99 protein-coding genes and 1 riboswitch (1 of these 100 running past the window's edge) are annotated in these 115,343 nt (G+C 58.3%); of the genes, 50 read left to right on the top strand and 49 right to left on the bottom strand.

The genetic code is table 11. From position 1 onward, the window contains the following. The 3 genes from V6R85_RS19430 to V6R85_RS19420 form a co-directional block, all read left to right on the top strand. A protein-coding gene (locus V6R85_RS19430; protein WP_060724711.1) for a DUF1304 domain-containing protein crosses the window boundary here: on the top strand, positions 1 to 302 show its 3' portion. 52 nt of this gene lie to the left of the window's left edge; only the last 302 of its 354 coding nucleotides appear in the window; its start codon lies beyond the left edge, outside the window; it ends in the stop codon at positions 300 to 302. 4 nt (positions 303 to 306) lie between these two features. Next, positions 307 to 1,581 (top strand): glycerate kinase type-2 family protein, encoded by a 1,275-nt coding sequence (locus tag V6R85_RS19425; protein WP_112958638.1) that lies wholly within the window; start codon positions 307 to 309, stop codon positions 1,579 to 1,581. 116 nt (positions 1,582 to 1,697) lie between these two features. Continuing rightward, complete coding sequence (locus tag V6R85_RS19420) at positions 1,698 to 1,946, top strand: hypothetical protein (RefSeq protein WP_112278542.1); 249 nt, start codon at positions 1,698 to 1,700, stop codon at positions 1,944 to 1,946. Positions 1,947 to 2,018: 72 nt separating this feature from the next. On the opposite strand, the gene V6R85_RS19415 is transcribed toward V6R85_RS19420, so the two are convergent. The 6 genes from V6R85_RS19415 to V6R85_RS19390 form a co-directional block, all read right to left on the bottom strand. Then, entirely contained in the window at positions 2,019 to 3,206 is a 1,188-nt protein-coding gene (locus V6R85_RS19415) for a Gfo/Idh/MocA family protein (protein ID WP_112593208.1), read from the bottom strand. A gap of 21 nt (positions 3,207 to 3,227) precedes the next feature. Next, positions 3,228 to 4,280, bottom strand: coding sequence for a sugar phosphate isomerase/epimerase family protein (locus V6R85_RS19410; RefSeq protein WP_060724713.1), 1,053 nt, complete (start codon positions 4,278 to 4,280; stop codon positions 3,228 to 3,230). 144 nt (positions 4,281 to 4,424) lie between these two features. After that, positions 4,425 to 5,498, bottom strand: coding sequence for an ABC transporter ATP-binding protein (locus V6R85_RS19405; protein ID WP_107677408.1), 1,074 nt, complete (start codon positions 5,496 to 5,498; stop codon positions 4,425 to 4,427). 17 nt (positions 5,499 to 5,515) lie between these two features. Continuing rightward, positions 5,516 to 6,364 (bottom strand): carbohydrate ABC transporter permease, encoded by an 849-nt coding sequence (locus V6R85_RS19400; protein ID WP_003506513.1) that lies wholly within the window; start codon positions 6,362 to 6,364, stop codon positions 5,516 to 5,518. Next, positions 6,357 to 7,295, bottom strand: a complete 939-nt coding sequence (locus V6R85_RS19395; RefSeq protein WP_003506511.1) for a carbohydrate ABC transporter permease — start codon at positions 7,293 to 7,295, stop codon at positions 6,357 to 6,359. The genes V6R85_RS19400 and V6R85_RS19395 overlap by 8 nt, the downstream gene beginning before the upstream one ends. 70 nt (positions 7,296 to 7,365) lie before the next feature. Continuing rightward, positions 7,366 to 8,667 carry an ABC transporter substrate-binding protein gene (locus tag V6R85_RS19390; RefSeq protein ID WP_112958637.1) on the bottom strand — a complete coding sequence of 434 codons (1,302 nt, stop codon included), beginning with the start codon at positions 8,665 to 8,667 and terminating at the stop codon, positions 7,366 to 7,368. A 195-nt stretch (positions 8,668 to 8,862) separates the two neighbouring features. Between V6R85_RS19390 and V6R85_RS19385 the strand changes: the two genes are divergently transcribed. The 3 genes from V6R85_RS19385 to V6R85_RS19375 are packed head-to-tail and all read left to right on the top strand — an operon-like array spanning position 8,863 to position 11,874. After that, complete coding sequence (locus V6R85_RS19385) at positions 8,863 to 10,062, top strand: ROK family transcriptional regulator (protein ID WP_003506508.1); 1,200 nt, start codon at positions 8,863 to 8,865, stop codon at positions 10,060 to 10,062. Positions 10,063 to 10,114: 52 nt separating this feature from the next. Beyond that, positions 10,115 to 11,215: a Gfo/Idh/MocA family protein gene (locus V6R85_RS19380; protein WP_112958636.1), complete on the top strand. Its 1,101-nt coding sequence runs from the start codon at positions 10,115 to 10,117 to the stop codon at positions 11,213 to 11,215. Positions 11,216 to 11,232: 17 nt separating this feature from the next. Further along, complete coding sequence (locus tag V6R85_RS19375) at positions 11,233 to 11,874, top strand: ThuA domain-containing protein (protein ID WP_003506506.1); 642 nt, start codon at positions 11,233 to 11,235, stop codon at positions 11,872 to 11,874. A gap of 45 nt (positions 11,875 to 11,919) precedes the next feature. On the opposite strand, the gene V6R85_RS19370 is transcribed toward V6R85_RS19375, so the two are convergent. After that, positions 11,920 to 13,278, bottom strand: a complete 1,359-nt coding sequence (locus tag V6R85_RS19370) for an amidase (protein ID WP_112958635.1) — start codon at positions 13,276 to 13,278, stop codon at positions 11,920 to 11,922. 344 nt (positions 13,279 to 13,622) lie between these two features. On the opposite strand from V6R85_RS19370, the gene V6R85_RS19365 reads away from it, so the two are divergent. From V6R85_RS19365 to V6R85_RS19355, 3 genes are all read left to right on the top strand, one after another. Continuing rightward, the gene (locus V6R85_RS19365) at positions 13,623 to 15,941 is read left to right on the top strand and encodes an EAL domain-containing protein (RefSeq protein ID WP_112958634.1); all 2,319 of its coding nucleotides are present in this window, start codon (positions 13,623 to 13,625) and stop codon (positions 15,939 to 15,941) included. A gap of 30 nt (positions 15,942 to 15,971) precedes the next feature. Then, complete coding sequence (locus V6R85_RS19360) at positions 15,972 to 16,865, top strand: amino acid ABC transporter substrate-binding protein (protein ID WP_112495711.1); 894 nt, start codon at positions 15,972 to 15,974, stop codon at positions 16,863 to 16,865. A gap of 72 nt (positions 16,866 to 16,937) precedes the next feature. Continuing rightward, the gene (locus V6R85_RS19355; RefSeq protein ID WP_060726874.1) at positions 16,938 to 17,840 is read left to right on the top strand and encodes an amino acid ABC transporter substrate-binding protein; all 903 of its coding nucleotides are present in this window, start codon (positions 16,938 to 16,940) and stop codon (positions 17,838 to 17,840) included. A gap of 42 nt (positions 17,841 to 17,882) precedes the next feature. On the opposite strand, the gene minE is transcribed toward V6R85_RS19355, so the two are convergent. The 3 genes from minE to minC are packed head-to-tail and all read right to left on the bottom strand — an operon-like array spanning position 17,883 to position 19,719. Continuing rightward, positions 17,883 to 18,143 carry a cell division topological specificity factor MinE gene (minE, locus tag V6R85_RS19350; RefSeq protein ID WP_003506500.1) on the bottom strand — a complete coding sequence of 87 codons (261 nt, stop codon included), beginning with the start codon at positions 18,141 to 18,143 and terminating at the stop codon, positions 17,883 to 17,885. Beyond that, on the bottom strand, positions 18,140 to 18,955 hold the full coding sequence (gene minD, locus V6R85_RS19345) for a septum site-determining protein MinD (protein WP_003506498.1): 816 nt from the start codon (positions 18,953 to 18,955) through the stop codon (positions 18,140 to 18,142). The genes minE and minD overlap by 4 nt, the downstream gene beginning before the upstream one ends. A gap of 35 nt (positions 18,956 to 18,990) precedes the next feature. After that, entirely contained in the window at positions 18,991 to 19,719 is a 729-nt protein-coding gene (gene minC / locus V6R85_RS19340) for a septum site-determining protein MinC (protein WP_162690285.1), read from the bottom strand. Between the two features lie 408 nt (positions 19,720 to 20,127). Here minC and V6R85_RS19335 point away from each other — a divergent pair, with 408 nt between their 5' ends. The 7 genes from V6R85_RS19335 (at position 20,128) to uxuA (ending at position 27,295) form a co-directional block, all read left to right on the top strand. Continuing rightward, on the top strand, positions 20,128 to 20,814 hold the full coding sequence (locus tag V6R85_RS19335; protein ID WP_003506495.1) for an HAD family hydrolase: 687 nt from the start codon (positions 20,128 to 20,130) through the stop codon (positions 20,812 to 20,814). 342 nt (positions 20,815 to 21,156) lie between these two features. Continuing rightward, on the top strand, positions 21,157 to 21,873 hold the full coding sequence (locus V6R85_RS19330) for a FadR/GntR family transcriptional regulator (RefSeq protein ID WP_003506492.1): 717 nt from the start codon (positions 21,157 to 21,159) through the stop codon (positions 21,871 to 21,873). A gap of 62 nt (positions 21,874 to 21,935) precedes the next feature. Next, complete coding sequence (locus tag V6R85_RS19325) at positions 21,936 to 22,910, top strand: sialic acid TRAP transporter substrate-binding protein SiaP (protein ID WP_003506490.1); 975 nt, start codon at positions 21,936 to 21,938, stop codon at positions 22,908 to 22,910. 60 nt (positions 22,911 to 22,970) lie between these two features. Beyond that, positions 22,971 to 23,543, top strand: coding sequence for a TRAP transporter small permease (locus V6R85_RS19320; protein WP_003506488.1), 573 nt, complete (start codon positions 22,971 to 22,973; stop codon positions 23,541 to 23,543). Positions 23,544 to 23,547: 4 nt separating this feature from the next. Then, on the top strand, positions 23,548 to 24,954 hold the full coding sequence (locus V6R85_RS19315; RefSeq protein ID WP_112958633.1) for a TRAP transporter large permease: 1,407 nt from the start codon (positions 23,548 to 23,550) through the stop codon (positions 24,952 to 24,954). A gap of 69 nt (positions 24,955 to 25,023) precedes the next feature. Beyond that, a complete protein-coding gene (locus V6R85_RS19310; RefSeq protein ID WP_060726878.1) occupies positions 25,024 to 26,070 on the top strand; it encodes an L-idonate 5-dehydrogenase in 1,047 nt (348 codons plus the stop codon). Between the two features lie 16 nt (positions 26,071 to 26,086). Beyond that, positions 26,087 to 27,295, top strand: coding sequence for a mannonate dehydratase (gene uxuA, locus V6R85_RS19305; protein WP_060726879.1), 1,209 nt, complete (start codon positions 26,087 to 26,089; stop codon positions 27,293 to 27,295). A 28-nt stretch (positions 27,296 to 27,323) separates the two neighbouring features. Here uxuA and V6R85_RS19300 read toward each other — a convergent pair whose 3' ends face one another. Beyond that, positions 27,324 to 27,677, bottom strand: a complete 354-nt coding sequence (locus V6R85_RS19300; protein ID WP_003506481.1) for a hypothetical protein — start codon at positions 27,675 to 27,677, stop codon at positions 27,324 to 27,326. A gap of 244 nt (positions 27,678 to 27,921) precedes the next feature. On the opposite strand from V6R85_RS19300, the gene V6R85_RS19295 reads away from it, so the two are divergent. After that, positions 27,922 to 29,433 (top strand): aldehyde dehydrogenase (NADP(+)), encoded by a 1,512-nt coding sequence (locus V6R85_RS19295; protein WP_003506480.1) that lies wholly within the window; start codon positions 27,922 to 27,924, stop codon positions 29,431 to 29,433. Positions 29,434 to 29,728: 295 nt separating this feature from the next. Beyond that, the gene (gene aztD / locus V6R85_RS19290) at positions 29,729 to 30,979 is read left to right on the top strand and encodes a zinc metallochaperone AztD (protein WP_112958632.1); all 1,251 of its coding nucleotides are present in this window, start codon (positions 29,729 to 29,731) and stop codon (positions 30,977 to 30,979) included. 69 nt (positions 30,980 to 31,048) lie between these two features. Here the strand turns inward: aztD and V6R85_RS19285 are convergent, their stop codons facing one another. From V6R85_RS19285 to V6R85_RS19270, 4 genes are read right to left on the bottom strand one after another with little or no spacing between them, the layout of a single operon-like run. Beyond that, positions 31,049 to 32,047 carry a TRAP transporter substrate-binding protein gene (locus tag V6R85_RS19285; RefSeq protein ID WP_112958631.1) on the bottom strand — a complete coding sequence of 333 codons (999 nt, stop codon included), beginning with the start codon at positions 32,045 to 32,047 and terminating at the stop codon, positions 31,049 to 31,051. Positions 32,048 to 32,063: 16 nt separating this feature from the next. Next, a complete protein-coding gene (locus V6R85_RS19280; RefSeq protein ID WP_112958630.1) occupies positions 32,064 to 33,896 on the bottom strand; it encodes a TRAP transporter large permease in 1,833 nt (610 codons plus the stop codon). Between the two features lie 29 nt (positions 33,897 to 33,925). Continuing rightward, positions 33,926 to 35,053, bottom strand: a complete 1,128-nt coding sequence (locus tag V6R85_RS19275; protein WP_111780268.1) for an LLM class flavin-dependent oxidoreductase — start codon at positions 35,051 to 35,053, stop codon at positions 33,926 to 33,928. Beyond that, positions 35,050 to 35,901: an ABC transporter substrate-binding protein gene (locus V6R85_RS19270; protein WP_112958629.1), complete on the bottom strand. Its 852-nt coding sequence runs from the start codon at positions 35,899 to 35,901 to the stop codon at positions 35,050 to 35,052. The genes V6R85_RS19275 and V6R85_RS19270 overlap by 4 nt, the downstream gene beginning before the upstream one ends. A gap of 211 nt (positions 35,902 to 36,112) precedes the next feature. Between V6R85_RS19270 and V6R85_RS19265 the strand changes: the two genes are divergently transcribed. After that, positions 36,113 to 36,478, top strand: a complete 366-nt coding sequence (locus tag V6R85_RS19265; RefSeq protein WP_112958628.1) for a metalloregulator ArsR/SmtB family transcription factor — start codon at positions 36,113 to 36,115, stop codon at positions 36,476 to 36,478. 1 nt (position 36,479) lies between these two features. Continuing rightward, the gene (locus V6R85_RS19260) at positions 36,480 to 37,109 is read left to right on the top strand and encodes a glutathione S-transferase family protein (protein WP_112958627.1); all 630 of its coding nucleotides are present in this window, start codon (positions 36,480 to 36,482) and stop codon (positions 37,107 to 37,109) included. Between the two features lie 6 nt (positions 37,110 to 37,115). Here the strand turns inward: V6R85_RS19260 and V6R85_RS19255 are convergent, their stop codons facing one another. Both V6R85_RS19255 and V6R85_RS19250 read right to left on the bottom strand, forming a co-directional pair. Continuing rightward, positions 37,116 to 38,951 carry an ABC transporter ATP-binding protein gene (locus tag V6R85_RS19255; protein WP_112958626.1) on the bottom strand — a complete coding sequence of 612 codons (1,836 nt, stop codon included), beginning with the start codon at positions 38,949 to 38,951 and terminating at the stop codon, positions 37,116 to 37,118. A gap of 203 nt (positions 38,952 to 39,154) precedes the next feature. Beyond that, complete coding sequence (locus V6R85_RS19250; protein ID WP_111797176.1) at positions 39,155 to 40,351, bottom strand: aminotransferase class V-fold PLP-dependent enzyme; 1,197 nt, start codon at positions 40,349 to 40,351, stop codon at positions 39,155 to 39,157. Positions 40,352 to 40,440: 89 nt separating this feature from the next. Here V6R85_RS19250 and V6R85_RS19245 point away from each other — a divergent pair, with 89 nt between their 5' ends. Beyond that, positions 40,441 to 41,277: an IclR family transcriptional regulator gene (locus V6R85_RS19245; protein ID WP_020808499.1), complete on the top strand. Its 837-nt coding sequence runs from the start codon at positions 40,441 to 40,443 to the stop codon at positions 41,275 to 41,277. Between the two features lie 6 nt (positions 41,278 to 41,283). Here the strand turns inward: V6R85_RS19245 and V6R85_RS19240 are convergent, their stop codons facing one another. The 5 genes from V6R85_RS19240 to V6R85_RS19220 all read right to left on the bottom strand — a co-directional run bounded on the left by V6R85_RS19240 (position 41,284) and on the right by V6R85_RS19220 (position 46,537). Further along, on the bottom strand, positions 41,284 to 41,778 hold the full coding sequence (locus V6R85_RS19240) for a RidA family protein (protein WP_020808498.1): 495 nt from the start codon (positions 41,776 to 41,778) through the stop codon (positions 41,284 to 41,286). Positions 41,779 to 41,862: 84 nt separating this feature from the next. Further along, positions 41,863 to 43,086, bottom strand: coding sequence for an amidohydrolase/deacetylase family metallohydrolase (locus V6R85_RS19235; RefSeq protein WP_087745585.1), 1,224 nt, complete (start codon positions 43,084 to 43,086; stop codon positions 41,863 to 41,865). Between the two features lies 1 nt (position 43,087). After that, positions 43,088 to 43,963, bottom strand: coding sequence for an ABC transporter permease (locus tag V6R85_RS19230; protein ID WP_020808496.1), 876 nt, complete (start codon positions 43,961 to 43,963; stop codon positions 43,088 to 43,090). Next, positions 43,963 to 44,904, bottom strand: a complete 942-nt coding sequence (locus V6R85_RS19225) for an ABC transporter permease (RefSeq protein ID WP_162724172.1) — start codon at positions 44,902 to 44,904, stop codon at positions 43,963 to 43,965. The genes V6R85_RS19230 and V6R85_RS19225 overlap by 1 nt, the downstream gene beginning before the upstream one ends. 106 nt (positions 44,905 to 45,010) lie before the next feature. After that, positions 45,011 to 46,537 carry an ABC transporter substrate-binding protein gene (locus V6R85_RS19220; protein ID WP_112356376.1) on the bottom strand — a complete coding sequence of 509 codons (1,527 nt, stop codon included), beginning with the start codon at positions 46,535 to 46,537 and terminating at the stop codon, positions 45,011 to 45,013. 503 nt (positions 46,538 to 47,040) lie between these two features. Here V6R85_RS19220 and V6R85_RS19215 point away from each other — a divergent pair. The 4 genes from V6R85_RS19215 to V6R85_RS19200 all read left to right on the top strand — a co-directional run bounded on the left by V6R85_RS19215 (position 47,041) and on the right by V6R85_RS19200 (position 54,481). Next, positions 47,041 to 48,165 (top strand): glycosyltransferase family 4 protein, encoded by a 1,125-nt coding sequence (locus tag V6R85_RS19215; protein WP_003506450.1) that lies wholly within the window; start codon positions 47,041 to 47,043, stop codon positions 48,163 to 48,165. A 415-nt stretch (positions 48,166 to 48,580) separates the two neighbouring features. Then, positions 48,581 to 49,777, top strand: a complete 1,197-nt coding sequence (locus tag V6R85_RS19210; protein ID WP_020011828.1) for a polysaccharide biosynthesis/export family protein — start codon at positions 48,581 to 48,583, stop codon at positions 49,775 to 49,777. A 289-nt stretch (positions 49,778 to 50,066) separates the two neighbouring features. Then, complete coding sequence (locus tag V6R85_RS19205) at positions 50,067 to 51,344, top strand: efflux RND transporter periplasmic adaptor subunit (protein WP_112356375.1); 1,278 nt, start codon at positions 50,067 to 50,069, stop codon at positions 51,342 to 51,344. Then, positions 51,341 to 54,481 (top strand): efflux RND transporter permease subunit, encoded by a 3,141-nt coding sequence (locus tag V6R85_RS19200; protein ID WP_112958625.1) that lies wholly within the window; start codon positions 51,341 to 51,343, stop codon positions 54,479 to 54,481. Before V6R85_RS19205 ends, V6R85_RS19200 begins: the two co-directional genes overlap by 4 nt. Here V6R85_RS19200 and V6R85_RS19195 read toward each other — a convergent pair. The 5 genes from V6R85_RS19195 to V6R85_RS19175 all read right to left on the bottom strand — a co-directional run bounded on the left by V6R85_RS19195 (position 54,478) and on the right by V6R85_RS19175 (position 61,981). Further along, entirely contained in the window at positions 54,478 to 55,059 is a 582-nt protein-coding gene (locus V6R85_RS19195; RefSeq protein WP_112958624.1) for an invasion associated locus B family protein, read from the bottom strand. The genes V6R85_RS19200 and V6R85_RS19195 overlap by 4 nt on opposite strands. Beyond that, positions 55,059 to 59,183 (bottom strand): autotransporter domain-containing protein, encoded by a 4,125-nt coding sequence (locus V6R85_RS19190; protein WP_236775467.1) that lies wholly within the window; start codon positions 59,181 to 59,183, stop codon positions 55,059 to 55,061. Before V6R85_RS19190 ends, V6R85_RS19195 begins: the two co-directional genes overlap by 1 nt. A gap of 223 nt (positions 59,184 to 59,406) precedes the next feature. After that, on the bottom strand, positions 59,407 to 59,931 hold the full coding sequence (locus V6R85_RS19185; RefSeq protein ID WP_003506438.1) for a flavin reductase family protein: 525 nt from the start codon (positions 59,929 to 59,931) through the stop codon (positions 59,407 to 59,409). Then, on the bottom strand, positions 59,931 to 60,824 hold the full coding sequence (locus tag V6R85_RS19180; protein WP_112958623.1) for an aldo/keto reductase: 894 nt from the start codon (positions 60,822 to 60,824) through the stop codon (positions 59,931 to 59,933). Before V6R85_RS19180 ends, V6R85_RS19185 begins: the two co-directional genes overlap by 1 nt. Next, a complete protein-coding gene (locus tag V6R85_RS19175) occupies positions 60,824 to 61,981 on the bottom strand; it encodes an LLM class flavin-dependent oxidoreductase (RefSeq protein ID WP_080864905.1) in 1,158 nt (385 codons plus the stop codon). Before V6R85_RS19175 ends, V6R85_RS19180 begins: the two co-directional genes overlap by 1 nt. 100 nt (positions 61,982 to 62,081) lie before the next feature. On the opposite strand from V6R85_RS19175, the gene V6R85_RS19170 reads away from it, so the two are divergent. From V6R85_RS19170 to V6R85_RS19145, 6 genes are all read left to right on the top strand, one after another. Then, entirely contained in the window at positions 62,082 to 62,786 is a 705-nt protein-coding gene (locus tag V6R85_RS19170; RefSeq protein WP_099087158.1) for a GntR family transcriptional regulator, read from the top strand. 335 nt (positions 62,787 to 63,121) lie between these two features. After that, a complete protein-coding gene (locus V6R85_RS19165) occupies positions 63,122 to 64,198 on the top strand; it encodes an ABC transporter ATP-binding protein (protein ID WP_080866814.1) in 1,077 nt (358 codons plus the stop codon). A 50-nt stretch (positions 64,199 to 64,248) separates the two neighbouring features. Further along, the gene (locus tag V6R85_RS19160; RefSeq protein ID WP_112488902.1) at positions 64,249 to 65,499 is read left to right on the top strand and encodes an ABC transporter substrate-binding protein; all 1,251 of its coding nucleotides are present in this window, start codon (positions 64,249 to 64,251) and stop codon (positions 65,497 to 65,499) included. Positions 65,500 to 65,673: 174 nt separating this feature from the next. Further along, positions 65,674 to 66,585, top strand: a complete 912-nt coding sequence (locus V6R85_RS19155; protein ID WP_162724176.1) for a carbohydrate ABC transporter permease — start codon at positions 65,674 to 65,676, stop codon at positions 66,583 to 66,585. Positions 66,586 to 66,589: 4 nt separating this feature from the next. Further along, positions 66,590 to 67,444, top strand: coding sequence for a carbohydrate ABC transporter permease (locus V6R85_RS19150; protein ID WP_080866815.1), 855 nt, complete (start codon positions 66,590 to 66,592; stop codon positions 67,442 to 67,444). 11 nt (positions 67,445 to 67,455) lie between these two features. Further along, positions 67,456 to 69,450 (top strand): alpha-glucosidase, encoded by a 1,995-nt coding sequence (locus tag V6R85_RS19145; RefSeq protein ID WP_112958621.1) that lies wholly within the window; start codon positions 67,456 to 67,458, stop codon positions 69,448 to 69,450. A 22-nt stretch (positions 69,451 to 69,472) separates the two neighbouring features. Here the strand turns inward: V6R85_RS19145 and V6R85_RS19140 are convergent, their stop codons facing one another. Then, complete coding sequence (locus V6R85_RS19140; RefSeq protein WP_003506420.1) at positions 69,473 to 70,762, bottom strand: pilus assembly protein TadG-related protein; 1,290 nt, start codon at positions 70,760 to 70,762, stop codon at positions 69,473 to 69,475. Positions 70,763 to 71,167: 405 nt separating this feature from the next. Here V6R85_RS19140 and V6R85_RS19135 point away from each other — a divergent pair, with 405 nt between their 5' ends. Further along, complete coding sequence (locus tag V6R85_RS19135) at positions 71,168 to 71,665, top strand: hypothetical protein (RefSeq protein ID WP_112682674.1); 498 nt, start codon at positions 71,168 to 71,170, stop codon at positions 71,663 to 71,665. Positions 71,666 to 71,902: 237 nt separating this feature from the next. Here the strand turns inward: V6R85_RS19135 and V6R85_RS26065 are convergent, their stop codons facing one another. Further along, the gene (locus tag V6R85_RS26065) at positions 71,903 to 72,118 is read right to left on the bottom strand and encodes a helix-turn-helix domain-containing protein (RefSeq protein ID WP_112540194.1); all 216 of its coding nucleotides are present in this window, start codon (positions 72,116 to 72,118) and stop codon (positions 71,903 to 71,905) included. A gap of 217 nt (positions 72,119 to 72,335) precedes the next feature. On the opposite strand from V6R85_RS26065, the gene V6R85_RS19130 reads away from it, so the two are divergent. From V6R85_RS19130 to V6R85_RS19120, 3 genes are all read left to right on the top strand, one after another. After that, positions 72,336 to 72,992: a hypothetical protein gene (locus V6R85_RS19130; RefSeq protein WP_336377138.1), complete on the top strand. Its 657-nt coding sequence runs from the start codon at positions 72,336 to 72,338 to the stop codon at positions 72,990 to 72,992. 11 nt (positions 72,993 to 73,003) lie between these two features. Further along, entirely contained in the window at positions 73,004 to 73,336 is a 333-nt protein-coding gene (locus V6R85_RS19125) for a zinc ribbon domain-containing protein (RefSeq protein ID WP_336377137.1), read from the top strand. Between the two features lie 68 nt (positions 73,337 to 73,404). Further along, positions 73,405 to 74,754, top strand: a complete 1,350-nt coding sequence (locus V6R85_RS19120) for a hypothetical protein (protein WP_336377136.1) — start codon at positions 73,405 to 73,407, stop codon at positions 74,752 to 74,754. A 57-nt stretch (positions 74,755 to 74,811) separates the two neighbouring features. Here V6R85_RS19120 and V6R85_RS19115 read toward each other — a convergent pair whose 3' ends face one another. Beyond that, complete coding sequence (locus V6R85_RS19115) at positions 74,812 to 75,132, bottom strand: hypothetical protein (protein WP_336377135.1); 321 nt, start codon at positions 75,130 to 75,132, stop codon at positions 74,812 to 74,814. A gap of 257 nt (positions 75,133 to 75,389) precedes the next feature. Between V6R85_RS19115 and V6R85_RS19110 the strand changes: the two genes are divergently transcribed. Continuing rightward, positions 75,390 to 76,127 carry a hypothetical protein gene (locus V6R85_RS19110; protein ID WP_336377134.1) on the top strand — a complete coding sequence of 246 codons (738 nt, stop codon included), beginning with the start codon at positions 75,390 to 75,392 and terminating at the stop codon, positions 76,125 to 76,127. A 138-nt stretch (positions 76,128 to 76,265) separates the two neighbouring features. After that, a complete protein-coding gene (locus V6R85_RS19105) occupies positions 76,266 to 76,550 on the top strand; it encodes a DUF3892 domain-containing protein (protein WP_336377133.1) in 285 nt (94 codons plus the stop codon). Positions 76,551 to 76,660: 110 nt separating this feature from the next. Here V6R85_RS19105 and V6R85_RS19100 read toward each other — a convergent pair whose 3' ends face one another. Further along, entirely contained in the window at positions 76,661 to 78,091 is a 1,431-nt protein-coding gene (locus V6R85_RS19100; protein ID WP_336377132.1) for a hypothetical protein, read from the bottom strand. 1,309 nt (positions 78,092 to 79,400) lie between these two features. On the opposite strand from V6R85_RS19100, the gene V6R85_RS19095 reads away from it, so the two are divergent. Next, positions 79,401 to 79,967, top strand: coding sequence for a recombinase family protein (locus tag V6R85_RS19095; protein WP_336377131.1), 567 nt, complete (start codon positions 79,401 to 79,403; stop codon positions 79,965 to 79,967). 92 nt (positions 79,968 to 80,059) lie between these two features. Here V6R85_RS19095 and V6R85_RS19090 read toward each other — a convergent pair whose 3' ends face one another. Both V6R85_RS19090 and V6R85_RS19085 read right to left on the bottom strand, forming a co-directional pair. Next, entirely contained in the window at positions 80,060 to 80,941 is an 882-nt protein-coding gene (locus tag V6R85_RS19090; RefSeq protein ID WP_336377130.1) for a hypothetical protein, read from the bottom strand. Further along, the gene (locus V6R85_RS19085; RefSeq protein WP_336377129.1) at positions 80,938 to 81,678 is read right to left on the bottom strand and encodes an SHOCT domain-containing protein; all 741 of its coding nucleotides are present in this window, start codon (positions 81,676 to 81,678) and stop codon (positions 80,938 to 80,940) included. Before V6R85_RS19085 ends, V6R85_RS19090 begins: the two co-directional genes overlap by 4 nt. Positions 81,679 to 81,883: 205 nt before the next feature. On the opposite strand from V6R85_RS19085, the gene V6R85_RS19080 reads away from it, so the two are divergent. Continuing rightward, entirely contained in the window at positions 81,884 to 82,159 is a 276-nt protein-coding gene (locus V6R85_RS19080) for a hypothetical protein (RefSeq protein WP_336377128.1), read from the top strand. Between the two features lie 57 nt (positions 82,160 to 82,216). Here V6R85_RS19080 and V6R85_RS19075 read toward each other — a convergent pair whose 3' ends face one another. The 5 genes from V6R85_RS19075 to V6R85_RS19055 form a co-directional block, all read right to left on the bottom strand. Continuing rightward, on the bottom strand, positions 82,217 to 82,864 hold the full coding sequence (locus tag V6R85_RS19075) for a hypothetical protein (protein ID WP_336377127.1): 648 nt from the start codon (positions 82,862 to 82,864) through the stop codon (positions 82,217 to 82,219). A 2-nt stretch (positions 82,865 to 82,866) separates the two neighbouring features. After that, positions 82,867 to 83,913, bottom strand: coding sequence for a hypothetical protein (locus V6R85_RS19070; protein ID WP_336377126.1), 1,047 nt, complete (start codon positions 83,911 to 83,913; stop codon positions 82,867 to 82,869). A 41-nt stretch (positions 83,914 to 83,954) separates the two neighbouring features. Beyond that, on the bottom strand, positions 83,955 to 84,131 hold the full coding sequence (locus V6R85_RS19065; RefSeq protein WP_162687861.1) for a hypothetical protein: 177 nt from the start codon (positions 84,129 to 84,131) through the stop codon (positions 83,955 to 83,957). Positions 84,132 to 84,803: 672 nt separating this feature from the next. Further along, positions 84,804 to 84,983, bottom strand: a complete 180-nt coding sequence (locus tag V6R85_RS19060) for a hypothetical protein (RefSeq protein WP_112978669.1) — start codon at positions 84,981 to 84,983, stop codon at positions 84,804 to 84,806. Between the two features lie 92 nt (positions 84,984 to 85,075). Then, complete coding sequence (locus V6R85_RS19055) at positions 85,076 to 86,392, bottom strand: DUF6538 domain-containing protein (protein ID WP_112978670.1); 1,317 nt, start codon at positions 86,390 to 86,392, stop codon at positions 85,076 to 85,078. 318 nt (positions 86,393 to 86,710) lie between these two features. Further along, a riboswitch (TPP riboswitch) is annotated at positions 86,711 to 86,811 on the top strand. Between the two features lie 126 nt (positions 86,812 to 86,937). Between V6R85_RS19055 and V6R85_RS19050 the strand changes: the two genes are divergently transcribed. The 5 genes from V6R85_RS19050 to thiD are packed head-to-tail and all read left to right on the top strand — an operon-like array spanning position 86,938 to position 90,850. Beyond that, positions 86,938 to 87,723, top strand: a complete 786-nt coding sequence (locus V6R85_RS19050) for an ABC transporter permease (protein WP_080866819.1) — start codon at positions 86,938 to 86,940, stop codon at positions 87,721 to 87,723. Next, positions 87,720 to 88,670, top strand: coding sequence for an ABC transporter substrate-binding protein (locus V6R85_RS19045; RefSeq protein WP_162724171.1), 951 nt, complete (start codon positions 87,720 to 87,722; stop codon positions 88,668 to 88,670). The genes V6R85_RS19050 and V6R85_RS19045 overlap by 4 nt, the downstream gene beginning before the upstream one ends. Further along, positions 88,667 to 89,407 carry a hydroxyethylthiazole kinase gene (locus V6R85_RS19040; protein ID WP_080864898.1) on the top strand — a complete coding sequence of 247 codons (741 nt, stop codon included), beginning with the start codon at positions 88,667 to 88,669 and terminating at the stop codon, positions 89,405 to 89,407. Before V6R85_RS19045 ends, V6R85_RS19040 begins: the two co-directional genes overlap by 4 nt. Next, positions 89,394 to 90,056, top strand: a complete 663-nt coding sequence (gene thiE / locus V6R85_RS19035) for a thiamine phosphate synthase (protein WP_003506409.1) — start codon at positions 89,394 to 89,396, stop codon at positions 90,054 to 90,056. The genes V6R85_RS19040 and thiE overlap by 14 nt, the downstream gene beginning before the upstream one ends. Continuing rightward, positions 90,053 to 90,850 (top strand): bifunctional hydroxymethylpyrimidine kinase/phosphomethylpyrimidine kinase, encoded by a 798-nt coding sequence (gene thiD, locus V6R85_RS19030; RefSeq protein ID WP_112958620.1) that lies wholly within the window; start codon positions 90,053 to 90,055, stop codon positions 90,848 to 90,850. The genes thiE and thiD overlap by 4 nt, the downstream gene beginning before the upstream one ends. A 224-nt stretch (positions 90,851 to 91,074) precedes the next feature. Here the strand turns inward: thiD and V6R85_RS19025 are convergent, their stop codons facing one another. Further along, positions 91,075 to 91,533: an Lrp/AsnC family transcriptional regulator gene (locus V6R85_RS19025; RefSeq protein ID WP_003500727.1), complete on the bottom strand. Its 459-nt coding sequence runs from the start codon at positions 91,531 to 91,533 to the stop codon at positions 91,075 to 91,077. 126 nt (positions 91,534 to 91,659) lie between these two features. Between V6R85_RS19025 and alr the strand changes: the two genes are divergently transcribed. Then, the gene (gene alr / locus V6R85_RS19020) at positions 91,660 to 92,826 is read left to right on the top strand and encodes an alanine racemase (RefSeq protein ID WP_111817955.1); all 1,167 of its coding nucleotides are present in this window, start codon (positions 91,660 to 91,662) and stop codon (positions 92,824 to 92,826) included. A 7-nt stretch (positions 92,827 to 92,833) separates the two neighbouring features. After that, positions 92,834 to 94,090, top strand: coding sequence for a D-amino acid dehydrogenase (locus V6R85_RS19015; RefSeq protein WP_112958619.1), 1,257 nt, complete (start codon positions 92,834 to 92,836; stop codon positions 94,088 to 94,090). Between the two features lie 52 nt (positions 94,091 to 94,142). Here V6R85_RS19015 and V6R85_RS19010 read toward each other — a convergent pair whose 3' ends face one another. Continuing rightward, complete coding sequence (locus V6R85_RS19010) at positions 94,143 to 94,853, bottom strand: GntR family transcriptional regulator (protein WP_112958652.1); 711 nt, start codon at positions 94,851 to 94,853, stop codon at positions 94,143 to 94,145. Positions 94,854 to 95,032: 179 nt separating this feature from the next. On the opposite strand from V6R85_RS19010, the gene V6R85_RS19005 reads away from it, so the two are divergent. Further along, the gene (locus tag V6R85_RS19005) at positions 95,033 to 95,524 is read left to right on the top strand and encodes a BA14K family protein (protein WP_003506390.1); all 492 of its coding nucleotides are present in this window, start codon (positions 95,033 to 95,035) and stop codon (positions 95,522 to 95,524) included. A gap of 97 nt (positions 95,525 to 95,621) precedes the next feature. Here V6R85_RS19005 and V6R85_RS19000 read toward each other — a convergent pair whose 3' ends face one another. Both V6R85_RS19000 and V6R85_RS18995 read right to left on the bottom strand, forming a co-directional pair. Continuing rightward, the gene (locus tag V6R85_RS19000) at positions 95,622 to 96,986 is read right to left on the bottom strand and encodes a sigma-54-dependent transcriptional regulator (RefSeq protein ID WP_112958618.1); all 1,365 of its coding nucleotides are present in this window, start codon (positions 96,984 to 96,986) and stop codon (positions 95,622 to 95,624) included. Between the two features lies 1 nt (position 96,987). Further along, the gene (locus V6R85_RS18995; protein WP_112958617.1) at positions 96,988 to 98,829 is read right to left on the bottom strand and encodes a sensor histidine kinase; all 1,842 of its coding nucleotides are present in this window, start codon (positions 98,827 to 98,829) and stop codon (positions 96,988 to 96,990) included. Positions 98,830 to 99,065: 236 nt separating this feature from the next. On the opposite strand from V6R85_RS18995, the gene V6R85_RS18990 reads away from it, so the two are divergent. Continuing rightward, complete coding sequence (locus V6R85_RS18990) at positions 99,066 to 100,412, top strand: dicarboxylate/amino acid:cation symporter (RefSeq protein ID WP_112958616.1); 1,347 nt, start codon at positions 99,066 to 99,068, stop codon at positions 100,410 to 100,412. 117 nt (positions 100,413 to 100,529) lie between these two features. Here the strand turns inward: V6R85_RS18990 and V6R85_RS18985 are convergent, their stop codons facing one another. After that, complete coding sequence (locus V6R85_RS18985) at positions 100,530 to 101,882, bottom strand: aspartate aminotransferase family protein (RefSeq protein WP_336377125.1); 1,353 nt, start codon at positions 101,880 to 101,882, stop codon at positions 100,530 to 100,532. Between the two features lie 36 nt (positions 101,883 to 101,918). Further along, on the bottom strand, positions 101,919 to 102,653 hold the full coding sequence (locus tag V6R85_RS18980) for an SDR family NAD(P)-dependent oxidoreductase (RefSeq protein WP_003506382.1): 735 nt from the start codon (positions 102,651 to 102,653) through the stop codon (positions 101,919 to 101,921). Positions 102,654 to 102,887: 234 nt separating this feature from the next. On the opposite strand from V6R85_RS18980, the gene V6R85_RS18975 reads away from it, so the two are divergent. Together V6R85_RS18975 and V6R85_RS18970 are read left to right on the top strand one after the other, a co-directional pair. Further along, positions 102,888 to 104,534: a GNAT family N-acetyltransferase gene (locus V6R85_RS18975; protein ID WP_112958615.1), complete on the top strand. Its 1,647-nt coding sequence runs from the start codon at positions 102,888 to 102,890 to the stop codon at positions 104,532 to 104,534. Positions 104,535 to 104,594: 60 nt separating this feature from the next. Next, a complete protein-coding gene (locus V6R85_RS18970; RefSeq protein WP_111780242.1) occupies positions 104,595 to 105,749 on the top strand; it encodes an amidohydrolase in 1,155 nt (384 codons plus the stop codon). 28 nt (positions 105,750 to 105,777) lie between these two features. Here V6R85_RS18970 and V6R85_RS18965 read toward each other — a convergent pair whose 3' ends face one another. The 5 genes from V6R85_RS18965 to bcsN form a co-directional block, all read right to left on the bottom strand. Beyond that, positions 105,778 to 108,126 (bottom strand): tetratricopeptide repeat protein, encoded by a 2,349-nt coding sequence (locus V6R85_RS18965; RefSeq protein ID WP_162724170.1) that lies wholly within the window; start codon positions 108,124 to 108,126, stop codon positions 105,778 to 105,780. Next, positions 108,117 to 109,172 carry a glycosyl hydrolase family 8 gene (locus V6R85_RS18960; protein WP_065695084.1) on the bottom strand — a complete coding sequence of 352 codons (1,056 nt, stop codon included), beginning with the start codon at positions 109,170 to 109,172 and terminating at the stop codon, positions 108,117 to 108,119. Before V6R85_RS18960 ends, V6R85_RS18965 begins: the two co-directional genes overlap by 10 nt. After that, positions 109,169 to 111,670 carry a cellulose biosynthesis cyclic di-GMP-binding regulatory protein BcsB gene (locus V6R85_RS18955; RefSeq protein ID WP_112958614.1) on the bottom strand — a complete coding sequence of 834 codons (2,502 nt, stop codon included), beginning with the start codon at positions 111,668 to 111,670 and terminating at the stop codon, positions 109,169 to 109,171. The genes V6R85_RS18960 and V6R85_RS18955 overlap by 4 nt, the downstream gene beginning before the upstream one ends. Further along, positions 111,667 to 113,856 carry a UDP-forming cellulose synthase catalytic subunit gene (gene bcsA / locus V6R85_RS18950; RefSeq protein ID WP_003506371.1) on the bottom strand — a complete coding sequence of 730 codons (2,190 nt, stop codon included), beginning with the start codon at positions 113,854 to 113,856 and terminating at the stop codon, positions 111,667 to 111,669. The genes V6R85_RS18955 and bcsA overlap by 4 nt, the downstream gene beginning before the upstream one ends. Before the next feature lie 94 nt (positions 113,857 to 113,950). Beyond that, complete coding sequence (gene bcsN / locus V6R85_RS18945; protein WP_112958650.1) at positions 113,951 to 114,850, bottom strand: cellulose biosynthesis protein BcsN; 900 nt, start codon at positions 114,848 to 114,850, stop codon at positions 113,951 to 113,953. Positions 114,851 to 115,343: the final 493 nt, after the last annotated feature.

Genomic DNA, 115,343 nt, shown 5'->3' with positions numbered 1-115,343 from the left:
TCATTCTGGAAATGCTGCTGTGGGAAAAGCCAGCCGGGCGCAATGCTTTCGGTCTTTCGGCGGATTTTGCCCGGCAAACAAAAGTGCTTGCCGCCAATCAGGGCCTTTATAACGGCTTTCTCGCAGCGGGGCTGATCTATGGGCTCACGCAGGGCGATGAAGGGCTGAGCTTCAAGGTTTTCTTCCTTACCTGCGTTCTGGTGGCCGGTATTTTCGGCGCCATGACAGCCAATATGAAGATCCTGTTCATTCAGGCGTTGCCGGCATTGTTTGCGCTCGGCTTCCTCTGGATCGGAGCATGAACCGATGAGCGCATGGAACGACACGTCCGCAAGAGACGCCCTCAACCGCATCTTCATGGCTGCAGTCGCCAGCGCCGATCCGGCAAAGGTGTTGCAACACCACCTTCCATCTCCGCCCAAAGGCCGGTGCGTGGTGGTGGGCGCCGGCAAGGCCTCGGCCGCGATGGCCGCAGCGCTTGAAGCGGCATGGCCACATGTCGATCTCTCGGGTGTGGTGGTCACGCGTTACGGCCATGCCGTCCCGACTGCGCATATCGAGATCATCGAGGCTTCCCATCCCGTGCCCGACGATAGGAGCGCGGAAGCGGCAAAACGCATTCTCGCCGCCGTCGAGGGATTGACCACCGACGACATGGTGATCGCGCTGATTTCCGGCGGCGGTTCGGCGCTGATGGTGGCACCGGCCGAAGGCATGACACTTGCGGACAAGATGGCCGTCAACCGCGCTTTGCTTGCTAGCGGCGCGACGATTTCCGACATGAACGCCGTGCGCAAGCATCTCTCCCGCATCAAGGGCGGACGGCTGGCGCTGGCCGCCATACCGGCCAAGGTTGTTTCGCTGCTGATTTCCGACGTGCCGGGCGACGACCCCTCGGAAATCGCCTCCGGCCCGACGGTTGCCGATCCGAGCGACATCGAAACCGTGCGGGAAATCATCTCCCGTTATGCGCTCGATCTTCCGGAAAACGTGCGCAAGGTGCTGGAAAAAGGTGAGGAAACCCCGAAGACCGGCGATATCGACGAGGATATCCGGCTCATTGCCGCTCCTTCGCTCGCCTTGCAGGCGGCAGCGGATGAGGCCGTGAAACTCGGGCTTACGCCGCTCATCCTCGGGGATTCGCTGGAAGGCGAATCCAAGGATGTCGGGGCTGTCATGGCCGGTATAGCGCTCTCCGCCAGTCGCAAGGGCCTGCCGGTCAAGGGCCCGGCCGTTTTGCTTTCCGGCGGCGAAACCACGGTCACGATTGGCAAGGGGCCAGCCGGCAAGGGCGGCCGTAACACGGAGTTCCTGCTGAGCCTCGCACTGACGCTGAAGGGCGCGGGCAGCATCTGGGCCATTGCCGGCGATAGCGACGGCATAGACGGCGTCGAGGATGCGGCGGGTGCTGTGGTGACGCCGGATACGCTTGCCCGCATGCGCGAAGCCGGTGTCGATCCGCGTCAGTCGCTCGTAAGCCACGACAGCTACACCGCTTTCAAGGCGGCAGGAGACCTCGTCGTGACGGGTCCGACCCTGACGAATGTGAATGATATCAGGGCGATTTTGATCGGGTGCTAGCGGGGGAACTCGCAGCGGCTGCTGCCCTCAGAGGGCGCGCATCACAGGCAAAGGCCGTTTTTGACTATGCCCTCGGACAGGAGTAATCTGGCGGGATATCCTTTGGAGCCTCAGCCATGCGTACTGGAGTGCTCATACTTGGCCTGATCATGGCCCTTATTCCTACCTTGGCGGATGCCCATAATTGCAAATGCCGAAATCGCGGCACCATGTTCGAACTCGGCCAGACATCCTGCCTGAAGGTCGACGGTGGCTCCTATCTCGCGCGCTGCGAGATGAAGCTCAACGTTTCGTCCTGGACCAAGCTTCAGGACGGCTGCCCCATAACGGAACGGGCGCAGCGACAGACGACACGCGTCAATTGATCCCGTCCGCAGATGACGTCAGGGGCGTCTTCTCCCCGGCAACGGGGAGAAGAAATATACCGCAACCTCGTCTTACAGCTTCACCCAGCCGCCATTCTTCTTGCCGGACTCGATGCAGGCCGTAACAAAGGCGACGCCTTTAACCCCGTCATCGACGGTCGGGTAAATAACCGCCTTATCGAGCGCCGAGCCGGTGCGGCGGGCTTCGATGGCGTGCGCCGCCTCGGTATAGATGGTGGCGAAGGCTTCGAGATAACCTTCCGGATGGCCGGACGGAATGCGGGTGACGCGTGCTGCCGCAGCTCCTGCCCCGGCACCGCCACGGGTGATGAGCTGCTTCGGCTCGCCAAGCTTCGTGAACCAGAGATAGTTCGGATCGGCCTGCGTCCACTCGATGCCGGCCTTGTCGCCATAAACACGGACCTTCAGCCCGTTTTCGTGACCGACCGCAACCTGGCTGCACCAGAGTAGCCCCTTGGCTGCCTGCTTGCCGCCCTTCGGCTTGAAGCGCAGCATCACATGCGCATTGTCATCCAGCCGGCGGCCTTCGACAAAGGTATGCACATCCGCCGCCAACTCATCCGCTTCCAGACCGGAAATGAAGCAACCGAGATTATAGGCATGGGTGCCGATATCGCCGGTGGAGCCGCCGACGCCGGACTGAGCCGGATCGGTGCGCCAGACGGCCTGTTTCGCGCCGGTCTGTTCCACCGCTTCCGTCAGCCAGTCCTGCGGATATTCCATCTGCACCAGACGGATCGTGCCGAGCGCGCCTGACTCCACCAGTTCCCGCGCATGCCGCACCATCGGATAGCCGGTGTAGTTGTGCGTGAGGATGAACAGTGCATCGGCCTTGTCGGCCAACTGCTTCAGCTTTTTGGCGTCTTCCAGATTGGAGGTCAGCGGCTTGTCGCAGATGACATGGATGCCGCGCTCCAGAAACGCCTTCGCTGCCGGATAATGCACATGGTTGGGGGTAACGATCGCCACCGCCTCGATGCCATCCTCGCGCAGCGCTTCCTTTTCGGCCATTTCCTCGAACGAACCATAGCAACGCTCGGGATCGAGCCCCAGCTCGTGGCCGGAAGCGAGGGATTTTTCCGGCGTCGAGGACAGGGCCCCTGCCACGAGATCGAAACGATTGTCGAGCCGCGCCGCCATGCGGTGAACGCCGCCGATAAATGCGCCCGAACCACCACCGACCATGCCAAGGCGAATCCGCTTGTTCGCCTTGTCCGTTGTCTTTCCTTCAATAGCCATAATATCTCCCCTGAAATGCTTTCAAAGCCCAAGCATACGGCGGTTGGCCGCATCATCGGTGCCGCTTGATGCGAAATCGTCAAAGGCTTTTTCCGTGACGCGGATGATATGCGCCTTGACGAATTCCGCCCCTTCCCGGGCGCCGTCTTCAGGGTGTTTCAGAGCGCATTCCCATTCGACGACGGCCCAGCCGTCAAAATCATTGGCCGCCATCTTGGAGAAGACCGCACCGAAATCAACCTGCCCGTCGCCCAGCGAACGGAAGCGACCAGCGCGGTTCACCCAGCCCTGATAACCGCCATAAACGCCCTGCCGCCCGGTCGGGTTGAACTCCGCATCCTTGACGTGGAACATCTTGATGCGGTCCTTGTAGATGTCGATATTGTCGAGATAATCGAGGCATTGCAGCACGTAATGCGAGGGATCGTAGAGCATGTTGGCGCGCTTGTGGTTCTTCACCCGCTCGAGGAACATCTCGAAGGTGACGCCGTCATGCAGATCTTCGCCCGGATGGATTTCGTAGCAGACATCCACGCCCTGCTCATCGGCGTAATCGAGGATCGGCGTCCAGCGCTTCGCCAGTTCGTCAAAGGCTGTTTCCACCAGACCGGCCGGACGCTGCGGCCACGGATAAACGAACGGCCAGGCAAGCGCGCCGGAAAACGTCGCATGCGCCTTGATGCCGAGATTTTTCGAGGCTTTCAGCGCGAGCTTCACCTGCTCCACCGCCCATTGCTGACGCGCCTTCGGGTTGCCGCGCACTTCCGGTGCGGCAAAACCGTCAAAGGCCTCATCATAGGCGGGATGAACGGCGACAAGCTGGCCCTGCAGATGGGTGGAAAGCTCGGTCACTTCCACGCCGTTCTGGCGTGCGACACCAGCGAACTCGTCGCAATAGTCTTTCGATTCCGCTGCTTTTTTGAGATCGATCAGCTGCCCGGCCCAGGTCGGCACCTGCACGCCGGCGTAGCCCTTTTCCGCCGCCCATTTGGTAATGCCGTCCCAGCTGTTGAAGGGGGCTGCATCACCGGCAAACTGACCGAGAAAAAGACCCGGCCCTTTGATCGTTCTCATAAAAATCTCCTCCTGCATCGATACAGTTGTGCGGTAACCCGCTTTGTTCCCAAGCGCCAAGCTAACCGCTCGTGATTTTCAAACAAGCCCCAAAAGCGGAGGGGCAAGAGAATTTCCGTATTTCATTTAAAAGACGGGAGGCGCTTAAAGCGCCAGTCCGCTCGCCCTGTCGAAGACGTGCACACGCTCATGATGCACGGTGGCTGCAAACGGGGTGTTCACCTTCACCGGCTGCTCGCCATCCACCACTGCCGTAACCTGATCGCCCGCCAGTTCGAAGACCACATGGGTCTGCGCGCCCGTCGGTTCCACCAGCACCGTCCGTCCGGTAAGCGAGATATCGCCGCCGATCGCCGAACCGATGTGCTCGGGGCGAAGCCCGATCGTCACCGGCTGGCCGCGCTTGACCTTGCGGGAGGCGGCAATGCGGATCGCGGTGCCGTCCTTCAGCCGGGCGGCGGGCTGGTCACCCTCGCCATCGACCACGCCTTCGATGAGGTTCATGGCCGGCGAACCGATAAAGGCGGCGACGAAGAGATTGGCGGGTGTCTTGTAAAGTTCGAGCGGCGTGCCCTGCTGTTCGATGCGGCCGTGATTGAGCACCACCACCCGGTCTGCCAGCGTCATGGCCTCGATCTGGTCATGGGTGACATAGATGGAGGTCGTCCCGACCTTCTGGTGCAGAGCCTTGATTTCGCTGCGCATCTGTACGCGAAGCTTGGCATCGAGGTTGGACAGCGGCTCATCGAACAGGAAGACGGCCGGGTTGCGCACCACGGCGCGGCCCATGGCGACACGCTGGCGCTGGCCGCCGGAAAGCTGCGAGGGCTTGCGATCCAGAAGCTTGCCGAGATCGAGCATGCGGGCGGCTTCCGCAACACGTTCTTCAATGACGTTTTTCGGCTGGCCGGCGAGCTTCAGATTGAAGCCCATGTTTTCGGCCACCGTCATATGCGGATAAAGCGCATAGGACTGGAACACCATGGCGATGTTGCGCTCGCGCGGGGTCATGCCATTGACCACCCTGTCGCCGATGAGAATATCCCCATCGGTGATCTCCTCCAGCCCGGCGATCATGCGCAGAAGGGTGGATTTGCCGCAACCGGAAGGCCCGACCAGCGCGATGAATTCACCATCCGTTATATCAAGCGAGATGCCGTGGATGACATCGAGCGCGGCATAGGACTTGCGGATATCCTTAAGTTCGACGGAAGCCATTTTTTGCTCCTTTCACGTCACGATTTGACGGCACCGGCCGTCAGACCCGCGATGATGTGTTTCTGTGCGAGGAAGAAGACGATGACGGTCGGCAGGATCGTCAGCGTGATGAAGGCGAGAACGAGCTGCCATTCCGTGCCGAATTCGCCGCGATAAACCATGATGCCGAGCGGCCAGGGATATTTCGATTCCGAATTCAGCATGATGAGCGGAAGGATGTAGCTGTTCCAGCTGCCGACGAAGGAGACAATGCCAACGGTCGCCACGATCGGCCGCGAAAGCGGCACGGAAATATGCCAGAAGAAGCGCAGATAACCGCAGCCATCCACGAAGGCCGCCTGAAACAGCTCGTCCGGCAGATTACGGAAATAATTGCGGAACAGGAGAATGCTCATGCCCAGCCCGAAGGCTACCTGCGGCAGCACCACACCCCAATAGGTATCGAGCAGGCCGAGATCGCGGATACGAATGAACAGCGGCAGGATGGCGGTCGCCGCCGGAAACATCAGCCCCAGCAGAAAATAATTGAGCAGGAAGGACGAGCCGAAGAATTTCACATGCGCGAAGGTGAAGGCCGCCATGGCCGAGACAGTCAGCGTCAGGAATACCGTCAGCAGCGCGATGACCAGCGAGTTGAAGATTTGCAGCCAATAGCGTTTGCCAAGCAGGATATCGCCGTAGTTGGACCATTGCCATTCGGCCGGAATACCGAACGGGTTGACACGCAGGTCTCCCAGCGTCTTGAAGCCGCCGAGCGCGGTGGTGAGCAACGGGATAAGCACGATGGCCGCAATCAGGCTCAGCGATATATAAAGATAAAGCTTGGTTTGCAGCGGCATGCGGACGGAAGTGGATGTGTCAGTCATGGCGCATGAAAATCCTTTTGTAACCGAAGGCGAGCGTCACGCAGATGACGAAGAGAACGACGCCGACTGCGCTGCCAAGCCCCACCTGCATGCGCATGACGCCGTAGGTGTAGAGGAAGGTGACCATGGTTTGTGTGGAGTTGGACGGGCCGCCGCCGGTGAGCGGCATGATCATGTCGAACAGCTGCAGCGAACCGATCACAGCAAAGAAGACGGACAGGCGCACCGTGGAACCGAGCATCGGCAGCGTGACATAACGGAATTTCTGCCAGCCGGACGCGCCGTCGATTTCGGCTGCTTCCAGCACGTTCTTGTCGACGGATTGAAGGCCGGCGATGAACAGCATCATATGGAAACCGAAATATTTCCAGACGATGACGCCGAGCACGGCGTAGATCGCCACATCCTTGTCGGCCAGCACGTAAGGATTTGCGAAGCCGAAGAAATTGGAAATGGCGGCGAACAGACCATAGTCGCCATCATAAACGAAGCGCCAGATCAGGCCCGCTGCGACGTCAGCCAGAACATAAGGCAGAAAGAACACCAGCCGGAAGGCGACGACGCCGGGAATGCGGTGCGCCAGCATCATGGCCAGCCAGATCGCCAGCGGAATCTGGATCAGGATAGAGATAAGGATGATCAGGCCGTTATTCATAAGGGCCTGCGAGAAGGCGGCATTACCGAACAGGACCTGGAAATTCTTCAGACCGACGAAATCGGTCGGTGTGCCGTAACCGTTCCAGCGGTAAAGGCTGTACCACGCCGCCTCGCCCATGGGCAGGATGACGAACAGGGTAAAGAGCAACAGCGCGGGCGGCAGAAACACCAGAAGGGTCAGCGCCCGGTCATGCGCGACCGAACTTTGCTTGCGCTTGGCCTTTGTCGCGCCGCGCGCCGGTATGGACGCAGAAGTCATGGAAATATCCGTCATCTCTATCCGCTTTCATGGAGGCAGATAAGCAGCGCCGCACATTCGCGGCGCTGCCATGAAAACCGTCAGATCAGCGCAGTTCGAATGCGTCCTGAATCTGCTGGGCGCCCTCTTCGGAGGTCATCTGGCCGGAAACGATCTCGACTGAAATATCGTTGACGACGCGGCCGACGGCGGCGCCCAATGTCTGGTCGAAGAAGTTCTGGTGCCAGGTGGAGGCGGCAAGCTGTTTTGCCGAATCCGCCAGCAGCGGGTTCTTCACCGCACCGGCGGCACCCGTGGCAACCGGCAGGATCATGCCGGCGGTCGCCATTTTCTCTTCGCTTTCCTTGCTGGTCAGGAAGGCCGCGAAATCGATCGCTTCCTTGGAAGCGTTCTTGGTGAGCGCCCAGCCGTTCAGGCCGCCCAGCGTATCAGTGGCCTTGCCAGCACCGCCTTCGACAACCGGGAAGGCGAAGCGGCCGATATTTTCAGGGGCGAGCCCCTTGCCGTCGCCCGCATTCTTGCGCTGGTTGGCTTCCGTATTGTCGAAGCCGAGAATAATTGCCGCCTTGCCGTCGCCGAAGACGCCGAGCGCCTGTGGCCAGGTGGAGCCGAGATAGCCGGGCTGGAAGGGTTCGAGCTTGCCGAACGCGGCCAGCTGTTCACCGGCCTTGATGATCGCCGGGTCCATGAAACCTTCGCCTTCGCCCTTGCGGGCGGCATCGAACACGGCCTGCCCGCCATTGCGCATGACGAGATAGCTCCAGTAGAAATGGATCGGCCATTTTTCACCGCCGCCGCCGGCGATTGGGACGATACCCGCTTCCTTGATCTTCTTGACCGTGGCGCTGAAATCGTCCCAGGTCTTGATGTCCTCGGCCTTCACGCCGGCCTTGGCGAACAGTTCCTTGTTATAAAAGAAGCTGACGAGGCTGACGCGGTAAGGTACCGCCCAGACCTTGCCGTCAAAGGACAGGCCGTCGATTGCGGACGCATTATAGGCCTGACGCAGCTTGCCGCCATCGGCGTCGAAAACTTCGGTCAGATCTTTCAGCGCGCCGGTCTTGGACTGTTCCTCAAGGACGCCGCCACCCCAGCTGTAGAAGAAGTCAGGCACGTCATTGGATTGCAGCAGCGTCGGCAATTTTGCCTTGAAGGCCTCGTTTTCGAGGAACTGCAGCTGAACATCGACATCGGGATTCTTGGCCTCGTATTCCTTGGCAATCTCCTCCCAGACAGCCACGGATTTGGGGTCCAGCTCCACATGCATCCATTTAACGACGGTCGCTGCCGAGGCGCTGGCCGCGCCGAGCATCAGGGCTATGCTTGTCGTTGCGGCAAAGGCAATCCGCCTGCCGCTCAGGCTTGCGCCTGCGTGCCAATACGTCATGATCGTGATCCTCCCTGGGGTTCCTCACCATTTATTCCCCAATGCGGATTAATTCACCCCACGCCCTGCCCGATGTCAAGGCGGTTTGCCAATTTTTTACCCAAACCGCTTGACACACCCCTCCCGACAGACGTTATTTAATCCGCAATCCGATATAAATTCGTTTTAGATCGAACCCGATCGCAGCAGGACCTCATGAAGACCGCAGACCCCGAATTGATGCGCGCGATCAACAGGCTGAGCGTGCTTGATAGCATCCGCCGCCATGGCCCGATCTCGCGGGTGGAAATCAGCGAAAGAACGCAGCTCTCCACCACGACTGTTTCGGCGATTACCGCCTCGCTGCTCGATGACGGGCTGATTCTCACCCGCCATATCGGTGATATCCGCACCGAAGGGGCGCGCGGCAGACCGCGCGTGATGCTGGAACTGAACCCGGATGCCGCCCGCGTTGTGGGCGCCAAGATCGCCGCAAACCGCATGGTTTTCGTCGTCACCGATTTTTGCGGCAATGTGCTGTCCACCCTTGCCTTGCCGATCCGCGTCGACCGCCAGCCCATCGGAGTCATCGCCGATCTGGTGGAAGACGGCGTACGACGCTGCGTCGTCGATGCCGGTCTTTCGCTTGAGGATGTGGACATGGTCTGTCTCGGCCTGCCCGGTGTCATCGAACACCGCACCGGCAGGATCCGCAGCAGTCCTATCCTGCGCGAAGTGAACGTCAACTTTGCCGAGGAAATGACGGCGCGGCTGAATTCGCCAACCATCATCGAAAGTGACGCCCACGCCATCACGCTCGCCCACCACTGGTTCGGCCATGCGCGCGATCTCGAAGACATGGTGCTGATTTCGCTGGAACAGACACTCGGGCTTGGCGTGCTGCACCAGAACCAGCTGTTTCGTGGTGCGGGCGGTCTCAGCCACAATCTCGGCGACCTCGTCATCGGCCTTGCCAATGAAGGCACGGTGCGGCTGGCAAGCCAGGCGGGCGAAAATGCCATTTTAGGCTCGCGCCCGGTGGACGGGCGTTTTGCCGAAGCGATCCGGCTCGGCCGTGGCATGCAGCATGCCCATGCGCTGATTGCGGCCGAAGATCACGATCTCATCGCAGCGGCCCTGCGCGCCGGCGCAGCACTTGGCCTGACACTTGCCAATATCGTCACGCTGTTTGCGCCGCCGCGGGTCATCATCACCGGCTCCAGCCTCGAACTTGGCGAACCTTTCATCGCCAGCATTCGCAACAGCTACAACGCCGCCGTGCCGCCATCGCTGGCCGGTGTCGCGGAACTGGTTTTCGATGTTGCGAGCGACGAATTGTGGGCGCAGGGGGCCGCGGCCGTTGCGCTTTACGAACTTTACGAATCGCCATGGAACACAACCGGGCCAGCGCTCTAGCCCACGGGGTTGAGCACAGACCCAGGTATTTCTGATTTACGGGAGGAATCATATGAACAAGGTCGGTATCGGCATCATAGGCTGCGGCAACATTTCCAGCGCCTATCTCAAGGCCATGGCGTCGTTTCCCATTCTCGACATTCGCGGACTGGCGGATATGAACGAGGAAGCGGCGAAGGCGCGGGCGGACGAATTCGGCCTGAAGGCAACCAGCATCGACGCACTTCTCTCCGACCCGTCAGTGGAAATCATCGTCAACCTGACGATCCCCAAGGCGCATGTGGAAGTGGGCCTGCGCGCGCTCGATGCCGGCAAGCACGCCTATTCGGAGAAACCGCTCGGCATCAATTTCGCGGAAGGCAAACGCCTTGCAGACGCGGCAAAGGCAAAGGGCCTGCGCATCGGCTCGGCTCCGGACACCTTCCTCGGTGGCGGACACCAGACCGCGCGCCGCTTGATTGACGAGGGTGTGCTGGGCCAGCCCGTTGGCGGAACAGCCACCTTCATGTGCCCCGGCCATGAGCGCTGGCACCCCAACCCGGCCTTCTATTACGAGGTCGGCGGCGGGCCGATGCTCGATATGGGCCCCTATTACATTACCGATCTCGTTAACCTGTTCGGCCCGGTCGCCAAGGTGGCGGGCTTTGCCGTTGCACCGCGCAATGAGCGCCTCATCACCAGCGAACCGAAGAACGGTGAAAAAATCCCCGTCCATGTCGCCACCCATGTGTCCGGCGTGCTGGCCTTCGAGAACAGCGCCGTTGTGCAGGTGGGCATGAGCTTTGATGTGGCGGGCCACAAACATGTGCCACTGGAACTCTACGGCACCGAAGGCACGCTGATCGTGCCCGATCCCAACCATTTCGGCGGCGAGGTGCAATTGCTGAAAAAGGGCGGCCAGTTCGAGTCGCAGTCGCTGTCGTCGCCCTATGCTGACGGCAATTATCGCTCCATCGGCGTTGCAGATATGGCCTACGCGATCCGCGAGAACCGTCCGCACCGCGCCAATGGCGATCTCGCCCTGCATGTGCTGGAAGTCATGGAAGCCTTCCAGACGGCATCGGACAGCGGCACGACCGTTTCCATCACCACCAAAGCGGAGCGCCCTGCGCCGCTCGAAACATCGCTGGTCGACGGCCAGCTCGGCAAATAATCCCGAGGAGGAAATAAATGCGCGAAGCACTCATCGTCTGGGGCGGCTGGAGCGGCCACGAGCCGCAGGAATGCGCCACCATCGTCAAGGACATATTGGAGGAAGACGGTTTCAAGGTCTATGTGGAGCACAGCACGGAGGCTTTCGCCGATCCGTCGGTGCATGATCTCAGCCTCGTCGTGCCTATTGTCACCATGTCGAAGATCGAGAAGGAAGAGATCAAGAACCTCACGGCCGCCGTCGAAAACGGCGTCGGCATTGCCGGTTTCCATGGCGGTGCAGGCGACAGTTTCCGCGAATGCGTGGAATATCAGTTCATGATCGGCGGCCAATGGGTCGCCCACCCCGGCAATATCATCGATTACACGGTCAACATCACCCGCCCCGACGACCCGCTGATGGAGGGAATTTCCGATTTCCCCTATACGTCGGAGCAATATTACATGCATGTCGACCCCTCCAACGAGGTGCTGGCCACGACGAAATTCACCGGCGACCACGCCTGGTGGATCGACGGCGTGGTGATGCCGGTGGTCTGGAAACGCAAATATGGCAAAGGCCGCGTCTTCTATTCGGCGCTCGGCCATCAGGCCAAGGAATTTTCCGTACCGCAGATGAAGACCATGTTTCGCCGCGGCGCCAACTGGGCGGCGCGCTGAAGCGTGCATTGAGAGGCGGCCAAACAAGGCCGCCTTTTCCTTTCATCAGCCGCGAATAATCTCTTCCGCCGCCATCGCCACGCTGAGAACATGGTCATCCGAGCCGTGTAGACCGGAAAGCAGCAGGCCAACCGGCATGTCTGCTTCACCCGTCCCGCAAGGGATGGAAACGCCGCAGAGATCGAAGAAATTGCCGATCTGGGTATTTCGCAGGGTTTTCGCATTCATGGCGAAAAAGGCATCGTCGTCATCGAGAAGCGGCGCGACCTTGGCCGCAACATGCGGCAATGTCGGAGACACCAGCAGTTCCTGCCTGCCGATCATGCCTGAAAACGCCGCCGTCATGCGTTCGCGCGCCTCGATGATGGCGATATAATCAGGCATTGAAATATTTGCACCAAGCCTCGTTCGCGCAACCACGCGCGGGTCCATGCGCGCGGCATCCACACCTTCCAGCCGTGTCTTGTGCAGGGTAAAGGCTTCCGCCGTCACCAGCGCACCCTTTTCTTTGATAAGATCGAACAGTTCCGAAAAAATCGGGAATGCCTGCCGCCGCACCGACGCACCGGCGCGGACAAGACGTTCCACCGCCTGTTCGAAAGCGGCTGCAACGCCATCCTCTATGCCATCGAAAAATACAGTTTCCGGCACCACCAGCGAAAGGCCCGCGAGAGGCGCACGCTGGACGTCTGCAGCCGCCTTGCCGCGCATGGCGGCATCCACCCAGACGGCGTCCTGCACGGTGTGCGTGAGCGGCCCGAGCGAATCCAGGCTTTTTGCCAAGGGATAAACGCCACGCATCGAATAGCGGCCGCGGCTTGCCTTGTAACCCACCACACCGTTGAAGGCGGCGGGAATACGCACCGATCCGCCCGTATCGGTGCCGATCGCCACCGGCACCAGACCAGCGGCGACAGTGACGCCCGCGCCGGACGAAGAGCCGCCCGGCAGACGGTGACCATCCTTAGAAGCAGGATTGCGTGGCGTGCCATAATGCGGATTGATGCCGAGACCGGAAAACGCGAACTCGCTCATATTGGTGCGGCCGATGCAGATCATGCCCGCCTGTTTCAGCGCCGTCACCACATCAGCATCGCGAGACGCAGGCGCATCATCCGCAAGCACCGTCGATCCGGCCGTGGTCGCCATGCCTTCCAGATCAAAAAGGTCCTTCCAGGCCACCGGAATGCCATCAAGCACGCCACAGGAACGGCCCTCGGCAATGCGTTTTGACGCGGCTTCCGCCTCCACCATGGCCCGCGCGGCCGTCAACTCGACAAAAATGGCCTGATCGCCCTCATTGCCGATCGCATCCAGCGTCTCCTCCGCCAAGGTACGCGGATCGAGATGGCCGCTCTGGATGAGAACGGAAAGCTGCGCGATATTTTTGCCTCTGTGAGCCATGGATATCTTCCCTGAAAACGGCATGTTGCGCACAACATGCCGTTTATCCACCCGTTGGCAAGGTCAATCATCGCGCGATCTATGCCCCACACGCCAGATCAGGAAACATGACGAAGATCGCAGAATTTTGGAGTCTATCCTTGACGCTTCATCTCTAACCTCCGATTTTTTCAACCTAAGGTGCATGAATGCCATTTCTTATATAAGCTACGACTATAAAAAGACGGATTAATTCTTAATCGCCTCTAAACTTTGTTGAATTATTTAGCAGACATCATTGAAACGCATGCCCTATAAAATTCCATAAAACAATTATAACGCGACATCGCGGGGGACTATCGCGAATGGAAGAGACTGCCTATCGCGGGACGGATAGACAGGTTGAACCGGGCCACACGCTTCGCTCACCGACGCAGCCGGAAACAGGCCGGTTTTCGCGGCGGCGGTCGCTTGCCAGCAAGATAACCCTGATATTCCTGGGCGGCGTGATCTTTTCCTACAGCATTGGCGCGCTCGTCGGCTGGTACATGTTCGTTGCCGCCGCCAGCGAGCAATGGCTCAACCAGGCCCGCGTCAATTCGCAGATCGCCAGCGCCACGCTTCGCAGCATCTATACCTATGTCAGCGTCACCGCCGATACCGACGGGCAGGTCAACGGCATATTGACCGACAAGCCGATCGGCGATGATGACTCCATTCTCGTCACCGGCTTCAACCCCAGCGACGTTCTCGCGCTTATCGGCGCGCAGACCAAGAATGCCGTCTGGCTTTTCCGTTATGATGAGGCCGCTTCCGGCTTCCGCCAGATCGCGGCGGCCTTCGACAACGCCACCGATGACGACGAAAAGCCGCTCGCCACCGATCCCATCTTTTCCAGAGACGCGGTCGCCGCGCGTTTTTCCACCGGTTTTGCGACCATCGGCGAATCCAGCCATTATATCGGCCTGCTGCCGATCATCAGCACGGAAACGAAGAAACCGATCGGCGCGGTCGCCGTCAGCATCGGCGGATCGGACGCGCTTTATGGCGCGCAGCGCAAGCTCATCTATAATTCACTCGCCGCGCTGATCGTGGTCTTGACCGTCACCGGTGTGCTTGTGACCGTGATTGCCCGGCATTTCCTGAAACCGGTCCCGGCGCTGGTGCAGGCGACCCTGCGGATTGCCCGCGAGGAAACAGATGTCGCCACGCCGTTTCAGGAGCGGCGGGACGAGATCGGCGACATGGCGACCGCCATCGAAACGTTGCGCGAGGCGGTTCTGGAGCGTGGACGCCTGCGGCAGATACGCGATATGGCGCAGCAGCTGGAGCATATGGCTCATCACGACGCGCTGACCGGACTTCCAAACCGCGTGCTGTTGATGAAGACGCTGGAAAACCGTCTGGAGCAACTGTCGGCGTCCGGCCAGCCCTTCAATGTCATGCTGCTCGATCTCGACCGCTTCAAGGCCGTCAATGACACACTCGGACATGCCGCCGGTGACGCCTTGCTGGTGGCGGTGGCCTCGCGGATTTCCTCCGTGCTCGGTGAAAACGATATGGTGAGTCGCCTCGGTGGCGACGAATTCGCAATCATACAGTCGACAAACGGTGACTGCGAGAGCGATGCGGCGATGCTGGCCGCGCGGGTGGTGCATGCCGTCTCGCGCAGTTTCGGCCTCGAAGGCAGCGACATCAGCATTGATACCAGCATCGGAATCGCCTGCGCGCCGGGCCACGGCACATCCGCCACGCAGCTTCTGCAACACGCCGATCTCGGCCTTTACCGGGCGAAATCCATGGGCTGTGGTTATTTCGTTTTCTATGAGGCGGGCATGGACATGGCGGCGCAGCATAAGCATGCGCTGGAAATAGACATGAAATCCGCACTCGAAAACCACGAATTCGAGCTGCACTACCAGCCCGTGGTCAATCTGCAGAGCGGTCGCATTGTGGCTTATGAAGCGCTGGCCCGCTGGCGACACAGCAAGCTTGGCCTCATTACCCCGGACCGCTTCATCACGCTTGCCGAAGAAAACAACTTCATCAGGCCGTTGGGCGAATGGGTTCTGGCACAGGCCTGCATGGATGCGATGACCTGGCCGAAGGATATCAAGCTCGCCGTCAACCTATCCGCCGTTCAGCTCTGTAATGACGACATCGTCCCTGTCGTCGACCGGGCGCTTGAGAAATCCGGCTTCCCGGCGGAACGGCTTGAACTGGAAGTGACGGAAACGGCCATGCTGGAGCGTGACAGCAGCGCCCGGGCCCTGAAACTGCTGAAGGAAAGAGGCGTTCGCCTCGCTCTTGATGATTTCGGCACCGGTTACGCCGGGCTCAGCACGTTAACCCATGTCGCTTTCGACAAGATCAAGATCGACCGGGAATTCGTCTCCGGCCTGCCGGCCAATCCCATGTGTTCGGCCATCGTCAACACTGTCATCGACATGGCTGAACAGATTGGCCTGAAGGTCACCGCCGAAGGCGTTGAGAACAGTGAGCAGGTCGAAGCGCTCAAGCTTTCCGGGTGCGACGAAGCGCAGGGCTATTATTTTGCCGAGCCCGCGCCGCTTGCCCGAATTCTCAAGAACCGCGCCGTCATCGCTCCGATTGCGCAGGATGAATTCGGCGACATCGGTCGACCGACACAGGAAATCTATTGCCCACCACAAAAAGCCATTTGAGAAACCGGCCGCCGGCCCAGAGGACATAAAATGCGTCTTTCAGTATTTTGCCTTTTCCTCACATGCTTTGCTCCCATCACGCCCCTTCAGGCCGCCGGCGAAGGCGACACGCTTCAGCAGATTGCCAGAACCGCCAAGATCCGCATTGGCTATCGCGAGGCCGAACCGCCCTTTTCCTATCAATTGCCTGATGGCGAGGTCACTGGTTTCTCGACTGATCTTTGTCGGGCGATCAGCGAAGATATTCGCAGGAAGCTGAAGCTCGACCGCATCGAGCTCGAATATGTCAAGGCAACGCCCGCGACACGCTTCATCCTTGTCCGCAGCGGCCAGATCGACATTGAATGCGCGGCCACGACCAACAATAACGAACGCCGCAAGATCGTAGATTTCTCCTATCCCAATTTCATGACCGCGACGCAGTTTCTCTCCCGCAGGCAGGACAATCTGAAAAGCCTTGCCGATCTCGCCGGACGGTCCGTCACATCCGCCTCCGGCACCGTCAATATCGAGCAGCTCAACGCCGTCAACCGGGCGAAGAACCTCAACATCTCGGTGATGCCGACAAAGACCAATGAGGAGGCCTTCGAACTCGTGGTTTCCGGCAAGGCTTCCGCCTTTGTCATGGATGGCATATTGCTCGCGGCGCTGGCGGCGACATCGAAAAACCCGGACCTCTATGCGCTTTCCGAGGAAACGCTGAGCGCGCCCGAACCCTATGGCCTGGTTTTCCGGCGCAACGACCCGGCTTTCAAAGCGGCGGTCAATGAAAGCCTCAGGCATATCTTCACCGGGCCGGCCATTCACGGCCTCTATGAAAAATGGTTCACCAAGCCCATTCCCCCCAACGGCATGAACCTGAACCTGCCAATGGCCGCGTCATTAAAACAGGCCTACGAATATCCAAGCGAATACCAGGACTGAGAGCGCAAAGCGCCAACTCCTATCGATTTTCATGAAGATGTTTTGACGGATTATTTTGGCTGGAGATGCGCGATGCAGAGATCGACATTATGGCTTCTGTTGTTTTTCCTCAGTCTTCTGCCCGCCCAGGCGGCCAGTGACGGTGCCCAACCGCCGACGCTTGATACCATTGCCAGAACCGGCACGATCAAGCTCGGTTATGCCGATCGCAATATTCCCTTTTCTTATCTTGGCACCGGATCGGAACCGATCGGTTACAGCATCGAGCTCTGCCTGAGGGTGGCGGATTCCATCAAGAGAAAGCTCGGCCTGCCGGAACTGAAGGTCGAATTCGTCAAGCGCACGCCCAGCAACCGCATCATGCTTCTCAATGACGGCACGATGGATATGGAATGCGTGGCAAGCACGAATACGGAGGAAAGGCGCAAGGCCGTGTGGTTCTCCTACAGCCACTTCATCACCGGCACGCGTTATGTCGCGCTGAAATCGAGCGGTCTGAACACCGTCGCCGATCTTGCCGGACGAACGGTGGTGGTGACGACGGGAACCATCAATATCAGCCAGCTCAACGTGCTCAATCGCAAATTGGGGCTGAACATTGCCGTGCTGCAGAATGACAGCACGGAGGGCAGTTTCGACATGGTGACGGAAAACCGCGCCTCAGCCTTCGTGATGGACGATATTCTCTTGCGATCCTTCGTCGCCGAAACGGGCAAGCCGGAAGACTACGTCATCTCCAACGAATATCTCGCCCCGCCCCAGCCCTATGGCCTGATGCTCCGGCACGGCGATACCGGCTTCAGGGATGCCGTCAACGAAGCGCTCGGCGAAATCTATGCCAACGGCGAAATCGAAAAAATCTACGACAAATGGTTCAACGCGCCGATCCCGCCGAACGGGATAAACCTGAAACGCCCGCTGCCCGGTGACCTGGAGGAAGCGTTTCACAAACCCGTCGATACGACGGCGGAATAGAAAAGCCGCCCGGTGGCGGGCGGCGTCTTTGGCGGAATGTCTTCAGGCAGCGCGCAGGTCCGCGCCAAGCGGGATTTCGACGTCGATCTCCAGAATGGAGACATGCTCGTCGCGATCCATCTTCACATGCACCCTGTCGCTGTCGATCTGCACATGCTTGGCGATGACACCGAGAATTTCTTCCCGGAGGATAGCCACGAGATCGGAGCCGGACGATGCCCTTTCGTGGGCGAGCAGCACCTGCAGACGCTCACGCGCAAGCGGTGCCGACTTCTGTTTACGGAAAAGACTGAAGATGCTCATGCAGCCCTCCTTGCGAAGATCTTGGAGAAGATGCCACGCTTCTCACCCGGGATGACCACCGGAATATCCTCGCCGGACAGGCGGCGGGCGGCATCGAAATAGGCCATGGCCGGCGCGCAACGGGCATCCGCCAGCGTTACCGGCGCACCGACGTTGGAGGCGCGCAGCACGTCCGTGCTTTCGGGAATGATGCCGAGCAGCGGAATGGAAAGGATTTCCAGAACGTCATCGACCTTCAACATGTCGCCACGCTCGGCGCGGGAAGCATCGTAACGCGTCAGAAGCAGGTGCTTCTCCATGCGCTCGCCGCGTTCGGCCTTCAGCGTCTTGGAATCGAGCAGGCCGATGATGCGGTCGCTATCACGCACCGAGGAGACTTCCGGATTGGTGACAACGACGGCCACGTCTGCATGGCGCATGGCCAGCGTCGCGCCGCGTTCGATACCGGCCGGGCTGTCACAGATCACCCAGTCGAAATGTTTCTTCAGTTCGTTGATGACCCATTCGACGCCTTCGGGCGTCAGATTGTCCTTGTCACGCGTCTGCGAGGCCGGCAGGAGGAACAGCGTCTCGAGGCGCTTGTCGCGGATCAGCGCCTGCGTCAGCTTGGCGTCGCCCTGGATGACGTTGACGAGATCGTAAACCACGCGGCGTTCAGCACCCATGACGAGGTCGAGGTTGCGCAGGCCGACATCGAAATCGACGACCACGACCTTCTCTTTATTCTGCGCCAATGCCGCGCCAAGCGCTGCGGTCGAGGTGGTCTTGCCGACCCCGCCCTTGCCGGAAGTTACAACGACTACCTTCCCCATATGGCTCTCTCCTGTTCCTGTGTGTTTATCTGTTATCAGCCGAGTTTTGCGGCCTTGATCGTATCGTTTTCCAGCCAGAGCTGAACGGGCTGGCCGCGCAGCTTGTCGTCAATATCCTCGGCCACCTTGTAGACGCCGTCGATGGCCAGAAGCTCCGCTTCGAGCTTGCGGCAGAAGATGCGCGCCGAAACATTGCCGAGCGAACCGGCCATGGCGCGACCGCGCAGGGCGCCGTAAATATGCACCGAACCGCCGGCGATGATTTCCGCGCCCGAGGCGACCGAGCCGATGACGGTCACGTCGCCCTCGGGAAACATGATCGACTGGCCGGAACGCACCGGCTCGTTGATGACCAGCGACTGCACGACGGCCCTGACCTCACCGGCAGCACGCGGCTTTTCCTCCGGCAAGTCGGCGGCGATGGCGACCGGTTCAACCTCGACATCGGAAGCAGGCTTTCCACCCTTCAGCGATGGCGGCATGCCCGGCTCGATCATCGACGGGCGAACACCCTCAATGCCCATGATGCCGACATTGCGCTCCGTCAGCGCCGCCAGCAGTTCTTTCAGGCCCGCCTTATCGAGCGACAGCTCAGAGACGTCGAGAACCACCGGCCGCGACAGAAAGAAGCCCGCCGAACGGGCGGCGAGATCATCAAGCCTCTCCAGCCATTGATCGACCGGAGATTCGGGGGACAGGACGACTGCGAGGAAGGAGCGGCCTTTGATACGGATCGAACGCTGGTCTGTTAGCACTTTGGTCATCTTGGTAAATAAATCGTTGACAATTAGGTACCTCGAATATGGTTAACAAATGGTTAACGCCGACCCCAAAGAAGGGAAATCGTTAAGAAAATTCCCCTTGCGAAACTCCTCGCGCAGAACTTTCAAAAACCTCGGCTACCTTTTGATTTCGCGATATTCCACCCGCTGTGAATGCCTATGATGACAGCTCATCCTTGCAGCAGGCTGACGTCTCAGCGAAGACACGCCCTCCCCTCCTTCCCTGCCCCGGGGAGATCGACTCGACGGGATCGCGGCACGTCCGATTCTGGCACAAGATTTCCGACCGACCTTGAGCCGGCCTTCGATTCCCTAGATGGAAAAGCGATTCCGTTATGTCTCCCAATACTGTAGATACGGGCTATCCCACAGTTCCAACGGAAGAATGAGATGCACAGCAAAGTCCCGCCGCAGAACCAGATTTTTTCGCAAGAGTTTGCGGCATTCCTGTTCGACATGGATGGAACACTCGTCAATTCGATCGCCGTCGTCGAGCGGGTCTGGCGGGAGTGGGCCGTTGCTAACGGCATCGAGCCGGTTGCTTTCCTGCAGCGCATTCACGGCATGCGGGCCTCGGAGGTGATCCGTCGCGAGGCGGTTCCCGGCCTTAATGTGGATGCAGAGGCGGACATGATATTGCGCGCCGAAATGGACGATGTGGACGGCATCATCCAGATACCGGGCGCCGCAGCCTTCCTTGCGTCTCTGCCGGCGGGAAAGTGGGCCATCGTGACCTCAGCCGTGCGTGAACTGGCGGAACGGCGGCTCGCCGCGGCCGGCATTACGCCGCCACCCGTCATGATCTGTGCGGACGATGTCGTCAACGGCAAGCCCGATCCCGAAGGTTACAGGAAGGCGGCCGAAAGGCTGGGCGTTGCGCCTGAAAGCTGCGTCGTCTTCGAAGACGCGCCCGCAGGCATTCAGGCCGGAGAACGCATGGACGCCGCGGTGGTGGTCATCAACGTGACCCATTCCCACCCGATCGAAACGCCGCATCTTTCCATTGGCGGGTATGGTGAGCTGGATGTCATCATCGGCGACGACGGCGGCTTGAAGCTCGCAGGTAGCAAGAGCTGAAAAGCCAACCCACACATGCACCGTCATCCTCGGGCCTGTCCCGAGGATCCAAACACGTATCGCAAAGCCGATCGGTTACAGATGCCCGGGACAGGCCCGAGCATGACGGAGGAGACGTTTTCGGACTTTGCCATCACCCTCCGGTTCAAGGCCGGAATGGCGGAAATGGAAAAAGCCTCGGAGTAAGGCAAATGCCAAGCCTCTGCATCAGCCGCGTCTTTCGCCTCGCACTTTTCCACACCGGCCAATTGACAGCACCACATAAATGCGCCCTAATAAAATTGGTAAGACCATCTTACCGCTTGCGCGATCGGGGGAGACTTTCGCGCTGGGAGGGACATCATGTTTGTGGCTCTGGAGCCGCGCCGCCTTTACCGGCTGGTCGCGGAACAAATTCGTTTGCTCATCGAAAGCGGGGAGCTGACCGAAGGTCAGCGCCTGCCGGCGGAACGGGACCTTGCGGAACGCTTCGGCGTTTCCCGCCCGACGGTTCGTGAAGCCCTCATCGTTCTGGAAGTGGAGGGCCACATCCATATTCGCATGGGTTCGGGCGTCTATGTCAGCGCAGCCGGCAAACAGGCTAAAGAAAAGCCGACGGTGCCGGATGCGCATGGTCCGTTCGAAATCCTGCAGGCGCGCTGCATCATCGAAAGCGCGATTGCCGAGGAAGCCGCGCGGCTTGCTAAGCCGGAATGCATCGCCAAGCTTGACGATATCATCGAACGCATGGCCGGCGCGCTCGACAATTCACCGCAGGCGCTCAATCTCGACCGGGCATTCCACACTGCGATTGCCGACATCATCGGCAATTCGGCGCTCAATCGCTTTACCGGCCTGATCTATGACGAGCGCAGCCTGTCACCCTTTTTCGAAAAGCTCGCCAGCTATTTCGAGGGCCCGCACACTTGGAACCTCGCCGTGCAGGAACATCGGGTAATCCGTGACGCCATTGCCGCCAACGACCCGGAAGGGGCGCGCGAGGCGATGCGGCAGCATCTGACGCTGTCGCAGAAGAGATTTTCCGAAAGCTTCGGGGAGGAAGCGATCGGAGAAGAATAACCGCCGCCAAACCGGCGACGGGGGAAATGAAAAATCTGACTTTAATTCGGGAGGAGTTAAGAATGAAAATCAGATTGTCGACTTTGATGGGCGCAACAGCCGCCATCCTGCTTTCCGCTCTGGCGGCGCAGGCACAGACCACGCTGAAATGGGCCCATGTTTACGAAACCTCCGAACCGTTCCACACGGATTCGGTCTGGGCCGCAGAAGAAATCGCCAAGCGCACTGATGGCCGCTACAAGATCGATGTCTTTCCGGCTTCTCAGCTTGGCAAGGAAGCCGATATCAATCAGGGCCTGAAGATCGGCACCGTTGATATCATCATTTCCGGCTCGAGCTTCGCGGCGCGTGACTTCAAGCCGATCGGCGTCACCTATTTCCCCTATATCTTCCGCGATCCGAGCCATTTGATCGCCTATACCAAGAGCGACATCTTCAAGCGCCTCGCCAAGGGTTACGAAGATAAAACCGGCAACCACATCGCCGCCGTCAGCTATTACGGCACGCGCCACACCACATCGAACAAGCCGATTGCCGCCTGCGCCGACATGGCCGGGCTGAAGATGCGCGTTCCCGATGTTCCAGCCTATCTCGCCATGCCGCGTGCCTGCGGTGCCAACACGACGCCGATTGCCTTTGCGGAAGTCTATCTGGCGCTCCAGAACGGCACCGTCGACGCACAGGAAAACCCGCTGACCACCATCGAGGCGAAGAAGTTCTTCGAAGTGCAGAAAAACATCGTCTTGACCGGTCACATCGTCGACCACCTCAACACGGTGATCTCGAAGAACCTCTGGTCGCAGCTTTCCGATGACGACAAGAAAATCTTCACCGAGGTCATGCAGCAGGCCGCCGAGCGGACCACCAAGACAATCGATGAACGCGAAAAAAGCCTCGTCGAAGACTTCAAGAAGCGCGGCCTGACCGTCGCCGAAGTCGACAAGGCCGACTTCGAGAAGAACGTCATCGAAAAAGTGAAGTTCGAGGACTTCGGTTACGACAAGGCCGACTGGGAAGCCATTCGCGCCGTCAAGTGAAGCAAGATCCGGTGCGGCTTTTTTGCCGCACCGCCCTTTCTCTCCAGACGGGATATCTCAATGTCGCAGGAAATCCATACTCAGGTCACGCCTGAGGAACTCGCCCATACATTCGACGAGGCGCCGCCCGAGGTCGATCTCAAGGTCTATGCATTCGAGGACTGGGTCACGCTCGGCCTTTTCTGGCTGATGACGGGCTGCGTGTTCCTTCAGTTCTTCACCCGCTACGTGCTCAACAACAGCTACGCCTGGACGGAGGAAATCGCCGTCAACTGCCTGATCGGCGTGGTGTTTCTGGGCTCGGTCATGTGCGTTCGCATGTCGCGTCACATCCAGGTGGATGTGCTTTATCACTATGTGCCGCCGCAGGTGGCCCGCGTCATGTCGATCCTTGTCGATGTGCTGCGTATCGTCTTCTTCGCTTACACATCCTGGCTGATGTGGCGCTATCTGGAAATCGTCGCAGATGAGGAGATGGTAACCGTGGCGCTTCCGCGCAACATCGTCTTCTACACGGTTCTGGCCGCTTTCGTGCTGATGTTCTTCCGGTCGGTGCAGGTCTTCATCGACAATATGCGGCGTGGCTATTCCGTTCTGGAGCGGCCCGAAGAATTCCAGAGCGCGGGGGATTGATCAGATGCTGCTTCTTATCGGCTCATTTCTTCTGCTGATGCTGATCGGCCTACCGGTCGCCATTTCCATGGCTTCGGCCTCGCTGCTCTACATCGTGTTCTACAATGTCGCGCCTGATATCATCGCGGCGCAGCGCCTGATTGCAGGTGTCGAGAGCTTCCCGCTTCTGGCCGTTCCCTTCTTCATCCTTGCCGGTAATCTCATGAACACGGCAGGGGTGACGGGACGTATCTACTCCTTCGCGGTCGCGCTCGTCGGCTGGATGAAAGGCGGCCTGGCACAGGTCAACATCATCGGCTCGGTGATCTTTTCCGGCATGTCCGGCACGGCGCTTGCCGACGCCGCCGGTATCGGCACCATCGAAATCAAGGCCATGAAGGACCACGGTTATCCGGTGGAAGCGGCCGTCGGCGTCACCGCCGCTTCCGCGACGCTCGGACCGATCTTCCCGCCATCACTGCCCTTCGTCATTTACGGCATGATGGCGAATGTCTCCATCGGCGCGCTGTTCATGGCCGGCATCATTCCGGGTGTCGTCATGACGCTGCTGATGATGATCACCGTTGCGGTCTTCGCCTATATCAAGGGCTGGGGCTCCGATACGCCCTTCAGCCTCAGAACCATCTTTGGTGCATCAATAGAAGTCTTCGTGGTGATGATGGTGCCGCTCGGCATCTATATCCTCACGGCATTTGGCCTGTCGCTGAACCTGTCGATCCTGATCGTGCTGGTCATCCTGCTCGCCTGCGACTGGTATTTCGACTTCTCCGCCGTGATGGCGCTAATGACGCCGGTGATCCTGATCGGCGGCATGACCATGGGCTGGTTCACACCGACGGAAGCAGCCGTCGCGGCCGTGCTCTGGTCGCTGTTCCTCGGGCTCGTCCGTTACCGCACGATGACCTTCAAGACGCTGGCGAAATCGACCTTCGACACCATCGAGACAACTGCCTCGGTGCTCTTCATTGTCGCGGCAGCCTCGATCTTCGCATGGCTTCTGACCGTCAGCCAGGCGGCGCAGCTTCTGTCTGCGGCGATCCTGACGATCACCGACAGCAAGTGGATCTTCCTCGTGCTGGTCAATCTGCTGATGTTGTTCGTCGGCTGCTTCCTCGATACGATCGCGGCCATCACCATCCTCGTGCCGATCCTGTTGCCGCTGGTGCTGCAATTTAACATCGATCCGGTGCATTTCGGCCTTATCATCACGCTCAACCTGATGATCGGTCTGCTGCATCCACCACTTGGCATGGTGCTGTTCGTGCTCTCGCGCGTGGCAAAACTCTCCGTCGAACGCACCACCATCGCCATCCTGCCGTGGCTGGTGCCGCTGTTCGTCGCATTGCTGCTGATCACCTTCATTCCGGCAATCACGTTGTGGCTGCCGACCGAAATGGGCCTGATCCGCTGACGAAACCCCTGCCCGCGCGGTTCGCCGCGCGGGTTCATTCATTCCATACACAGACATGAGGGCATCGTCATGCAGACACGCGTGGCACGTCTATACGGCCAGAAGGACATTCGCGTCGAAACGCAGGACCTCGTCGAGCCGGGTCCCGGCGAAGTGCTGCTCACTATGGCGGCGGGCGGCATCTGTGGCTCCGATCTCCATTATTACCAGGATGGCGGCTTCGGCCCGGTCCGGGTGCGTGAACCGATCATCTGCGGGCATGAGGCATCCGGCCATGTACGGGCGCTGGGGGAAGGCGTCAACGGGCTCGCCATCGGCCAGCTCGTCGCCGTCAATCCCTCGCAACCCTGCGGCCATTGCCATTTCTGCCAGAAGGGCCAGCCGATCCACTGCCTTGAGATGCGCTTCATGGGCAGCGCCATGCGCCTGCCGCACGAACACGGCATGTTCCGCGACCGGCTCGTGGTTCCGGCAAAACAATGTACAACATTTTCAGACGCCACCTCGCCCGCCGAAGCTGCCTGCACCGAACCGCTCGCCGTCTGCCTGCATGCCGCAGCGCAGGCCGGCGATCTCGCTGGCGCGAAGGTGCTGGTGACGGGGGCCGGGCCGATCGGGCTCTTGACCATCGCCGCGGCCCGCCATGGGGGTGCAAGCATCATCGTTGCGACCGATCTGACCGATGCGGCGCTGGAACGTGCGCCAGCCATGGGTGCGGATCGCACGATCAATGTCGCGAAGGATGCCGAGGCGCTTTTACCCTATCAGGACAACAAGGGTTATTTCGACGTTATTTTCGATTGCTCCGCCGCTGGCCCCGCGCTCCGTAGCGCCTTCGCCTGCGTGCGTCCGCGCGGCACCATCGTGCAGGTGGGCGTGACCGGCGATATTACCATTCCGCTCAATGCGCTGGTGGGCAAGGAAATCCTATGGCGCGGCTCGCAACGCTTCCACGATGAATTCGCCATCGCCGCGGGGCTCATCTCCACCCGCAAGATCGATGTGCGGCCAATCATTTCCCACAGTTTCCCCCTTGGCGAGGCGAAAGCCGCATTCGAACAGGCCGGAGACCGATCCGCGGCCTGCAAGGTGCAACTGACATTTTCCGCAGAATAATGTTTGAGGACTTAAGATGAGACATACATGGCGCTGGTTCGGCCCGGTCGACAAGGTCACGGTTCAGGATGCGGCTCAGGCGGGGGCGGAAGGCATTGTCAGCGCGCTGCATCACATCGCCACCGGTGACGTCTGGCCGGTCGACGAGATCGCCAAACGGCATGAGGCCATCAAGGCCGGCGGTCTTTATTGGGACGTGGTGGAAAGCGTGCCGGTTTCCGAGGATATCAAGACCCAGACCGGCGATTGGAAAACCCATATATCCAACTGGCAGGAGACGCTGCGCCGCCTTTCCGCCTCCGGCATCCGCACCGTCTGCTACAATTTCATGCCCGTGCTGGACTGGACCCGCACCGACCTGCGCTGGGAAACCAAACACGGCGCGAAGGCGATGCGCTTCGATCTTACCGATTTCGCCGCCTTCGATATTCACATCCTAAAGCGCCCCGACGCAAAGGCCGATTATCCGGACTGGCTGGTAGAAGAAGCGACAAAACGCTTCACTGAGATGCCGGATACAAAAATCGCAGCGCTCGGGCGCAATATCGGCGCGGGTCTGCCGGGCTCGGCGGATGGTTATACGCTCGCCCAGCTTCTGGAAAAGCTGCGCTCCTATCACGGCATCAACCGCGAAAGGTTGCAGCAAAATCTGGTCGACTTTCTCTCCGAGGTGACGCCGGTTGCCGAAGAAGTCGGCATCAACATCTGCGCCCATGGCGATGATCCGCCGTGGCCGCTGCTCGGCCTGCCGCGTATCCTCTCCACCGAGGCCGACTATGCCCATATGCTCTCAAAGGTCGATAGCCGCGCCAATGGCGTGACGCTCTGCACCGGCTCTCTCGGCGCGCGGGCGGATAACGACCTGCCCTTCATCGCCAGCCGTTTTGCTGACCGCATCCATTTCGTGCATCTGCGCAACGTGACGCGCGACACCGACACCGTGCCCTGCTCCTTCTTCGAAGACGAGCATCTGGAAGGCGGAACCGACATGGTCGCCGTCATCGCCGCACTCGTCACCGAAGAGGCGCGCCGCCGGGCGGAGGGCCGTGAAGACCACACCATTCCAATGCGCCCCGATCACGGCCAGGAAATTCTCGACGATCTGACGCGCGGCGCGCAACCCGGTTATCCCGCCATTGGCCGGCTGAAGGGGCTTGCGGAACTGCGCGGCATCGAGCGCACGCTGTCGCACAGCCGTTTCGGTCTTGCGAACGGCAAAGGCTGAACAGGAGAATTGACCGCGGACGGTTCCGTCAGCCTGCGGTCAACCGCGCCCGGAAAAAGAGATAGGAGAAGGTTGCAAGTCCACCGGCAACCGCTCCAGCGGCTTTCACGGCGCCGTCCGTCAGCTGCGGATGACGTGTCGGGGACAGGAATTGCAGCGCCTCGATCCCGAAAGCTGCGACAATGCCCGCCATAATGATCGCCAGCCAATAACGCGGATAGGCCAGCACGAAGGCGGCAGAGCAGAAGGCGAAGGCGGCGGCGCGGTCTATGCCAACAGTCGTCAGCGTGTGCGGCCGAAATCCGATCGGGCAGATTGTAACGATCACGATCAGCAGAAGAACCGACCAGGCGACATATTTCGGAAGTCTATTTGTCATCATGGCGTCACAATAAAGCGCCGTGCGCGTAAACGGAAGCGGGTCTTTTTCGCGCCTCGCCCAATTAATCACACTTTTCGGTCAGATAGTTGAAAAACCGGCTTTCGCTCAAGCCCCACACGGGCTAAGGCAGAAGGCAACCGGGCGAGGATCGCGGCTGATGGCGTTTGCGCTGTCGCTTTTCGGTCTGGCGTCACGGTGTCGGGTGGATTTTCCACACAGGATCAGATTTTCAGGGAAGAGCACAATGAGTTTCAAGCCGCACGGCAAACATCTGGTTGCAGGAGAATGGGTCGCAACGGAAGCAAAATTCCGCAGCGAGCCTGCACATGGCGAAGCTTTCGATTTTTCGGTCGGCACCGTCGATCTGGTGAATGCGGCCTGTGAAGCTGCCGAAGAAGCTTTCTGGAGCTACGGTTACACCACCCGCGAAGAGCGCGCCGCATTCCTCGACACCATCGCCGATGAGATCGAAGCCCGCGCCGACGCCATCACCGAAATCGGCTCGTCCGAAACCGGCCTGCCCGCAGGACGCCTGCAGGGCGAACGCGGCCGCACCGTTGGCCAGCTCCGTCTCTTCGCTTCGCATATCCGCAAGGGCGACTATCTCGACCGTCGCCATGACGAAGCGCTGCCGGATCGCCAGCCCCTGCCGCGCCCGGATATCCGGCTGATGCAGCGTCCGATCGGCCCCGTTGCGGTCTTCGGCGCCTCCAACTTCCCGCTCGCCTTCTCCACGGCCGGCGGTGACACCGCAGCGGCTCTGGCAGCTGGTTGCCCAGTGGTTGTCAAGGGTCACTCCGCCCATCCCGGCACCGGCGAAATCGTTGCCGAAGCCGTTCTCGCCGCCGTCAAGAAGCATAATCTGCATCCCGGCGTCTTCTCGCTGATCCAGGGCGGCCGCCGCGATGTCGGTTCCGCGCTCGTGCAGCATCCGCGCATCAAGGCGGTCGGTTTCACCGGTTCGCTCGCCGGCGGCCGCGCGCTGTTCGACCTCTGCGCCCAGCGCCCCGAGCCGATCCCCTTCTTCGGCGAACTCGGTTCGGTCAACCCGATGTTCCTGCTGCCGGAAGCCGTTTCTGCTCGCGGTGAAGCCATTGCCAAGGGCTGGGCGGGTTCGCTCACCATGGGTGCCGGCCAGTTCTGCACCAATCCGGGCATTGCCGTCGTTCTTGCCTCGCAGGCAGACACGGTCGCGGAAACCGCGCGTACTGCTCTTTCCGAAGTCGGCCCGCAGGTCATGCTGACCGATGGCATCGCTTCGGCCTATCGTGATGGCCGCGACCGCATCGCTGCCGGCAACGGCGTGCGCGACGTGCTGACGACCTCCTGCAACCTGCGCAATGCAACACCTTATCTCTACCGTGTTGCCGGCAAGGACTGGGTTGCCAACCATGCACTCGCAGAAGAAGTCTTCGGACCGCTCGGCCTGATCGTCACGGTCGAAAGCGCAGAAGAAATGATCGAAGTCGCCAAGAGCTTCGAAGGCCAGCTGACGGCAACCCTGCATCTCGATGCCGGCGATGCCGAACTCGGCCGCAAGCTGCTGCCGATCCTGGAACGCAAGGCGGGCCGCGTTCTCGCCAACGGCTTCCCGACCGGCGTTGAAGTCTCCGAAGCCATGGTTCACGGCGGCCCCTACCCGGCCTCCACGAACTTCGGCGCAACTTCGGTCGGCACCATGTCGATCCGCCGCTTCATGCGCCCGGTCTCTTATCAGAACATTCCTTCGGATGTTCTGCCGGAAGACATTCGCTAATCACTGAAAAGGCAGGCGCGGCAATGCGCCTGCCTTCAGCGCCGGAACCTCCGCTTCCGTCATCCTCGGGTCAAGCCCGAGGATGACGTCGCGTTTGCGGCCTGACACGGAAGCTTCAACGCTTCACCGATACACACTTTCCAGATTTTCAGCAGTACGACGTCCACGTCGGTTGACATGGACCCTGCGCATAATGCTAATACGCCTCTCGTAACGTAATAACATTACACTCATTCTCAAAGACCCGCTATCGGTTCGAACCCGTATGAGGATGACAACGTCTGGAAGGAACACCATGAGATTTTCCCTTCATCACCATTTCGGTATGAGCGCACTCGCCACATGCCTTGCGCTTGCCACGCCGCTCGTTCCAGGCATGGCGCTGGCAGAAGAAAGCAGTGACAGCATCAAGGAATGGCGGCTATTCGTTGCCGATCACAGCCAGCCGGTGGTGCGCGCAATAGATTTCGAAACCGGCAAGGAGCTCGGGCGCTACGATCTGAAGGGCTATGCGGCGCTGACCGCCAGCGCCTCCGGCAAGACGGTTTTCGCGACGCAATCGGATGCCGACATGGTGCATGTGATCAAGACCGGCATCGTTTTTTCCGATCACGGTGAGCATCGCGATCTGAATGTGGAGGATGCCGCGCTTCTGCCCGTCACCTTCGAAGGCAAGCGCCCTTTCCACGTCGTGCCGCATGATGACCATGCGATCCTCTTTTATGACCGTGGCGGCAAGGCTGAGATAATCGACGAGGGAGCATTGCTTGACGGCAAGGCCAAGGTCCGCACCGTCGACACGACAGCGCCGCATCATGGCGTGGCGGTGACGCTGGGGCGCTTCGTTCTGGTTTCCGTGCCGAATACCGAGATCGAAACGAAACCCGATACACTGCCGCCGCGCATCGGACTGCGCGTTCTCGACAGGGAGGGCAAGCAGGTTGGCGAGCAGGCGGCATGCACCGACCTGCATGGCGAGGCGACGTCCGCACGGCTTGTCGCCTTCGGTTGCAAGGAAGGCATTCTCGTTGCCCGCCCCGGCGGCACCGATGGTCCGAAGCTTGAAATGCTGGCCTATCCGGAAGATTTCCCGAAAGCCTATACCGGCACACTGCTTGGCGGCAAATCCATGCAGTTCTTTCTCGGCAATTACGGTGAGGACAAGGTCGTCCTGATCGATCCGGATAGCAAGGACGCCTTCCGTCTGGTGGAGCTGCCGACCCGGCGCGTGGATTTCATTCTCGATCCCGCCAATCCGCGCAACGCCTATATTCTGACCGAAGACGGCGACCTGCACGTGCTTGACGTGCTGGAAGGCGCGATCACCCGCAAGGCGAAGGTCACCGAGCCCTACAGCAAGGACGGCCATTGGCGTGATCCGCGCCCGCGTCTGGCCGTTGCCGATGGACAGGTCGCGATCTCCGATCCGCGCCATTCACTCATCCGCGTGGTAGATGGGGAAAGCCTGAAGGAAACCCGCACGGTCGCAGTGGAAGGCCAGCCTTATTCCATCGTCGCCGTCGGCGGCTCCGGCGCTTCGCATTGATACCAAAGCAAAGAAACCCCGTGCGCCCGACAGACGCATGGGGTTTTCTAATTTTGAAGAGACGTATCCTCAGGCAGACTGCACAGCCTGTATCTTCTCGATACCGCCGACGATGCCGGCGAAATCCTGCCAGACGCCCTGAGCACCCTTGCGCCATTCATCCAGCGCTTCCGGCTGCAGCACCTTGCCGCCCTTGGAGAGTGCAAGCTCGACGGACTTCGTCTCGTCTTCAACGATCAGCTGGTTGAAATATTGCGCACCTTCGCTGGAGGCTTCCGAAAGCACCTTCTTTTCCTCATCATCCAGCTGGTTCCAGAAGGTCGCGCCGTAATAGACGACGCCCGAGGCCCAGATATGGCCGGTCTCGGTCATATAAGGCACGACCTCGTAAAGCTTGAAGCCGGCATAGGCAGATTTGGTGAGGTCCATGGCGTCAGCCACGCCGGTCGCCAGCGCATTATAGGTTTCGGTGATTGGAATGCCGACCGGCGTGGTGTCGAAGGCGCTCCAGAGCTTGGTGTGCAGCGGGCTCTGGATGACGCGGATCTTCTTGCCTTCCAGCTGCTCCGGCCGGATCACCGGTTCCTTGGTCAGCAGATGGCGTGCGCCGTAATTGATGAAATCGGCGGCGACGAATTGTTGCGCGGTGAGTTTCGTCTTCAGCCCGTTGCCCGTTTCGCCCGTCACCACCTTACGCACATGGTCGGCATCGCGGAACAGGAAGGGCAGATCGAGGATCTGTAGTTCCGGCACCCAGCCGGAAAGCGAGGAAACCGTGGAGAGGCTCGCCTGAACCGATCCGAGACGGATATTCTCCGCCACTTCCTTTTCGCCGCCCAGCGCGCCGCTCTTGACGATATTGAAGCGGAAACGGCCGGGCAGTTTCGCCTCCACCAGCTCGCTGATCTTCACCCAGATTTTCGTCTCCGGCTTGTCGTCGGCGAACAGGGAAGCGACCGTAATGTTACGGGTCTTGGCACTTGCAGTGCGCACGAAAGCGGGCGCGGCAAGCGTCGCTGCACCTACGGCAGAGAGTTTCAGGAGATTGCGACGATCGATAATAGTCATGAATAAAACCCCGGATTTAGAAGACAATGGCCCAGGCGCACAGAATGGCGAGGGAAACGAGAAGGGACAGGAGATAGGGAACGACGGCCTGAAATAGCGCCGTCGCCGGAATGCGGGTGACACCGCTGACCACGAAGATGAGCATGCCAAGCGGCGGCGTCAGGCCATGGATCATCAGATTGACCACCAGAATGACGCCGAAATGGATGGGATCGATACCGGCGGCAACGGCTGCGGGCAACAGGATCGGTCCAAACAGCAGGATGGCCGCACCGATATCCAGCACCAGCCCCACCACGAGCAGGATGAGGTTGGAAAGCAGAAGCACCGCGATCTTGCTGCCGCCAAGCAATGTCACGAAATCCGTGACCAGGCCGGAGACATTATCGACCGCCAGAAGGAAGGCGAAGGGGCCTGCCGTTCCGATAAGGAGACCGATGGCCGCCGCCTCACCGGCTGATTGCCGGAAAGTTGCGAAGATACGCCCCGCGCCCACCCGGTACCCGAAGCCGAGAAGCAGCGTGTAGAGTGCTGCAAGTGCGGCCGCTTCCGTGGTGGTGACAATACCGATGCGGATGCCGACCACCACGATGACGCCGAGGCCGAAGGCGGGTATGGCGGCGATGGCGGAGCGCCAGCGTTCAACTCCCGTGGCGCGCGGCAGGGTATCGACGCTGCGCACGCTCAAATGGATCGCCACCGCAAGGCAGATCGCCATCAGCCCGCCGGCAAAGAAGCCGCCCACCAGCAGCGAGCCGACCGACAGATTGGTGGCTGTGGCAAGGATCAAGAAAGCGATGGAGGGAGGGATGACATTGTCGAGCACCGAGGTGGCGGCAATAATCGCACCCGCCTGCGCCGGCGGATAGCCGTGCTTGACGAGCTCCGGCTGGAAGGTGGAAGCGCCGAAGGCGGCGTTGGCGACCGAGGAGCCGGATGCGCCGGAAAACAGCACGCTGGTCAGAAGCGTCGTCTGCGCCAGTCCCGCCCGCCGATGTCCGACCATGGCGGCGGCGAAGCGGACCAGCTGGTTGGCAACGCCCGATTCCGTCAGCAGGCTTCCGGCCAGCAGGAAGAAGGGGATGGCGAGCAGCAGGAATTTCGACATGCCGGTTACCGTCGAGGAAACGATGGCCGGTTCCGGCAAGGTGCTGCCGAAGGCGATCGCCACGTAAGCTGCGGCGAGGAAGGCATGGGCGAGCGGTGCTGCCAGCACCAGCCCCACCGCTGCCGTCAGCGCCAGAAACAGGCTTGGCGGCAGGGTCGTATCGACAAAAACTTCCGGCAGGCCGACATAGGCCACGACTGCGATGGCGAGCGACGCGAGAACGGCAAACACCTTGCCTTCACTAACGCGCTGTAGCGCCAGATAGAGAAGGATCAGCGCGCCACCTGCACCCAGAAAGCCGAAACGCACCCATTCCGGCAGACCGAGTGTCGGCGAGGTGCCGCCCAGCATCGCCGCGATCTCAACCCCGCCGAAAGCGAGGATGAGCGCTGCGACGAAGGAGAAGGCATCCGCCAGAACTTCGGTGGCTGCGTGAAAACGCTCAGGCAAAAATCGCACGAAAACGTCGAGCCGCATGGCAAGCGCGCTTTTGAGACTGAGCGGCGCGCCAACCGCGATCATCGCCACATGCAGCCAGATGCCGAGATCTTCCGCACCGATGAAGCCGGTGTGAAACAGATAACGCAGGGTGACATTGACCAGCACCACCGCAAGAAGTGTGGCAAGGATGGCGGCGGCGACCGCACCGAGCGCCTTGTCCAGAACGGCGAGCACACGCTCGGCCACGCGTTGCGGGCCGATGCGCCTTTGTGCTGATATCGTTGCCGGACTTGCCGTCATGTCTTTCTTCTCCACTCCCAAAGCCATGCTCAGGAGGCCTTTGCCGAGAGGTCGCGATCGAACAAGGTCGACCAGGTGAATTGTTTGGCCGATGAGACTTCCCGCGATACATCGAGACGCGGAAGAACCTTTTCCCCGAAACGGAAGGCCTCTTCCAGCAATGGCATACCGGACAGAATAAAGGTATTCACGCCCGCCTTCTTATAGGCCTCCAGCGTGCGGATGACAGTATCCGGCGAACCGACAATCGCCGTTCCCGGCCCGGGCCGAACAAGACCGATGCCGGCCCAGAGGTTGGGCGCGATTTCAAGATCGCGCAGGTTCTCAGGCTTCTGCCCGCCATGCATTGCCGTCATGCGCTGCTGGCCGACGGAATCCGTCTTGCCGACGAAACGCTGGTTTGCAGCAATCGCGTTCGCATCCATACGGCCATAGAGATCGGCGGCGGCGGCCCAGGCCTCTTCATCCGTATCACGCACGATGACATAAAGGCGGATGCCGTATTCCAGCTCGCGGCCGAGCTTTTCCGCGCGCGCCTTGACCAGATCGACCTTAGCACCGATCTGGTCCGGCGTTTCACCCCATGAGAGATAGGTCTCGACATGTTTGGCGGCAACGTCGATCGCCTTATCCGACGAACCGCCGAACCAGAGCGGCGGCGGCTCTATGCCCTGCCCCACTGGCAGAGCGAGCTTTGCGCCCTCCGTCTGGAAATATTGGCCCTTGAAATCGACCGTCTCACCGGCGAAAAGCCGGTGCCATATCTGCAGATATTCATCCGCCATCTCGTAACGCTCGTCATGCGGCATGGTCATGCCATAGGCGCCGAGCATCTTCGCATCGCCCGAAACGACATTGATCAGCAGGCGTCCGCGCGAAAACTCCTGAAGCGTCGCCGCCATCTTGCCAAGCAGCGTCGGCGCGATCAGGCCCGGATGAATGGCGACCAGCAGTTTCAGCCGCTCGGTATAGGAGAGCAGCGCACCCGCCAGCACCCAGACGTCATGCGCCCCGGTGGCAAAAAGGGCGCCGGTGTAACCAAGCTGGTCGTAAGCAAGCGCCAGCTGCTTATAATAACCGAGATCGACCTTGCGGGACCCTTCCGGCTGCCAGGGATAAGCGCCATCGGGCGCGCACATGTACCAGAAAATATTCATCTGTCGCCTCCCGCGCTGGCTGATTGACCCGTCTGAACCGGTAAAGAAAAATGACCGTGCCTGTAAAGCGTATCGGCCTCCTCCTGCTGTTCGGCAAGGATATTCTCGGTGGCGGGCACCACGGAAAGATCGCGCGAGCGCAGTACCTTCGCCCAGGATGAAGCGTCGCCCTCGCTACCCGGTTCGGCGGCGAGCAGCGCCGCCGCCCTGTCGATATCCGCCATGACGGCCCGGCCGATGCGGTCGAGTTCGACCGCAATCGCCTCTCGGCTCTCCAACGCAATATTGTGGCGCGCAAGCGTCCAGAACAGCGAACGGTTGGGAATGGTGGAGCCGCAGCGGACCAGAAGGCTGATCCCGTCATGAGTAAGAGCTTTTTCGAGCCGTGGCAACATCGTCACCCAGGCATCGACGCGGCCTTCCACGAGGTCGCGCAGGCTATCGCTGTCGCCGCTTTCGATGCGTGTCACATCCGCAAGACCAAGCCCGGCCCCTTCCAGACTGCGCGCCAGAAGATAGGTGTGAAACGAGCCGTCAATCAGCGATATGCGCTTTCCCTCGAGATCGGCGGCGGAACGGATCGGGCTGTCGCGCCGCACGAGGATCGCGCCGTTTGCTGGCCTCGGCGCAGAAGCCGCGATATAGGCCGCGGAAAGCCCGCGCGCATCTGCCTCGATTGGCGGCGTCGAGCCCGTGCCACCGAAATGGATTTCGCCCTTTTCCAGAAGCGCCGCGGTATCGCGCCCCTCGCGATAGGGCACGAATTCCGGACCGAATTCCTCAAAGGCGCCGGGCCAGAGCCGGGCGAGCCGCAAATGCAGATTGTTGGGATGGACCCCGATTTTCATGTCGACACCTCATTTCGCAATCAATCTACTTTTTTATAGAATGTTTTCGAGGAACGTTTTGGCGATCCTCTGCGAGAAAGCGAAAGAGAAATCTACCAATCCTGTAGATTTTAAAAAACGCTTGATCCTGTCAAACTCACCCTAATCAAGCCATTGAAATTTATCGCCATACAATTTACTTTTTTATAGTTTAAAAAATGGGCCTGTAGTCGTGACGAAACCGGTTTCCAATCTCATCTGCCGCAGCGTGGTGGAGGCGAGCGAGCTTTTGAAGCTGGTCGCCAATGCCAATCGCCTGGCCATCGTCTGTTATCTCATGGAAACGGAAGCTTCCGTTTCCGCGCTGGAATATGAACTCGGCATCCAGCAGCCAACGCTTTCCCAGCAGCTTGCCGAATTACGCGACGCCGGCGTGATCGAAGGCTCGCGGGAAGGCAAACAGGTGATCTACCGCGTCACCGATCCGCGCATCGTCCAGCTGGTTCTGACATTGCGCGGTCTTTATACTGACCTTTCCGACGTGACCGGCAAGAAAAGCAGGCGGGCTTTGCCGTTAGACGAGGCGATGTTCGATTAGGATGATAGACCTTTACACCTGGATCACTCCCAACGGCCTGAAAATCTCGATTGCGCTGGAAGAACTCGGCCTGCCCTATGTCAGCCACGCCATCGACATCGAAAAAGGCGAGCAATTCTCAGCCGACTATACCCGCATCAATCCCGGCTCGAAAATCCCCGCGATCGTCGATCGCGACAATGGCACCATCCTGACGGAATCGAACGCGATCCTGATCTATCTCGCCAAAAAGGCCGGGCGGCTCAAGCCCGTCTCTGCCGCCTCACGGCTGACAGTCACCGAATGGCTGATGTGGCAGGCCGCCAACTTCGGCCCGACGCTCGGTTACGCCCATTATTTCCTGACCTACAATGCCGGAAAAGCACCCTTTGCCGAGACGCGTTTCGCCTCGGATACGGAGCGCCTCTATCTGACGCTGAACGACCGTTTGACCGAGCGGGAGTTTGTCGGCGATGATTTTTCCATAGCCGATATTGCCATCTGGCCATGGGTCTCGCGTTTCCCTCGCCATAAAATCGACCTCAATGATTTCCCGGCGGTAAAGCAGTGGTATCGCCAGCTCGGACAACGCGAAACCTTCCAGCGCGGTTACCGCGTGCCTTTCGCGACTTCCGACGTACCGGGTCTTTAACCTGCTTCAGCAGGCGACAAGGTGGCCGGGCGAGACCTCGCGATACTCACGCGGTTTCACCACGTAATCGACCGCGCGGATCGGGCTTTTCAGCTCGTCATTCGCGGCATTTCGCCGGGTATTTCTGCGGTCCGGGTCCGGCACCGGCACGGCAGCCATCAGCTTGCGGGTATAGTCATGCTGCGGATTATCGAACACCGCCGCGCGCGGGCCGATCTCGACGATTTCGCCGAGATACATCACCGCGACACGGTGACTGACGCGTTCCACCACCGCCATGTCATGGCTGATGAACAGGAAGGCAAGATCGAGGCTCTGCTGCAAATCCAGCATCAGGTTGATGACCTGCGCCTTGATCGAAACATCAAGCGCCGAAACGCTCTCATCGGCGACAATCACCTTCGGCTGGAGCGCTAGCGCGCGGGCGATGCAGATACGTTGCCGCTGACCGCCCGAGAATTCGTGGGGGTAACGCACCGCCATATCGGGCGAGAGACCAACCTTTTTGAGCATATCGGCCACCACATCCTTCGCCTCACGGGCGCTTCCCATGCGGTGTTCCAGAAAGGGTTCGGCAATCGCCGCACCCACGGTCATGCGCGGATTGAGCGAGGCATATGGGTCCTGAAAGATCATCTGCACCGTCTTGCGCATCTCGCGCATGCCTGATTTGTCGAGAGCGAGAATATTCTCGCCATTGACCACCACCGAACCGGCAGTCGGCTCGATCAACCGCATGATGGCTCGTCCCGTCGTCGATTTGCCGCAACCACTTTCGCCGACCAATGACAATGTTTCGCCGGCCCGCAGATCAAAGGACACGTTTTCCACCGCATGCACGCGACCGCTGAGCCGGCCTAACAAACCGGAGTGAATATCGAAGTGTTTGGTCAGCCCCTCCACCTTGAGCACTGGCTGGGCGCTAGCGTCGACGGTATCGCCCGGGCGCGCCGGCTGCTGCGTTTCGCCTGTGGTGGTGTTGACGATGGGAAACCGGAGCGGTCTTTCCTCACCCGTCATGGAACCCAGAACCGGAACGGCGGACAAAAGCGCGCGGGTATAGGGATGTTTGCCGCGATGGAAGATATCGGCCGTCGCGCCGACTTCCACCTGCTCGCCGCGATACATGACGACGGTGCGGTCGGCGATCTCAGCCACCACACCCATATCATGGGTGATGAACAGAACCGACGTGCCTTCCTCTTCCTGAAGCGTCTTGATGAGGTCCAGTATCTGGCCCTGAATGGTCACATCGAGCGCAGTCGTCGGCTCGTCGGCGATCAGGAGTTTCGGCCGGGACGCAAGCGCCATGGCGATCATCACGCGCTGGCGCATGCCGCCGGAAAAGCGATGCGGATATTCATCGAAACGCGATGCGGCTGAGGGAATGCGGACCTTTTCGAGAAGGCGGATCGTCTCAGTCCGCGCATCCGCCCTGGACATCGGCTGATGGCACAACAAGGCTTCGGAAATCTGGTCACCGATGGTGAATAGCGGATTGAGGCTGGTCATCGGCTCCTGGAAGATCATCGCCACCTCGTTGCCCCGCACCTGCCGCATGGCATCTTCGAAAAGCGACAGCAGGTTGCGTCCGCCAAGCAGGATTTCGCCCTGAACCCTGCTGCTTTCACGATCCAGTAACCGCATGATGGAGAGCGAGGTGACGCTTTTGCCCGAGCCACTTTCACCGACGATCGCGACCGTCTCGCCCGGCCCGACATCGAAGGAAATATCACGAACCACGGGTTTCCAGCCGCCATCCACGTGAAAAGACGTGGTGAGATTGCGGACGGAAAGCACCGGCTCATTGGCACCAAAGGGTGCTGCCTGCGGCATGGTCATGATCGTTCCCTTCTATTTATTCTGGTTGCAATGCTTGGGCGGGCAGTTGCCGCGAGTTTCTTCTCCCCAAGGGGGAGAAGGTGGCCCGAAGGGTCGGATGAGGGGGCAACGTTGCCGTATCTCACGACCCTTGCCCCCTCATCCCACTGCCGCGACCTTGTCCCCCTCAGGGAGAAGAAACAAGTGGCACCCGCTCGCTTCACTTAATCCGGCCAGCGCAGCATGCCGTCGAAACGGTGGCGGCTGCGGTCGTCGAACGGAGTAGCAATCACCTCGTTGGAGGCGCGCGCCTTGTCCAGTTCCTCCGCCAGACGCGAAGCCACGATGGTTTCCTGTCCGGGATGAAGGTTGCATGGGTCGAGATAGAAATAGCGATGCTCCACCTCGTGGTCGCGGGTAATGATCGGCGGATTGCCTCTCGCTAGTGCCGTTGTCAGGTCCCAGGCGGTGATATGCGCTTCCTCGGCATTGATGATAACGCGCAGCCTGTCGAGCGGGTTATTGGTCGGATCCGGCTCGATCAGCGCCGTCACACCCGGACGACCATCCAGCGTTTCCTTCCAGAGATTGAGATAGCCGGTCTCACGCTCACGGATGCCGGCATGGTCGCGCTTTTCCCAGGCTTCCAGCGCCGCCATGACGCCGTAGATGCTTTCTTTGCCGACCTTCATGCCGCGGCCGATGCCCATATTCTGCAGGAAGGCGTTGCGCACCAACTCCTTACTTCCTGCCACGATGCCGGAGGTGGGGCCGCCGAGGAACTTATGGCCGGAATAGAGCACGACATCCGCGCCCGTTGCCAGAAACAGCTTCAGATCATATTCGGAAGCCGCATCAACGATAACCGGCACGCCCTTGGCGTGGGCAATCTCGACAAATTCGGAAAGATGCAGCAGGCCGTAATCAACAACATGGTGCGAGATGACATAAACCGCCGCCGCCGTCTTTTCGGTGATGGCGTTTTCCATGTGGAACCGGTGGGTGGATGTCGCTTGCCCGACCAGGACCACCTTGCCACCGGCGAGCCGGATTGCCTGATCCACCGGCGCGCCGTAGCTCACCACATGCCCCATCTGCACCAGCACCTCGTTCTTTTCCGGTGCGGTATCAGGCAGCTTTTCGATGGCCAGGAGATTGTTGCCGGTGATGGCCCCCGCAACCGCAAGGCTTATCCCGGAAGAGCAGGACGCCGTGACGAAACCGGCCTCGCCGCCCGTCAGCCTTGCAATGATCGCGCTCGCCTTGCGTTGCAGATCATTGATTTCGACGAATTGCGGCAGGATGGTCGCCATGGCCTGAACGGCCTCGGGAACGACAATCGACGCGCCCAGCGAGGTCATGGTGCCCGAGACGTTGATGACCGGGCGAAGGCCGATCCTGCTTCTGATATCCTCGGTCATGTCTTTCTCCTGTCTTTGCGATGCGCTGGGCATCGACATATATGCCATAATAATGTAATAGCTTCTCAAAATTCATGAGGAGCCGGAAATTGGACGCCCATAAGCTGGACGAAATGCCTTCAACCGCCGTGTCTCCCACGGAAGAAACCCCGGACGCGAAGACGGCCAAACGCTCGCGCGTCAGCGGTATCGACCGCGCTCTTCAGGTTATTGATTATCTTTACGAAACCGGATCGCCCGCCGGCGCTTACGCCATTGCCAAGGCAATCAAGGCGCCGCTTTCCACCGTCTATGTGATCGTCGACGATCTCGTCGAAAAGAACATGCTGGCCCGCAATGCCGACGGCAACATCTGGCTCGGCGCGCGGCTTTATCACTACGGCCTTGCCTATGCCCGCTCGCTGGATTTCATGGGTGTTGCCACGCATGAAATGCATGATCTCTGCCGCCACGCTGGCGAAACCGTCCAGCTTTGCGGTCGCGACGGCGACCATATGCTTGTTCTGGCCATGGCCGATGGGCCGAGCCATTTCCAGGTCGCGTCCCGCGTCGGCACCCGTGTTCCGCTGAACTGGACGGCGTCCGGCCGCCTGCTGGTCGGCCATCTGCCGGAGGCGGAACGTCTCGAACTTTTCCGGCGCTGCGCCCGTTCTTCGCCGACTGGCCGCGCGGAGATCAACCCGGAGACGCTCTCGCAATCGGCGGCGGCCGCCTTTCATGACCGGCTGTCGATACAGGTCGCCGAATCCGATTACGCCGTCGCCTGCATAGCCTCGCCGATCTGCGATAACAGGGGTGAATGCGTCGCGACGATCTCCATCGTGCTGCCGGAACAGAAGGTGCTGGCGGACGAGAACCACTACACCGAACAGGTCAGGGTCTCGGCGGAACGGATCGAAAAGCTGATGGGCTGGCGCAACCATTAAATAGCCTCACCCCTTGAGCGCGACGATCGCTTCGATCTCGACGGTGATATTGCCCGGCAATGAGCCGAAACCTACGGCGGAACGAGCATGTTGCCCGGCATCGCCGAACACGTTGATGAAGAGATCGGAGCAGCCGTTGATGACGCTCGGATGATCGCGGAAATCGCTGACGGCATTGACCATGCCGAGCAGCTTGACCACCTTCTTCACCCGCGCCAGATCCCCCAACGCCTCATGCATGACGGCAAGCAGATTGATGCCGGTGAGGCGCGCATGGTTATAGGCCTCTTCCAGCCCGATTTCCGCGCCCACCTTGCCGGCATAAAGATGGCCGTTTTCCTCCCGCGGCCCCTGCCCCGAGAGGTAAAGCATGTTGCCTTCCACCACATGGGTGACGAAATTGGCAATCGGCGGCGGCGGCGGCGGCAGGGAGATGCCGAGCGCGGCAAGCCGGTCATAGGGCGAAAGATGCTCTTCTGCATCAAGCGAAGACTGTTTCACGCGAATTCCTCATAATGCCGGGACGGGTATCCCGTCGTGTCTGCGGAAGGCGAAAGGCAATGCCCTCCGCCGTTCCAGTCGGGGTCAGCGCCAGGAATAACCATGGCTGTGGCGCACAAGCTTGCGCGCCCTCGGGATATAGCGGCTGGCGGTGATCGCTTCCGCGCCGATGACCGCATAACGCGGCTCGAACAGGCGCTTCAAACGCGACACGTCACCATTGGAATCGGTCGCTTCGAGATCGGCATCGACAAGATCGAAGACAGTGAAATCAGCGCGCTGGCCGACATCGAGGCGGTTTTCCATATCGAGGCGAATGATGGAGGCCGGGTTGCGGGTGACGGCTTCGACCACCTTTTCGAAGGGCATATCGACCGACAGCAGCTTCGACATGGTCGTCGCGAGATCCCAGACCGGGAAATTCATCGAATGGCCATGCAAATCCGTGGAGATCGAGAAGGGCAAAAGGCCACGCGCAATCGCCGCTTCCGCCACCTTGAAGGAGAAGGATGCGCCGCCATGGCCGATATCCAGCCGGATGCCTTCACCGGCGCAGCGTTCGGCAAGGTTGAACAGGTCCTCGTCTTCCATGATGCTGGAGCCCGACTTGCCGTTGAAGCAATGCGTCACGACATCGCCGGGGCCGAGAATTTCCAGCACCTCGTCGTAGAGTGCCGGCGGTTCGCCCACATGCACCATCATCGGCACTTTCAGGATCTTGGCGATCTTCTTGCCGAGCTTGACCGGCGTCACACCCCAGGAGCCGGTGATGACGTGGCTCGCACGCACCTTGATACCGACAATATGCTCGCTGTTTTCGGCGTAACATTCGAGGATTCGATCAAGGTCGATATCCTTGATGTCGCGCAGTTCCGGCACGCGGTTGCAGGCGACAAGCCCGATGGAGCCGAGATTGAGGAAGGCCTTGATGCGTTCCTTCGAGGGCTCGATGATATATTCGCGGAAACCGTGGAAATTCGCCTCACCCGCCGAACCGGCATCCACCAGCGTGGTCACGCCGCGCTCGGCCCCGCATTCGGAAGGGCGGATGGAGATGTCGGTGCCGCCGTGCCAGATATGGACGTGCAGATCGACCCAGCCGGGCGAGATGAAGGCGCCCTTGGCGTCGATACGCTGCGCATCCGCGGGCGCCTGCAGCGCAGAGCCTACCGCGGCAATCTTGCCATCGCCACCGATCAGAATATCAGTCGAGGCCTGGGACGCCCCCTTTCCGAAACCGACGGGTTTGACATTGGTGAGAAGAATGGGAGCTTGAAGAGGCGCTTTCGCCTGTTCACCGGACGTCATATTACAAATCCCTTCGCAGTCTTGGGTCGAGCATGTCCCGCAGCCCGTCGCCGACCATTTGCAGCGAGAGCACGGAAAAAATGATGGCAAAGCCGGGGAAGTAGGTCATCCAGTCCGCCTGACCGATATATTGGCGGCCGGCGGAAATCATGGTTCCCCAGGTGGGTATTTCAGGGCTGACACCAAGTCCCAGAAACGAAAGGCCGGCCTCGGCCAGCATGGCGCTGGCGAACAGAAAGGTGCACTGCACGAGGATCGGCGAGACGAGATTGCGCAGCACATGCCGCGTCATGATGTGGAAGGTGGAAATGCCAAGCGCCTTGGCCGCCTCCACATAGGGCAATTCGCGGATCACCAGCGTCGAGGCGCGCACGATGCGGGCAAGGCGCGGCGAGTAGACGACGGCAAGAGCAATGATGACAGTCGTCAGCGACGGTCCGAGCGCTGCCACCAGCGCAATCGCCAGCAGAATATCCGGAAAAGCCATCATGGCGTCGATCAGCCGGGCGATCGGCGTATCCAGTTTCTGGAAGAAACCGGCGAGCAGGCCGAGCGTGATGCCGATCAGCGCCGAAAGCGCCACCACCGCGGCCCCGACCAGAAGCGACAGTCTTCCAGCGTAGATGGTGCGGGAGAAGACGTCACGGCCAAACTCATCGGTGCCGAACCAGTAGAGTTCGCTCGGCGGTTTCAGGCGATTGACGATCGACAGTTTCGACGGTGAATAAGGCGCGATCATCGGTGCGAAAACCGCAAGCAGCACGAAGATGAGCAAAACGATGAGACCGGCGGCAACCGTCTTGCGCTTCAGCAGACGCCGAATGAACAGGATGCTCGGGTTGCGCGCCGGCGGGGCGGTGGAAACAATATCGGCCATCAGTAACGAACCCTCGGATCGACCAGCAGGTAGAGCATGTCGATTGCAAAATTGATGAGCACGTAAAGCCCGGCGATGACGAGAAGCGCGCCCTGAATGACCGGATAATCGCGTCGCAACACGGCCGACACGACGAGATTGCCGATGCCGGGCAGGCCGAAGACGGTTTCTGTGACGACCGCGCCGGAAATCAGCACGGCGGCGGTGAGACCAAGCACGGTCAGGATGGGAATGAGCGCATTCTTCAGCGCATGTTTCATCACCACCCGCCGCTCCTTGACACCCTTGGCTCTGGCGGTACGGACGTAATCGTCGCCGAGAACATCCAGCATCGAGGCGCGGGTGAAACGCAGAATGAGGGCCGAGGAAACGAGGCCGAGCGCGATTGCCGGCAAGGTCAGGTGATACATGCGCTCGAGGAAGCTCGCGCCCGGACCGCCATATCCCGAGACCGGGAACATATCGAGCCGGACGGCGAAGAACTGCATGAGGATGAGGCCGAGCCAGAAGCTTGGAATGCTCGCCGCCAGCATCGCAATGGTGGTGGCGGCCTGATCCACGAAGGAACCGCGCCGGTAAGCGGCATAGATGCCGATCGGAAGCGCGATGACGCTGGCGATCAGCAGCGAAAAGATCGTCAGGAAGAATGTCGGCTCCGCCCGGTCCAGCAGGGCCGATCCAACAGGCATGTTGAGAAAGATCGACTGGCCGAGATCGCCCTTCAGCAATTGGCCGATATAATAGACATATTGCACGCCAAGCGACTGATCGAGACCGAGCCGGGTGCGCAGCTCCGTTATGTCCTGCGCCGAGGCATCCGGCCCCAGCATCACGGCGGCCGGGTCTCCGGGTGTGACGCGCAGAATGACGAAGACAATGGTGACGACGAGGAACATCACCACGACCATTCCGGCAAGTCTCTGGAAAATATACCGTATCACGAATAAGGGCTCCCAATGGCACAAGCGGCGGACTGCTCATGCGCGATAGTTGAAGCGAAACTGCTGAAGGGTGCCGGCAGCCCGGCACCCGATTGCCGTCCTGGCCTTATTTCGTGACCGAGGCATTCCAGAAATAGGGCCACGGAGCCGGATCGACGCCTTCCAGCTTGTTGGACTTGGCCGCCACGGCATTGAAGTCGCCGATCTTGAGGAGCGGCAGCTCGGCATAGATCGTCTTCTGCACATTGGCCCAGAGCGCGATGCGTTTGTCCGGATCGGCTTCGGAGGTGAAGGCGTCAACCGCAGCCTTGCGCGTCGGCGTGTCCCACCAGCCCGGCGAACTGGTCGAAAGCGCGCCCATCAGCGCCGGTTCAGGCAGGAAGGGGCTGTGGCTGATATAGATGTCCCAGAGCTTCGGGTCGGCGCGGCGTTGCGTCAGCGTCGCCCAGTCCACCACCTGCATATCCACCTTGAAGCCGGCAAGCTTCAGATATTCCGCGGCAACCTGCGCCATCTTGTAGTGGAACTCATATTGGCGGCTAGTGAGAATGCGCAGCGGCTCGCCATTATAACCGGCCGCTTTGAGCTTTTCGGCAGCGGCTTCCGGGTTGCCGACATTGTAGTTGCCCTCGACGCCGTCTTCCGTGTGCCAGGAGAAATTGTCGGGATAATAGGCGCCGTCAAGCGCATAAAAATCCTTGCTGCCGAAAGCGGCTGCCAGCATGTCTTCCATGTTCAACGCCTCGGTTACCGCCTTGCGGACCTCAAGCTTGGAAGAAAGCCCCTCCTTGGTGTTGAACACGAAGACCGGGAAACCGAAAGGCTTCAGCATCAGCGGCTGCGACGCCGCCGACGACTTCACCTTGTCGAAGGATTCCACCGGAATGGAATCGACATAGTCATACTGGCCGGAAACAGCGGCTTCGACGCGGGTGTTCGGATCGGGTACCGGAACGAAGCGGATTTCATCGAGATATTGATGGCGTGCGCCACCATAACCGTCGCTTTCGCCGTCGCGGGACTTATAGCCGTCGAAACGGACGAGCTGGATATACTGGTCGGCCTTGCGTTCCTTCAGCATATAGGGACCGGTGCCGATGAATTCGGCCATTGGCTCCGCCTGCTTTTCAGCGGGCAGGATGATCGCCGCCGAATTGTTGAAGGCGAGCAGCGAGGTCAGCGGCGCATAGGGCTGCTTGAGGGTGATCGCCACCGTCCCTGCGTCAGGCGCGGAGATATTTTCGATGAAGCCGGCTGCCTGCTTGCCGCGCGAGGCGATCTTCATCCAGCGGCCAAGCGAGGCGACGACATCTTCGGACGTCATGTCGCTGCCGTCATGGAACTTGATGCCCTGCCGCAGCTTGATCGTGTAGGTTCTACCATCAGCACTGATCTCGGGCAGGCTTTCCGCCAGAAGCGGCGTCACCTTCCAGCCCTTGTCGAAGGTATAGAGTGTTTCGAAAATATGCTGCGTGACGATGCCGACGAGATCGGCGGTAGACGCCATGGGATCAAGTGTCGGCGGCTCACCGATCGTCGCGACATTGATGACGCCGCCCTTCTCCGCGGCCATCATTACGTTAGGTGCCAACAGCAAAGCGACAGTGGCGAGAAATGCAAGTTTACGTCTCATGGTCAAGCTCCCAGCTCTTATGTGTTCCATTATTATGTTATATGCATCTTTATAACAGAATATCTTGATACATCGCCGTGTCAATGAGAATGAGGCATGGCGATGAGTTTCCGTGATCGGCGAAACGCGAGGCAGGTTTGCGCGGGAGGCGGCAACAGGTTGTAAGGTGATGGAAAAATGGGGATTTTACCCAAAATACAGCGCACCAAAAAATCCAACTCTTCCAGCCGGGACGGCGGGAATGACGGCAAGCGTTCGGCTGTAAAGGAAGAAAGGGAATTAAGAAGGTTGGATATTTCGCATTTGCGAACAAAGTGCTATTAAAGATCGGACCAACATCAGATCACCACACACATACCAGCACATTTTTATTATTCGTTACGCCATTCTCCGCCGCCAGCCGTATTTTAAAAGGCTGCACATAGACCTGATACTCTACACCGCCGAACTTTATTCCAGGGCGGAACATTAATTTTTATTACGTTGAAATTATTGAGGAAATTATGAAGACGGCAATCGTGCATGACTGGCTCACCGACAGAGGTGGCGCCGAAAAAGTGCTTCACAACCTTCTTGAGATTTATCCTCACGCGGACCTCTACTGCCTCGTCGATTTCATGAGCGAGCGGGACCGGGGGTTTCTCGGCGGGCGTCCCGTCAACACCTCCTTCATCCAGAAACTGCCCTTCGCCCGAAAAAAATACCGCTCCTATCTGCCACTGATGCCGCTCGCCATCGAACAGTTCGATCTGAGCGGCTATGATCTGGTGATTTCCTCGAGCTACGCGGTCGCCAAGGGCGTCATCACCGGGCCGGGCCAGTTTCACGTCTCCTATATCCATAGCCCCATCCGCTACGCCTGGGACCTGCAGCACCAATATCTCAAGGAAACCAGATTGACGCGCGGCTTCGCCTCATGGATCGCGCGCGCCGTTCTTCACTATATCCGCATGTGGGACATCCGCACCGCCAACGGCGTCGACCTGATGACGGTCAATTCCAAATTCATCCGCAACCGGGTGCGCAAGTGTTATGGCCGCGATTCCACCGTGATCTATCCGCCGGTGGACACGTCCCATCTTTCCCCGTCCGACCTCAAGGGTGACTATTTCGTCACGGCGTCGCGGCTGGTGCCTTACAAGAAGGTGCACCTTATCGTGGAAGCCTTTGCAAAGATGCCGGACAAACGGCTGGTCGTCATCGGCGACGGACCGGACATGAAACGCATCCGCGAAATCGCCGCGCCGAATGTCGAAATCCTCGGTTTCGTCGGCAATGAGGAGCTTCACAAATATATGGCCGAGGCCAAGGCCTTTGTCTTTGCGGCAGAAGACGATTTCGGCATCGTGCCCGTCGAATCCCAGGCGCTCGGCACACCGGTCATCGCCTATGGCAAAGGTGGCGTTCTGGAAACCGTCGTTCCTCTCGGCGCCTCCAACCATCCGACTGGCCTTTATTTCGGTGAGCAGACACCGGAAGCGATCTGCGCCGCCGTACAGGAATTCGTCGACAATTCCGATCGCTTCGACAAGAACGCCTGCATCAACAATGCCGCTCGCTTCTCACGTGAGCGTTTCCTGCGGGAATTTGCGGATACCGTGAATTTCGCGCTGGCTGAGCGGGCATGACGAGCTAATAAAAACATTTATAAAACAATTGATTAGAACTCAATTGAATCAACCGCAAAAGAAACCGCGCAAGCGTGACAAAACTGCACTAGCGCAATGCGGTAATCAAAGAGATTATGGCAGCCGACTGAATATTGAAGCACAACAATACCGACACCATCAGGGGATTAAAACATCGTGCCTCGCCCGAAATTTTTCGGCGCAGTTGAGCGATGATCAACTTGAAGCATCGCCTGAAACTGGGCATATGCCTGATTGGCAGGCGTAAACATCTCGGGACGCGATTCCGCTAAACGGATGTAATACCGGTTTTGATTTTCTTTACCGGTGTCATTTATGAAGTGCTTATTTTTAAAAACTTATACGATGTCCGGATTATTTCTGCTTTTCGGACGGCATTCATTTCGAGGACCAAATGCGTTTATTGAATGTTTCGATTCTGCTTGCCTCCGCAGCACTGGCGGGGTGCACGGTTACAGCGGCCTCAGGGCCCGATGCAGCGTCGATCGAATCTAACGCTTCCGTGAAATTCGCCTCCAAGGACAAGCAGAAAACCGCAGGTGTCGACTATGCGCTGCTCGATATCAACAGCGCCGTTCTCAATTATGTCGGCGATACCACAACCACGACGCTGCTCGGCAGTTTCGGCGGCGGCAAGGGCGGCGTTCCGGCCCTGCCGATGGGTGTCGGCGACGTGGTGCAGGTCGCGATCTTTGAAAGCCAGGCCGGCGGCCTGTTTATCCCGAACGACGCGGGCAGCCGTCCCGGCAACTTCATCAGCCTGCCGAACCAGACGGTGGACCGGGAAGGCAATATCAGCGTTCCCTATGCGGGCAAGATTCGCGCCACCGGCCGCAATGTGGAGGATGTCCAGAGCGAAATCGAGGAACGGCTCGCCAACCGCGCCATCGAGCCGCAGGTTCTCATCACCAAGATTTCCAGCCGCTCCGCGCAGGCCTCCGTGCTGGGTGACGTCAAGGAGCCGACCAAGGTTCAGCTTTCGGAAGCAGGAGATCGCGTTCTCGACGTTATCTCCTATGCAAAGGGCCTTAGCGCCCCGAATATCGAATCCTATGTCACGCTGATCCGCCGCGGCAAGACCGCGCGCGTCAACTACAACCACCTCGTCAGCACGCCGTCCGAAAACATCTATGTGGTTCCGGGCGACACGATCATGGTGGAGCGTGAGCGCCGCACCTATCTCGCCTTCGGCGCTTCGGGCCTGAATGGACGTTTCGAGTTCGAGGACGCCGATCTCAAGCTTTCGGATGCACTCGGCAAAGCGGGCGGGCTGCTCGATTCCCGTGCCGACCCCGCCCAGGTCTATGTCTATCGTATCGTCAAGCGCGATCTTCTCGTGAAGCTCGGCATCAACACGTCCAAGTTCCCCGGACAGGACGTTCCGGTCATCTTCCGCGCCAATCTGCGCGATCCGTCGACCTTCTTCGCCGCCACCAAGTTCCCGATGCAGGATCGCGACATCATCTACGTCACCAATTCGCAGGCCACCGAACTCTACAAGTTCCTGGATCTCGTCGGCTCCGTTCCGGCAACGACGGGCAATGTTGCCGAGGACGTGCTTGCCACGCGCAACGCCATCCGGGCCTTCTGATCGTCGGTTTCTCGCCACTTGTACCAAAGCCGCCCCGGAAACGAGGCGGCTTTTTCTTTGGCCGGAACCGGCGGCGAAGGTGAAGTGATCAAGCATGGGCTTTCGGCACGGACCGAAACCGTCTGCCCCCTGAAAGACAACGCATATAGCGACGGTCATTGTCGCCGCCATTACAAAAGTTTAAGGTGATTTCGCAGCGCATTGGGTGTCTTGTGGGGGAGAGCTGCTCCCAAGGCTTACCGCACATGTTCGGGAAACATGTATCGCTCTCATTACGCGGAATCGTCAGATGAAACGTTTCTGGACCGCCCTCAGCGTTCTTGCCATTGCAGCCGCCGGTACCTGGTATTTTAGGGATCGCTTGCCGCTCGACCAAGTTCCTTACCTTAAACAATTCGCCAGCGTTTCGCAGCAGGCGAACACCGAACCGGCGGCACAATCGGCCCAGAGCGGCCAGCCAGCCCGACAGCAGGGACAAAGACAGGGTGGAGGGCGACGCAATGGCGGGCCACCCACCGTCAGCACCATCGCCGTCAGCAAGGCGACGCTGCCGATGGATGCAACGGCGACGGGCTGGGCGGTTGCGGCCGACATCACCAATATCGCGCCGCTTCAGGCCGGCCTCGTTACCGAAATCGAGGCGAAGGATGGCCAGCACATCGAGGCAGGCGATCTGATCCTCAAGATGGACGATCGCATCGCCCGCGCCGCCGTCGACAAGGACAAAGCCAATATCGCAGCTGATCAGGCAACGCTTGAGCAGACGGAGGCAGCCTTCCAGCGCGCCGCCAATCTGGTCAAGCAAAGCGCGGAATCGCAACAGGTGCTGGATCAGGCCAGGGCAGCGCGCGACAGCGCCAGCGCCAAGATCGATGCCGACAAGGCAACGCTCGCCTCAGATCAGGTGACGCTCGAGCATATGGAAATCCGCGCGCCTTTCGACGGACGGCTCGGCGACATCACTGTCAGCCCCGGCGCCTATCTCAGCGCAGGCGTCAATATCGTGACAATCACCAAATACGATCCGATCTCGGTCAGTTTCCGGCTTTCGCAACGCTATCTGCCGCAACTGCGTGAAGGCGTGACAAAAGACACCGCTGTTGATGTCGATCCGGCGGCAACGGGTGGCGAGCCGATGAGCGGTGTGCTGCGGTTCTACGACAATACGGTGGACCAGACCTCCGGCACCGTGCTGGCCAAGGCGGAATTCAAGAATGATCGCGGTCTTTTATGGCCCGGCCAGTCCGTCAACGTCACGGCTCATTTTGTTTCGGATGAGGAGATGATCGTCGTGCCGACGGTCGCCGTGCGGCCCGGTCCGAAGGGCAATTTCGTCTATACCGTCGATAGCGACCATCATGCCCATATGACGCCGGTGGAAGTCGCCCGTTCGAATGGCGATCTCACGGCCATCGCGAGCGGCCTGAACGGCGGTGAGCATATAATCGTCGAGGGCCAATCGGAACTTGCCGATGGCCAGCTCGTCGTCGAGCAATTTTCCGACAAGGGCGGCGCGGCCGGTAATCTGGCCGCCAATATTCCGCAGGAAAAGGTTGGCGGCCAATGATCCCGAATTTCTGCATCAACCGGCCCGTTGCCACCACGCTTCTTGCCATAGGCCTGATACTGGCAGGGCTCGCCGGCTTCCGCCTGCTGCCCGTTGCCGCCCTGCCGAAAGTGGACTTTCCGACGATCAATGTCTCGTCATCGCTGTCAGGCGCTTCGCCGCAAACCATGGCCACCTCGGTCACCACGCCGCTGGTGAAGCAGTTCGAAACCATTCCCGGCGTCAGCGAAATCAGCGCCACCAACACGCTCGGCAACAGCTCGATCGTGCTGCAGTTTGATCTCAACCGCGATATCGATGCTGCGGCCGCCGATGTGCAGGCGGCAATCTCGCGCGCGCAGCGGCAGTTGCCGAGCAACATGACGACGACGCCGAGCTATCGCAAAACCAACCCGGCCGATGCGCCGCTGCTGCTGCTCGCTGTCAACAGCAAGGAAATGCCCACCAGCAAAGTGGACGAAATCGCCGAAAACATCATCTCGCCACTTCTTTCCACCATTTCGGGCGTCGCGCAGGTCAGTATTTATGGCTCTCAGACCTACGCCGTGCGCATCGGCCTTGATCCGACGCAGCTTCAGGCAAGAGGCCTCGGTGTCGACACCGTCACCACGGCCATCGCTCAAGCCAACAATCAGGTGCCTGTCGGCGCCCTGCAAAACGAAAATCAACGCCTGACGATCGAGGCGGACACGCAACGCACCAATGCCGAGGCGTTCCGCTCGCTGGTCGTTTCAACGACCAACGGCGCAAGGATTCACCTCGGTGATATCGCCAATGTCACCGACAGCATCGACAACACCAATGCCGGCAGCTGGTTCGATGGCGAACAGGCCATCATTCTCGCCGTGCAGCGTCAACCGGATGCCAATACAGTCGAGGTTGTTGACGCGATCAAGGCCAAGCTTCCGGCGCTTCACCAGCAATTACCGCCTTCAGTCAATATCAACGTCATGAATGATGCCTCGACTGCGATCAAGGACGCAATCTCGGACGTGCAGTTCACGCTGTTCCTCACCATCGGGCTGGTGGTGGCTGTCATTTATCTCTTCACCGGACACCTGACGGCAACCATCATTCCGGGGCTTGCCGTGCCTCTGTCGCTCATCACCGCCTTCGGCATGATGTATGTCCTGGGTTACAGCATCGACAATATTTCACTGCTCGGACTAACCCTGTCCGTGGGGCTGGTGGTGGACGATGCCATCGTCATGCTGGAAAACATCCTGCGCCTGCATGAAAAAGGCCTGCCCATGCGGGAAGCCGCCCTTCAGGGCGCGGCAGAGGTCAGCAGCACCATTCTGTCCATGTCCATCTCGCTGGTTGCCGTCTTCATTCCCATCTTGTTGATGGGCGGCGTCATCGGCAGGCTCTTTAACGAGTTCGGCATGGTCGTCACGCTGGCGATCATGGCCTCGGCACTGGTGTCGCTGACGGTGACGCCGATGCTCGCTTCACGCCTCTCCGGCCATTCCTCCAGACCACCGGCGATCATCCGCTGGTTCGATGCGGGTTTCGAACGTACGCTACGCGCCTATGGTCGCGCCGTCGGCTGGTGCCTTTCCCATCGCCGCATCGTTTTGGCGTCATTTCTCGCCTCGGTCGCGGCATCGCTTTATCTCTTCGAAACCCTGCCCTCCAGCTTCTTCCCCCAGGAAGATATTGGCCGTCTTTCGGTCTCGACACAGGCGCGTGAGGATATTTCCTACACGGCGATGCGTGACCTGCAGGCTCAGGTCGCCGATCAGATCCGCAAGAATCCGGCCGTGGTGCACGTCACCTCCATTGTGGGCGGCAATTCCCGTAACCCGCTGAACAACGGCTCGATGTTCGTGGAACTGAAGCCGAAGGAAGAGCGTGCGCCGCTGAGCCAGGTGCTCACGGAACTTGGGCAGGCCACATCGAAAGTGGCGGGCATCCGCACCTATATCAATCCGCAGCAGAGCCTGCGTTTCGGCGGGCGCAGCTCCGCCAGCCAATACCAGCTCGTCGTTCAGGGCCTGAATGCCGACACGACCAATGAATGGTCGAACAAGCTGATGGAGGCGATGCGCCGCGATCACACCTTCACGTCAGTTACCTCGGATGCCCAGAATGGAGCGATCGCCGCAACGATTTCCGTCGATCCGGAAAAGGCGGCCGCCTTCGGCATCACCAATGACCAGCTGCGCAAGACGCTGGAAATGTCTTTTGGCGGTTATACGGCGGCGCAGATCCAGTCCACCGGCGACAGCTACGACGTTATCGTGGAATTCGACAGCTCCAAACCGTGGAACGATGATTTCCTCAGCGATATCAACATTCTCTCCGCAAAATCGGGCGTTCTGGTTCCGCTTTCAAACTTCGCCACCCTCACCCGCACACAGGCGCCTGTGACCATCAACCAGACGGGCCAGCTCGTCTCCACGACGATTTCCTTCAACCTGCCTGACGGCGTGGCGCTTTCCGATGCCACAAGCCGGATCGATCAGATCAAGAGCACGATAGGCCTGCCGCAGGATGTCTTCACCAGCTATGGCGGCACGGCGGCGATCTTCCAGCAGAGCCAGGGCAATACCGGCATTCTCATTCTGGCGGCGGTGCTGACCATCTATGTGGTTCTCGGCGTGCTCTACGAAAGCTTCATCCACCCGCTGACCATCCTCTCCGGCCTGCCGGCGGCGGCCTTCGGCGCGCTGGTGGCGCTGAAGGTGATGGGCATGGATTTCTCGATCATCGCGCTGATCGGCCTGCTGATGCTGATCGGCATCGTCAAGAAAAACGCGATCATGATGATCGACGTGGCGGTGGAATTGATGCGCGAAAAGGCCGAACCACCGGCTACAGCCATTCACGAAGCCTGCGTGCGCCGGTTCCGACCGATCATGATGACGACCTTCTGCGCACTCCTTGGGGCGCTCCCCATTGCGCTCGGCTCGGGCGCGAGTTCGGAACTGCGCCAGCCGCTCGGTATCGCCGTGGTCGGCGGCCTCATCGTCTCGCAATTGCTGACGCTGTTCATCACGCCTGTCATCTTCGTGGAAATGGACAGGTTTGGCCACTTCCTCACCGGTCTATTTTCCCGCAAAAAATCAGCCGAGAAACATGCTGAACAGCAAAAGCCGGAAGGCGCCGCAGAGCCCGATTCCGTCGCGGCTTAATACAGGCTTCCGAGGCGCTTCAACGCCTCGGAAAAACCTGCCGACTGCAGCTGGAATGAGACGGTTCTTCCCTGCAGGTCCGGGGCTTCGATCGTCAGCGTCTTGCCTGTTTCCAGAGCCGAGACAAGTTCGACGAAGGGCGTGAAAGACACGACACAGCCGACAGGAAGGCAGGTGCTCACCTGCACTTCCTGCAGCCGCACATTGCCGGATTTTATCGAAAAGAGCTTGGTGACAGCCAGACCGAACGGCATGACGATGGTGCCTGAAAGCTGTCCCGGCGTTTTGGAATCATCAAGCCGGAATTCGACCGAGACGACAAGTTTGCGGGTTTTTTCCTCAAGCTGCACCTGCGCAATGGCGCAGAGCGGTTTGGCCGGCGCCGTCTCCGTGGTGTTCGGATCGGCGGGATCTTTTTTCACTGGTGCCGCACAGGCAAGTTGCCAGCTTCCATGAATTTCATGCAGCGGTACGGCCGGGTTCGCGGCTTCCTGCGCACCGGCGTCACCCGCCATGGCCCCGGCGAAGACGGCAACAGCAAGCGCCGCATTCCGCGACTTGTGTGGTCTGAACGACATCAGAAACGGACTCCCAGTTCGGCCGAAGCGGATTGATCCAGCACTCCTGCCCCAAAGACCGCGCCATAACGGAATGTCAAAGTGGCGGAAGGAGCGAGATCGTAGCTGAGCCCCAGGTTAAGCAGCGCAGCATCCTGCGTCATCGCTGTTCCTGCGACGGAAAATCCATCGCCGCCGGTATAAAACAATGTGCTCACCACTGATGGGTCACCATAGGCGTGCCGCCACCCGATATCGAACGTCGCCTGCCCGGACATGTCGTCCAACGAAATATCCTGACGCAAACGCGCACCAAGCGTCGTGTATAGCTGATCATGACTGGCCGAACCGGACGATACTGCGGCAACACCGCCCCTCTCGCCAAAGGCCTCCGTCTCCAGGTTCACATAGCTGACATTGGCATAGGGCTCGATGACGGTGCGATCGAGGTCGAAACGCCAGGCGGCCTCGGCAAAGGCCTGCGTTGTGGATGCACCATAGCTGGCCGTGAGATTTTCCTGCAATGTTGAAAAGGAAAGCGCGCGGCGCGTGTCGATATCCTGAAAGGCATGGGTCGCGCCAAGACGCAGCGATACCGGACCGTTCGTCAGACCCGCATAAGCTGCCACATAATAGCTATCCACATCCGCCGATGCCGACTTCTGGCTTATGCTGTCGTGACCGTAACCCGCGGCCACACCAGCCCGCACGCCGTCATCCAAATCTCCATCCAGACCGATAAGGACGCCCTTACCTTTGATATCAACCGTTGCGCCATTTCTATCGCCGTCGACACGGCCGCGCGATCCGAATCCATTGGACCAGAACGTAAGAGAACCCTCGTCCACACGCTGCGTTCCGCTCCCGCCCGTCGCATTGCCGGCGGGCATGATCGCGCGCGCATCCACGCCGTCGAAGGCGCTGCGCAACCTCTCGAGAATGACAGCCCGCGTCAGCTGGCTGCGATTTATCAATGCCATGGCCAGTGACGGATGCAGCTCGCCGGCAAGCTGCGAAAAGGCGGATTGGGTTTCATTTTGCCCCAGAAACAATGCCGCCTGATAAAGCGCCGGATCTTCCCGTGCCGCCTCAACGGCATTCGCGGCGTTTTGGGCATTCTCCGAGGATGTCTCAGAGGCAAGCAGCCCGGAATCCGGCGATGCACGGTTAAAGGAGAGATATGCGGTGCCGTTATCCGTGCTCTTTGTGACGCTCACAACCAAATAAGCGAATTTCTCGTCCACGCCGGAAAAGGTGCCGGCAATACCGCCCATTGCCGTCAGGATCGGATATTGCGTGCCGAGACTATAGGCTGAATGACTTGCAAGCGGCGTGACAACGAGTTTGACGTTGTTATCGATAGTGACAGCACCGGCGACGGCAATCCTGTCGGAATTGCCGGACGCGTCGATTTCAACCGTATAGGTCGAGCCACTGAAGAATCGCACATCGCCGGTCGAGGTCAGGGTGCCGATCGAATTGCCGGGCGACAGCGTGCCCCCGGAAGCGACAGTCAGCCCGCCGATGGTGCCGGAACCACCAAGCGTCGCGCCGCTGCGGACGGAAACGGCGCTCGCCAGCGAGCCGTTGACGCTGAGCTTGCCCGATGAAACCTCGGTTGCGCCTGAATATGTGCTGTTGCCGGTCACAACCAGATTGCCGTCGCCAGTCTTTTCAAAGGTGCCGGTGCCGCTGACGACATTTGAAAACGTGCCTGCCCCGTCCACAACGAGCTGCGCATCGTTGACGATCTGGCCCGAGCCGAAGCTTCTTGCCGCTCCAGTCAGCGTGCCGGCCGAAATCGTTGTTATACCGGAATAGCTGTTGTTGCCGGCAAGAACGAGATTTCCGCTACCCGTCTTTTCGACAGTACCGGAACCGGTGAGACTATTTGAAAGCGTGCCGGCCCCATCCACGACGAGTTGCCCATTGTTGGCGATCTGGCCAGAACCAAAACTCGTCGCCGTGCCTTTCAAAGTACCGGCAGATATGGTGGTGCCGCCGGAGTAGCTGTTATGGCCTGCGAGTGTGGTGACACCATTCTCCGCGACAACACGTCCGGTCCCAGAAATATTCGCGGAGAGGCTATAATCAGCTTCCGAATGATTGAAAACGATACTGCCGTTGCCGGCGCCGAAAACGATTCCCGCAGCGTCAACCTCACCCGCCGCTCGCGCCGTCAATCCCGCGCGGGCGCCTATGTTCAAGACGCCGGTGGAACCTGCCGCCGCCGCGATGACAATAGTGTGGGCCGCAAGAGCGCCGCCGCCAGTCACCTCGACTGAACCGTTGCCGCCTCCACCGATCACGAGAGCATCGTGGACCTCAACCTGCGAGCCAATACCACCAACATGCAGGAAGCCGTTTGATCCAGCCTGCGTGCCAACAAACAGGCGATTTGTGCCGAGAGAACCGGCATCGGTCACCGTTAAATTCCCACCGCCGCGCCACCCGACATAGGTTGAACCGGAATTGACGAGATTGCTGTCAACGGAGACGGTAACGATCGAACCCGCTCCGATAACGCTCAGCTTGCCGGAAGAGCCGCCAAGCTCGCCGATCGAAAGCTCCTTCGCCCGGATTTCGCCGCCGGTCGTGACGGAAACCTCTCCCGTGGTAGCGTTCTCATATCCGACGATCAGCGTCTTTGCGAGCGTCAGGGTCGAGCCGCCGCCACTGATGTTCACCGCGGCAATCATCGATTTTGTGCCGACAATTGCGCTGTCGCTTGTTACCGTGCCGCCGGTATCGACATGCAGCGAAGCGTCGCCTTCCCAACCCACATCGAGATCACCGGCGTTGTTGAAGGTGCTTCCAGACCCGGAAACCGTGATAGAGCCATCACTCCCCTCTTTTGCCCCGACAACCGTGTTGACGGAATCGACATGACCGCCGGCTTTAACGCTCAGGGAACCAGAGCCGGAAAGGCCGACAGAAAGACCATCGTCTCCGATCGTCCAGGCAGAATCCGCGCCTTCAACAGTGGCAGACCCCCTGGCGCCCGAGACAGCGCCAAGTTGAACCGAAGCACTGTTGATCGCAGCGCCCGCCATTACATCAACTGCACCATCACCGATGGCGCCGCCAGGATCGTTCTCATCACCGCCAATACTCAGATTGCCCGTGATCCACCGGGAATCGCTGCCCGTGACGGTGGCCCGACCGACCGAATGCCGGCCGATCACGACAGCGCCACTGATAACCTCTGCCGCCGTCCCGATAAACATACTTGCCGAGCTTTCATTGCCAACAATCAAGGGGCCGGAGGTTTCCAGAATGGAACCACGGCCGTTGACGGTCAGCGAACCTCCGCTCGATGTCGCGAGATTGCCGATGATGGTGGTCGCAAGACTTTTGACAACACCACCGCTGGAGATCGTCAGAAGCCCGTTGCCGCCATGGCCAATCACCATGTCCTGCGACACGGTAAGGCTGCTCCCGTTCCCCTCGACGGAGACGGTGCCTACGGAATCCATACCATCTGCGATCGCAAATCCGCCGGTCCTGAACGTGCTTGCGCCCAGAATCTGCAATTGATCAAAGTCATCATCCGCCGCGACACCGACAAAAGTGGTGCCGGTATTATCGAAACTCGATAGATTGTCGAGAGTGAGCCAACCATGGCCCGAACCGCCACCCAGGTAGAAATTCCCACCGGAGACCGCCCTGCTGCCGGTGAGGGAGACTTCCCCAATGCCTACGCCGCCAATAAATATGTCATGTTTGTTCGACCAATCGCCGCCGGAAAAATTTAACGTGCCCGCGACCAAATCCTTGTTGCCGAGTTTTGTATTGGAAGTCTTAAGGCCGCCCTCCACTGACAGCGACCCATCCAGAGTAATGCCAATGCCGAGTTCATCGATTTCTGCGACACGCCCGGCGGCTATTGTCGGGCCTTGAGCGTCAATGGCGGCGAGGTCGTTCGCTCCCGGCACACGCGTGTACCCAAACCAGCTACTTGGCGAGAACCAGTCATCCGAGGAAGAGCCAACCCAGGCGATGGATTCTGCAAATGCAGCAGGCGCGATGGCGGAGGACAACGCCAGCGCAAGGAGGCTCGTTGATGCCCGCAAGAAGAACTGCCGGACGGGCCTAAAACCTGAACCGGCCTTCGACGCCTCTTCCCGCCAGAAACCACCGGTCATCAATTTTTCCTCATCGGCGCATCATTTCGCCTGTTAGGTCCGGCGAATCATCTCTTGCAGCCACTTAACCCGGTTTAAGAGATCAGCGTCAGTATAAAAAGCGAAGAATGCTATTTTACTTCGCAAAAAAGGAGCGCGACCAGCGCGCTCCTTAGAAAAGTGGAGTGTTTCCATAATAACGGCATCACTGATACCGAAGTTTCCGGAATGACCGAAGGTTCCGTTATTGCCGGGCGAAGCGACCGAAGGTGCCGCCCGAAAAACACAGCGGATCGCCATCACGATGCGCGGCGCGCAGCACCTCACCGACGATGATGGTGTGGTCGCCCGCATCATGGGCCGCCGCCTGCCGGCACTCGAAACGGGCAAGCGTTCCAGGGATGACCGGCACGCCTTCGTCGTTCAATTCCCAATCCAGATCGTCGAAGGCACGGCCGTTGCGGGTAAAGCGGGCGCTCAGCACGTCCTGATCCGCGCTCAGAACGTGGATGGCAAAATGGGTCGCACCGCTGAAGGCCTGATAACGGGATGAGCTTTTGGCCGGTGACCAGAGCACCAGCGGCGGATCAAGCGACACGGACGCAAAGCTGTTGACTGTCATGCCGATCGGGCCTTCCGGCGTGGTGGCGGTCACGACAGTCACGCCTGTCGTGAAAGCGCCGAGCGCATTGCGAAAGCTGCGGCTGTTTTCGCCGCCGGGAACGAATACATGCTCATTGGGCATCTTGATCGCCTCTGCCACTGTCATCACGGCACCTCTTTTCCAATCGCAAGGGTGTAGAGTTCGAACCAGGTCTGGCGGTCCATCGTCGCGCGGAGCGCATCGGCCGCGGTTCTGATACGCTCGATATTATTGGTGCCGAGCACCGGCACGATCTTCGCCGGATGACGCAGCAGCCAGGCGATCGCGACAGCCGTCGCATCAACGCCCTGTTCCTTGCCGATGCGCTGCAGGGCAGCCATGGTGCCACCATGAGCACCCGAAAACAGCGAACCGCCGCCAAGCGGCGACCATGCCATCGGAGAAACGCGCTTTTCCTGCAGGAAGGCGAGATCGCCGTTGGTGAAGCAATCCGTCGCAAGGAGGCTCATCTCGATCTGGTTGGTCACCAGCCTGTTGCTCATGGCCGATTGCAGCAGGGAAAAGTCCCAAGGGCGGAAGTTGGAGACGCCGACGGCCTTGGCCTTGCCCGACGCCACCAGCGCATCGAGCGCCTTGCCGGTTTCTTCCGCGTCGATCAGCGGATCCGGGCGATGAATGAGAAGGAGGTCGACATGATCCGTTCCCATGTCGCGAAGCGATGCCTCGACCGAAGCGTTGATGTGGCCGGCCGTCGTATCGTAATGCTTGACGCGCGCGGCTGAGTGACGCCCGGCCGGCGCGACGATGCCGCATTTGGTGACGATTTCGATCTTGTCACGCAGACCCGGTGCAGCCTTCAGGCCGGCGCCGAGAATGGCTTCCGCCGTGTATCCGCCGTAAATATCGGCCTGATCCATGGTGGTGATGCCCTGCGCGAGGCAGGCCTCGATCTTCGCCTGTACATGGGCCGGTGAAGTGTCGGCGTCGTCACCGATGCGCCACATGCCGTAGACGATGCGGCTGAGTTCGAGTTTGTCGGAAAGAGCAATGCGTTCCATCAGTGGCGTTCCCCGTTGCCGAGCGGCGTGGTCGGCGTTTCAGAAGGCACCCGGCCGTAGGCATGCGGCAGGGAGCAGGTTTTCATCTGCGGCAGAACCTTGGTGCCGAAATGTTCCGCCTCGTCAAGATGCGGATAACCGGAAAGGATGAAGGCACGGATACCCATCTTCTGGTAGTCCTCCAGCGCCGAAAGAACCTGATCCGTCGAACCGACCAGCGCCGCGCCGCAGCCGGAGCGCGCCCGGCCGATGCCGGTCCACAGATTGGGTTCGACATAACCGAACTTGTCGGCGAGTTCGCGGGCTCGTGCCTGATGCGACACGCCGAGCGAACCGCTGTCATGAGCGCGGTTGCGGATCAGCTGGCCATACTCATCATCCAGCTTCGAGACCAGATGTTCGGCATATTCGCGGGCTTCCTGCTCGGTATCGCGCACGACCATATGGACACGCAGGCCATAATCCAGCGTGCGTCCATGGGCGGCGGCGCGCTCATTGGCGGCGCGCATGCGGTCTGCCAGTTGATCCTTCGTCTCGGGCCACATCAGATAGACGTCACATTGTGCGCCGCAGAGTTCCAGCGCATCGGGAGAGTAACCACCGAAATAGAGAAGCGGGCCGCCATTTTGCTGGTAGGGTCTTGCCGGTTCGGTCGACACACCCTTGAACTGGTAGATCTCGCCGTCATGATCGATGGTGTCGCGGGTCCAGGCCTGACGCAGAATCTCAACGACCTCGTGGCTGCGCTTGTAACGGAAGGCGCTGTCGGCCACTTCGCCGGGGAAATCGGAGCTGATGACGTTGAGCGTCAGGCGGCCCTTCAGCATGTGATCGAGCGTGGCAACCGTGCGCGCCAGCATGATCGGCTGCATCTCGCCGCAGCGGATCGCCGCAAGGAAATTGATGCGGTCGCTGATCGGCGCACAGCCGGCGACGAAGCTCAGCGTATCCTGCCCGACCTGATAGGACGAAGGGCAGAGAATGTTGCGAAAGCCGAGTTCTTCGGCTTTTTTGACGATATCGGAGCAATGCTCGAAGCTGGAGCGCAGGCTGCCGTCAGGCACGCCGAGATAGGCGTAGTCATCGGAACACAAAGCGGAAAACCAGGAGACCTCGGCAGCATCGAGATCAGCGGATGTAACGGGTACGACGGTCATGCAATTCCTCCTCAAGGCCGCTCTCGTTTTTCTTGCATAACATCAAGAAATATGTAAATCAATGATGTATCAATTTTTGTTTCGGGGGAGGAAACGGCATATGAAACACACTGGCGGCAGCCTGCCCATGTATATGCAGATCGCCGAAATGCTGGTGCGCGAGGTGGCGGCGGGCCGGTTGATCGACGGCGAGAAGCTGGCGCCGGAGCGCGATATGGCGGCCGATCTCGGTATCGCCGTCGGCACGCTGCGCAAGGCGCTTGCTGAACTGCAGGAGCGCGGCCTTCTGGAGCGCGTGCAGGGTTCCGGCAATTACATCCGCGCCGTCAGTGATCCGCAAAGCGTCTATGCCTTCTTCCGCCTCGAACTGATCGAAGGCGGCGGCCTGCCGACGGCGGAGGTTCTGGATGTGGCGCGCCTTGCCAAGCCCGCTGACCTGCCCGCTTTCGGCACATCGGCGGAAGGGCACAGGATCCGCCGCCTGCGGCGCATCGCCGGCAAACCCGCAGCCATCGAGGAGATCTGGCTTGATGGTTCTTACGTCGACACAATCGCCATCGAGAACATGTCGGAATCCCTCTACCTCTATTACCGCACCCGCCTCAACCTCTGGATATCGAAGGCGGAGGATCGCATCGATCTCGGCGACCTGCCCGAATGGGCGCCCGAGGTTTTCGGCCAGAAAGCCGGCGTTTCGGTGCCGCGGGTTCTGCGCCTCAGCCAGGCGCAGGATGGCGCCGTGGCCGAAGTTTCATGGACCTGGTTCGACCATACCGTCGCACGATACGTTTCACGCATACGTTGAGATTGCACAAATTTCGCGTGATCCACATGGATGAAAGAATTTGACGAGAGGCAAGCAAGCAGCAGCCTGCCGTCGGGCTGATTTTGCAGTTATATTTCTTTTAATCAATGAGTTAATAGTTTTTGATTTCTGTCAGAAATAAAATTGATACACTATTGATTTCCTTTTTATGAAAGGTAATATCACGACCTCAGGGAGACAGGCGTTTCGCCATCCCACGATATCGCCAGACAATCGGGATCGATTTTCGAAGATGCGATGCGTGGAATTTGAAGGTTGATACCGGCTATTGCGTCCATTCAAATTCTGGACGCGCCGGTCGTGAGGAGGAAAATATGGCTTCGGTCAGCCTGCGCAAGCTGGACAAGAGTTACGGTGCGCTTCGCATCGTCAAGGGCATCGACCTTGAAATCAACGATGGAGAATTCGTGGTGTTCGTCGGCCCTTCCGGCTGCGGCAAATCCACGACGCTGCGCATGGTCGCGGGGCTGGAAAGCATTACAGACGGCGAGGTGAGGATCGGCGACCGTGTCGTCAACCGGCTCCCGCCGCGCGAACGCGACATCGCCATGGTGTTTCAGGACTATGCGCTTTATCCGCACAAGACGGTGCGCGAAAACATGGGTTTCAGCCTGAAGGTGCGCGGTGTCAGCGCATCGCAGGCCAATGCCAGCATTGACGAGGCGGCGAGGATGCTCGGCATCGAGCACCTTCTCGACCGGCGACCCGGCCAGCTCTCGGGCGGCCAGCGCCAGCGTGTGGCCATGGGCCGCGCCATCGTGCGCCGTCCGCAGGTCTTCCTGTTCGACGAGCCGCTTTCCAATCTGGATGCCAAGCTGCGCGGACAGGTGCGCACGGAAATCAAGCGTCTGCACCAGCAGCTCGGCACCACCATCATTTACGTCACCCACGACCAGGTGGAGGCCATGACGCTGGCGGACCGCATCGTCATCCTTCGCGGCGGCGATATCGAGCAGGTCGGCACACCTGACGAGGTCTATAACCGGCCGGAAAGCGTCTTCGTGGGCGGTTTCGTTGGCGCCCCGGCGATGAATTTCGCCCGCGCAAAGGTGAGCGGCGACCGGCTGGCATTTTCCGATGGCAATTCCCTGCCGATGGCCGCCATCCGGCCATCCCGCGAAACGGGCCTCGACGGGCGTGAAGTCATCGTCGGCATTCGCCCGGAACATTTCGGCCCCGTCGAGGGCTTCGACACGCAGCTTGCGGTCAAGGTGCAGGTTGTGGAACCGCTGGGCTCGGACACGCTCGTCCATTTCAGCCTTGGCGATGCGGCGCTGACCGCACGCATGCCGCCGCAGCTTCGGCCGACGCCGAACGAGGAACTGCGGATCGGCGTCGATCCATCCAAGGTCCATCTTTTCGACGCGGCAACGGAACGCTCTATCCACTGATCGCCCGGCGAAAAATGCTGCGGCCAAGGGTTTAATAATGGGAGGAACACATGACATTCAAAGCTATCCGGGGCAAAGCCCTTATGGGTGCAGCTCTCTGCGCGACCATGCTCGCCTTTTCGGGACAGGCCTTTGCCGATACCGAACTGAAAATCTTCGTTTCCAGCCAGCATCAGCCGGATGTGTGGCGCAAGGCGCTTGATCAATATGAGGGCAAGACGCCGGGTGTGAAGGTGGTCATCGAGACCGGCGGCAACACCTCGGAAATGCAGGCGCAATATCTCAACACCGTCATGTCGGCCAAGGATTCCAGCCTCGACGTGCTGATGCTCGACGTCATCCGCCCGGCACAGTTCGCCACGGCCGGCTGGACCAGCGATTTTGCCGGCAAGGACCTGTCCGCCTACCTGCCGACCTATGCGGAAGCCAACACGGTGGATGGCAAGATCGTGGCGCTGCCCGCCTTCGCCGATTCCATGTTCCTTTATTACCGCAAAGACCTCCTCGACAAATACGGCATCAAGCCGCCGACCACCTGGGACGAGCTGAAGGAAGCTTCCAAGAAGGTGATGGAAGGCGAAAAGAACCCCGAACTTCAGGGCCTGTCCTTCCAGGGTAAGGCGATCGAAGGCGCGGTCTGTACCTTCCTCCTGCCCTACTGGAGCGAAGGCAAGTCCCTGGTTGAAAACGGCAAGCTGAATTTCGACAACAAGGCCGCCGTGGATTCGCTGAAGCTGTGGAAGAGCTTCGTCGACGAAGGCATTTCCAAGAAGAACATTTCGGAAGTGGCAACCGACGATACCCGCAAGGAATTCCAAGCCGGCAAGGTTCTCTTCGCCGTCAACTGGTCCTACGCCTGGACCCATTTCCAGGGCAAGGAATCGCAGGTGAACGACAAGGTCGGCGTCGCCCGCCTGCCCGCCGTCAAAGGCGGCGAGCAGACGACCTGCCTCGGCGGCTGGGAATTCGGCGTTTCCGCCTATTCCAAGCAGCAGGACGAAGCCAAGAAGTTGGTGGAGTATCTCTCGGGTCAGGATGTGTCGAAGTTCATGGCCATCAACGCCGCCCTTCTGCCCACCTATGCCGCACTCTACAAGGATGCGGACGTGACCAAGACGATCCCCTGGTTCGCGGACGCCCTGCCAGTCGTTGAGACCGCGAAGGCCCGCCCCGTGACACCGCGTTACAACGAGGTCAGCGAGACGATCCGCACCACGGTCAATGGCGTGCTTGCCGGCGTGATGACACCGGAAGACGGCGCAAAGCAGATGGAAAGCCGTCTGCGGCGCGTTCTGCGCTAAGCTTTGGGCCGGAAGGCGGCATGCAAACCATGCCCTTTCCGGCCGTTTCGACTGACAGGAATAACGCCGCCTGAACGGCGCGATAAACGGGCCGGATGTGAACCGGTCCGATCGGGAGACGATGACGTGAATCCAGTTGCGGGAGTGGCAGACGTGACAATGCCTGATAGAACCATGGTTCGGGTGGACGAGAAACCGCAGCCGCGCTGGACGCGGTGGCTCGATCTCGGCGACCGGTCGCTGGCCGTGCTTCTGCTGGCGCCGGCGGCGATCCTGCTTTCGCTTATCATCGTTTATCCGGTGGCGCGGCTCGTCTACACCTCGTTTTTCAGCCTGTCGCTGACATCAGGCCTGCCGGCGGAATTCATCGGCTTTGAAAACTACACGGCGATGTTTGACGATCCAATCTTCTGGGAAACGACCTGGAATACGGTTCTGATAACGCTGATCACCGTGCCTGGCGCGCTGTTCATGGGCCTAGGGCTGGCGCTGCTCGCCAACCTCCCCTTCTCCATGCAGTGGCCGATGCGCCTGTCGCTGCTCATTCCCTGGGCGCTGCCGCTCTCTTTTGCCGGCCTCATCTTCGCATGGTTCTTCCATTACGAATATGGCGTGGTCAATGACGTTCTGAACCGGCTGGGCTTTGAAGGCATCATCTGGTTCAACTCGCCGAACTGGGCCTTTGCGGCCATCTGCCTGACGATCATCTGGAAAACTTCGTCGTTCATGGCGCTGATGATCCTCGCCGGCCTTCAGACCATTCCACGCTCGCTCTATGAAGCGGCTGATGTGGATGGCGCCGGCAAGGTCCGCCAGTTCTTCGAAATCACCCTGCCGCTTCTCAAGCCCTCGATCGTCGTCGCCCTCATCTTCCGTACGATCACAGCGCTGCAGACCTTTGATATTCCTTACATGATGACCGGCGGCGGCCCCGGCACGTCCACCACGACGCTTGCCATATATATCCACCAGAACACCGTTTCCTTCCTTGATCTCGGTTACGGTTCGGCGCTGGCGGTCATGATGTTTGCGCTCTCCATGTGCGTTACCGCCGTTTATCTCCGCATCATTAGGACGAAGGACTGATCCCATGAGCACCGTTGCAAATTCCGGTCTGTCCTCCGTCTTTTCCGGCAAGCCGCTGCGCTTCATCGCGGCCTCCATCCTGCTGGTCAACGGCTTGTTCCCGGCAATCTGGATCCTCTTCACCTCGCTGAAGACCGAAGCGGAACTGACGGTCAAGCCGATCACGTGGTTTCCGCATGCCCCGACGCTTGCTAACTACATGCAGGCCTTTTCCGACCAGCCGCTGCACCTCTTCCTGTTCAACAGCTTCATGGTAGCCCTGCTCTCCACGGCGCTCACCATTCTGATTTCGGTGCTGGCGGCTTATGCGCTGGCGCGGCTCAACCTCAAATACCGGGCGCTGATCCTCTCACTCATCATCGCCGTTTCCACCTTCCCGCTGGTGACGCTCTTGGTGCCGCTGTTCGAAATCATGCGCGCGCTGAACCTGCTCAACAGCTGGACGGCACTGATTCTGCCTTACACGGTCCTTTCTCTTCCGGTCTGCACGCTGATGCTCGTCTCTTTCTTCGAAAGCATTCCGCGCGATCTCGAAAACGCCGCCATGATCGACGGCTGCACCCGCATCGGCGCACTCTTCAAGGTCGTCGTGCCGCTCTGCGCGCCGGGCGTTTTCACCGCCGGCATCCTCGCCTTCGTCAATGCCTGGGATGAGTTCCTGCTGGCGCTGTCCTTCAATTCCAATCCGGCGCTCCGCACGCTTCCCGTCGGCATCCAGCTGTATCAGGGTGAATTCGCCTTCCCCTGGCCGGTCATTTCGGCGGCGCTGGTGGTCGGCATCGTGCCGGTCGCGATCCTGATCGTCATTTTCCAGGAACGGGTTGTCTCGGGCCTCACCGCCGGTGGTCTCAAGGGCTAAAAGGTTAAGTCATGCATTTCGAAACGACCAAAGACGGCTTCACACTCGCGATCGGCAACCGCACCATCCTTTCCCATTCGTCTGATAATCCGGCCTTCTTCGCCGGTTTCGGCAAGGAGCGGATGGATATGTATCGCGGCAATTTCGATATCGAAGACTATGTCATCGAGCGAACCGCCCTGCGCCATGCGGAGGTCAACGGCGACAGCGTCACGCTCTCATCCTCACCGGGACAGGCACCGCGCCTTCGCCTGACGCTCGACGGCAACGCTATCAGGCTGACGGCTCTAGATGAAACCGTCAACCGCCTCTGGCTGCGCATCGTTGCGAAAACGGACGAGCATGTCTGGGGCGGCGGCGAGCAGATGTCCTATTTCGACATGCGCGGCCGTCGTTTCCCGCTCTGGACCTCCGAGCCGGGGGTCGGCCGCGACAAGACAACCGAAATCACCTTCAAGTCTGACGTCAGCGGCAAGGCGGGCGGTGATTATTACAACACCAACTATCCGCAGCCGACCTGGCTCTCGTCGCGCAAATATGCGCTGCATGTGGAAACGAGCGCCTATTCGGTCTTCGATTTCCGCAATGACGATTTCCACGAAATCGAAATCTGGGCCATCCCTGAAAGGATCGAGTTTTTCGCCGGCGACAGTTTCACCGATATCGTTTCCGCGCTTTCGCTGCGGTTCGGACGCCAGCCGGAATTGCCGGAATGGGTCTATAACGGCGCGATCATCGGGTTAAAGGACGGCGCCAACTCCTTTGCCCGGCTGGAGAAAATCCGCGCGGCCGGAACGAAGGTGTCCGGCCTCTGGTGCGAGGACTGGGTGGGTCTTCGCCAGACATCCTTTGGCGCCCGCCTGTTCTGGGACTGGCAGGCGAATGATACGCGCTATCCGCATCTGCGCCAGAAGATCGCCGAGCTTACCGATCAGGGCATCCGCTTCCTGGGTTACGTGAACCCCTATCTCTGCGTCGACGGCCCGCTTTTCCCGGTCGCCGAAAAGGCTGGTTATTTCGCCACCGACGCCGAGGGAAAAACGGCGCTGGTGGATTTCGGCGAGTTCGATTGCGGTGTGGTCGATTTCACCAATCCGGCCGCCGCCGACTGGTTCGCCGAGGAGATCATCGGCAGGAATATGCTGGATTTCGGCCTTTCCGGCTGGATGGCCGATTTCGGCGAATATCTGCCGATCGATATCACGCTTTCCAATGGCGTCGACGCCAAGCTGATGCACAATGCCTGGCCCACTCTCTGGGCCGAGGTCAATGCGAAGGCCGTCGAGAGCCGGGGAAAGACCGGCGAAGCGCTGTTCTTCATGCGGGCCGGCTTCACGGGCGTGCAGGCCCATTGCCCGCTGATCTGGGGCGGCGACCAGTCTGTCGACTTCTCCCGTCACGACGGCCTGATCACCGTCATCTGCGGCGCGCTTTCCTCCGGCCTTATGGGCAATGCCTATCACCACTCGGACATCGGCGGTTACACCAGCCTGTTCGGCAATGTCAGGACTGCTGAACTCATCATGCGCTGGACGGAGATGGCGGCTTTCACGCCGGTCATGCGCACCCATGAGGGCAACCGCCCGCGCGACAATCTGCAGATCGATCAGGATGAGGCGGTTCTTGCCCATTTCGCCCGTATGACATCCATCTATGTCGCGCTCGCCCCCTATCTGAAGTCGCTCTCCGCCGAGGCTGCAGAGTCGGGCCTGCCGGTGCAACGCCCCCTCTTCCTGCATTATGAGGATGACCGGCAGACCTACGAAATTCAGGACTGCTACCTCTACGGGGCGGACATGCTTGTCGCACCGGTCTGGAAAGCCGGAGAAACGCAACGTTCGCTCTATCTTCCGGGCGACGGCGAATGGGTGCATCTGTGGAGCGGCGCGCATTATCGCGGCGGACGAGACATTACCGTCGAAGCGCCGCTCGGCGAGCCGGCGATATTCTACCGTGCCGATAGCAGCCAGCGGCAGCTGTTTGAAAAACTTCGCACCATCGGCTGAACGATAGCGGGTTCGTTCTCCATCACCCCGTCAGGCGGGGTGATGTGATGGCCTTTTTAAAGAGGGCGGTCATCGCGTCGCTGATGCCCTGCGACGGGCTGACTTCGAAGAACAGTCCTGGAGAAGCACATTGCTGCATGCGTGCGCCGATTTCCGGCTGAAAGGGCGCGATCCAGCTATTGTACCAGTCATTGGTCGGCAGCGGCAGATAGGTGGTGTAGAGCACGGCGATCCGGAAGCCCTTTTCCTTCAGCTTCGTGCAATATTTGATATCGATCGGCTCCTGACAGCGGCCGCTGGTCGTCTTTTTGGTGCAGCTGGATGGCTTGTAGCTATCGCCGACACCGTCTGAAACGAAGAAGATAATCTTCTCGGGGCTGGCCGAACTCGCCCCGGTGCCAGAATTGCCGATCTTGTCGCCGATCTGAGTGAGTGCCCGGTCGAAATCCGTCTGCTGGTCGTTGTTAAATCCCTGCTTTGGGATCGACATCAGGTCGACTTCACCGGCTTTCTTCTTCGCGGTCGCCAGGTCCGACGTCAAGGGAACGACCTCGAGCAGCTTCGTATCTTCGGCTTTCTCTCCGAAAGTGTAGACCGCCATGCGATATTGATTGCTGCTTTTGCGGTTGGACTTCGCCGTGTCCATAAGGCTCGCCGTGGCCTTTGCGACCACATTGATGCGCGTCGTCACTCCGAGGCTTTTGGCCTTGTAATAATAGCTGTTCTTGTCCACCACCCCGTTTGTCACGATGTGACAGGCGAAAGCGCATTTGTCGCTCGTATTCGCAACCATGGTGGCGACATCGGCCGGCGTGGCGCCAACGCCCATCGAGGGAGTGTTATCCAGAAGCACATAGAAGTCGCTGAATGTTTCCGTCTCGTATTTGGCGGTCGCCTTGCCCGAAACAGTGATGAGATCCTCTCCGAGGACCCGTGAAAGCTTCGTGCCGATGGATGCCTTGAAGCTGACCGACGATTCGATGGCGTTACCGCGCTTGATCACCGACACGTCGAGAGACAGGAGCTTGTAGTCGGGATTGGCCCTCTCATTGCTTTCGAAGAATGCGGAAGCCTCATCGCCGCCAAGCGTAATGACGCCGTCACTCGACATTTCCTTTGCCTTGTGAACGCTCGCCGACGTATCGGCAACCACCGCGAGCGCCGCAGCATCCGCCGCCATCTGCAGGTCTGATTTGACGGCCATGCCGTGCGTCACATCAAGGGCCACGCCGGCGGCGCCAATCAGCGGCACCATCAACAAGGCGCTGAGAATGCCGAAATTTCCCGATTTATCCTGCCAGAAGTTCTTCAAATTCGCCCCCAATCATCTTTCCCGGGGCCAAATTAGTCGTACAATATTGAAAGGCAGTTTCAAGAGATAACTAATTTTCGATAAATCTAATTTCCTCAATAACTAATACGCAGATGGATACGGGTACCCGCGATCGCGCCTGACGGCGGATCGGCGGCGGGACGTTGACATTTATGAAACTTGACTTACAAAACAAACTCTTCCGAGGGGAGCACCAGACGGTGCTGAGATGGCGTTGAGCCGGACCCTTGAACCTGATCCGGGTGACGATCGCTACTGTTTTTGTTGATTTTTCAGCGTTTTTTAGAACAGCTTATTAGCAATTCCATTAGCAATTCGCCGCCAGCAGACGCAATGCTCCACCGGAGCTAAACTTGCATTCCCGAAGTTGATCACAAGGCCCCGATGCTGAATTTCTCTGCGCTTAAATCGATCATTTTTGTCATGGTGATATCTGTCATTGGCAATACGGCTTACGCTCAATCTTTCGACGATTTGCATGGCTTCGAGTTGGATCAACGCTTTGCTGATGCGAGAAAGAACGCTACCGCAAGAGGATGGGAGTTAAAGAAGTCTCCCGTCTTTCCCAGTGAATGGGTGGTCAGCGGGACGGACTTCAGCCTCTATATATGCGATGATAAGATTGCTGCGGTGAGAATACATAGGGTCGGGACACTCGACGATTTCGCCTTGATAGTGGATGAACTCCAAGCAAAGCATGGTCAGCCAACGACGAGCGTGTCTACGTTCATGGCTGGAGCTATTCGAATCTCCACAATTGCAGCGAATTTCACAGGGAATTCCAGCAAAATAAAAGTCCAGCTAAGCAGTTCAGATGACAAGCTTGGCTTAACTGCGAATTTCATTTCAAATCTGCGTTGCTCAAATGAAGTTTCCCGATAGCAAGCGAAGCTCCTAACACTACAAGAACGGCGCACCCGACAGGATTGATTATCAGAATTTAATATAATCAATTCAATTAGATGGTTTGTCCTCGATGTCAAGTTTCGTAGCAATTTGCGTAGCATGCGAGGGTCGTTCAAGAAGGTGCCCAAACGAGAGACTCGCCGCCGCCGTCAAACAATAACAGCTTTTCATGGTGGTGAATTCAGCCGGTAAGGTAGCCGCATCCACCACGATCTACCCCCGGAACGATTTCAAATCGAATTGAGCGGCTAAAACGTGAAGCTCCGCTGCCGGGTCAAACCCAATTACCTTAGCAATAGCTATGTACTCAACGACGTCGAGGCGGCGTTGACCCGTTTCCAGTTTAGCCATGTAGGACTGATGCTGCCCGATGGCGTTAGAAACAAACTCTTGCGTATAGCCAGCCGCGTGCCGCTTACGCGTAATCATACGGATCAGTTGCTCATGTTCTGACGAGTTTAGCGATTTCGACAAAAAATGCCCCAATTTTTCAATTGGGGACTTCAAATATACATAAGAACCAATTATGCCAAAACGGCAGAAATGGTATTTAATTCATTGGACAACCAGTCGTAGGCATTTGGGGGATAACTTGAAATCCAAAACTTTGTGGACCGCATGCAGGGTCTGCCAGAAGCAGGTTTCCGTGAGTGCTAAGGCGTGCGCGCAGTGCGGCGCGCGTCGAAAGCGATTTAGCGCTCTGAAATTGATGGTCGGCGGTTTCGCCGCATTGGTGATTGCCACTGCAATTTTTGGTTCGGCTGAACCACAGAGAGGTGCAGTTGCAGACAACGGTAAAACCGCTGCGTCTGCGTCAACCGTCAAATCCACCGTCACTCCTTTTCCACAACAGCAGGCAAGCTTCATCGCGGCAATCAGCGATTACAAAACCCGTTTTGACGCCGCCGGAAACGAGCTTCAGCAAAGTGTTCTGCGAGATGAACGCCGTATGGCAATCGTGAAAGCGGTGGGTGGACAGCTTCATGCTGATGGATGGTCAGGCACCCTTCGCAAGCTGGAAACCAACGGTGATGGCAATGCGGTTGTCGTCGTGCGTGTCGCGCCAAACATCGATCTGGCGACATGGAACAATGCGATCTCTGACGTCCTGCATTCAACCCTAATCGAAAAGGGAACTCCGCTTTACGCTGCCCTCGTAAATATGTCGGTTGGCGACAAGGTAAAGGTTTCCGGCAACTTCATCCGCGCTGAAGCGGACGGCTTGTTCGAACAAAGCATTACCATTCGCGGCGCAATGACCGCTCCAGAATTCCTTTTCAAATTCACTGACATTTCCAAATAGGAGAATTGACCATGGCGCTTATCAGCTGCCCGGAATGCAACAACAACGTCAGCGACGCGGCATTCAAATGCCCATCTTGCGGTACACAGCTTCGCAAGCCAAAGCGCGGTTTCTTCGGGAAACTGTTCAAATGGTCCTTCATCGGATTCAACGCGCTGATGCTGCTATGGGCTGTTGCAGGCTTCAATGCTGCCACGAAAGATATGGGGACACTTACGGGTGCGGAACAAGCCGGAGCGGCAATCGGAACAGGCATTGGTATGGCGATGGTGCTGACTGTGTGGGTATTAGGCGTAATCGTCCTTGGGATGTTCGTACTCTTCACCAGACCGAAGGTCGTCTAATTTGGAGATCAGAGGCGAAATATTCGCCCGCGTGCCCTGTAGATTTTAATGCAACTGATGGATTGCTGATGCTTGCGAAACTCTCTGGCATTTCGTTTCTTGCGGTTGTCGTATCGGCAACAGTCGCCAATTCTGCTTGCCTGAAGGAAGTAGATATTCAACGCCACAATGCGGATTTAAAATCCCATTCTGAAAATATCGGACGAAAGGATGGCAGCGTCGTTTCCATCTATCGACAAAAAGGCAGCGCACGCTTTGTCGAGGTCGTTCGTCAAAACCGCTGTATCACGACTATCAAAATCCTGAGCGCTGACGAATTGGATCGAAGATACGATCTCATGGCGTCGCTCTGGGATGAGCGCGCCATTGCTCAAGAGGAAGCTCTCGACAACGAAGGAATGGATGAGGGCAACGACACTGAAGTAGTCTCGGATTCCGATCTTCCCTTCTTGTCTATGGACAGATTTCCTGTATCCGGCATCTACTCAGGTCCGATCAGACTCCCCGATTTCAAAGGTAGGGATCGCGACTTCGCCACTTTTCGCACACGCATCTCCAACGGCATGAAGGCAGGGGTAAATTTCGCCGGTCAATATGCGATTACGCAAATCGGCTGTGGGTCGAGTTGTTCGATAGCCTTCGTAAGCGATCTCAAAACAGGTCAGCAGGTTCGCTTTCCGTATGGCGGTGAGGAAGCCGGACCTGTGACGCTAAAGCACATTGCGGGCAGTCGGCTTCTGATTGCGACGTGGCGGGATGGCGATCAATGTGTACTTGAGTCAATGATCTTCAATGCCGGAACCTGGGACTCGTTGGCGAAGCATCCAATTGGCGATTCAGACGTCTGCTATGCAGACATCGACGACAATATCAGCGCTTTCAAAAGCAAACGAGAAATGAGCGGCGCAAATGAAGTTCCCGCTTCAGGAAACAAAAGCGCTAACGCCGATCACGCTAAAGCGCAGACAGATCAGCAACCGTCCGCCAATGTCTCACCGAGCGCGGGGATGACCGAATACGACAATATCAATGTCGCGGCGTTGCTGAACCTTTACGAAGCCCACGATTTGCTCCTTGCGTGCTTCAAAGCCAGAGAAAATCAGTTCCCGGCTTATTTGTCGCGACAAGAGATGGAAAAAGCCGAAGCGGATTTCCTGAAGGATGAAGCGGAAATTTTAAAGCGCGATCTAAGGATTGATAAACAAGCCGTTTCTCGAAGAGCGCACGAGTTGAACACGCTGTTTACAATGGCTGTTGTTCTGACAGGGATGACAGAAATGAATTATGAACACTGGAAGGCGTGCCGAAAGCTGGCATCTATTTTTCCACCCGGTATCGAAAACGCGAGATTGAAAAAGCGTGAAAAGCAAAGCACGGGCGGTGGACTGATAGTGCCGCAGGACCCACGCTTCAGATGAGCTTCCCTGCACCAAAAGCAACATGGCGATTGAAGGCGGTAGATTACCCGCTGGTGATCAATATCGTGAGTTTTTCCAGTCGATGTACCAAGCGTCTTCTGGAAGATCGTTGAGCAGAGTGGACAAATCCCAAACTACCCTTTCATCGTCTCCACGATGAGACGTGAATCGTGCCCATATGAAGTTGTGCCGACCCTGAGTAGATATCGCGGGCGTTCCGAAAAGCCTTGCGGCTTTTGCGCTGTATTGCTGGTCGATGGAAACGGCGATCATTTGCTTCCAACGGTTAGGAGCATTTAAACTCATACGATTCTCCATAAAATGCCTACGCGCTGTATTCGTCTTCTCTCCGCTCAGGGCGTCCAATTGATCAATCATGAACATTCATTGGCGTGGCTTTCCTCAATCACTCGGCTGGTCTTGTTCAACTCAATAAGCGATCTGGAAAGTGTTCCGCATCCAAGCCCGTAGTAGAGAAGCCACGGTTCGAGCCGAGAACACCGCAATTGTGCCGATAATGGCAGATGATTTGAGCCGGGAAAACATGCCGGGATTTAGGCGTAATTGCCCTCTCTATTATTTCTTGCGAATCGGCTCGCAAAACGGGCTGCATCTCGAAATCACAGGGATTAGATATGAACCACAGCTTTGTGCCGGGTACGCCGGGTGTTTATGATGCTGCTGAACTCAAAGAGTTTGTTGCAGCACTCCCGACCGAGGAAGAACAGCACCATTCGATGATTTCGTTGCTCAATCTGCGAAATCTCAGTTCCTACGTAAACGACTACGCATCTGCTGTTGGGCTTCACCGACACGTCCAAGACCTGCGAGAGAGCGTCCTACGTGCAGAAGAACCTAACACGCTCGTTTTCAACAACCATATGCATCTCTTGAAGAATTGGGACGAAATGGCAGGCAGAGAAGCCGCTATGACGCTCTTTCATGTCGGGAAAGCCCTGATGCAGATCAAGGCGAACATGCGGTTCACCCAAACCATCAAGGCGGACTCCGATGCGGACAGCCTTCGAAAAGCTTCGGGCGAACTGGAGCGGGCATTTCCAAACTACAATATTGCTCGCCATGCCGCTGGTCATAGGGCTGAAGCAGTGGGTTCGCTGGAACAGGTCAAATTGCACGCGGTCGATATCGAGGGCGGGCAACAGTTCATAATCGGAAACGTTCAAGGAGATGATTATCTCTCTACGTTCGAAAAGAAGCTGCTCAAAGCGCCGCTCACTGAAGAAGCCCGCCAGAAACTGAATGACGTGGTGGCACTGATCTATTCGGCGTTTCCGAAGCTTGTTCATATGTTGCCACCGCTCAATTACGGGGTTCCGGCACCGGATAGTGGTGAAGCTTCACCCATGACCTGATAAAAAGAAGCAGGGAGTGCGGCGTGAGTATGTGAACGTGTCCCTATAATTATCAATCCACAAGAAGTTGTATATTTTAGTTTTGTCTAACTTTTCGATATGCCATATTTCTCCTGCTATAGTTAACGGAGGATTTCCATGGCAGGTAGATTCAGAATCCGGTGCATAAAGAAGCAGCCTAGAAATGACATCTATAACCGCATAACTCACGTGGGAGGCGTGGGACAGACTCAATGGACATTGACTACCGAAGAAGTGATTTCTCGCATCGAGAAGCGGACTGAGGCATTCTATGTGGAACAGCCGACCGGCGACCAAGTGGATGTCATTGTTTCGGTCAGTCGTTTCGGCAACAAATATCTGAAAACAACGGCAGACGGTGACGAACCGAACAATCTGCTGAATTTGCCGGAATGCCCATAAGCCCCATTCGAAAGGCTATGAGCGCAAAAAATTTCTGGATGACCCGATAAAAATAAGCAGGAAGTGCAGCAGGGGGTGTTGGGGTGACTCGCACCCCCTCGTTTCACGAATTATGGTTGCGCGACCTGTTCAGCGGCAGCGGCTTTCTTTCGAGCGCGTTGAATGGCTTTGCGCTGAGTAAAATATTCACGGCGCTCTTCAACCGTCATGTCTTTCTGCTTAGTACGAGTGCGAATGATTGGGTCCAATGCTCTGACCTCCATTCTCGTGGATGGCTTGGTGACGCCGAACAGCTTGCGCAGATGATTGGCAGTTCGTAGATCAAGCACGATGAACACAAGCTCTTCCGGCTCGCTTCCATGGTCTCTTACCGAGCTGCGGGTAAGCATCTGAAAGACCATCTCACAACTTTGGGCGATGTGTAGTTCCTGCGGAGAAACACCAGCAACGGCGTTCCAGATACGTTCATCCAATTTCGAAGGATTGAGCGGAGCAAGATGAAGGCAGACATGTCGATCCATGAATGCATTCAAGCCTACTGGATTGGGTGGCACCATCCCTGAATTGTTGAGGGACCAAGTGAAATTGGACTTCGCTGAAAGCGTCACGAGATGATCAACAGCGCCATATTCGGCAAGAAATACACCAGCCGTCGCATCCACGAACTTCTGATACCCAACCTTCTCCAAGCCCGACATCGAAACGTCCTGGTCCAGTATATGGCGAAAGGTGATTTTCGCTGCCTTATGGCTGAAGTCGTCGTATCGTTCACCCTTGATCGACGGATGCAGCACGAAATTTACGAGGTCTTTCCATGCGTGATAAAGCTTCGATTGGAAGAAGTTGGCACCCATAAATGTGGTGGTCTTGTTGTGGCGCAATGCTGATGGCTGGAGCCAAGCATAGATGTTCAATATGCCGTCTTCTTCGTCATTGTTCTCTTCAATATTGGCAACGAAGTTCTGATATTCAGACTTTGAGACGAGAACCAGATAGTCCTCGCTGCTGATCCTCCTTGCAATTTCGCGCAGATGCGGCAAAGCCTGAAAGGATGAATCGTGAGACATGCCGTTCTCAACGATGTCTTCGACGGCTTCTGTAAGAACAAGCTCGATAAAGCCTTCGTACTGGCTTGCTCTGGATTTCTTGATGATGGAGACGACAAATTCGCGAGCGGTCTTCACTTTCTCTTTCAGAACAAATTTCTCAACTGGCGAGAAGAATTCATCAATGAAAAGGTGATGACCAGCGGTCTCTTCAAGTGCGAGCTTTGCTACGTTGTGATTGATAATGGCAATGCTGTCTCGCTTTTCTTCGCAGTGCTTTACAAGCGATTGAGTGCAGTTCCCATGTCCAGTTTCTTGCGAAATGACTTTGGATTTAACGCCGATTGCCGCAAGATCGTTATGCTGCTCGAAGGACAAAAGGTTTGTCGGTGTGGCGATAATGGCTGGTTCGTTCAGCGTCTTTAGATATCGATGTAGACTGTGAGTTTTTCCGGCACCGGGTAGTGCATCAACGTAATAGATTGTTTGTTTCATTTTCCTTTCCTGAATGATTTGTTTCGACAATAAAAAGGGATATCGCGACCGGTTCAAAGCGCGATATCCCCTCAAAATTTCATTCAAGAATTGGACTGCGTAAACCGTTTGAAATGACCCTTGGAAAAGAAGCCATTGAACCGGTTTCCGTTTTCCATCTGTATTTAGACAGCGACGAAGCTGGAATATTGCTATTTCATTGCTTTATTTCATGTGGTTAGAAAATTTATTCTACGATTTTGTGCAAAATGAAAATTTATTGCACCATGGAAGACAAGATTGAAACATCCACCACTCAAGTACCGGCTGGGCGTCACCAACCACCACTCAAGTACCGGAAAGGTAAAGGAGCGGCACCAATATTAGACGAACGGAAATCAATTATCTTGGGAAGGAAAGATCATATTCTATGATTTCAACCACCTGTTCCACGCGAAGCGGCGAGCCGTAGGCGAGCGTCTATGCTTGGTAGGAAAACTTCTGATTCCTAGCATTTCATATAAAAGAAAGATTATTCAAAAACATATTCGATGGACGCCGTGGGCGGACATGATCGTGTAGCGATCTATCCAAGTTTGGTAGGAAATGATTGTATTTGTTGAAGTAATAGTCTTTCCTCATGAAATCCAATGAAACCCAGCCAATTATAATATTCGATCTAGTAACCCGCTTCGCGGCATGTCCGCCTACGGCGTCCATCACATATGTCTTTTGAAATGATTGAATCTGATGAGGTAATAATCTTTCCTTCCAGTTTACAAGAAATCTAATGTTTCCTTATTGAATAGAAAGTTCTCCTACCAAACTTGGATGGATCGCTACGCGATCATGTCCGCATACGGCGTCCATCGAATATGTGTTTTGAAGTGGTTTTAATAAGCTGGATATAACATATTCCCACCAATAACCATCAGTTCGATATGTCCACAATCCTCTTAAGTTTCTAAGAAGGATATGGACAATTCATTGCGAAGCAATGACGCCCTTGAGTGGTAGATGTGGACATCAATGCTGTCTTTCCGAAAACCAGTACCTCACATCATTCATTTTAAAATGCCCCGTGAAACGCCTGTTTAACAAGGGGTTTTTGGAGGCGATTTTCGCTATTTCAAGCAAGGGGTGCTATGACGACCCCCCGCCGGAAAATAAAAACGCTCTCAGTTTAAGGAAATGGACAAAAGCCCTTATTTCTCAGGGCTTGTAGCGTCTCAAAATGTAAACTCAGTGAGACGTATTTGATTGCAGTCATTGACGTGTCTCTTTTCATGTCTTAAAAGTTATTCCAATAATATCTTAGGAGTTTTAAGACGTGGCGCTCATAGGCTATGCACGAGTTTCATCAGTTGGGCAGTCATTAGAAGTTCAGCGAGACAGACTGCTGAATGCCGGGGTGGAGCCTGATCATCTATTCGAAGAGAAGAAGTCTGGATTGGACAAGGAGAGACCAAAGCTGAAAGAAGCCCTGCGATTTGCGCGAAAGGGTGACACGTTCTTGGTTTCCCGTATCGACCGTTTGGCGAGGTCCACTTCCGATCTTTATCGTATCGTTGGCGCTCTTCAGAAAAAAGGCGTCAGCTTCAAATGTCTCGATCAGGAGGAGATCGACACAACGTCAAAATATGGAAAACTGATGTTTGGCATTCTTGCGTCGATTGCTGAATTTGAGACTGATCTTCGCAAGGAACGCCAGATGGACGGAATTGCGGGTGCGAAGAGCAAGGGCGTTAAGTTTGGGCGGAAGGTGCAGTTGACACCAAGCGTTCTCGAAACAGTTCATAAAATGAAAACAGACGGCGCTCTGATCCGCGAAATTATGGAAGCGACCACATTGAGCAAAGCGACCGTATACAGGGCTTTGGCAGTTCCCCGAAGCTGATCAACTTAATTGAACAGTATGGATAAATTATTCAACAATAGTGGAAGATGGCGGAAAAGTGTGGGCGTTGGCGGCGCGGGCTGGATTTGTGGTCAAAAGAGGCTACCGGAGTCACCTTTTCGTGTCTTGTACCTCTGCACCAGCGGAGCAACCACTTGGTTGAACGCTGCTCCAGACAGTTCGATGCTCCGATCACTCATCATGGTACGTGCCATGTCCAAGAGAGCGTGCAAGTCTTCAGGTTTTGCCAAGTCGAAGTCGTTCATTTGCAACAGGGACTCGACGATGTTTTCCAAGGCTCTTGTCGCGTGAAGTTCATCAATGGTGCGAGAACGTGAAAAATTCACCGCCGGTTGCTTGGATGTCAAAAGACTGATTTGTGCTTGGAGAGCTTTCAATTGTTCGATAATGAATTGCTCTGAACTAACCGTTTTGGTGTCGATACCAGCCAATTTGAATTTCCCAAAATGTCCGAGAAATGGAGAATAAGCCTCGTCCTTTTCTTTTTTTGCGATACTTGCTTTGATCGCGGAACCTACCTTTTTCTTAAAATCGCGCACATCGTCAAAACGCAAATCTGCTCGATAGTTGATATGCTCAATGGGCGACGTGTCGAAGCTGTAATCTGTCTGATCGTCTTTGATGACGATTGTTGGCTTATCAAAAGCCAGACGCAGCCCAAGCTCGAACATGACGTTCGCGTTCTTACCACTGACATCACAAACCACTATTGGATCGTCGTATAGGTTTTGGACAATCCGTGCGTGGATTACGCCAATGTCTTCACTCTCGCTGACGAGCCGGGGCGAATAGCCAGCTTCTTCGATTGCTTCATCAAGGATGATACGCACCCGGTCCCAATGGGACTTCTCGTACTTTCCCATAGCGGCAATGGGCATGATGATCCCGCAGAAGGGCAAAGTTTCCTCTTGAGCGGTTTCTCCGGTCGTCGGCTTTTGTGGTTTCGAGTTCATTGGAAATGCCTGCTCAATATCTTCGACTTAATTTCCTGAAACTCGGCATCGGCGATTGCACCGGAATCCAGGAGGGCTTTGGCGCGATTGATTTCGGCTACAACCGTGTCAGTTGGGGTGACATCAATCGTCTGCCCTAAGACCAAAGCTGGTGCTTGGGCTTGTGGCTGTTGGGCGGCTTGCGGAAATCCATGGAAGTTGATCCCTCCAGAAGCGGCGCGCTTTTCTTCCAAGGTGCGAACGCGACGCTTCTCTTCCCATGCGTGTTCTTGTGCCTGCGAATACGTATAGAGCTTCGCAGCGGCTTCAGGATCAACGCCAGAGACGCTCATTACGCCACCGGGAGGATTGATGAACGAGAATGAGAGGGACGCACCAAATAGGTTTGGCATAATGTTCTCGTCCATTTTCGCGTCCTGCAAGTCCTTCCACTGCCGGTCCATCATCTGATAGCCGCCAAGGATTTTGCGCTGAACGAAAATAATCCGGCTGTTTGTGACGAAGATGGCAAGCCGCCGCTGGAAGAGCGACATTACGCGGTTCTCGATGACGTAGCCTACGACCTCTTCACCAGACATCAGCATGTTGATGACCTTGGCTTGAACTTTCTCGCGTCGCTTCTTGCCGCCTATAAAGACAAACATCAGATACAGAATGAGAAGAGGAGTCCCGACGAGCGACATAGTCAAAACGGTGGCGAGGAAGAGGAAGAAAATAATATTGAAAATACCGCGCATTTTTTATCCGAGAGATAAGGGGTGTCTTGATACTGCTGATGAAGCACGTTTAAGTTTAAGCTAATTCATTTTTCGCGTGATTTGTAAAGTCTCTGGGGGATCGATGGACATAGGGTTGATATTCAGGGCAGGCGAGCCGCTTGACCGTAAACACTATGCGGTGGGAACTGCGCTCGTTTTAATAGTCTCTTTCGCGATATGGAGCATGTTCCATACCGTTCTTCCCCGTCTTCCCTTGATTCTGTTTCTTCCGATACTGGCGGTCCCGGTAGCATTTCTCTTCCTGTTCAGGCTACGGCGTATCGTTGACATTGGATTTTCAAGCTGGACAACGGCTGGCTTTACGATGGTCGCTTATGCAGCCTTGGCGATTTTTGTGGGCAACGTTTTTCCGCCTTTGAAATTTCCCACGGCGATTGTTTTCGAACTGGCGCTGCTGCTGGTGCCAACCGGAGCCAATATTCGAACTACTCGTCACTGATAGTCATTGATTTCTCAAATCTCTCCGCGAGAGCTACGATATTCGTGAACTGCTCAGTTATTGAGTGTTCAAGGTCGCTGCCCTTCTTTCGTCCGCCTCACTTTTGAATACGGAGATAAAATGTCCTCCGTTATCATACCCCTCTGTAATGCTCTGACGTCGCTCTTCATTGAGGCAAAAAATCGCATGCTCTATCGATTCGAACCAAGCTTGAATTTCGTCCCCAAACACAAATCTCGCTCTTACACTCAACTCCACCATTTCCGAATAAGCTTTCCCAAAATGAGTGCTTTTGTGACGTTCGCCCAAGGAAATGAAATCAGAGTATAATTTGTATCGCTCCTGAAAAAGGCTCAATCGGTAGGTCTTCTTCGCGGTCTCTTCTGCCAACGTGTGTTGTTGCTGAAGCAAGTCCGATTGTTCGTTGATTGTTTTCAACTGCGCATCAACAACCTTTTGGTTCTCTACGAATTGATCGCGAGTTTCCGTCAATTCCTGTCTTTGTGTGAGGACAGCCGCGACAAGCCAAATGAATGCAAGCGGTGAGAAAACGCCAGCAATAAAATCACCAACTTCATTAAGGGAGTTATTGGTTGGGTAGATTAAAATTCGATCTAGCCCCAACCAACCGACGAAGACGAATACGTAGGCAACGGTTGCAATGCCTGCAACAAAAAGCCAGTTTACATTCTTCAAGTTCGGCATCTTCACTTCACCAAATTAAGCCGATGAATGTCGAAGAATTTTTTACACGTCGCACCATACTGGAAATGAATTCCTTGATCAGCCTGCATACTCCACTGTCCCATATATAAATCGGTGATCTTGGATTTTAGAGAACCTTCGACTTCTTCAGGTATTCCGAGAGCGGTTGCATAGACATCAGGGGTACTAGTGATTTCGTGCGCGAATAGATCGGTCTTTTCGGGCTGCGAATTGAGCAAATCCATGTTTTGGGCAGCAAATCCAAATCCCATGAACACTATTTGCTCGGCTTCCCGGATGGCTTCGCGCATCTTCGCCACAATTTCCGGATCGCGAACGCTTTCTGACCACGTAATTAGGTTGCCAGCCATTGCTGGAAACGCGTCTGCGGTCCCGAAGGGAAATAGTTCCAAATCTCCAAGCCATCCATACGGATGTATAATATTGATGTTGCTTACTATTTCTCTAGCCGCTTTTGGCGTCAGGTCTTCAAAGCTGCGGGCTAGAGCATGTTCGAAATAGTGTTCGATGCATCGATCATAATTGAAGCAGATGATTGTGACGTTCTGCCCAATCTTGTTCACTTCATCTGCCCGAATCCCGTTGATCAAAGCTTTAGTGAAGCTCCAAATCCAAGTCTCATCTAGGGATGGGGGATAGTCTACAAAACCACGAGCCAATGTGGAATTTTTCTCAGCCAATGATATAGCGTAGGCGATTTGAAGCTTTCCTACCTCGGATATTATCGGATTGCCCGAGTAGCGGTAGATGTATTCATCGATGCTGTCAGCGCTATCTATCCCGCGCTTAATTTGCTCACATGCTTTCAAACGAAGTAGGAACTGTTGTAGACCGTCCTCCGTCTCTCTCCCGAAGACCCTGTCGTAATGGCGGAAAATCGCTGTTGGTCCGTCTTTCAATTGACGCCACATATCAAGTTCAAAATGGCAATTGTCTTTAATCGTTTTCAGCAACTGCCACCCAACCGGCAAACCAAACTCGGCGCTCGCCCCGGCACCGATGACGAAAACAGTATTATCCTTAAACATTGTTGCGCAGCCCGCTTGATTTGTAATCTACCCATTGCGGACTAAATCATGCGTTGAGTTTGGCTTGCAATGCTATTTTTGCGGGGAAAGTCGCGCTTTTCGAGATATGCCCAGATTACTCCCAATGCAGTTAGCGCGATGATGGACGCAAGCACAACTGACAGCACCCCGTGGGCGGAAATCTCCAATCCCAGGAATTTTATGGTAATCTTGGGCATTGGGCGCACCTTTACATTAAAAAACAAATGAAGGTGCTGCTTGCTGCTTCGCATAATGATAGCCGGGAGAGATTCGTCAATGATATTGTTGCGACATTATCCCCAACACAACATCTAGTAATTCTTCTTGGGGAAAACGGGGATGCGTATTGACGCTTATTTCCTGTAAGCCGCCAGCCCCATAGCCATGATTGCAAGAAGAAAGATGAGGACAACTGCTACGAGACCGGACGCACTGGCTTCGAAGAACAGGAATTTCACTGATATTTGCTGATCCACGGGGGCGCACCTTTCCATTAAAAAAACGAAACTGGTGCTGCTTGCTGCTTCGCAGTGTGGAGATGAAAGGTTGTTGCGTCAACTAAAGACGTGAACAAACTATGAATATGCCGCCACTTCCACAGGATGGCTCGATTACTAAGTCATTTTCCATCAAGCCGCTTCTCTATCTCAGCCAGTTTTTTTCAAGTCGCGCTTGGTCAGCTTCAGCATCCTTGCGTAAGGCTCTTGGCTTCTTTCAGCGTAGCTTCGAACTCAGCAAATCGTCTGTGGTCCATGGTCGTCGTTCCCCTATGTATTGACAGGGGTATTCATATTTTGGAGCGTTTTGACGTGAGAACGGGATAAGTGCGATTTTTTCTTCTGGGTCTTCGTTTGTCATATTCCACTCCTTCAGTAGTCGATGATTAGATTGAGTTCGTCTTGAACCCGTTTTTTTGCCTTGGCGTGGCTGATCGCCACTTCTCCAAAACCATGAGCTTTAGCATTGGCAATTACCCAATCTATCGTCTCAAATAATTCCTTTCGCAGCCTCTCGTTGTTCGCGAGTTTATCGATTGTATATTTTTGCAAGTCTCATATCCCGTGACAGGGATATGCCGATATTCATAATATAAATTCATTTCACTTCTCAGCATATCGTTCTGATAATATTGGTTTTTCGTTTAATTTTTTCGTGCGTATGCCCATGCGGCTTCCAATGCTGCCTTCTGGTTTTCAAGAGAATACCCCTCCCCGTAATATCCCGCGTGACCTTTGACGGAATGCCCCATGATGGCGCTTTTCAAACCAAGATCGCAGCCTGATCGTTTCAACAAATCATCAAGCCGATGGCGGTAAGAATAGTGACCCTTGCCGGGAACAAGTTTTCTGAAAAACTCCGACATTGATGCGTTCATCCGCGTCGGTCCCTGCCCATCGTGGAACGCAGGGAAGCCATTAGGGAAGCGTTTCATGATTTCCAGCGCGTCAGCGGTAAGAACAATGTCTCTATGCCTAACGCCGCCTTTTTTAACCTTCTTGCGCAGAGAATTAGGGCGGACACTTATGAATTGAATCGGACCGTCAAGATGGATGTCTTCTGGTGCCATCCAAATAAGCTCACGCACCCCGCAGCCTGTCATTTCGCCAAGGATCGCGATGGCTTTGCATTCCTCTTTCATCGAAGATTTTTTCAGCGCGGCTCTGGCAATTTTGACTTCCGCTTCAGTGAACGGCTTCCGTTTCGCAGCATCTTCAAGGTTGATGGATTTGAAGTTCCCAAAAACGTTTTCCCGTTCTGGATAGTGGGAGGAAATTACGACATCCAAGATGATCCGAAGCCACATCAATTTCTTATTGGCTTCATCGCTCTTGAATTCCCCTTCTTCGCACGCAGCAATTAGCTTCGTCCGATACTCCGCGACATGGCGTTTCTCTATTTTTAGAACATCTGTGTGCGTGGGCATCCGCTTCAAGAAGTCTTCGGTCGCCTGCTCAAACCTACGCCACTTCCGCCTCTTCTCAACTTCGTTCAAGCCAAAGACTTTCTCAGGCGACAACTCTTGAAATAGTTTGAATGCTTTGTCCCACAGCAAGGGTGGAGTCTCCAGCGCCCCGGCAATCGCAACGGTCTCAACTGGATTCAGCGTGGACTTGAGCGCCTTAACACTTTCTCTGGCTTCGTAGGCTTGGAGCAACTGCGACACGTTGAGATTGCTCAAGTCTGAGTGAGGAAAATATTCAACATTGAGCTTTTTTGCCTTCAACTTTATCTCGCTGTAATCAATGCGAACGTCATCCGGCACAATATCGTTGTCCATGGGGACGGCATATTTTACCTGCTCAACGGGCAATCGCCTCCGTGCAGTCGCCTCATCCTTCGTCCTCAAAGACCGCCAAATCTGGCGATGTTTCGTCAACGGCTTTAGCCGTTTCGGAACATTCATGACGAAGTAGTAGTAGCCGTTTTCACGCCTCATAAGATTGGGATGAACACCCATGAACAAATCTCCCTAACAAATCCTGACCTCAACCTCTCAAATATTGATGATGCTGGATATTAGTATAAATTGACATCATTAGTCAATATATCGGATTTTATTTCTGTTTTTCCACGTTTTTTTGTTTTCAAAACGAATCATTAGTTCTTGTTTGTTTTGAAAACAAATAGAATATTCCGCCAATTATAATAATTCATCTGAAAATACTTTTAGAGAAAATATTAGCAATTCTATTAGCAATTTGCCGCTGAAACAGCGCAGAACGGAACATCTGAAGCCCGAATATTGACATGGGTTTTGAATTCTCATACGAAATCAGTCTCTTCCGAGGGGTGTGCTACGGCACTGAGATGGCTTCACGCCGAACCCTTGTACCTGATCCGGGTCATGCCGGCGTAGGAACGGAACTGTCGCGCCCGAGGGGCGCTGCCCTTTCTCTTCTCCGCTTTGCCCTGATCTCCGTGATTGTCACATCTGGAGACGAATGATGATGCTGAAACGTTCCGCCCTTCGCACATGGTGCGTTTGCGTCTGAGGTCCGGCCCATGCGTGCCACCCATGCGCTGAACGGTGTCGGTCTTCTGCTGGTTTTCTGGCAGGCGGGGACGTGGCTATTTTCGCCACCCCGCTATATCCTGCCATCGCCCGCCGATGTTGCCGGCGCTTTCCTGCGCCAGCCCGGCTTCCTGCTCGGACAGGCTCTGGTAACCTTCAGCGAAATGGCGCTCGGGCTTGCGGCGGGAATCACCGCCGGCATTCTCGTCGCCTTCACCATTGCCGCCATCCCGCGCCTCGGCCGCCTCGTCTGGCCCATGGTTCTGGTGTTGCAGGCCTTTCCGGTGTTCGTGCTCGCCCCCATTCTCGTCCTCTGGTTCGGTTTCGGCATGGCCTCGAAAGTGGTCATGACGGCGATCATCATCTTCTTTCCGGTCGCGTCCTCCTTCACTGACGGCCTCAACCGCACGGAGCGCGCCATCCTCGACGCCGCTTCGCTGACAAAGGCGAGCCACTGGCAGGTCCTCACCCGGTTGCGTGTGCCGCTGGCGCTCCCGTCGCTGATCTCGGGCCTGAGGGTGGCAGCGCCGCTCGCTCCGCTGGGCGCCGTCATCGGCGAATGGGTGGGCGCATCCGCAGGGCTCGGATTTGTGATGATCCAGTCCAATGCCCGGATGCAGACCGACACCATGTTCGCCGCCATGGCCATTCTCGCGGTCATGGCGGTGCTGCTGCGGCTTATCGTCGATCTCTCGACAGCCCATCTCGCCCCCTGGGCCAAAGAAACAGAACACACCACTCCTTTCAGATATTTGCGGAGACTTTCGGCACCATGAAACGAACTCTTCTTTCCCTCGTCGTCGCGGCTGCAAGCGTGCTTGCGCCCATGCAATCCCAGGCGGCCGACAAGCTCACCGTTTTGCTCGAATGGTTCGTGAATCCGGATCACGCGCCGATGGTGATTGCAAAAGAACGCGACCTGTTTGCCGATGCCGGGCTGGAGGTGGAACTGGTTCCGCCCGCAGACCCCTCCGCCGTGCCGCGTCTCGTCTCGGCAAAACAGGCCGATATTGGCGTGCATTACCAGCCGAACCTCTATCTCGACCACGACGCCGGCCTGCCACTCGTGCGTTTCGGCACGCTGGTCGAAACGCCCCTCAATACCGTCACCGTTCTCGCCGATGGGCCGATCAAGAGCCTGAAGGATCTGAAGGGCAAAAAGGTCGGCTTTTCCGTATCCGGCTTCGAAGATGCCATGCTGAAGCGCATGCTGGAAAAGGACGGGCTGACGAAGGATGATGTCGAACTCATCAACGTCAATTTTTCGCTCTCGCCGTCGCTGATCGCTGGCAAGGTGGATGCCACGCTTGGCGGTTTCCGCAATTTCGAGCTGACGCAGATGAAGCTCGAGGGACATGAGGGCCGCTCCTTCTTTCCCGAGGAACATGGCGTTCCGGCCTATGACGAGCTGATCTTCGTCACCCATCGCGATCTCGTAAAGGACAGCCGCCTGCCGCGTTTCCTCTCCGCCGTGGAACAGGCCGCGATCTTCATCACCAACCACCCGCAGGAATCCTGGCAGCTTTTCATCAAGGCCTATCCGAACCTTGATGACGCGCTGAACAAGCAGGCCTTCTTCGACACGCTGCCGCGTTTCGCCAAGCGCCCGGCCGCACTCGACCGCACCCGCTATGCACGTTTCGGCGCTTTCATGCAGGAGATGCAGCTGATCAAGCAGGCGCCGGCGGCGGGCGACATCGCCGTGGAGCTGCAACAGCCATGACGACGACTTATCCGACAGCGGCAAAGGCCGCCGAAATTCTGGAGCGCGTGCGGCAGACGCGCCCGCGCGTGCATTGCCTGATGAACACCGTGGTGCAGAAATTCACCGCAGACGGCATCACCGTCGTCGGTGGAATTCCTTCCATGACCACCTCGCTCGAGGAAATCGAGAGCTTCGTGGCCAAGGCGGATGCACTGACCGTTAATCTCGGCACACTGGATGCCGAACGGCGCAAGGTCATCCGGCTTGCGATAGAGATCGCCAATGCCTCCGGCAAGCCGTGGATCGTCGACCCCGTGCATTGCGATTATTCACCGTCGCGACTGGAGTTCGCGCGCGAACTCATCGCACTTTCCCCGACCATCGTGCGCGGTAATCACGCCGAAATGAGCCTGATCGGCGATGTGCCTGATGTAGTGAGGATCGAGACAGGGCCTGTGGATCACCTCAGCGACACGACCCGCAGCGTCAGGATCGTCAACGGCCATCCGTGGATGGCGAAGGTGACTGGCACGGGTTGCCTCTCGGGCGGCGTCATCGCCGCCTTCATGGCAGTGGAAAAAGACGCACTGACGGCGGCGGCCTCTGCCCTTGCCGTGACAGGCGTTTCCGCCGAACTCGCCGCCAGACGCGCCGGAGGCCCCGGCACATTCGAACCGGCATTTCTGGATGCGCTTTCCGAAATTTCCGGTGAGGACATCATCAATCACGCGAGGATCGAGCATGAACAAGGTTGATTACCGCCTCAACGCGCTGGTCGACGCAAGCCTTAGCGATGTCGCACCGCTGCCGGAGCTTGCTCTCGCCGCCGCACTCAACGGCGCGACCATTCTGCAATATCGCGACAAGCACGGCTCTACGCGGGAAATGATCGAAAACGCCCGCGCCATTCATGAGGCCATCGCCGGCACCGGCGTGCCGCTTGTCATCAACGACCGTGTGGATGTGGCGCTCGCTTCTGGCGCGGACGGGGTGCATCTCGGCGCCGACGACATGGATGCAAAGACCGCAAGGCGCATTCTCGGTGAAAAGGCGATCATCGGCCTTACCGTCAAGAACCGTGCCGATGCCGAACGGGCAGCTTCCATGCCCGTCGACTATGCCTGCATTGGCGGCGTGTTCGAAACCGTTTCCAAGGTCAATCCGGACAAGCCCGTTGGCATCGACGGTTTTGCGACGCTACGCGCCCTTTTGAGGGAATGGCGACCTGATATGCCGGTGGGCGCCATCGCCGGCATCGATCTTGCGCGTGTACCGTCCGTCATCAAGGCGGGTGCGGATGGTGTCGCGGTCATTTCCGCCATTTTTCGTGCGGCCGATATTGCCAGTGCGGCCAAGGACTTCCGCTCCGCAATTGACGCCACGCTGAAAGCGAGACAACCATGACATCAATTGCATTGACCATTGCCGGCTCCGACAGCGGCGGCGGCGCGGGCATCCAGGCTGATATCAAGACCTTTTCAGCGCTTGGCGCCTATGCGGCCAGCGTCATCACCGCCATCACCGCCCAGAACACCAGAGGCGTGACCGCGGTGGAGGATATTTCCGTCGCCACCATCGTCGCACAGATGGAGGCGGTATTCTCCGATCTTGCCGTCAATGCGGTGAAAATCGGCATGGTATCGCGGATCGAAACCATCGCCGCCATCGCCGAACGGCTTCGGCAGCAATCACAGCCGGTGGTGCTGGATCCGGTCATGGTGGCGACGTCAGGCGACCGTTTGCTGCATGAAGATGCCATCGAGACATTGCGGCGCGAGCTTTTGCCGCTCGCCGCCATCGTCACGCCGAACCTGCCGGAAGCGGCGTTGCTGACCGGCACGCCGATGGCCACCATGGAGAAGGAGATCACCCGTCAGGCTGAGGCGATCCTGAAAGCGGGTGCAAAAGCCGTGCTCATCAAGGGCGGCCATGGTGAGGGGCCGCAGAGTACGGATTATCTGTTTGCGGACGGCGCCATGCAGGCGCTTTCCGTGGCACGGGTGGAGACGAAGAATGACCACGGGACGGGGTGCACGCTGGCGGCGGCGATCACGGCTTATCTTGCCAGGGGTTGTGAGTTGCGGGAAGCGGTGGGGCTTGCGAAGGAGTATCTGAGCGGGGCGCTCGATGCCGGGCGGGGGCTTGCCGTTGGACATGGGCGGGGGCCGGTGCATCATTTTTATCGGTGGTGGAGTTAGTGCAGAGTGCGGGGCTTACCCCCCTCTGTCCTGCCGGACATCTCCCCCTCAAGGGGGGAGATCGACAAGTGGCTGTGGCCCACCATACAATTAGAAACGTATCGCGCGTTGCAAGAATAGCGTGGGAATGAAACAGAACCCCTACCCGATCTCCCCCCTTGAGGGGGAGATGTCCGGCAGGACAGAGGGGGGTGGCCGCATATTCTGCCGCTTTTAAAATGCAACTACCGCGCCTTCGGCGTCGCCAGCACATTCCGGATCGCAAAACTCGAATGAATGCGCGAAACCCCCGGCAGTTTCGACAGAATTTCCTTGTGAATACGCTCGAAATCCCCCGCACTTTCCGCCTCGCAGCGCAGAAAATAATCCGAGCCGCCCGTCATCAGATAACATTCGCGGATTTCCGGATATCGCCGCACTGCGTTTTCGAAACGGTTGAGAAAATCCTCCGTTTGCCGATCCAGCGTGATCTGCACGATGACCGAAATCACCTCGCCGCCGGCAAGACCGCTGGTCAGTGCCGTGTACCCGCGAATAATCCCTTCCCGCTCGAGAATATCGACCCGGCGAAGGCAGGCGGATGCCGAAAGTCCGACCTCTGCAGCAAGCTTGGCATTGCTGATGCGGGCATTGAGCCGAAGCAGACGGATGATATGGCGGTCGGTCGCATCGAGGGACGACATAGAAGATTCCAATTAGCAAAAGAAAATTGCGTGATTACGAACTCTATCGCATTTCCTTCGAACAATCGCCAAGAAATTCGATAATCGTTGCAATACCCTCATGAGATAAAAATGAGGGTGAACGACATGGATATGCAGATCAGCCGCCAGCAGGCAGCCGGTGGTGCAAGCGGTCATCTGACCATCGACCTCGGCGCATTGCGCGACAATTATCTGACCCTCGCGGCGATGGCGCCAGCATCGCAGACGGCGGCCGTCATCAAGGCCGATGCCTATGGCCTGGGTGCGGATATCGTCTCGCAGACCCTGTTCGAGGCCGGTTGCCGCAATTTCTTCGTCGCCCATATCGATGAAGCGCTGGCGCTCAGGCTCCGACTTTCGGCAGAAGTGCGGATTTTCGTCCTCAATGGTCTTCAGCCTGGCAATGAGACCTCCTGCGCGGCCATGGCCATTACCCCGGTTCTGAACTCACTGGAGCAGATCGCTCAATGGTCAGGCCATGCCAAGAAGCTTGGCAAAAGGCTTGCCGCCGCGGTGCAGATCGATACCGGCATGTGCCGTCTCGGCCTTTCCCCCGAAGAGCTTGAAGTCCTCGCCTCGCAGCCGCAATTGCTTGATGGTATCGACATCGCCTTCATCATGAGCCACCTCGCCTGCGCCGACGAACCGAACCATGCCTCCAATGCCGCTCAGCTTTCGGTGATGCGCAAAGCTGCCATTGCTTTCCCTGATGTACCGGTCTGTTTTTCCAACTCCGGCGGCATCTTTCTGGGCAATGATTACCACAATCATCTCCTGCGCCCCGGCATCGCGCTTTATGGCGGCGCCCCCTCTGTTGCCCGCCCCAACCCGATGAAGCCGGTCGTTCGTCTTGACCTCGCCGTCATCCAGACCCGCACTGTTCCAGCCGGTTCGCTGGTCGGTTACGGCGGATCTTTCGAGGCAGCCGGTCCGACGCGCCTTGCGACAATCGCGGCCGGTTACGCTGATGGCCTGCCGCGTTCGCTCAGCAATCGCGGCGCGGCGTGGTATAACGGCGTGCGCCTGCCGATTGCGGGCCGCGTTTCGATGGACAGCATTATTCTCGACATATCCGCCCTGCCCGAAGACGCATTGACGCAAGGCAGTCTCGTGCAGATGATCGGGCCAGACCAGACGCTGGAAGACATTGCCGACGATGCGGGCACGATCGCCTATGAGATCCTGACAGGCCTCGGACGCCGTTATCGCCGCAGTTACATTCAGCCGGGTGAAACCCCGGCCATTGCTTCAACATCAGTCAATCACAAGTGAGACGATCATGAACGTCACTATCCTCGGAGCCGGCGTCGTCGGCGTGACATCCGCCTGGTATCTGGCCAAAGCCGGACACAAGGTGACGGTGATCGACCGCCAGCCGGCCGCAGCACTGGAAACCAGCTTCGCCAACGCCGGCGAGGTTTCCCCCGGTTATTCCTCGCCATGGGCGGCACCCGGCATTCCGATGAAGGCGATGAAATGGCTGTTCATGAAACACGCGCCGCTGATCATCCGCCCGACGGCCGACCCGGCCGCCTGGCGCTGGATGAGCCAGATGCTGCGCAACTGCACCTCGGCGCGTTATGCGATCAACAAGAGCCGCATGGTGCGCATCGCCGAATATAGCCGCGATTGCCTGATGGCCCTGCGTGAAGAGACCGGCATCGAATATGACCAGCGCATGCAGGGCACGCTCGAAGTATTCCGCACCCAGAAGCAGTTCGACGCCATCGGCAAGGATGTCGACGTGCTGACGGCAGGCGGCGTGCCTTTCGAAATTCTCGACCGCGACGGCTGCGCCGCCATCGAACCCGGCCTCGCGCCGGCGAAGGAGAAGATCGTGGGCGGCCTGCGCCTGCCGGGCGACGAGACCGGCGATTGCTTCATGTTTACCACCGAACTTGCCCGCATGGCCGAAGAAGCCGGCGTTACCTTCCTTTACGATACCGGCATCATGCGCCCCATCGTTGAAGCGGGACGTGTCAAGGCGGTGGAAACCACCCGGGGACTGGTGGAGGCTGACATTTTCGTCGCCGCACTCGGCAGCTATTCTCCGCAATTCCTGCGCCAGCTTGGCCTTACTCTGCCGGTTTACCCGGTGAAGGGGTATTCCATCACGGTTCCGATCGTGAAGGAGGAGCGCGCGCCCGTCTCCACGGTCATGGACGAGACCTTCAAGGTGGCGATCACGCGGCTCGGCTCACGCATCCGCGCCGGCGGCATGGCTGAAATCGCCGGCTTCAGCAAGGATTTGCCGGCCGCGCGGCAGGAAACACTGGCTCATTCGGTGGAAGACCTGTTCGGCGGGGCTGGTGACCAGACCCAGGCGAAATTCTGGTGCGGCCTGCGCCCGATGACGCCGGATGGTACGCCTGTCATCGGCGCTACCCGATACAGCAATCTTTATCTCAATACCGGCCACGGCACGCTCGGCTGGACCATGTCCTGCGGCTCCGCACGGGTGCTTGCCGATCTCATCAGCGGGAACAAGCCCGAGATAGATACGCACGATCTGGCGATCAGCCGTTACGCCGCCTGACACGCGATTAATCCGCGCATCCCCGCCCCTCTAGACGGGGATGGGCGGTCAATCAGAGCGCCAGCGCATCCTTCAGTGCCAGACCTTCCATCATGCGCAGGTCAAGGTCGGCCTCGATGTGGTCGAGATGCTGCAACATCAGCGCACGAGCCTTTGCCGCATCCTTTACCTCCAGCGCATCCAAGAGATCGGCATGATCATTGTGCCCGCAGCTCGAGACACCCGAGCGGCCATAAAGCGCGATCACCAGCGACGAGCGGGCGACCAGTTCGTCCATGAATTTTTCCAGAATGGCATTGCCGGCAAGCGAGGCCAGCATTAGGTGGAAATCGCCCGATGCCTTGATTTCCGCGCGTCTGGCGCTCGGGCCACGTTCATGCTGGTGGCGGCTTTCCTGCACCAGATGCTCCCTTAGCCGTGCCACAGCCGCAGGCGTGATTTTTTCGATTGCCGCATCCACGACGCCGGGTTCGATCAGCCGGCGCGAGGCGAAAACCTGTCGCGCTTCGTCCGGCGTCGGATTGGAGACGAAGGCCCCCCGGTTGCGTTCCGCCTTCACCAGCCCTTCGTAAGCCAGCATCTGCAATGCCGCGCGCACCACCGTGCGGCTGACATCGAACAGCGTTCCCACTTCCGATTCCGACAGCTTCGTGCCCGGCGCAAGCCGGCGGTCGACAATGGCGTCACGCAGCGTATCGCGAATGGCCTGGGCACGGTCTTCATGCGAGGTGTCGGAATTGACGGTTATCTGGGAAAGGCTCATCGGGGCGTCCTGTTTGTTCTTGAGTTCTAGCGCGAAGTGCGGCGCACGCAAACAGGAATTGCGGGCAGCCGCCGGTCCGCCACAATTCATTCAGCGCCCGTTCAGCAGCCGAGCTGTATTTCCTTAACCATCGAATTTGCAACTGGCAGCACCCTGCCACCTGTACGGAAGAACACACCATGTCGTCCTTTGCAGCTAAAACAGTTCTGACAATTGCTGTCGCCGCCGCTACCATTGTTCCCTTGAGCAGCGCATCCGCTGGCGACTGGGACCGCCGTGATCGTCGCGATGCTGCCATTCTGGGTGGCGTACTCGGTCTTGCAGCCGGTGTCGCCGTCGGCTCCGCAATGTCCCGCCCGGCGCCGGTGGATGATGAGCGTGTCTATATCGACCCGCCCCGTCGTTATGAGCCGAGCTATGTCGATGAAGAGCCGGACTATCGCTACTATCGGCCCCAGCCGCAGCCTGTTTATCGCCCCGCTCCGGTCTACCGCCCGCAACCTGTCTATGACAGCCGCCCGGTTTACGGCCAGCGCGCCACCTATCGCACCATCGAGCCCTGGACCAACGCCTGGTACGACTATTGCTCGCAGCGTTACCGGAGCTTCAATTCCCGCACCGGGACCTATACGGATTATGACGGCCAGCGTCATTTCTGCGTAGCGGGTTGATCAAGCCGACCTTCGGCACAATTATGGTCGTTATTGTCAGGCCGCGGACGGAAACGTCCGCGGCTTTTCATCATGCGTCAACCGGCCCCGCGCCGGCTCACGCCGCGCCGCTCTTCACATAATCCGCCCGGTTGATGCCGTGCCGCTGCAGCTTGTCGTAAAAGGTCTTGCGGGCTATGCCGAGCGTGGCGATGGTTTCCGCCACGTCGCCATTCGATTGTTCCAGCGTTTCGCGGATGATGCGCGCTTCGATCTCATCCATGCGCTCCGGCAAGGTGCCGGAGGCGGGGAGCGCGGATTGCAATGCAGGCGCGTCCGCCGGTTCCGTCTCCAACCCCAGCACCACCCTTTCGGCGAAATGCCCGAGTTCGCGCACATTGCCCGGCCAGTCATGATCATTGAGGCGGCGGGAAATGCCCGAGCTGATCTGCGGCACCGGCATGTTGAAACGGTTGGCGGCCTTCGTGACGAAATGGGAGAACAGCAGCGGAATATCCGCCTTGCGTTCGCGCAGCGGCGGTATTGACAGCGTCACGACATTCAGCCGGTAATAGAGGTCCTCGCGAAAGGTGCCGCGCTCGAATGGATCACCAAGATCGACCTTGGCCGCCGCCACCACGCGGATATCGACCGGCCGCTCCTCGTTCGACCCGAGTGGCGAGACCTCGCGCATTTCCAGAACACGCAGCATCTTCACCTGTACCGCAAGCGGCATGCTTTCGATCTCATCCAGAAACAGGGTGCCGCCGCTTGAATGTTCGATACGGCCGACGCGTTTTTTCTGCGCGCCGGTAAAAGCTCCCGGTTCATGGCCGAAAAGCTCGCTTTCAATCACCGTTTCCGGCAGCGCCCCACAATTGAGCGCCACGAAATTACCTTTTGAGCGTTTCTTGCTCCAGCGATGAAGGGCCGTTGCCACCACTTCCTTGCCGCTGCCGGTCTCGCCAGCCACCAGCACATCCACGTCGGTATCGGCAATGTGCCGAAGCGTGGTGCGCAGGCGCTCCATGGCGGGCGTCTGACCGATCAGCGGCAGATCATCCTCCGCCTGTCCCGCCGCCCGGCGAAGGGCGCGGTTTTCCAGTACCAGCCGGCGCTTTTCCAGCGCCCGGCGCGCGCTTTCCACTATGCGTTCGGCGGGAAATGGCTTGGCGATAAAATCATAAGCGCCGTTGTGAAGCGCATCGACGGCCATCGGCACATCGCCATGCCCTGTGATGAGGATGACAGGCAGATCGGCATCGATCTTGCGGACATGGTCGAAAAACTCAAGCCCGGTCATGCCCGGCATGCGCACATCGGTGATAACGACGCCGTCGAAATCCTCGTTCAGAGCCGCAAGCGCCTGTTCTGCGCGAGAAAACGACGTGACCGGCAATCCATCAAGTTCCAGCGTCTGCACCATCGCCTTGCGCAGCTGCGAGTCGTCATCCACCAGGAATATGGTTCCGTCCGCCGTCATGTCATGCTCGCTTCAGAAATACGGAAAAACATGTGCCCGCCTTGCTGCTTGCCACCTCGATACGCCCGCCATAATCCGAAGCAATATCGTTGGATATGACGAGACCGAGGCCGAGGCCGCTTTCCTTTGATGTGTTGAATGGCGAAAAAAGCTGGGCGCGGATGGCTTCGGGAATGCCCGTGCCATTGTCGCTGACGGAAAGCACGACCATGTCGCCTTCTTCGCGCACACGAACTTCGACACGGGCCGCCCCAGTCTCTTCAGTGGCTTCCAGCGCGTTTTGCAGAAGGTTGATGAGGATCTGCTCCAGCCGGATACGGCTGCCGAGCACCTTCAGGTCCTGATCCGGCAATACGATATCCAGCGCATCCATCTGCCCTGAAAAGCGGCTGCGCAACAGCATGACCGCACCCTCGATGACCAAGCGAACGCTGACCGGTTCGGCGGCGGTGCGGCCCTTCCGGGCCAATATTTTCAGGTCGCCGGTAATCGTGCCGATGCGCTCGGTCAACGCCGCGATGTTTTCGAGATTTTCGGTGGCCTCGGACATGCGGTCGCGTTTCAGCAGCGTGCGGGCATTATCGGCAAAGGCGCGGATCGTCGCCACCGGCTGATTGATCTCGTGCGCCACACCCGCCGCCACCTGCCCCAGGATGGAAAGGCGGTTGGCCTGCACCAGCTCGTGCTGCACATTGCGCAACTCACCGGTGGTTTTTTCATGCAGGGCGATTTCGGCCTGCAGGTGATCGCGGGTTCTGGTCAAGTCGCGGGTGCGCTCCTGCACCTTCATTTCCAGCTCGGTGCGGGCGCGCTGTTCCTCTTCCTTTTCCTTAAGCGCCCTGTGCCTGCGCCACAGCCACAGGGCCGAAAGCGCCATCAGCGGCATCAGCGTCGCCAGCGCCACCACCCTGCCCTCGCGGATTGTGGCGTTCAGCGCCGGCGCCACGGGCTGCAGATAATGCAGGGTCCATGAAGTGGTCGGAACCGGCATTTCGAGCTGCAAATAATCGCCGCGCTCGCTCCCCGGTTGATCGACATGAATGAGCGGAACGCCCTCGCTTGAGCGCCGCGCAGCGTGAAATGGCAAGGTTGAAAGCGCCTCATTGCCAAATTGCAGGCTCTCGGAAATGATTTTCCGCTGCGCCTCATCAATCGGCGCGACGGTCCGGAAGCGCCATTCCGGCACGCTGGTCATCAGCACGACGCCGTTTCTGTCGACCACATAGACCGGTTTGCCTCCGATGTTCCAGTCGGTCTCCAGCCGGTTGAACTCGACCTTGGCGATGACGACGCCAAGCGGCCGCCCGTCGGCGGAATCGATACGGCGGGAGATATAAAGACCCGGCCGGCGGCTGACATTGCCAAGCGCATAATGTTCGGACATGCCGGTCTTCATCGCCGCCTGGAAATATTCGCGAAAAGCATAATTGGAGCCGACAAAGCTGTCCGCCTGCCGCCAGTTGCTCGACGCAATGGTCAATCCGGTCGGCCCGGTCACATAGATCACCGAGGATTGCGTCCCTTCAATCAGCCCTTCCAGCTTGCGATTCAGCCGATCGAGGGCAGGAGCACCACCACCATCCAGCGCCACGGCAAGATCGGGATCTCCTGACAGGACCAGCGGAATGGCGCGCGGCCGCTCCAGCGCAACATTCAGGAGCGCGATCTTCAGTTCGGCGTCCGTGGCAGCGTCGGAACCCGCCACCCGCAGCGCCTGGTTGCGGGCGAACTCATCGGCCACCAGGAGAACACCAAGACTGACGAGCAGCCACAGGCCCGCCAGCGCCAGCCATTGCGCCCGCCGCTTCGCCTGGGAATGAGGTGCCTGATCCTGATAGGTCATGGGATAATTGTGCGGATTTACGCACAGATCGCAAGAGATTTTGTCCGGAATTCCACACAAACGTCCGTAAGCCAGCAAAGCCTCAATAAAAACTACTTTTGAAATCAGCCGGTTACAGCAAATAAACAAGTCTGGCATGCGTATTGCACATGACTCCGCAATCGGCGCGAAGCCGTCAACGACACGGCGATCCCGGGAGGCCAATAAAGGCAGGGTGAGGCCGAGGAGGAAAAAACATGATCGATACGACAGCCGTGGCCGCAGGCCACGCCAAAATGCCATTTTACAAGCACCTGTATTTTCAGGTTCTGGTGGCCATCATCGCCGGTATCGCGCTCGGCCATTTCTATCCGACCTTCGGCGAACAGCTGAAGCCGCTCGGCGACGGCTTCATCCGCCTCGTCAAGATGATCATCGCTCCCGTCATCTTCCTCACCGTCGCAACCGGCATCGCCGGCATGAACGACATGAAGAAGGTGGGCCGCGTCGCCGGCAAGGCCATGATTTACTTCCTGGTATTCTCCACGCTTGCGCTCATCGTTGGCCTCATCGTCGCCAACACCGTGCAGCCGGGCGCCGGCATGAACATCGATCCCGCCACGCTGGATGCCAAGGCTGTCGCGACCTACGCCGACAAGGCCCATGAGCAGACTATCACCGGCTTCCTGATGAACATCATCCCGACCACCATCGTCGGTGCTTTCGCCAGCGGCGACATCCTGCAGGTGCTGTTCTTCTCGGTTCTCTTCGGCATCGCGCTCGGCATCGTCGGCGAAAAGGGCAAGCCCGTCACCGATTTCATGCATGCCCTGATGTATCCGATCTTCAAGCTAGTCGCGATCCTGATGAAGGCCGCTCCCATCGGCGCTTTTGGCGCGATGGCCTTCACCATCGGCAAATACGGCATCTCGTCCGTTACAAACCTCGCCATGCTGATCGGCACGTTCTACATCACTTCCTTCCTGTTTGTGTTCGTGGTTCTCGGCGCCGTCTGCCGTTACAACGGCTTCTCGATCGTCGCACTTATCCGCTACATCAAGGAAGAACTGCTTCTGGTTCTCGGCACCTCTTCTTCGGAAGCCGCCCTGCCGGGCCTGATGAGCAAGATGGAAAAGGCGGGCTGCAAGCGCTCCGTCGTCGGCCTCGTCATTCCCACCGGTTATTCCTTCAACCTCGATGGCACCAACATCTACATGACGCTGGCGGCGCTCTTCATCGCACAGGCAACCGGTATCCACCTCTCCTTCGGTGAACAGATCCTCCTGCTGCTCGTTGCCATGCTCTCGTCCAAGGGTGCGGCCGGCATCACCGGCGCTGGCTTCATCACGCTCGCAGCCACGCTCTCCGTCGTGCCTTCGGTTCCAGTTGCCGGCATGGCGCTGATCCTCGGCATCGACCGCTTCATGTCGGAATGCCGTGCGCTCACCAACTTCGTCGGCAATGCGGTCGCCACCATCGTCGTCGCCCGCTGGGAAGGCGAACTGGATCAGGACCAGCTTGCCCGCGTTCTGAGCGGCAAGGAAGAGTTCACCGGCATCGCCGATGTGGATTCGCTTCCGGCATCGGTCCAGCCGGCCGAATAATACGACCTCCCAAGGTCTGGCCTGTCCCGGTTTTTCCCGGGCAGGCAACTACAGAAAGCCCGGAGCATCTTGCGATACTCCGGGCTTTTCCGTTACGGAATTGCAAACTGTGCAGTGTCAGCCTTTCGCGGCCAATGCCTTATCGAGACCGCGCTTCACACCGGCAAACAGCTCGTCCAGCTGCTCGGCAGTGATGATCAGCGGCGGGCAGAAGCAGATGGCTTCACCGATCGGCCGGGTGATGACGCCTTCCCTTTCGATGGCCGCAGCCAGCGTGAGCGTGGTATCACCCGCCTTCATGCCCTCCCATGGCTTTACCTCCAGCGCGCCGATCAGGCCGATACCGCGCGAGGAATGAATAAGCGGGTGGTCGGCAAGCGCGTTCAGATGATCGAGGAACTTTCCTTCCAGTCGGGCAACATTACCGACAAGGTCGCGCTCCTGAATGATCTTCAGGTTTTCCAGCCCCACAGCCGTTGCGACCGGATGGCCAGAGGCGGTGTAGCCGTGGCCGAAGGAGCCGATACGATCGGATTCATCGGCAATCGGCTGGTAGAAACTGTCATTCATGATGATCGCCGAAAGCGGCATGTAGGACGACGAAATCTGCTTGGAGACGACAAGCACGTCCGGCTTGATGTCATAGGTCTCGCAGGCGAACATCTTGCCGGTTCGGCCGAAACCGCAGATCACCTCGTCCACGACAAGCAGAATATCGTATTTCTTCAGTATCGCCTGCACACCCTCCCAATAACCTTCAGGCGGCAGGAGAACGCCGCCGGCGCCCATCACCGGCTCGCCCCAGAAGGCGGCGATGGTCTCGGGACCTTCGCGCAGGATCAGATCCTCCAATTCCCCAAGGATACGTGCGGTGAACTCCGCTTCGCTTTCGCCATCCTTGCCGAAATGCACATAGGAAGGGCAGGCCGTGTGCAGCATGCGGTCCAGCGGCAGATCGAAGCTTTCATGGTTGCGCGGCAGGCCGGTGATCGAGGCCGAGGCGATGGTCACGCCATGATAACCCTTGATGCGGCCAATGATCTTCTTCTTGTTCTTCTCGCCCAGGGCGTTCGAGCGATACCAAACCATCTTGGCAACGAGATCGTTGGCTTCGGAGCCGGAGGAGGTGAAGTGCACCTTGGACATCGGCACCGGCGAAAGCTCGATCAGCAACTCGGCGAGATCGACGGACGGGCCGTGCGTCTTGTAGGAAAAGGTGTGGTAATAGGGCAGCTTCTGCATCTGCTTCGTCGCCGCTTCCACCAGCCGCTTTTCACCGAAACCGAGCGCCACCGACCAGAGCCCCGCCATCGCCTCGATATAGCGCTTGCCGCTGCTGTCGGTCACATAGATGCCTTCGCCGCTCTCGATGACAAGCCCGCCGGTCTTTTCGAATTTGCGCAGATTGACGTTCGGATGCATCTGATAGGCGATATCGCGTGCCTCGACGGAATTCGGCAGGATGGTCATCGATAAAGGCTCCATTTTCGGTTGATGGTCGGCGTGTCAGACGTGCTGGCCGCCGTTGATGTGAATTTCCGCGCCGTTGATGTAGCTCGACTGTTCCGAGCAGAGGAAATAGATGGTCTGCGCCACCTCGGCCGTGGTGCCGAGCCGCCCGAGCGGCACCTGCGCGTCCACCAGTTCCGCCGTTCCGGGGGAGAGGATGGCGGTGTTGATCTCACCCGGCGCAATGGCGTTGGCGCGCACGCCACGCGGGCCGAACTCATGCGCAAGTTCGCGCGTCAGCGCCGCGAGCGCCGCCTTCGATGTGGCGTAGGCCACGCCTGCAAAAGGATGCACACGTGAGCCCACAATCGATGTGACGTTGACGATGGAGCCCTTCGCCTCCTCAAGTTCCGGCAAAAGCGCGCGGGCAAGCAGCGCCGTCGAAACGAGATTGACGTTCAGCACCCGCGTCCAGATATCCGCCGTCGTATCCTTCACACCGAGACGACTTCCGCCTTCACCCTTGGGCGAAATTCCGGCATTGTTGACAAGCGCCGCAAGCTTTCCCTCCGGCAGGCGTGAACGCACCTCGTCCGCCAGAGCGTCAATACGGGACAAGTCCTCCAGATCAGCCTGAATATGGCTTTCCCGTGCAGACGGCCAACGGCATTCCTCGGAGAAGGGTTGCCGCGATACGGTGAGAATTCTCCAGCCCTTTTCCTGAAACAGCTTGACGGTGGCATGCCCTATTCCGCGGCTGGCGCCGGTCAGAAGCATATAAGGAACAGCCATATGAGAACTCCTGTGCCATGCGGACCGTTGAGCCGGCCGCGCATTCAGCCCCGCATGTTAGAGCGCTGCCATCGGCTGACAAGGTCTTTTTTGTCGCGGCGCAGCGATGGCGGATCGGCGACGGGCTAATCCCATTTGATGTACGGCTTTCACCCGAAGGGAATATTTGAAGCCGACCGTTTCCCCATAAAATGAAGCCTCCCGAATGTGTGATCAGTATTGGGAGGGGGACGAATGCGCATCGATATCATCGACACGGACGCCGGCTTCGAGGCGATCCGCGAAAACTGGGATGCGGTGTTCATGGCCGATCCCCATGCCCGGCATTTCCTCTCCTGGGGATGGCTCAGGGATTATATGCCGCGCCGCAGGCGCTGGTTCATCCTTGCGCTGCGCGAACGGCCGGAAGGCTCGCCCTATGTGGCGTTTTTCCCGCTGCGCATCGTCACCGAACCGGACAAGAAAACCGGCCGCTTCCATGATAGCATCGTCATGGCAGGCAATGCGGCGGCGGATTACACCGGCTTCATCACCCTGCCGGACTATGAAGATCACGCCGTTGCCGGTTTCTGCTCCTATATACGCCAGCAGAACTGGACAGAACTGAAACTCGATTATCTCTCCGGCCCGCCGGAGCGTCGCGACGCAATGATCCGCGCGCTTCAGGGTCCGCTCGTCATGTTCCGCGACAACATGCCGACCAACCCCTACAACATCAACAATTGCATCTGCCCAGTGGTGGCCCTGCCGGAGACGTTCGATAGCTATCTCGACAGCCATATGAGCAGCCAGACCCGGCAAAAGCTCCGACGTTTCCTGAGAAAGGTCGAAGGCGGCGATGAATATAGCATCACCTTCGCGACGAGAGAGACGATCAGGCGGGATATGGATATCCTGTTCGATTTCTGGCGCATCCGCTGGGCGCCGCACAAGGGCAAGGAGCGTACGGAACTCCTGATCGGCGCGACACGACAAATGTTGATGGATGTCTATATCCGCGGCGATCTGGAAGTACCGGTCCTCTGGTTCGGCGACCAGCCGTTGGGGGCACTCGCCAATATCATCGACCGCCAGAAGAAGTCGGTCCTGTTCTATATCACCGGCCGCGACGAGAACTGGAAGACCCCTTCCCCCGGCCTCGTGCTGCATGGCCACTGCATCCGCCGGGCGATCGAGCAGGGTTTCAGGACCTATGATTTCCTGCGCGGCAACGAGCCTTACAAATATTTCTTCGGGCCGGAGGAGCAGAAGCTGAGCTGCACGTTGTTCCGCACCCGCTCGGGCGAAAATCTCGGCGGCACGCTTCACCCCCGCAGCATCCGTTTTGTCTACGAACAGGCGCTCAAACTCTACAAGAGCGGCCAGAAGGCGGCCGCCAATATCGCCTTCGGGCAGGTGCTTGCCGCAGCACCTGACCATCTCGGCGCGCAATTCGGGCTCGCCAATCTGTCGTTCGACCGGGGTGAATTCCGGGAGGCCGAGATCGCCTTTCTAAGCCTTCTGGCCGCTGGCCAGGAACCCGTCGTCCTGTGGCTTCGCATCGGCGAGGCCCGGCTGGCGCAGCAGTACTACCACGAGGCATCCGAGGCCTTCCGCCAGGTAACCAATCGCGCACCCTTCCACCGGGAAGCGCTTTATAAATGCGCGGTGGCGCTGATTGCCGCCGAAAGAACGGTGGAAGGCGCTGAAATTCTCGACAGGCTGCAGCATTATCATTCCGACGATGCGGCGCATCTGGAATATGCAGAAAAAGCCCGTGCAGCCCTTGCCAGGCTGGAACTGGCAAAGACAAAGGTTCCGCTGCCGTCAGATATCGTCACGCTCGCCATCAAGCCGAAAACGGCGGGCAAACGCTGGCACCCGCCAAAGGTTTTGCATTAAAGGCAACGCCCTGTAAGTTGCGGCTGGAAAAACCGGCCGGACGACTTGCAAGGATTTTTGATGTTTCTGACCAACAAGGACATGCTCGATCTCGTTGAGCTTCGCCATGATCTGCACCGTCATCCGGAAATCTCCGGCGAAGAAAAGGAAACAGCGCGGCGCATCCGCACTTTCCTGAAGCAGGCGCAGCCCGACCAGCTTTTTGCGGATCTCGGCGGCCATGGCGTCGCCGCGATTTATGACAGCGGCAAAAGCGGTCCGGCGATCCTGATCCGTTCGGAGCTCGATGCTCTGCCTATCCACGAAAAGAGTGAGGCCGAATACCGCTCCGGCACTGATGGGAAGGGCCATCTTTGTGGCCATGACGGCCATTCCACCATTCTGACGGCGCTGGCGCTCGGCCTTTCCCGGCAGCGCCCGGAGACCGGCCGCGTCATCCTTCTGTACCAGCCGGCGGAAGAAACCGGTGCGGGCGCCGCCGCCGTGCTCGCCGACCCGCGCTTCGAACACATAAAGCCGGACTACTCCTTTTCACTCCACAACCTGCCGGGCCTGCCTTTCGCCCATGTCAGCGTCGTGGAGGGACCGGTCAACTGCGCGTCGCGTGGTGTCAAAATCCGCCTTTCCGGCAAGACCGCGCATGCTTCCTCGCCCGAACACGGCATTTCCCCCATGCGGGCCATCTCTCAGCTAATGCCGGCCTTGGCCGAACTCGGCTCCGGTTTCCCGCCTGAGCCTGATTTTTCGATGGTGACGATCACCCATGCCGTTATGGGTGAAGCCGCTTTCGGCATTTCTCCGGCCGATGCGGAAATCTGGGCGACGCTGCGGACACTGACCGACGACCGGATGGAAAAACTCTGCGAGGCTGCGGAGTCATTGGCGAGAAAGGTTGCAGCCGAGCAGAAGCTGGCACTCGACATCACCTATGACGATATTTTCCTCCATTGCGAAAATGCGCCCGACGCGGTCGAGCATATCCGGCAAGCGCTGGACGAGGAGAAAATCTCCCACGGTTCGGAAGGGCTGCCCATGCGGGCTTCCGAGGATTTCGGCCGTTTTCGCGCCGTTTCGTCTTCGGCCATGTTCTTTCTCGGTGCAGGCAGGGACTACCCCAACCTGCACAATCCCGATTACGATTTTCCGGACGCGCTGATCGTCAGCGGAGCACGCATCTTCATGCGTATCATCCGCAACCTCACCGACGTGAAATAAGCGGCCACCGGCGTCACGCCGGCCTGCCTCAGCCGCCGCCCTGCGGGCCGTTACTCGGACGAGCGGCGCGCACGGCAGCCAGGCCCTTGATCCCATCCTGATTTCCGATGGCTGTCAGGCTTTCGAAAATCTGTGCCGCTTCGCCGTAACGGCGCATGGCGAGGTAGGAATAACCACGCAGCACCATCAGGTCCGTGCGCTCATCCGCCAGCCGTGCCCGCTGGTCGAGCAGGAGAAGCGTTTCGGCATAACGCTTCGACTGGAAGGCAGAAACCGCGCGGTCAGCAAGGATCGAGACCTGCAGCTCCGTCGCGCGCGGGCGGTCCATGCTCGATTTCGTCGCCGAAACGGCGGCATGGTCCGTCAAGCCCATGCGCAGATAAGCAAGGCTCTGGCCATAGGCTGCGTCGCTTTTAACTGCCGACTGACCGCCTTCAAGCGCGGCTTCGAAGGCTTTCAGCGCCTCCGCCGGCCGGTTCGTCTCCATCAGGCACCAGCCGAGATCGAGCGCCTGCTGCGGCGGCAGACGCTGCGGATCGGGATAGGCCGCGCAGGAGCGTGGGCGCGATGCGGCGCTAGCTTCCCTTTGCACCTGCGCCGGGCGGCGCGCCTGCTTGCGCGAAGGTTCCGGCTGCTGGACGACAGGCGGGGCATATACCACCGCCGTCTCGCCCTGCGGCGCATAGGTCGGTGCAGGCGCCGTCGCCTGTGGGGCAGTGGATGGCGCGGTTATGGGGGCAACCGTCTGCCCGGACTGATCCACCATGCGCGCCGTTCCCACATCGGCGATCCGCTGGGAGCGGCTTGCCCATTGCTGCTGGATGCCACGCAGACCGGCGAGATTGCGAAGATCGTGATAGCTGACGGCCATGCCGTAGGCAGACGGCTCATCATCGGGCTTCCAGCCAAGAGCCGTGCTGAACCATTGCAACGCAAGCGGGGTCTGCCGGAAGGCGAGCGAGTACCAGCCAAATTGCTGCGCGGTGGCCGCATCCTTGCGCGCCACGGTTTCAACGGCGATGCGTTGCAACACATCCGGCGGCAGCACGACCGGCGGCTGCAGCGCAAGAATATTGGCCGTTGCGGCAAGATAGGTCGCAAGCGCATCGTCGGAAGCCGTGCGCCATTTATACATGACGTCCTCGGCCTCGCGCGGCTCGTTACGGTCGATCAGCGCCAGCGCCAACCCTTGAGAGGCGGACGCGCTGTCTTCCTCTTCCCGCGCCTTGCGGAACCACTTTTCCGCCTCTGTCATGTTCTTCTGGCGGATATTGTACCAGCCGAGCAACAGGGCGTCGCTCGCAAGCTTGTCGGTTTCGGCAAGCCGCTCAAGCCGCATCACATAGGCGGAGGGAACGGTGATGCGCTCTTTTTCGCCCTCTTTCACTTTTTCCCCGGCCTTGGCTACAAACTGGCGGGCGAGATCGTTCTTCACCGGTTCGAATTCCAGTTGGCCGTCTGCGCCAGGTTTTTCCTTGGCCAGCAGATCGTCCATCATTTCCGCCGGCAGAAGCGCAGATGCCTTCTGCACCGTGGCGAGCCTGTCGCTTGCAACAGTGCAATTGTTGAGAATGTAGAGATAGGCGTCGCGCGCCCGTCCCATCCGGTCGGTATTGGCGAAGGCGTCGGCCACCCGCCACAGAACATCGACTTCGCTGCAGGTCAGCAGGCCGGGATTGTTGGCCGCCGTATCCACCACCGTCGCATATTGCTTGAGATCGGAGGCATTGACGAGCCGCTGGCGCGCTTCGGCCAAGGTGAGCATGCCCGTCAGATTGTCGGGCGGCTGCCAGCCGGGTTCCCCCTGCTGGCGGTCGGCAATCGCCTTTCTCACCTCGGCATAACGGCCATCTGTATAAAGCTGCCACATGGCATCGAGCCGCGGATCGCCGTTTTCGGGAATGGCGAGAGGACCGGCCGGCGGCGTCCAGTTGGGATAAAGCGTGCGAAGACGCGCGATTTCAGCCTGAAGGCGCTGGGTATCGCCTCTCGCCGCAAAATAGCGTAGCGCGCTGAGATCGACTTCGGGCATGCTGCCCGATGTGGGCTGGGGCGTACGGGGGGCCGGTGCCTGCGCCGTCTGTGTTTGCGGTGCTTGCCCGCCGGCCTGCGTCACCGGCAAAGGATCGGTCGCCGGCACCGTTACCGGCGGTGTCGCGGGCTGAGTCACCTGCGCCATCTCGCGGTTTTTGACGAAAGCGTTGATCTGCGCCGGATTGGCTGCCGGCGAAATGCGCTGCACGGCGCGGTTATCACCGACCGCCGAGGTATGCACGTCCGAAACCCGCCCGAGAATGCTGTCGCGCCAGTGGAAGGCGGCGAGCGCAATCAGAAGCAGGATGAGAGCCGAGGTCGACAATGGCTTGTTCATCGGCATTCCCCGTTATTCCTTGCCAGAAACGACAATGCCAGAAGATGCAATGTGGAGGGATAATAAAGTGTTGGCTGAAAGTTTTTAAGTTCGGCGGGAATGGCCGCCCCCCCGCTGACGCAGCCGGCGAGCGCCGGAATGATACGATAGCCGGGATCCGACAGGACATCCTTGACCTCGCCACTCTTCAGGTCGAAGGTTCCGGCAGCGCCGCTTTCCAGCGTCATGCCGGTTTTCAGACGGGAAAGCAGATCCGGCGAGCCCATCTTCGCCATTGCAAGATAAAGCGGAATACGCACCGCATTATAACCGAATTCCGGCGGAAAACCCGACGCCGGCTGCGGCTTCGTCTTCACAGACACCCAATCGGCCGGCAGTTTTCTATCGCTGAAAGCGAAGGCGCCGATCTGCGCCACGCCGTCATCGGCAAGAGCTTTCCAGAGCGGCGATGGCGCAACGAGATTGAGGACCGGAAACGCCTCGAAAATCAGATAGGAAGGATTGACCACTGGCCCGTCCTCCCGGTCGCCCTCGTCAAAACCGCTGGCAGCCGGCAGAAGCAGCACCCGCCCGCCACGTTGTACCACCGTCTTCTTGAGAACGGCGGATGCGATGGCCGCGGATGCTTCGGCATAATCCTGACGGTTCCATTGCCCGGCCGCCAGCGCCAGCGCATAGGCGATCAGAATATCGCCATCCGTGGCATTGTTGATATCAGTGACATGCGGCTTGGTGCGCGGATCCCATTTCCAGGCGGAAAGTCCGTCATCACGCACTAGGAGCTCGGTACGTGTGAAACTCCAGATCAATTCGAAGTCGGACAGGTTGTCTGCAAGCACGGCAAGCCACATGCCGTAGCCCTGCCCTTCGCTGTGGCTGATATTGCCGTTGCCGGTATCGATGATACGACCACCGGAATCCAGAAATGCACCCTTATAGGTCGACCACGCTTCCGGTGAGACCGAAGCGGCGCAGCTGACCGAAATACCTGCAAACACCGCCATCACGGACACGAGGAGAATGCCGGCCAGTTTCGAGATCCCGTTCTTCATCGATGCCGCCCCATCATGCGCAGCATCGTGAAAGTTGCGACGCCGAGGAGAGAAACGAAACCGATGAATGCCAGCGAATAGGAAAGCACATTGGATGACAGCCAGTTGGCGGCAACCAGCCTCCAGTTGGACAGGGAAAACGCCCGCGTGACGTAAAAATACGGCCGCTCCACCTCCACCGTTTCGAGCTTTTCGGCAGCGGCATCGTAGGCGGCGACACGACCCGTGACACCGCGCCAGCGGTTTTCCCGCGTCATCGCCGCCATGCCGTCAAGAAGTTCCGCTGATGTCGGTGCTGTGGCAAGCGTCCACACCCCCTGGCCGGAGGGGCTGAGTCCCTGCGCCAGCATGAAGGAGACATTGCCGGGTGGCGCATAGAGCTGCTCGGCCGCCGGCAGGAAGCGCAGCGTATCCGAGCTCAGGTCGAAATTCCGCTTCATCCAGTCCTCGAGAGACGACACCTGCCCCTCCCAGACACCTCCGTCCACCCGCTCCCGCCAGTCGTTAAAGAGGGTTTCGCTGCTCTGGGCGGGCGGCTGAACGCCGGTTCCCATTTTCCAGGATATCTGGCTGGAAGGAACGAGATTAAACTGGCCGATCAATGCCTGCGGGAATTGCGAAATCGTTCCAACGAACAGCGCGTCGCGGTCGCCGATCACCAGCGGCGATGCGACAGTCTCGATGTTGATGGGATGCCCCGCCACGCTTGCCAGTCGGCTGATCAGCGTCGCTGCCGCAGACATGGTGTCAGTGTCAAAACGGTCGAGTGACAGTGCAACAGGAGTTCCGCCGGTCCGATAGGGCTGTCCGGCGCCCGCCATCGCGGCGAGGTCGGGCTTGCGGCCGATCTGTGCATAGTCCGGAATATGAAGTTCAGACGTGTCGAACAACGCAAAACGCGGGGTCGTGCTGGCGGGCGCGCCCGGCGCACAGGCCTGATCCTGCGCCGTCATCAGCACCGCCTCGATGGTTACCTTGTTGGGCCCCGGCTTGAAATGACGCATCGTCACATTGATCGGCAGATGCCGGAAAATGCCGCCGCCATTGTTGGAAATCGGCACGGTCGAGGCGATCTCGTCATTGACGTAGATATCGATATGGCTGCCCGGCAGTACCTGCGACGAATAGGCGGCGTCGAGCAGAAGCGACGCCTCGCCATAGGCCGAGGCATAAAAATCGGCGGGCATGCCCACGTAAAACTCATTGCGGAAACGCCGGCCGCCAAATTCGGTGCTTTCCAGGCCAAGTTCGGAAAGCGCGATACGGCGGTCCGACATCACAAGCGGCACATCGGGCGCATGCCAGCTGCGGGTTGAAAAGGTCGTTCTCTGCGCGCCGGGCGTACGCGATATCGAGGAAAACAGCGTCTCTATTGCCGCCTGAACCGCCTGCGGGCTGGGGCCGCTGACGAAAAGCGGCGAAAGACCGCTAGGTGCTGCGGCGCCAAAGCCGGCAAAGGCGCCCGCCGACGCCTCGGGCGGCAGCGTACCGACTATCCCGGCAATCTCACGGGCGGTTCCGACGAGGACCGTCAGCGTGCCTGCCTTGCGTTCTGTGGAAGGCGCGGCCACGAAACGGATCGCCTGGTTCGGCATCTGGGTTCTGAGCGCTAGCGCCTGTGAAAGACGCAGGAGAGAATCCGCAAACGCCGGATTGCCCAGTGCCGGCGCGACAATCTCGATCGACGTCATCGCCTTGCCGTCCGGCCCCGTTGCCTGAATATCGTCGATATTGGCAAAGCTTCCTGCGACATCGGCATTAAAGCCGATATAGGTGCTCGCAGGGTCGACATCGGTCCACAGATCATAGGTGGACTGGATCGTGCAATCGGTTCTGTGGCGTTGCTGCACGCCCAGTCTCACGACATTTGAGCCGACCTGCAGGACGCCGGGCGGAATCTTCAAGGAGACATTGCCCTCGCTGTCGGGCGCTTCAATACGCGCCGGCTCCAGCGGGACATTGTTCAGGCTGACCTGAAAATTCGAGCTTTCCGGCGCGACCACGATGGCGTTCTGATAGCCGATATTGAGCGAAACGGCGGCATTCACCTGCTCCGGCGTCAGATAGATGCTCCATTGCCGGCGGTCGATCTCACCGGAAAGGCTGAGCTTTTCATAGGGCAGGATATATCGGCGGCGGCTGTCGGCGCTGAGCGGCGAGGCCTGCGCCGGAACCGGCCTTGCGCCTTCCTGACGCGGAGGAGCCGAAACCGGCGGCGGCAACGGAACGGCGGGGCGTTGTTGCTGCTGCGGCGCGGGCTGAACCGAAAAGGGCGGCGTGGCGGATGGCTGAGACGGCGTTGGGGCCGGCTTCTGGGCAGGAGGCTGCTGGCGCGGTACGGCAGGCGGAATGGCGGACGGCGGTACGGGTGTCGGAGCAGTTTGGGCGGGCCGTTCCGGCGACATGTCGAAGGGGGAGGACTGCGCCATCGCGCCCGTCGCAACGGCCCCCCATACCAGCACTGCCAGAGAATCCCGGATGGATTTACGGCCGGTCATTTTACGGCTCCGACAGGTTTGGCGTCTTTGGGAGCGGGCCGAAGCGTCCGGACCAGATAATAGAGGCCACGCTGCGTCTGGAAGAGCGAGATGGCCAGGAAGATCGCCGTGCCGCGGATAAGGCCGGGGTTCTTGCGGCGCACCCGCTGAAACTCGCTCCACTGTTCCGAATTGGCGAAAATCAGGTCCGCGATCAGGCGGTGATCGACGGCGCGCTGCGGCGAGAAGGTGCAACCGATCGAGACGAAACCCTCGCCCTTAACCGTCCGCACCACGTTGACAGGCATGGTTTCCGGCACACCCTCGCTATGCGGCTTGACCTTCACGATGGCCGTCGCCCCTTTTTCGATATTCGTCGCGCTATCGAAGAGATTGATCAGCAACCCGTGCACCGACACGTTATCGATAGAAGCCGGCACCCAGGCGTCGCTGCCCTCAAGCTTGACTTCGCAACGCCGTTTGACCGTGATGCGCCGCGACGCCGACTTATCGCCGCGTTCGGAAACGACACCGAGCGCGCAGCCTGCAAAGATGAGATTGAGCAGGTTCCAGCCGCCGACCACGAGCGTGACATCCGCCTTGTAGGGTTCGCTGTAGATGCGCCATACGGCAAAGGCCATCGCCACCACCAGCAGCGCGAAGATGACGAAGAACGGCCGGCTGATTTCCGAAAGCCGCGCCTCGGCAATGGATTCATCCTTCGCCGTCACCTTGAAGGTGGGCTTGCCGGGGTTGAAGATCACCGAAACCACGGCGGGCAGAAGGTGAACCGTCTGCACATATTCGTAAAGCTCAGAAATCCACGGCCAGCGGAAGCTGCCATAGAGATAGTTCTGCATCATCAGGTTCACGAGCATATAGGCCGCCGTATAGGCTAGGAACTCGCCGCCCGAGGCCACGAAAATCTGCAGGTCGAAGAACAGGTAGAACAGCGGCGCGAACAGGAAGATCGTGCGCGGAAACGGAAACAACCAGAACAGCGTCGATGACATATAGCAGAGACGCTGCGTAAACGAGAGACCGCGCCGGAACAGCGGCTGGCGGAAGATCAGGATCTGCATCATGCCCTGCGCCCAGCGGCTGCGCTGGCCGATGAAGCTTGCGAAGGTGGCGGGTTGCAGGCCGGCGATCAGCGGCTTGTCGACATAGATGCTGTTCCAGCCGCGCGAATGCAGCGCGAGCGCCGTTTCGCAATCTTCCGTGATGCTGACGCCGCTGAAACCTTCCGTATCCTGCAGCGCCTCGCGCCGCAGCACGGCGGCGGAACCGCAGAAGAAAGCGCCGTTCCATTTGTCGAGACCGCGCTGGATGATGCCGTAGAACATCTCGTTTTCGCTCGGCATCGTCTCGAAGGTGCGCAGGTTGCGCTCGATTGGATCGGGATTGACGAAGAAATGCGGCGTCTGCACCAGGAAAAGCCGGGGGTCCTCTTCGAAATATCCCACCGTCTCCAGCAGGAAGTCGCGGGCGGGCGCGTGGTCGGCGTCGAACACGGTCACAAGCTCGCCGGTCGAATGGGCAAGACCGTTATTGAGATTTCCGGCCTTGGCATGGACGTTGCGTTCGCGCGTCAGATAACGCACGTCGAGCTCTTCGCAGAGCTTCTTCAGCTCTTCGTGGCGGCGCTGCGCCGCCTGCGCCTCGACAATATTGCTGGCGTTGCGCTTCTGCACCGAGCCGCCGTCGTCCAGCAGCCATACGGTGAAACGGTCAGCCGGATAGTCCATGTTCTTGGCCGCTGCCAGCGTATTGGCGAGAAGTTCAGCATCCTCGTTGTAGCTCGGCACGAAGACATCGACCGTCGGCCGATAATCGGGCGAACCGGGCCGCGTCTTGCGCGACGGCAGCGGCATCGATACGATGACAAGGCTGAGCCCCAGCATCACGACGCTGTACATCTCCGCCAGATAGAGCAGAAAACCGGGAATGAAGTTTTCGAGCTGGTTGACGGGCGGCAGTGTGCTCGTGGTACGCCAGTAGACATATCGCAGAACGATGGCGGTGCCGAAACCGAGCGCGACGAGGCGCCACGCGCCCTGCCCGTTGAAGCTCTTGATCGTTGCGAGAAGGATGAGCGAAATCGCGGTCGCCACCAGATGCGTCTGCAGGCTGACCGGCATCGTGACGATGGCCAGAACGCAAAGCGACACAAGCAACCAGACAATGACTGTGATGGCCTTGTTCATCCAGAAACTTTCCGTTCTCGTCCCCATCCGGAATTTAGGTCCGGAAATTTTGCGATATGCGCCTCGGCGCTCACTTCTCCGCTGGTTCCGGCGATCACCTGCATCCTGGTGACGCTCCCGAACCGGACAGACAAGCTGGCGAGGGAATGGACACCTGCGGCACCTGCGACGGTTGCCGGCTGCTTTCCACCGGCCCGCCGTCCATCCGCCTGCCCGCCACCGAAGATCGAACAGGCTGGATCGGCGAACCCGTCGATGTGGGCGATGGGATATTGACGGCAGCAACGGGCGGCAAAGGCTGTGGTTCCGGCTGCGCGGGCGTGACGGCCGCCACGCGGCGGACCGGCCGGACGGGCACACTAGCGGTCACTTCGCCGCCGGGCCGCATCGGCACATCCTCCGCCTTCATGGGATAGACCGGGCTCCCGGGTCGCCCGAGATTTTGATCGACGGCCCGCGGCGTGCCGTAGGGGTTCCAGCTTGGCGAGGCATAGGTGCCGGTAATGGTGTAATTATACATGACCGCCAGCAGCCGCTCGACGCTTGCGCCAGATTGGCAAAGACGCAGCCGCACCTTGATGCGTCCTAGATTGCGGAAGTCCTGCCGCATGCTTTCCGGCGAGCGTATGTCCTGCCAGCCATAAAGGCAGCTATCGTCGCCGCGGCCGTGGCCGGCGGCATAGGAAAACGCACCATAACCGTTCTGCAGGTAATTTGCCGACATGGCTATGTTTTCGCCCGGAAACTCGGCGCGGATTTCCCGCGCGACGGAAGATGCCCGGAAACCGGAAAAAGCCAGGGCGTCGCCACCGGTATCGCCGGCCTGTTGCGGGCCGAAAAACTCAGCCTTGATATAATTCTGCCCGGGGGTCGCGGCCTCAGAGCGCAAAATGACCTGCTGCGCCACGGCGTTGGAATAGGTGCGGTTGACCACGGTGACGATTTCGGGACCGCCGGGCGGGGGGAAAACCAGCGCCTCGGAAGGAGACGCCATCTGCGCGCCGCCGAACGACCGAACGCCCGCGGGAGTATTGCAGCCCGAAAGAACCGCAACGGAGAACAGCAATGAAGTATAGGCAGAAAATTTCACTGCCTTGCGCCCCTTTGTTTCCCCAACGCCGCCCAGGTTAAAAGGAGACCGAATCACTAATGACCAGACCATTGCTACGAAATACGTGAGGACTACGAATAAGCAATCTCAAATTTGCGTTGTAATTTCTGACACTTTATGAATCGCGAATCGCCGTTGCGGCCCTCATCTCCCACGAAAGAAGGGGAACTAATGACGCCGCCAGGGGTTGGCGTCCTGTCAGGCCGATAATTTTACGGTTGCAGCGCAATATGTCCCATGGTCTACTTGCGTCTATTATTACGTATTTTTATTGGTCAAATTTTTAATTCAACTGTAAAAACAGAGAGTTACCATATGACAGTGCAATTTCCGAGCATCGCGCAGACGCTTGCCGAAGAGATCGGAACATTACGCA

Source organism: Agrobacterium sp. CCNWLW32 (assembly GCF_037083425.1).
Classification (GTDB): Bacteria; Pseudomonadota; Alphaproteobacteria; order Rhizobiales; family Rhizobiaceae; genus Agrobacterium; species Agrobacterium radiobacter.
The sequence above is the reverse complement of the archived record's forward strand: the minus strand, read 5'-3'. Positions and strand labels throughout refer to the sequence as shown.

What these genes read in the sequence shown, in the direction of transcription:
- V6R85_RS19425 (WP_112958638.1), top strand. Translation starts at nt 307, where the DNA reads ATGAGCGCATGGAACGACACGTCCGCAAGAGACGCCCTCAACCGCATC.
- V6R85_RS19420 (WP_112278542.1), top strand. Translation starts at nt 1,698, where the DNA reads ATGCGTACTGGAGTGCTCATACTTGGCCTGATCATGGCCCTTATTCCT.
- V6R85_RS19415 (WP_112593208.1), bottom strand. Translation starts at nt 3,206, where the DNA reads ATGGCTATTGAAGGAAAGACAACGGACAAGGCGAACAAGCGGATTCGC.
- V6R85_RS19410 (WP_060724713.1), bottom strand. Translation starts at nt 4,280, where the DNA reads ATGAGAACGATCAAAGGGCCGGGTCTTTTTCTCGGTCAGTTTGCCGGT.
- V6R85_RS19405 (WP_107677408.1), bottom strand. Translation starts at nt 5,498, where the DNA reads ATGGCTTCCGTCGAACTTAAGGATATCCGCAAGTCCTATGCCGCGCTC.
- V6R85_RS19400 (WP_003506513.1), bottom strand. Translation starts at nt 6,364, where the DNA reads ATGACTGACACATCCACTTCCGTCCGCATGCCGCTGCAAACCAAGCTT.
- V6R85_RS19395 (WP_003506511.1), bottom strand. Translation starts at nt 7,295, where the DNA reads ATGACGGATATTTCCATGACTTCTGCGTCCATACCGGCGCGCGGCGCG.
- V6R85_RS19390 (WP_112958637.1), bottom strand. Translation starts at nt 8,667, where the DNA reads ATGACGTATTGGCACGCAGGCGCAAGCCTGAGCGGCAGGCGGATTGCC.
- V6R85_RS19385 (WP_003506508.1), top strand. Translation starts at nt 8,863, where the DNA reads ATGAAGACCGCAGACCCCGAATTGATGCGCGCGATCAACAGGCTGAGC.
- V6R85_RS19380 (WP_112958636.1), top strand. Translation starts at nt 10,115, where the DNA reads ATGAACAAGGTCGGTATCGGCATCATAGGCTGCGGCAACATTTCCAGC.
- V6R85_RS19375 (WP_003506506.1), top strand. Translation starts at nt 11,233, where the DNA reads ATGCGCGAAGCACTCATCGTCTGGGGCGGCTGGAGCGGCCACGAGCCG.
- V6R85_RS19370 (WP_112958635.1), bottom strand. Translation starts at nt 13,278, where the DNA reads ATGGCTCACAGAGGCAAAAATATCGCGCAGCTTTCCGTTCTCATCCAG.
- V6R85_RS19365 (WP_112958634.1), top strand. Translation starts at nt 13,623, where the DNA reads ATGGAAGAGACTGCCTATCGCGGGACGGATAGACAGGTTGAACCGGGC.
- V6R85_RS19360 (WP_112495711.1), top strand. Translation starts at nt 15,972, where the DNA reads ATGCGTCTTTCAGTATTTTGCCTTTTCCTCACATGCTTTGCTCCCATC.
- V6R85_RS19355 (WP_060726874.1), top strand. Translation starts at nt 16,938, where the DNA reads ATGCAGAGATCGACATTATGGCTTCTGTTGTTTTTCCTCAGTCTTCTG.
- minE (WP_003506500.1), bottom strand. Translation starts at nt 18,143, where the DNA reads ATGAGCATCTTCAGTCTTTTCCGTAAACAGAAGTCGGCACCGCTTGCG.
- minD (WP_003506498.1), bottom strand. Translation starts at nt 18,955, where the DNA reads ATGGGGAAGGTAGTCGTTGTAACTTCCGGCAAGGGCGGGGTCGGCAAG.
- minC (WP_162690285.1), bottom strand. Translation starts at nt 19,719, where the DNA reads ATGACCAAAGTGCTAACAGACCAGCGTTCGATCCGTATCAAAGGCCGC.
- V6R85_RS19335 (WP_003506495.1), top strand. Translation starts at nt 20,128, where the DNA reads ATGCACAGCAAAGTCCCGCCGCAGAACCAGATTTTTTCGCAAGAGTTT.
- V6R85_RS19330 (WP_003506492.1), top strand. Translation starts at nt 21,157, where the DNA reads ATGTTTGTGGCTCTGGAGCCGCGCCGCCTTTACCGGCTGGTCGCGGAA.
- V6R85_RS19325 (WP_003506490.1), top strand. Translation starts at nt 21,936, where the DNA reads ATGAAAATCAGATTGTCGACTTTGATGGGCGCAACAGCCGCCATCCTG.
- V6R85_RS19320 (WP_003506488.1), top strand. Translation starts at nt 22,971, where the DNA reads ATGTCGCAGGAAATCCATACTCAGGTCACGCCTGAGGAACTCGCCCAT.
- V6R85_RS19315 (WP_112958633.1), top strand. Translation starts at nt 23,548, where the DNA reads ATGCTGCTTCTTATCGGCTCATTTCTTCTGCTGATGCTGATCGGCCTA.
- V6R85_RS19310 (WP_060726878.1), top strand. Translation starts at nt 25,024, where the DNA reads ATGCAGACACGCGTGGCACGTCTATACGGCCAGAAGGACATTCGCGTC.
- uxuA (WP_060726879.1), top strand. Translation starts at nt 26,087, where the DNA reads ATGAGACATACATGGCGCTGGTTCGGCCCGGTCGACAAGGTCACGGTT.
- V6R85_RS19300 (WP_003506481.1), bottom strand. Translation starts at nt 27,677, where the DNA reads ATGATGACAAATAGACTTCCGAAATATGTCGCCTGGTCGGTTCTTCTG.
- V6R85_RS19295 (WP_003506480.1), top strand. Translation starts at nt 27,922, where the DNA reads ATGAGTTTCAAGCCGCACGGCAAACATCTGGTTGCAGGAGAATGGGTC.
- aztD (WP_112958632.1), top strand. Translation starts at nt 29,729, where the DNA reads ATGAGATTTTCCCTTCATCACCATTTCGGTATGAGCGCACTCGCCACA.
- V6R85_RS19285 (WP_112958631.1), bottom strand. Translation starts at nt 32,047, where the DNA reads ATGACTATTATCGATCGTCGCAATCTCCTGAAACTCTCTGCCGTAGGT.
- V6R85_RS19280 (WP_112958630.1), bottom strand. Translation starts at nt 33,896, where the DNA reads ATGACGGCAAGTCCGGCAACGATATCAGCACAAAGGCGCATCGGCCCG.
- V6R85_RS19275 (WP_111780268.1), bottom strand. Translation starts at nt 35,053, where the DNA reads ATGAATATTTTCTGGTACATGTGCGCGCCCGATGGCGCTTATCCCTGG.
- V6R85_RS19270 (WP_112958629.1), bottom strand. Translation starts at nt 35,901, where the DNA reads ATGAAAATCGGGGTCCATCCCAACAATCTGCATTTGCGGCTCGCCCGG.
- V6R85_RS19260 (WP_112958627.1), top strand. Translation starts at nt 36,480, where the DNA reads ATGATAGACCTTTACACCTGGATCACTCCCAACGGCCTGAAAATCTCG.
- V6R85_RS19255 (WP_112958626.1), bottom strand. Translation starts at nt 38,951, where the DNA reads ATGACCATGCCGCAGGCAGCACCCTTTGGTGCCAATGAGCCGGTGCTT.
- V6R85_RS19250 (WP_111797176.1), bottom strand. Translation starts at nt 40,351, where the DNA reads ATGACCGAGGATATCAGAAGCAGGATCGGCCTTCGCCCGGTCATCAAC.
- V6R85_RS19235 (WP_087745585.1), bottom strand. Translation starts at nt 43,086, where the DNA reads ATGACGTCCGGTGAACAGGCGAAAGCGCCTCTTCAAGCTCCCATTCTT.
- V6R85_RS19230 (WP_020808496.1), bottom strand. Translation starts at nt 43,963, where the DNA reads ATGGCCGATATTGTTTCCACCGCCCCGCCGGCGCGCAACCCGAGCATC.
- V6R85_RS19220 (WP_112356376.1), bottom strand. Translation starts at nt 46,537, where the DNA reads ATGAGACGTAAACTTGCATTTCTCGCCACTGTCGCTTTGCTGTTGGCA.
- V6R85_RS19215 (WP_003506450.1), top strand. Translation starts at nt 47,041, where the DNA reads ATGAAGACGGCAATCGTGCATGACTGGCTCACCGACAGAGGTGGCGCC.
- V6R85_RS19210 (WP_020011828.1), top strand. Translation starts at nt 48,581, where the DNA reads ATGCGTTTATTGAATGTTTCGATTCTGCTTGCCTCCGCAGCACTGGCG.
- V6R85_RS19205 (WP_112356375.1), top strand. Translation starts at nt 50,067, where the DNA reads ATGAAACGTTTCTGGACCGCCCTCAGCGTTCTTGCCATTGCAGCCGCC.
- V6R85_RS19200 (WP_112958625.1), top strand. Translation starts at nt 51,341, where the DNA reads ATGATCCCGAATTTCTGCATCAACCGGCCCGTTGCCACCACGCTTCTT.
- V6R85_RS19195 (WP_112958624.1), bottom strand. Translation starts at nt 55,059, where the DNA reads ATGTCGTTCAGACCACACAAGTCGCGGAATGCGGCGCTTGCTGTTGCC.
- V6R85_RS19190 (WP_236775467.1), bottom strand. Translation starts at nt 59,183, where the DNA reads ATGACCGGTGGTTTCTGGCGGGAAGAGGCGTCGAAGGCCGGTTCAGGT.
- V6R85_RS19185 (WP_003506438.1), bottom strand. Translation starts at nt 59,931, where the DNA reads ATGACAGTGGCAGAGGCGATCAAGATGCCCAATGAGCATGTATTCGTT.
- V6R85_RS19180 (WP_112958623.1), bottom strand. Translation starts at nt 60,824, where the DNA reads ATGGAACGCATTGCTCTTTCCGACAAACTCGAACTCAGCCGCATCGTC.
- V6R85_RS19175 (WP_080864905.1), bottom strand. Translation starts at nt 61,981, where the DNA reads ATGACCGTCGTACCCGTTACATCCGCTGATCTCGATGCTGCCGAGGTC.
- V6R85_RS19170 (WP_099087158.1), top strand. Translation starts at nt 62,082, where the DNA reads ATGAAACACACTGGCGGCAGCCTGCCCATGTATATGCAGATCGCCGAA.
- V6R85_RS19165 (WP_080866814.1), top strand. Translation starts at nt 63,122, where the DNA reads ATGGCTTCGGTCAGCCTGCGCAAGCTGGACAAGAGTTACGGTGCGCTT.
- V6R85_RS19160 (WP_112488902.1), top strand. Translation starts at nt 64,249, where the DNA reads ATGACATTCAAAGCTATCCGGGGCAAAGCCCTTATGGGTGCAGCTCTC.
- V6R85_RS19155 (WP_162724176.1), top strand. Translation starts at nt 65,674, where the DNA reads ATGGTTCGGGTGGACGAGAAACCGCAGCCGCGCTGGACGCGGTGGCTC.
- V6R85_RS19150 (WP_080866815.1), top strand. Translation starts at nt 66,590, where the DNA reads ATGAGCACCGTTGCAAATTCCGGTCTGTCCTCCGTCTTTTCCGGCAAG.
- V6R85_RS19145 (WP_112958621.1), top strand. Translation starts at nt 67,456, where the DNA reads ATGCATTTCGAAACGACCAAAGACGGCTTCACACTCGCGATCGGCAAC.
- V6R85_RS19135 (WP_112682674.1), top strand. Translation starts at nt 71,168, where the DNA reads ATGCTGAATTTCTCTGCGCTTAAATCGATCATTTTTGTCATGGTGATA.
- V6R85_RS26065 (WP_112540194.1), bottom strand. Translation starts at nt 72,118, where the DNA reads ATGATTACGCGTAAGCGGCACGCGGCTGGCTATACGCAAGAGTTTGTT.
- V6R85_RS19125 (WP_336377137.1), top strand. Translation starts at nt 73,004, where the DNA reads ATGGCGCTTATCAGCTGCCCGGAATGCAACAACAACGTCAGCGACGCG.
- V6R85_RS19120 (WP_336377136.1), top strand. Translation starts at nt 73,405, where the DNA reads ATGCTTGCGAAACTCTCTGGCATTTCGTTTCTTGCGGTTGTCGTATCG.
- V6R85_RS19115 (WP_336377135.1), bottom strand. Translation starts at nt 75,132, where the DNA reads ATGATTGATCAATTGGACGCCCTGAGCGGAGAGAAGACGAATACAGCG.
- V6R85_RS19110 (WP_336377134.1), top strand. Translation starts at nt 75,390, where the DNA reads ATGAACCACAGCTTTGTGCCGGGTACGCCGGGTGTTTATGATGCTGCT.
- V6R85_RS19105 (WP_336377133.1), top strand. Translation starts at nt 76,266, where the DNA reads ATGGCAGGTAGATTCAGAATCCGGTGCATAAAGAAGCAGCCTAGAAAT.
- V6R85_RS19100 (WP_336377132.1), bottom strand. Translation starts at nt 78,091, where the DNA reads ATGAAACAAACAATCTATTACGTTGATGCACTACCCGGTGCCGGAAAA.
- V6R85_RS19090 (WP_336377130.1), bottom strand. Translation starts at nt 80,941, where the DNA reads ATGAACTCGAAACCACAAAAGCCGACGACCGGAGAAACCGCTCAAGAG.
- V6R85_RS19085 (WP_336377129.1), bottom strand. Translation starts at nt 81,678, where the DNA reads ATGCGCGGTATTTTCAATATTATTTTCTTCCTCTTCCTCGCCACCGTT.
- V6R85_RS19080 (WP_336377128.1), top strand. Translation starts at nt 81,884, where the DNA reads ATGTTCCATACCGTTCTTCCCCGTCTTCCCTTGATTCTGTTTCTTCCG.
- V6R85_RS19075 (WP_336377127.1), bottom strand. Translation starts at nt 82,864, where the DNA reads ATGCCGAACTTGAAGAATGTAAACTGGCTTTTTGTTGCAGGCATTGCA.
- V6R85_RS19070 (WP_336377126.1), bottom strand. Translation starts at nt 83,913, where the DNA reads ATGTTTAAGGATAATACTGTTTTCGTCATCGGTGCCGGGGCGAGCGCC.
- V6R85_RS19065 (WP_162687861.1), bottom strand. Translation starts at nt 84,131, where the DNA reads ATGCCCAAGATTACCATAAAATTCCTGGGATTGGAGATTTCCGCCCAC.
- V6R85_RS19055 (WP_112978670.1), bottom strand. Translation starts at nt 86,392, where the DNA reads ATGGGTGTTCATCCCAATCTTATGAGGCGTGAAAACGGCTACTACTAC.
- V6R85_RS19050 (WP_080866819.1), top strand. Translation starts at nt 86,938, where the DNA reads ATGCGTGCCACCCATGCGCTGAACGGTGTCGGTCTTCTGCTGGTTTTC.
- V6R85_RS19045 (WP_162724171.1), top strand. Translation starts at nt 87,720, where the DNA reads ATGAAACGAACTCTTCTTTCCCTCGTCGTCGCGGCTGCAAGCGTGCTT.
- V6R85_RS19040 (WP_080864898.1), top strand. Translation starts at nt 88,667, where the DNA reads ATGACGACGACTTATCCGACAGCGGCAAAGGCCGCCGAAATTCTGGAG.
- thiE (WP_003506409.1), top strand. Translation starts at nt 89,394, where the DNA reads ATGAACAAGGTTGATTACCGCCTCAACGCGCTGGTCGACGCAAGCCTT.
- thiD (WP_112958620.1), top strand. Translation starts at nt 90,053, where the DNA reads ATGACATCAATTGCATTGACCATTGCCGGCTCCGACAGCGGCGGCGGC.
- V6R85_RS19025 (WP_003500727.1), bottom strand. Translation starts at nt 91,533, where the DNA reads ATGTCGTCCCTCGATGCGACCGACCGCCATATCATCCGTCTGCTTCGG.
- alr (WP_111817955.1), top strand. Translation starts at nt 91,660, where the DNA reads ATGGATATGCAGATCAGCCGCCAGCAGGCAGCCGGTGGTGCAAGCGGT.
- V6R85_RS19015 (WP_112958619.1), top strand. Translation starts at nt 92,834, where the DNA reads ATGAACGTCACTATCCTCGGAGCCGGCGTCGTCGGCGTGACATCCGCC.
- V6R85_RS19010 (WP_112958652.1), bottom strand. Translation starts at nt 94,853, where the DNA reads ATGAGCCTTTCCCAGATAACCGTCAATTCCGACACCTCGCATGAAGAC.
- V6R85_RS19005 (WP_003506390.1), top strand. Translation starts at nt 95,033, where the DNA reads ATGTCGTCCTTTGCAGCTAAAACAGTTCTGACAATTGCTGTCGCCGCC.
- V6R85_RS19000 (WP_112958618.1), bottom strand. Translation starts at nt 96,986, where the DNA reads ATGACGGCGGACGGAACCATATTCCTGGTGGATGACGACTCGCAGCTG.
- V6R85_RS18995 (WP_112958617.1), bottom strand. Translation starts at nt 98,829, where the DNA reads ATGACCTATCAGGATCAGGCACCTCATTCCCAGGCGAAGCGGCGGGCG.
- V6R85_RS18990 (WP_112958616.1), top strand. Translation starts at nt 99,066, where the DNA reads ATGATCGATACGACAGCCGTGGCCGCAGGCCACGCCAAAATGCCATTT.
- V6R85_RS18985 (WP_336377125.1), bottom strand. Translation starts at nt 101,882, where the DNA reads ATGACCATCCTGCCGAATTCCGTCGAGGCACGCGATATCGCCTATCAG.
- V6R85_RS18980 (WP_003506382.1), bottom strand. Translation starts at nt 102,653, where the DNA reads ATGGCTGTTCCTTATATGCTTCTGACCGGCGCCAGCCGCGGAATAGGG.
- V6R85_RS18975 (WP_112958615.1), top strand. Translation starts at nt 102,888, where the DNA reads ATGCGCATCGATATCATCGACACGGACGCCGGCTTCGAGGCGATCCGC.
- V6R85_RS18970 (WP_111780242.1), top strand. Translation starts at nt 104,595, where the DNA reads ATGTTTCTGACCAACAAGGACATGCTCGATCTCGTTGAGCTTCGCCAT.
- V6R85_RS18965 (WP_162724170.1), bottom strand. Translation starts at nt 108,126, where the DNA reads ATGCCGATGAACAAGCCATTGTCGACCTCGGCTCTCATCCTGCTTCTG.
- V6R85_RS18960 (WP_065695084.1), bottom strand. Translation starts at nt 109,172, where the DNA reads ATGAAGAACGGGATCTCGAAACTGGCCGGCATTCTCCTCGTGTCCGTG.
- V6R85_RS18955 (WP_112958614.1), bottom strand. Translation starts at nt 111,670, where the DNA reads ATGACCGGCCGTAAATCCATCCGGGATTCTCTGGCAGTGCTGGTATGG.
- bcsA (WP_003506371.1), bottom strand. Translation starts at nt 113,856, where the DNA reads ATGAACAAGGCCATCACAGTCATTGTCTGGTTGCTTGTGTCGCTTTGC.
- bcsN (WP_112958650.1), bottom strand. Translation starts at nt 114,850, where the DNA reads ATGGCGTCTCCTTCCGAGGCGCTGGTTTTCCCCCCGCCCGGCGGTCCC.